We start from the raw sequence: 115,343 nt of genomic DNA, 5'->3' as shown, positions 1-115,343 counted from the left end.
GATACACAACCGGATGAGCGCTGGCAAAATCAGTTAATTATCACAACCACCAGTTTAGAGACACTTGCTAATGCACCACAACAAAAACGCCAACTATGGCATCAATTATGTCAATATGAAGACTATTTCCACCCTAACTGAAGCTGATTTAGACGAGGCGTTTGCTTTAGAAAAGCGTTGTCATGCTATTGCATGGTCACAACAGACGTTTTTTTCGAATCAAGGAGAGCGCTATTTAAATTTTAAAATCACTATCGATAATAAAATTGTTGGTTTTTGTATTTGCCAACAGGTGGCCGATGAAGCGAATTTATTTAATATTGCTGTTGATCCTGATTACAGAAATCAAGGATTTGCTAAAGCACTACTTAGCCACTTAATTGATCAGTTAATGGCAATAACGACCCCAATGCCAATTTCAACCCTTTGGTTGGAAGTCAGGCAATCAAATACCGTTGCCATTAATTTATATCATTCACTGGGCTTTAACCAAATAACTATCCGCAAAAATTATTATCCAACCACTGATGGTAAGCAAGAAGATGCCATAATCATGGCATATACATTAGCTCTATAAGGCGTTCAAGGAGGGTGTGATGAAAAAACAGCAGGCATTACTTTTTGTTAATGGTGAGCCGCCAGAGCATTACCCTATAGATCTTCAAAACTATCAATATATTGCTTGCACTGACGGCGCTTACCATAATTATCTGTCGCAAACAGCAATCATCCCCGATTTTATTATTGGTGATTTAGATAGTTTTGATGCTAAGAGCTCCGTGCCTTGCACAACCCAAATTATTCATACTCCCGATCAAAATAAGACTGATTTTGAAAAAGCGATCTTATTTCTTGCCGATAAAGGCATAACAACCTTTACGGTATACGGCGCTGCCGGGCGCAGCAGTGACCATTTTTTAGGTAATTTATCGGTGGCGCTGCAATATCATCAGCAATTTAATATCACTTTTTATGATAATAGTTGTCACTTCTTTTTTGCCAAATCCGGACAAACAATTCATAAAGTAAAAGATCGGATTATTTCCTTACTGCCATTTTGCCAAGCGACCGGCGTGAGTGTGACCGGTGTTGCCTATCCATTAATTAATCAAAATTTAACTTTTGGTGGGTTGGTGAGTGTACGCAATAAAGCCATTTCAGACGTAGTTGAAGTTGTTATTGAAACAGGTACGTTACTAATTTTTATTGAAAATTTTTACTTAAGCAATTGACAATAACATTTACACTACTTTACAATATACTTACAATATATATAATTTATTATCAATTAAGGGTTTTAAACCATGTGTCTGAAAAAATATTCTTTACTTATATGTGCAACGCTCGCTTCATATGCGGTGAGTGCTCAAGCAGATGAGCAACACGGTCACACAGATAAGATCATTGATACATTTCTTGCATGTGACAACCAGTTTTTTGAACAATTAGCGGATAATAAATCACTTTTCAATGAATATATTGATTTAACTACTGAAGAAAATGTCACCTTTATTCCGGTTAAATCTGTTGTTGAACCAGATAAATATACAGCAACGTTTAAGAAAGCTTTAAGCTATCGTGGTTTAACCATTACCGGCTATCAAAATATTTATATCCCAACAGCGTTATCAGGCCAATTTTATTATTGGGGCTTTATCTTTGATAATAGCGAAGATGAGATAAAAAAAGCATTAAGTGAAATAAAATGGAATGGCTATAATACCGATGTGTATATCGCCAATTCAAAAATTTACAATTCTAATACTAAAGTATGGCAGGACAACCCATATTCTATTGACGGCGTCATTCCTAAACAAGGAACTGTTGAAAAATCGCTTTATTTGGAACCATTTACCGATAATCAAAATCGAATAATGTGCTCTATTCAAGGTGATGTGAAAAAAAGTATCCTTTATGCAAGCCGCCCGGATATGAGACCAATTGATATAAAACTGGAAGGCGAACGTCGTGAAAAATCTGAAGCATTAAGAATTCAAAAGGAACGCCAAAAAGCCCCGGAAACACAAACTAATTCGACTCCCAAAAATAATATCCCTAAAGACGGAGACAACATTTAATGAAAACATTAAGTCTATTATTCATGCTGATTTCTTTTTCAGCAATAGCTCATGTTATGTCAGATGATGAAAACACCAATGAAAATCTCCAAGATAAAATCGAAGTAGAGAATCACGGCAAAGCGTTAACAGAAGAAATGGATAAAGGCAATTTGACAACAATAATCCATCGTTTCATTCCATTAACAAAATTGAATCAAGGTGAATCAGTCGGGCAATCGTATCTTGATCGAATGTCGATCAAATTACACAGTTATAATCCAAAAATACGGATGATTGACGAGTATATCAACTACTCGCCGGCGTTAGTGCAAGAAAACCATGAAACAGGCAAAAAATATTATAGTTCCATTAAAATCGAATATTTTCTTAACTGCGATAAAATGGAGTTAGCGAAAGGCAAAGCTGAGATGTACCAAGCTGAATATGGTCAAGGCGAATTGATTGAAAGTGTTAATCTCCTTAATCGTTGGATTTCGCCAAAACATGACAGCCATGAACATAAGATACTGCTTATTTCATGTTCATTACCAATCTAGCATTAATACCTTCACTTATTTTACGCTGACCGCCAGGGCGGTGGCAGAGCGTAGGCATTTATGTTAATATCGATACATTGATTATCTTGATAAAACAGTATTTGTATGAATATCCAGCAATTCCACGCTATTACTGAACAATTGTTTAATGAAATTGAACTCTTTTTAGATGATTATGCTGATAAATATGATGTCGATATTGATTATGAAACTAACGGCAATGTGATGACGATCAGTTTTCCAAATGGCAGTAAAATGATCATTAACACGCAAGAGCCGCTATTTCAAGTTTGGCTGGCAACAGCTCGTCAAGGCTATCATTTTGATTATGTCAATGAACAGTTTATCTGTAACCGTTCCGATCAAAGCTTTACAACTATTTTTAGCCAAGCGGTCACAGAGCAAGCAGAACAATAGAACTCAAAGCCAAAAAGGGAACAAATATGATCGATTTGTTCCCCTTTTTTTAATCGGTTTTACTTTCGTGTATTAGCTTATAATAAGGTTAGATTAGCCAGTTTAACTACCAACCATTTAATCCCTTCATTCACAAAAGCGATCTGTACCCGTCTGTGGTCACCTTCACCGTCAAGATTGACAATTGTGCCTTCACCAAAGCGGTTATGTTTGACTTTGCGCCCTAAAGTATAACCGTCGCTTTCACGGCTTTTTTCCCAATAAGATTTTTTACGCTCTTGATAAAATTGTTCATCTTTCGTTAACTCATGGCCAGCGCCAGAGCGATGGGTTAAGTTGCCTCGATAACTAATTTCATTGAGATTATCAACCGGCAATTCAGCAAGAAATCTTGACGGTAAATTACGCTCTTCGCGTCCATATAAACGTCTTAGTTCCGATAAAGTCAAGGTTAAGCACTTGCGCGCTCTGGTGATCCCAACATAAGCCAAACGCCGCTCTTCTTCCATTCTATCGGTTTCTTGCGAAGATTTCTGAGCCGGAAATAGCCCCTCTTCTAATCCGACAATAAAGACATTATCAAATTCCAAGCCTTTAGCGGCATGCAGTGTCATCAATTGCACACAATCTTGATCTTTTATTACATCCCGACTTTCAAGCGAAGTATAGGCTAAAAATGACTCTAACACGGTAAGGGTTTCACCAGTTTGGCTATCTTCAATCACAGCATTTTCATTAGTGCGATAAAACTGTTCAGCAGCTGAAACCAGCTCTTCGAGATTTTCTAATCTTGATTGCCCTTTAATGCCTGGCTCTTGTTCGTACATTTGCAGTACGCCGGATAATTTAAGTATCACATCAAGTTGCTGGTAAAACGGCAGGTTATCAACTTCATGATAAATGGAGTCAATCAGTTCCAAAAAGCGACTTATGCCTGAGCGTTGCCTTTCCGTTAATGCATTCATCTGTATCAACTTCAAACAGGCATTCCATAGCGAGATTTGATGTTGGTTAGCCGTCAGCCTGATCTTATCTAATGTAACTTGTCCTATCCCACGACTAGGCGTGTTGACGGTGGCTTCAAATGCCATGTCATTATTGTGATCGTGCAATAAACGTAGGTAAGCTAGCGCTAATTTCACCTCTTGCCTTTCATAAAAGCGGATAGATCCATAGATCTGATACGGCAAGCCATTTTGCAATAACGTGTCTTCAAAGATACGAGATTGAACATTATTGCGATATAAGATCGCACAGCTAGCGTATTTTTCCCCTTCTTCATGCCGCTTTTTGATTTGACCAATAACAAATCGTGCTTCGTCAATATCATTAAACCCAACATAAAGTGAAATTTTTTCACCGTCACCGCTATCAGTCCATAAATTTTTACCTAGCCGGTTTTGATTTTTAGCGATTAACTCATTTGCCGCCTGTAAGATAATGCCGGTTGATCGGTAATTTTGTTCAAGGCGAATAATCTCCGTATCCGGATAATCCCGGATAAACAGTTGTAAATTATCAGCATTGGCGCCTCGCCAACTGTAAATGGATTGATCATCATCGCCAACAATCATCACATTAGCGGTATCGCCCGCTAGTTTTTGCACAAACTGGTATTGAATTTGGTTAGTATCTTGAAACTCATCGATTAAAATATTCGAAAAACGCTGATGACAATAATTCAACACGTCTTTATCACGGCATAATAGCTCATATGCTCTTAAGATTAATTCAGAAAAATCGACATAACCGACACGATCACAAATCGCTTGATAATCACGATAAATCGTTTGCCACATCACTTGTTTTGGGTCTTCCGGGGCAATGTCATTGGCTCTAAGCCCTTTCTCTTTTTGCGAGGAGATAAAACCAGCACACTCTTTAGGTGACCACTGCTTTTCATCAATTTTTAATTCACGAAAGATGCGTTTAATTAACCGAATCTGATCTTCGGAATCAATCAGTTGAAAGTTAGAAGGTAGATGCGCTTGTTTAGCAAACATGCGTAATAAACGGTGTGTTAAACCATGAAAGGTACCCACCCACATACCGTTGAAATAACCTTCACCCACTATAGCTTGTATCCGCTCTTGCATTTCAGCAGCAGCTTTATTGGTAAAAGTTACAGCAAAAATGGAGTTAGGCGAATAGTGTTTTTCAATACAAAGCCAGGCAATGCGGTGGACTAAAACACGTGTTTTACCACTGCCCGCACCGGCAAGCACAATGGTGTATTGGTTGTCGGTTGTGACGGCATTTTGTTGTTCAGTATTGAGGTCATCTAATAATGATGTTTTTATTTCCACTATATCTTAACCTATTGCCCTATTAGCAAGCGCTAATTAGCCTTAATTTAATAAAAACGATGAATATATATATTTTTAATTCTGAATGTTTTGTTGAATCTAATCAAAAGGGATCTTAAGATAGGTTTCTGGTTAACAATAACGTCATAATACTGTTAACTTCACTGTCTATTTATACAGATACCGATTAGATTATAACAGATTATCTAATTCTGGCAATTGTGTTATTTCAATATGCGGCAAACATCTGGCATCGGCGAGGTGATAAATATCTTTAGCAAAAATATTTATCCAACAGGCTAAAAATCCACTATTGATTGCGCCATTGACATCGGTTGATAAATTATCGCCAACATGTAAAATTTGTTCAGCTGGCAGTGCTAGTTTTTGCGCTGCTAACTCAAATATTTCCGGAAAGGGTTTTGATCGCCCGTCGGCACCGCCTCGTAATGAGAACTGAAAATAATCATTTAAACCAATTTTGTCAATTTCAACATTACCATTGGTGATGACAGCTAAAGGATATTTTGTTGCCAATTGAGTTAATAATTGATGCGTTGCGTTGGGGACATGCATTTTGTGACGCCAAAAAGTAAAACACGCCATTGCTTCATCCGTTATTGCCGGGATTTGCACCGGGCTTACTTTAGCTTTAGTTAAAACAGAGCTAATGGTTTTAATTCGCCAAACAATGACATCATGGTAAATTTCCGGATCAAGCGCTAACATCGCTTTTTTTTCGGCATGAAAATCCGCTAAGGTTAAATGTTGTAAGGCATCATATTTTTGTAAAACCTTAATCATCTGCGCTTCGGCATTTTCAACAATCAAACTATTGTCATATAAGGTATCGTCAAGATCAAAAGTGATGGCTTTGATGCAATGGATTGAACGATAAAAATGCATTATTTTTTTCCTCTTTTGGCTCTTGGGTGTGCGGCATCATAAACTTCAGACAGATGTGAAAAATCCAAATGCGTATAGACTTGCGTTGTTGATAAGTCCGAATGCCCAAGTAGCTCTTGCACTGCTCGCAAATCACCGCTTGATTCTAACATATGAGTAGCAAATGAGTGGCGTAATTTATGTGGGTGAACATGTGCGCTTAAACCTTGTTTCACGCCCCATTGAGCAAATCGTTTTTCCACGTTGCGGGCTGAAATTCTTTTACCTAATTTGGAAATAAACAGCGCATCATCTTGTGGCGCTAAAAAATCCCGCATTGATAGCCAATGTTTAATCCATTTAATCGATTCTCGCCCTAACGGTAATTTGCGCTCTTTATTACCTTTCCCCATTACCCGTACTTCACCGTCTTGCAAATTCAGCTCCCGACAATTAAGGTTGACTAATTCAGACAGTCGCAAGCCGGAACCGTACATCACTTCAAGCATGGCTCTATCACGCACTGAGAGCGGGTCGTTATATTCAATATTAAGCAGTTGATTGATTTCATCGATATCGATATTTTTAGGCAGATGTTGCCCTAATTTAGGATTTAAAACACTTCGAGCAGGGTTGGCGCTAACCAGATCACACTTAATCATCCAATCATAAAAGCTACGCAAGGCGGATAAGCGTAATGACAGACTTCTTGCCTGCAATCCAGCCCGTTTACTCTGACTGATTAATAATCTGACGGCTGATGAATCGAGATCTTGCCAGCAGGGTATCTCGCTATCTTTTAATAAGCCGATAAGTGCATAAAGTTGGCGTCGATAATTAATTTGGGTATTTAAACTAAGCTGTTTTTCAGATTTTAAATAATCTAGAAATTGTTCAACCGGCTGAGTTAATAATGGTAAATCATTTTGTGCAGATTGATCCATTACGATTCCTTACTTTTTACGCATTACCCATCTTTCAATTAAAATGGGTAATATTTCGCAGATTTTTTCTAAAAGTAATGTGCCTTGTCCTGCTTGATAATGCTGTGAATCCGGGCTGGTAAAGATTAAAAGACCTAAATCACCAAATTTACCAAATAATGATAACGCCACCGATCCAATATAACCATGTGTTGGAAATAGAAAATCGACTTCTGTTGAATTTAACCTGCCTAAATAATATTGGCTATATTGTAGATGCCTAACACGGATAAAATCAAACTGTGAAGCGTTTAAAGCGAGGTTGTGATAGTTTGACGGCGCATTTAGTAACCATTTGTCATCAAACAGATATAAATAAGCGCCGCTAAGTCCTAGCGCTTTTGCCCAGCTATTGAGTGAGAGGATAAGTTCATCTAAGCTATTGGCTTTGATTAATTGAAGCTGTAAGTACAGCATATCACTAAATAGTCGTTCATTAGCGATAGCGTGCTCCATTAATAATGTGATTTCAGATTCCAACTGGCTGATTTTATTACGCTGCCTTGCCATATGCCATTCAGGTAAGGAAATAATCCCCCGCACCGGATGCGGTACCCGCATCTGTTCAATACGTGCCGCATTACGGATAAAAAAATCCGGATTATCGATAATATATTGACTGACAATTTCATCATTTAATTCAATCGCTGAATTTTGATGCTCAGCGCATTTTGCGCTCTCTATCTGGGTATCTTTAGCAACCATAATCAACTTCTATTGTTTTATCATTAGTAAGATTTATTTTCGTTATGCGATAAACGCCAGTTTTCGTACCAAAATATGGCTAAATTTGATTATCACAAAATCGACTATACTGCTATAAATCCGTCATAAACGTGTGTCGCCGGACCTGTCATAAATAGCGGGTGATCATCGCCTTTCCATTCAATCAGTAATTTACCGCCCGGCAAATTCACATTGACACTTTGATTTAATAAGCCTTGATTAATCCCGACAGCAACGGCTGCACAAGCGCCTGTCCCACAAGCTTGAGTTTCGCCAACGCCACGTTCAAAGACCCGCAAATTGATATTATTGCGATCGATAATGTGCATAAAGCCAATATTAGCCCGCTCCGGAAAGCGTTCATGCTGTTCTAATAATGGCCCTATGGTTGCCACAGCGGCAGTGACAATGTTATCCACTTGTACAACGCAGTGTGGATTACCCATTGAGGCAACACCACATAAAATAGTCTGCTCTTGCGCCCGAATGATATAAGTCTTCTCTTCTTTATTGGCTTTAAAAGGAATTTTATTCGGTTCAAATATTGGTGTGCCCATATTGACCCGCACGGTTTCATCATCGTTGACGGTTAATACGATGTTGCCTTTCATTGTGCTAACTTTTAAGACTCGTTTTTTGGTTAAGCCTTTTAATCGAACAAAACGGGCAAAACAGCGTGCACCATTTCCACACTGTTCCACTTCGCTACCATCCGAATTAAAGATTCGATAATGAAAATCACTTTCTGGCGAGTAAGGTGGCTCAACAATGAGTAATTGATCAAATCCAACGCCGGTATATCTATCGGCCATACGTTTAATCATTTCAGCAGAAAGATGAACATTTTGCGTCACCGCATCAATAACCATAAAATCATTACCGAGTCCATGCATCTTTGAAAAGTTCATCTTTGTCTACCTTCTGTATTAACACACTGTTTTTTTTTAGTTTATTATAATTAATGGCTATCACCTATTTTGTTTAGCCACAAACTGTCAATTGTTTGCTAAGTCAATCTACCATTGAAACAATAATTAAACCTGTTCACCACGCCATAAATCAGCAAACGTTTCACGTTCACGAATGATTTTATGTTGATCATCAATCAACATCACTTCGGCGGGGCGTGGATGACTGTTATAGTTTGATGCCATACTAAATCCATAAGCGCCGGCACTGCATATCACTAACAGATCATCTTGTTTAACGCTAAGCTCACGTTGATAAGCTAAAACATCACTCGATTCACAAATGGGTCCAACGACATTATAAAGATAGCTTTGATCGCAAGATTGTGGCGCTTTTGCCGGTAATACTTTCATCCAAGCTTGATAAAGCGCTGGTCTGATTAAATCATTCATACCCGCATCAACAATAGCAAAATGCTGATCATCTTGATGTTTAGTATATTCAACTTTAGTAATCAATATGCCACTATTAGCAACAATAGATCGCCCCGGTTCAAAGAGAATTTCCAGTTCAGGATAAGGGGCTAATTTTTGTTTTAATGCGGTAATAAGGGCTGATATTGAAGGGGGCTTTTCGTTATCATAACACACGCCCAGGCCGCCACCTAAATCGATATGTTCAAGGGTGATGTTATGCGCTTTGAGCTTATCAACTAACGCTAAAATCCGATCAGCAGCATCAACAAAGGGTGATAGTTCTGTCAATTGCGAGCCGATATGGCAATCAACACCGACTATTTTAATGTGAGGTAATAATTGCGCTTTTTGATAAGTTTCTAAGGCTAATTGATAGCTGATTCCAAATTTATTTTCCCGTAATCCGGTTGAAATGTAAGGGTGGGTTTTTGCATCAACATCGGGGTTAACTCGTAACGAAATGGCGGCAATTTTACCTAACTGTTCGGCTATTTCGTTAATGCGGTATAGTTCCGCTTCGGATTCAACATTAAAGCATTTAATACCAACTTCTAAAGCCCGTTTGATTTCAGCAACAGATTTTGCTACACCGGAAAAGACAATTTTTTTCGGATCGGCTCCGGCCTTTAAAACACGTTCCAGCTCGCCTTGTGAAACAATGTCAAATCCAGCACCTAATTTAGCTAATAAGCTTAATACCGATAGATTGCTATTTGCTTTTATCGCATAACAAATTAAGTGCTTACATTCTGATAGTGGCGCTTGATAAGCCTTAAACTGCTCAACTATATCATCTGCCGAATAAACATATAATGGCGTCCCATAGTGCTCAGCCAGATCTGTTATAGCAATGTTTTGAGCCAATAATTGGCCATTGCGATAATGTAGAAAATCCATATTTGCTTCCTGTTAAACTATTTTAATAACATAAAAGAAATGCTCGATTGATAAGAGTTATTGGTAGGATGATAAAGAGGCCCTTTTAACCCACAGCCAACTAAAGTCAATACGACTAAACATAGAGAAAATAATTTTATTGTAGATTGCATAGATTATTCACAATTTATTCAATTTGATAATTGTTATCTATATTACACGATAGCCCTATTCGTGCAAAGAATAAATCTCGATAACTTAACTTATTATCAAGGTTTTTGGCAGAAATTGGTAAATTGGTAGGCATTGGTTATAGGCTAATATAGGTTAATATTTGAGCGATAAATTGTGCGGGGATTAACGGTGGAGTGGTTTTTATATGGAAACGTGGGTGTTTTCTGAAAGTTCTGGTCAAAGATTTGTGTTTTTTGCTTAAACACCTATATTTTCTGAAAGTTTTTGACAAGGTTTTTATTCCGTTAAAAGTTGCGGGTTTTTGGTTTGTAGGTTTCGGACGCTGTGAATTTGTCGATTTTTTCATTTCGGTGTCTGCGTCCGAATAGGGGGATTTTTTGCGAAATTCCCCTATACCCCCTCGCAGCACCGCCCAAAGCGGTCTTCGACTGCCCTCCGCCTTCGTTCGGTCTTAACGCACCGGCGCTGATTTGTTCCTGACAAAGCAGCGCCTCGCCAAACATCCTTGTTTGGCGTGCTAACCTCGCTCAGTTGTCGGCACTTTGTGAAGGTGCGGTCTGGTGCACTTGTTTACTTTTGGGAAAAGTAGAGGTATGGGTTTTGGGATATTTTAGAAATATCTAAAACTTTTTATACTAAAACGTAGGTGTTTTCTGAAAGTTCTTGTCATTTTTTGTGTTTTTGCTTAAACACCTATATTTTCTGAAACTTTTTGACAAGGTTTTTTATTTTCTTTGACAGTTGCAGGTTTTTGGTTTGTAGAGGTTTCGGACGCTGTTAATTGGTTGATATTTTCAGTTCAGTGCCTGCGTCCGAATAGGGGGATTTTTTGCGAAATCCCCCTATACCCCCTCGCAGCACCACCCAAAGCGGTCTTCGACTGCCCTCCGCCTTCGTTCGGTCTTAACGCACCGGCGCTGATTTGTTCCGGACAAAGCAGCGCCTCGCCAAACATCATTGTTTGGCGTGCTAACCTCGCTCAGTTGTCGGCGCTTTGTGAAGGTGCGGTCTGGTGCACTTGTTTGCTTTTGTGAAAGGCAACGGTATGAGTTTTTGGGATATTTTTAAAAATATCTTAAGATTTTGTTTTTATACTAAAACATGGGTGTTTTCTGAAAGTTCTTGTTAATGGGTTGTGTTTTTTGCTTAAACACCTATATTTTCTGAAAGTTTTTGACAAGGTTTTTATTTCGTTAAAAGTTGCGGGTTTTTGGTTTGTAGGTTTCGGACGCTGTTAATTGGTTGATATTTTCAGTTCTGTGCCTGCGTCCGAATAGGGGGATTTTATGCGAAATCCCCCTATACCCCCTCGCAGCACCGCCCAAAACGGTCTTCGACTGCCCTCCGCCTTCGTTCGGTCTTAACGCACCGGCGCTGATTTGTTCCGGACAAAGCAGCGCCTCGCCAAACATCCTTGTTTGGCGTGCTAACCTCGCTCAGTTGTCGGCGCTTTGTGAAGGTGCGGTCAGGTGCACTTGTTTGCTTTTGTGAAAGGCAACGGTATGAGTTTTTGGAATATTTTTAAAAATATCTTAAAATTTTGTTTTTATACTAAAACATGGGTGTTTTCTGAAAGTTCTTGTTAATGGGTTGTGTTTTTTGCTTAAACACCTATATTTTCTGAAAGTTTTTGACAAGGATTGTTGGCGTTTTTGTATGTATTAATATTGGTTTTTAAAAATTTTTAAAATATCCTTTTTATACTAAAACATAGGTATTTTCTGAAAGTTCTTGGCATAGGTTTATCGTTTTATACTGAAACGCATATAGTTTCTGAAACTTTTTGACAGGTTTTGGCGGTTTTTAGGCATTGATGTATTTTTGCCGTTCGGGGAGCCAGCAGTCGATGAGTGCTTTGGCTTGTTGTGGGTGGTGTTGTTGGATGTTTTGGGCATAGTTTTGTATTTGGCTTATTAGATGCTGATCACGCATTAAATCGACGACTTTAAAATTTGCCACGCCCATTTGTCTTGTTCCTAATATTTCGCCACTGCCTCGAATTTCTAGATCTTTTTGAGCGATGACAAAACCATCGTTACTTTGTCGCATGACTTCCATGCGTTCTCGTGCCACTTTACTCAGTGGTGCTTGGTACATTAGTATGCAATGTGATACGGCGCTTCCCCGCCCTACCCGGCCTCGTAACTGGTGTAATTGTGCTAAGCCTAAGCGTTCGGCGTTTTCAATAATCATCAAGCTTGCATTAGGGACATCAACGCCAACTTCAATGACGGTTGTTGCTACCAGCAGTTGAATTTGTCCTTCTTTGAATTTTTGCATTACGGATTGTTTTTCATCCGATTTCATTTTGCCATGTACTAGTGCTATGGATAGATGCGGTAATTTTTGTTGTAACTCTTCAAGGAGTTGTTCCGCCGCTTGAGCATCGAGCGTTTCGGACTCTTCAACTAATGTGCACACCCAATAAACTTGACGATTTTCAAGGCATGCTTGGCTCACTTTTTCGATAATTTCATCACGGCGAGAATTTGGTATCACCACTGTTGTTACCGGCGTTCTACCGGGTGGTAATTGGTCAATGATTGATACATCTAAGTCAGCATATATGGTCATTGCCAGTGTGCGTGGTATCGGGGTTGCGGTCATGATTAGTTGATGCGGGTGGATGGCTTGTTTGATCCCTTTTTGCCAAAGCGTTAAACGCTGATTAACACCAAATCGGTGCTGTTCATCAATGATGACTAATCCCAATTTAGCAAACTCGACTTTATCGATAAATACGGCGTGGGTGCCGATTAATAAAGTGATCTCACCACTTTTGATACCTTCATAACGTTGCTTTTTATTTTTGGCGGTTAATCGTCCGGATAACCAATCAACGTTGATGCCCAGTGGCGTAAACCATTGTTTGAAATTATGATAATGTTGTTCGGCAAGGATTTCTGTTGGCGCCATTAACACCACTTGTTGGCCATTTTCAATCGCATTTAACGCCGCTAAGGCAGCAACTAAGGTTTTACCCGATCCCACATCGCCTTGAATTAACCGCATCATGGGTACCGGTTTGGCCATATCTTGATAAATATCATGCACTACTCGTTGTTGGGCTTGAGTTGGGCTAAACGGTAGTGAGGCTAAAAATGGGTTAATTAACTGCCGAGTAATATGCATCGGATAAGCTTGCTGTTTTTGATTATCGGTCTTTAACAGCAACATGCTTAAATGGTAGCTGAGCAGCTCTTCAAATATAAATCGCTTGATAGCGGGATGTTCGCCGTTGGTAAGTTGGTTGATATCGGTATCAATAGGCGGATTATGAATGATATTTAACGACTCAAGTGCCGGTAAAAATTGGCTTGCTAACGGTTGCGGTAATACCTCTTGAGGTGGATTACGCTTTAATAGCAATAGTGCGGCTTGAATCAGTTTGCGAATAACATTTTGGGTTAAGCCGTGCGTTGTTGGGTAGATCGGCGTGTACCTTTCTTGAGTTGCGTCAGCGTGTACCGATTGACTATCACGGTTTGAGTGCACTTTATATTGCGGATGAATAATTTCCCGATAGGTTTTACCACTTTTAATCTCACCGTAAGCACTCACCCAGCTTCCCACCGCTAAGGAGGCTTTTATGCCGGCATTAAAGTGCATAAATCTTAAAACCGCCATGCCCGTTTCATCTTGAATATAGCACAGCAACATCTGTTTGCGTCGAAAGACAACTTCAGTTTTGATGATGCGACCTTCAATAGTGGTATGCTCACCAATAGCCGCTTGATTAATGGCACAAGTGGAGGAGCGATCTTCATAGCGCATCGGAAAATGCAGTAATAGATCTTGAACGGTATCAATCCCTAATGCATGAAATCTTTTTTCTAAGTTATTGCCTATCCCGCTTAATTGAATTAACGGGACACGGCTAAAAAAACGATCGTTCATCATCACTAGTTGATATTACGTGTAACACTCACCACGTCTTGTTGTAGTGAGAGTTTTCGCATCAGTTCATTAAGTTGTTGAGCATTTTTGACTTCAATTTGCAAAATGATTGTGTAAATTTGCCGATCTTTCTCTTCAGTATTAAGCCATTGCAGATGCGCTTTTTCGTCATTAATAATGGACAGTATATGACCTAATGAACCTTGATTATTTAAGATATCTACCCAAATTTCAGCAACAAAAAATTGCTCGATATTTGGCGCCCATTTTAAGCTAATGTACTTTTCCGGGTTATTTTGATAGCCAGTGATATTACGACAAGATTCGTGGTGCACCGTTAATCCTTTTTCGGGACTAACATGACCGATTATCGGATCGTTCGGAATAGGATGACAACATTTAGAGAATGTCACTAACACCCCTTCACTGCCGGTGATAACTAAGGTTTTATTTGAATCTGAGTCATTGTGCAAAAGCTCTTTATGCTCTAAACCTTTGGCAATGAAATGGCTCATAATATTACCTAAGCCAATTTCCGCCAACACATCATCAAACGTTTGTAATTGCGCTAATTCAACAATACGAGATTTTTGCTTCTCTGAAAGCGATTCAATACCACCCGATTTGATTAACGAAAGATTGAGCAAACGTCGACCTAATTCGATCGCATCTTCACGTTTTAAGGTTTTTAAGGCTTGGCGAATACGTGAACGTGCTTTAGCGCTCACTACAAAGTTAAGCCAATTGGCATTTGGTCGCCCTTCCGGCGAGGTAATAATCTCAACTGTTTGCCCGTTGCTTAATGGTTGAGAAAGTGGATAAGGTTTGCGATCAACAACTGCGCCGATACATTGATAACCGATATCGGAGTGAACGGCATAGGCAAGATCTACCGGCGTCGCTCCTTCCGGTAATTGAACGATTCGTCCTTTAGGCGTAAAGACATAGATCTCTTTTGGGAACAGATCGGATTTGACATTTTCAATAAATTCAAATGAATTACCGACACTTTGTTGCAACTCTAACAGACTTTGCATCCAGCGTTGCGCTTTAATTTGGGCGGTGGTGTGGGTTAACTCATCGTTCTCATTATAAACCCAATGGGCAGCAACCCCCATTTCGGCCATTTGATCCATATCTTCGGTACGAATTTGTACTTCGACCGGTGTACCATGCGGACCGATTAATGAAGAGTGCAAAGATTGGTAGCCATTGGCTTTAGGTATGGCGATATAATCTTTAAAGCGATTGAGTCGAGGCTTATATAAATTGTGTACTAAGCCCAGCGCACGATAGCAAGCATCGACATCCTTCACCACAATCCGAAATATGTAGATATCCATAATGGAGTGAAAGTGTTGTTCACGAAGTTGCATTTTTTGGTAAATGGCATAGATATTTTTTTCCAGCCCTTCAACTTGTGCTTCAATGTTGGCTTCGGCTAATCGACCTGTGATTTCAGACAAGATCTGTTGGATTAACTCTTTTCGGGTGCCACGTGCCGCTTTAACAACCTTTTCCAGCACTTTGGCTCGATTAGGGTGCATGGCGGTAAAACCTAAGATCTCAAGCTCAGTTTTGATATGATGAATCCCTAAGCGATGCGCTAACGGCGCATAAATTTCCAACGTCTCTTTGGCAATACGACGGCGTTTATCCGGTCTTAATGCACCTAAAGTGCGCATGTTATGGGTTCGGTCGGCAAGCTTGATTAAAATGACACGAACATCTTCGGTCATGGCGAGTACCATTTTACGAAAATTTTCGGCTTGGGCTTCTTGTCGGTTACGAAATTTTAATTTATCAAGTTTTGAAACACCTTCAACCAATATGGCAACATGTTTTCCAAACTCTTTAGTAATATCTTGAAAGGTGACAGGCGTGTCTTCGATTGTATCGTGTAATAATGCGGCGATAATGGTTTCATAATCAAGCCGCATATCCGCTAAAATGGTTGCGACCGCAACCGGGTGCGTTATATAAGGTTCGCCACTACATCGGAATTGCCCTTCATGTGCTTTTTGAGCAAAGAGGTAGGCATTTTGAATAAGTTCAACTTGTTTAGCCGGAAGATAAGATGCCACAACCTCTTTTAAGCTATCAAAATATTGCATAGGCAATTCTCAGCAAAGCTTATTCGTACGAGGGAGTATTTTCTAAAAGAACTGACTCGTGAAGTGTTGAACGTACTTCAGCCTCTTCATCCTGACGCGCTTGGAAATCAGCAGTATCTAAAATCTGTTTATTAACAAGTCCATCTTCGATTTCACGTAAAGCAACCACGGTTTCTTTATCGTTTTCTTCGGGGATAAGGGGTGATTTATTTTCGACTTGCAATTGACGAGCACGGCGTGCCGCAACTAAAACGAGATCAAAGCGATTACCAATTTTTTCTACTGCATCTTGGACAGTTACACGTGCCATTTTTACCTCTAATATTTTTTACTTAATTGCTTCAATTGAAAGATCCAGTATTCTACTTAATTTTGTATGGAATTGTCCATACTAATCTTGTTTCGAATAACCAAAATCAGTGAGTAATAAAATCAGACAAAGCAGAATTAGCTAGTTGATTATGTCTAACCAAGCATTTTTTCCAACAATTTCGGGCATCTTTAATAGAAATCGACGCAAGCTATCTAAAGCGATTGCAGAAAATATCCGTTGCTCAACTGATCGATTGTATACTCGACCAGTATACTTTAAATTAAATGTGCATACCTGTTTTGCGGTTGCAATCATTAACATAAATTGACTGTTTTTTTCTCTAAAATTAACAATGCCTAATGCGATATCGGCCTGTTGTTGTTTTAAAGCTTGTAACAAATAACTTTCGGGATCTACTGTTAATATGGGGACAACTTCTGATTTAACAACTGGCGCATCCGATTGAAATAATTGGTAGCCAATCATGCCGGCCGACTGCTGTTCAATCACAATCAAGGTTTGATTGGTTTCATGCAACAGTTTTGCAACCACTTCAGCAAGACCGACCTCGCCATGCTCAGCCAATACGCCTTCATAAAGTAAATTGTCGGCAACAATCTGTTTGATTTGTGCCCATATTTGATCCATTTGGTTTTGCAGATGCTCAAAGCCGGTTAGCTTGATTTCAATAATCGGCATAGCGGCACGATAACCAACCACAATATTGGACGGAATATCGAGCTTTTGCTCGATTTCGCTGGCAAGGTCACTCTCTGTTCGTCCCATAGTAGTTAACCGATAGCACAGTGGCTTTTCTAAGATTGGAAATGTCGATTTTATCTGTGGCAAGATTGAAAGGCGCATCATCTCCTGAAATTCTCTCGGTACGCCGGGGGTAAAAAATACCTGACAACCATTAATTTGCATCTTAAACCCACAAGCGGTGCCAATCGGATTATCAATGACGCTCGCACTTTGCGGCAACATCGCCTGCTTTACGTTGCTAGCTGGCATGGTTTTGCCACGGCTTAAATAGTAATGTTCAATGTGCATTAACCACTGTTGATTGAGTTGCAACATCTCATTATTAGCGTTTGCAGCGGCTTGCGCTGTTAAATCATCGCTGGTTGGTCCCAGTCCGCCATTAACAATCAAGATATCATTACACAAAGTACGTTCTTGTAGTGTCTGGCTCAATTGATGCAAGTTATCGCCAACGGTATGACGAGCGGTGATCAAAATACCTTCGTGAAATAAAAAATCAGAAAGCCAAGCGGCATTGCTATCGAGGATTTGGCCGTATAAAACCTCATCACCGGTACTAAGCATTTCAATCCTAATACTATTTGTTCGCTGTTTCATAACATTCCTTAATCATGCATTGACAATCGGCAAAGTAATTTACTTAATCATCATCGATTTCATCTTCGGTCTTGTTTTCCATATGCTCTTTACTTTGGACTAATCGAACGGCGAAATAGAGATCATAAGCAAAATCCAGATAATGACTATCCGGTTTAATATTCATCTGTTTGAACCAGTTTTTCAACGTCTTTCGTCGGCCGGATAAGATTAATGTCACGTTTCGCACTTTCAATGATTTCACCAGCTCATCAATGCCGGATAATACGCTAACATCTTTATAGGTAAAACAAGGGATAGCATCGACTATAACATAATTAATCGGCTCTTCAGACTCGTCAATATAGCTAATAATTCTGCGTTTAAAATAAGCGATATTAAAATAGGTCAACGGCGAATTAAAACGATAAATAAGGGTGTTTTTTAACGGCTGTACATCTTGCCCGATTGAGTGAATTCGGCCGCTTTCATCCATACCTAATAGCTGATCTTTTGGTCTAAATACTCGGCGCAAAAATAAAAACAGCCCTAACAATACCGCTAACGCCATGCCAGGAATAATGCCAATAACTAACACCGAAATAAATGTTGTTAAACTCAGGTAAAACGCATCACGATCAAATTTAAAAAAGCGCTTTATAGTTTGAAAGTTAATTAGCGAAATCGAAGAGTAGATCAAAATCACACCTAAAACGCAAGTTGGGATATATTTTAAGGGGGATAAAAACAGTAACACCACAAGACCAATAATAATAGCGGCGATAATTGAAACCAGTTGCGTTTTACCGCCATTGGCATCGTTAACGGCTGTTCGGGAAGATGTGCCACTGACCACAAAACCTTGCGATAAACCGGCAGCAATATTGGCCATTCCTAATGCTTTAAATTCGACATCGGCATTGGTTTCATAATTATTTTTCGAGGCAAAACTACGCACGGTTATCATCATACTCACAAAACAGATAATAGCGATATTGAGTGACGGCACCACCAGATCCCGCATCAATCCTTTATCAAAATCAATCCAAGATTCCATTGGAATAAAATCACTGGTCACATCGCCGATTATGCGAACATTGTAACTGTCAAAGTTAAATAACCATGAAAGGAAAGTCATAATCACAACGGCAAAAAGTGGCGCCGGATAACGGGGTCTTATCCGTTTTAAGCCAACTAAAATCACTAAAGTTAAAAACGAGACGAACGTTGTTAACAGGTGAATTTGCGATATCTTAAATGGAAAATAGACAACTCGCTCAATCAAATAGGAATAATCGTAGCGAAAACCTAACGCCTTAGCCAACTGATCCACCATTATGGTAATTGAGATACCATTTAACAGACCAATTAAGATAGGTTGACTAAGTAAATCCGCCAATGCGCCAAGATGAAGTTTGCCGGCAATGATGCACCAAATACCGATCATAATGGTCAGTATTACCACAAGTTGCCAACGCAATATTGGGTCATTGGCGGCTAAAGGAAACACAACGGCAGCGACCACAGCACACGTTGCAGTATCGGGACCAACAATTAATTGTCGGGACGATCCAAAAAGCGCATATACAATTAGCGGTAAAATGGTTGAGTATAATCCGGCAATCGCCCCGACTCCCGTCAGCTCAGCATAAGCGATAGAAACCGGTAACGAGACAGCTGCCACTGATAAACCGGCTTTAACATCATTTCCAAAATAATGACGTTTATAGTGCAACATCGTAGCAAGTCCGGGCATCCATATTAATATTTTTTGCCATATTGATTTGTTGGTCGCTTTTTCCATGATGATCCCTACTTTCCGGCTATGCTCATATTATCTATCAAAATAGAACCACATTTAATGCTACTTCGGGTTTCAATATCATTGCCGATTGCAACGATATGTTGATACATATCACGCAGATTGCCAGCAACGGTAATTTCGTTGACCGGATATTGGATTTGGCCGTTTTCGACCCAAAAACCGCTGGCACCTCGTGAGTAATCGCCTGTCACATTATTTACCCCTTGCCCCATTAACGAAGTTATGAGCAAGCCTCTATCTAATTTTCTCAACATCGCCTGAAAATCGGCATCAGTTTGGCTCGGCGAGACAAACCAGTTATGAATACCCCCAGCGTGCCCGGTAGTGGCTAAACCCAGCTTACGAGCTGAATAGTTACCTAATAGGTAAGTTTGTAATACACCGTCTTGAATAATATTACGCTCAACGGTTTTCGTCCCTTCACTATCAAACGGTGATGAACCAACACCTTTTAACACATGGGGATCTTCAAAAATAGTGAGCCATGAAGGAAAAATCTGCTTGCCAACGCTATCTAGCAAAAAAGAGGATTTACGATAGATAGCACCACCACTTATTGCACCGCACAGATGCCGGATAAGCCCAACAGCGACTTCAGCAGCAAAAAGCACCGGCACTTGCATGGTCGCAATCTGTTTGGCACCTAAATGCGATACGGTGCGCTCTGCCGCTTGCTCACCCACCCATTTCGCCGACTCGAGTAGATCGAGGTCACGTGATGAGGTATAAGCGTAATTTCGCTCCATTTGCCCATTTTGCTCGGCAATGACCGAACAAGATAATGAGTGAGAGCTAGTGCAATAGCCCTCAAGCATCCCCAAACTATTACCATAAACATACACCCCATATCGGCTGCTAAAATAACCGCCGTCACTACTGACTAAATTAGAGTGATTCAGCGCCATTTGTTCCGCTAAGGTTGCTTGTTCTATCGCTTTATCAACATTTAAATCACTTGGGTAAAAAAGATCTAAATCCGGCGCATTAAACGCCAATGACTCAACATCACCCAAACCTGAACAAGGATCGGGTGAGGTGTATTGCATAATATTAATTGCCATATCAATGGTTTGTGATATCGCTTGCGCCGTAAGATCGTTGGTTGAGGCGCTGCCTTTTCGTTGGTTTTGATAAACGGTAATGCCTAAAGCGCCGTCGCTATTAAATTCGACATTTTCAGCTTCGCCTGACCGAGTACTCACATTAATGCCGGTAGCTTGATTAATTGACACTTCAACCGAATCAACTCTGGATTTAGCTTGTTTAATTGCATCAGCTACCACATTAGATAAATGCTCTTTTTGCTTGATAGCTTGTTTTTTTATTTGATCAATACTCATTTCATTATTTTCTACAATTCTGCTAGTGATACGTTATAATAAGCCAGAATTGAATTTTAGTTAACAAAAGAAATCATATGAACAACAATCAAGAGACAAATTTTGATCCAGACTGTGCTGATGAGGAAATTATTTACGTGAGTAAAAGCGAAATAAAAAGAGACGCTGAGGCACTTAAAAAATTGGGTATTGAACTGATCAATCTGAGCAAAAATGAAATTGCCAAAATTCCACTCGATGAAGATCTCCTTTGCGCTATTGAGTTAGCCCAAAAAATCAAAAAAGAGGGATACCGAAGACAAGTTCAATACATTGGTAAACTTTTGCGAAGCCGTGATATCGAACCCATTACACAGGCACTCGATAAACTGAAGAATCGTCACAATCAACAAGTTGCCATGCTGCATAAACTTGAAAAGTTGCGTGATGATCTGATTCAAACCGGTGATGCCGAAACGATTATAGGTCTATTCCCCTCAGCTGATAGACAACAGTTACGCACATTTGCCCGTTTAGCAAAAAAAGAGTTAGAAGCGAACAAACCACCTAAAACAGCGAGACAGATTTTTCAATACCTAAAAGAATTGAGCGACGCAGAATAAATTTTATACTGTGTGCTTATTACTAATCATTAATCAATATTTATTAACAAATCAAAGATAGAGGATACAATAATGGGACTTTTAAATGTACCAGCAGGTAAAGAATTACCAGATGATATTTATGTTGTGATCGAAATTCCGGCCAACGCTGACCCGATCAAATACGAAGTTGATAAAGACACCGGTGCTGTTTTTGTTGACCGTTTTATGGCAACAGCTATGTTTTACCCATGTAACTACGGTTATATCAATCACACATTATCACTAGACGGCGATCCTGTTGACGTATTAGTTCCGACTCCTTACCCATTACAACCAGGTTCAGTGATTCGTTGTCGACCTGTAGGCGTATTAAAAATGACTGACGAAGCAGGTAGTGACGCTAAATTAGTTGCTGTTCCACACACCAAACTTTCAAAAGAATATGATCACATCAAAGATGTTGATGATTTACCGGAATTATTAAAATCGCAAATCAAACACTTCTTTGAGCAATACAAAGCGCTTGAAAAAGGTAAATGGGTTAAAGTCGACGGTTGGGATAATGCCGATGCAGCTCGTAAAGAGATTATTGAGTCTTACGAAAGAGCCAAAAATAAATAACCCTTATTTTTGACAAAAAAGTAAACGTTTTGATAAAGCCATAAAAAATTTTTTATGGCTTTTTTATTTTTGAACTTATTTTGACTTTCGAAATAACTTAAAAATCTCAACGATACAACAATTTGCCTTAAATCAAAATACCATGGTTTATACAAAAATTTTATAAAAAACTTCACCCTAACATGAAAAATTTGTCATTAATTTCTTGCTTTCGATTATAAATTATGCGGTAATAGTAATGGGCGAACAACACAAAGCATTATTATGAAAACGATTAACTACTGTAATTTACATTTTGTACATTATTTTAGGTAAGAATTTGACTATTAATCTTGTGTTACAGCCTACACGAGCCGAAAAGGCAAATTATTAATTATTGTTAGGATGTCTAGTAAATGAATAAGAAAACAGGCCAAGTAAAATGGTTTAACGAAAGTAAAGGTTTCGGTTTTATTACCCCAGCCGATGGTAGCAAAGACGTATTTGTTCACTTCTCAGCTATCTCTGGCGATGGATTTAAAACCTTAGCCGAAGGACAACAAGTCGAATTTGCGATCCAAGATAGCCCTCGAGGACCAGCAGCGGCTGAAGTTGTTGTTATCTAATTAGTATTAATATACTAAGCAAAAAACGTCCATTTTACTCAAATGGACGTTTTTTTATGCCGATAAATTACTTATTTATCAGAAATAAAAAAAGCGACCATAAAGGTCACTTTTTTTAATAATCTAAATTACTGTTAATTATTTAGCAACAACAGCAATTAAATCTAATACTTTGTTTGAGTAGCCAACTTCGTTGTCATACCATGCAACAAGTTTAACGAAAGTATCGCTGATTTGGATACCAGCAGTTGCATCAAATACAGAAGTACAAACTTCACCTAAGAAGTCAGTTGATACAACGGCATCTTCAGTGTAACCAAGAACGCCTTTCATTGGGCCTTCAGAAGCGGCTTTAATCACTTTACAGATATCTTCGTATTTAGCAGGTTTTGCTAAACGAGCTGTTAAGTCAACAACAGAAACGTCTGGAGTTGGTACACGGAAAGCCATACCCGTTAATTTACCGTTTAATTCAGGGATAACTTTACCTACAGCTTTAGCCGCACCAGTTGATGAAGGGATGATGTTTTGAGCAGCACCACGACCACCACGCCAATCTTTGTGAGAAGGACCGTCAACAGTTTTTTGAGTAGCTGTTGTTGCGTGAACAGTTGTCATTAAACCTTCAACAATACCGAAGTTATCGTTGATAACTTTAGCTAAAGGCGCTAAACAGTTAGTTGTACATGAAGCGTTAGATACGATATCTTGACCAGCGTAATCTTTATCATTAACACCCATTACAAACATTGGGGTACTATCTTTTGAAGGACCAGTTAAAACAACTTTTTTAGCACCCGCTTGAATGTGTTTACGTGCAGTTGCGTCATCAAGGAATAAACCTGTAGCTTCAGCAACAACATCAACACCAACTTCGTTCCATTTTAAATTTGCAGGATCTCTTTCAGCAGTAACACGGATTGTTTTACCGTTAACGACTAATTTGCCATCTTTAACTTCAACTGTACCGTCAAAACGACCGTGAGTTGAATCATATTTAAGCATATAAGCCATGTACTCAACGTCTAATAAATCATTGATAGCAACGATTTCGATGTCAGAACGTTGTTGTGCAGCACGGAATACAATACGACCAATACGGCCAAAACCATTAATACCTACTTTGATTGTCATAACAATTACCTTCTTTATTTGTGTTAAATGATAAAATAATTAGCAGTTAAACTACCAAATTTTTAAGGTTTATTCAAGCTGATTCAGAATAATTGGTAAGAATAAATTAAACAGAAAATTATCTTAATAATCATACGATATAGGTTACTGATATTTTAGATAAGATTGCGATTGGATTGGACAATAACTATGATAATTCTTAACGAAATTGCGCGATTTTAATTCATCATAATCAGACAACTTAACATCCCCTACCCGACTATGAGATAGTCAGGCTAATTTGTAATATTCATCTACATAAACTTGCCTTTTTAGGTTTAAATAAATTTTGCCAATTCAAATTGTTATTAATCGCTGACACTCAATTCAACGATATAAAAAGATTAAACCGTCATGCTTTAAGCTATATATAAGATATATTCGCCACGCATAATCAACCAGATAAAAGCGAAAGTTAAGATAATGGCAGTTATTATCACCATAACACCATTAGATTTGATAAGTTAAGAGCGTTTGAAAGAGCCTTTAATGATCTTTTGCTTACCCTTAGGCGATTACAATCAACAATCCCACAAGCTTCAATTTATGGGATTGTATTTAAAATAATTGTTGTGAAGTGATTATATCGAAGAAAGTCTGTCAACAAATCGACTTAAAAACTGTCTAACATCCGCACCTTGTTCACTCTCTGCTTCGTATTTTAATGTTGATTTAGATTTCGATTCACCCTCAGAGGAGTTACGATATTTGCTTGGCACATTTCCCGAATAGATATAATCGGTTTTTGTAGAAATTGCCTCACTACTAAATCGACTGGAATAATTAATATCACCACTTATATCAACTCGAGTGGTTATAGAATATTTCTTAGCATAGGTTATGGTCTTTAAATTGAAATGTTGCTCTTTATAAACCGGCACTTTAACCTTATTACCTTTATCATCGGTTTTTTCGGTCATTCGCTCTACGTACCTTTCTGTTTTAGCTTCATTGGTTTCATACGGTTTCATATGAATATAGTCAGATGTGGCATTAATATCTATGATGACATTAGCTTGAGAACTACGATCAACAAAGTATATATAATCCTCTTTAAAAACTTGTTTTACCCAATAAAGATAGTCGGAATCTTTAACATACACATTAACACGTCCCTGTAATTTACAACGACTCGCTCTAGCACTGGCATCACGATATTGGCCAAAATGTTGATACGCTAAATTGGCAGCCTCATAATTTTTAGCCGCTTCACGATAAGTCTCTCGTTTATAGGCTGTTTTTTCCAGTAGCGACGCTCTTTCATAGTACTCTTTTGCTAACGCAGTAACATGTTTTCTTTTATTATCCTCATAGAGTTTATAACTATCTTTATATTCGCCTAATGGCTTATAAACCTCCCAAGCTTTAAGATATTCTAAGGATGCTTCATTATAATTTCCTTGTTGCGAAAACGTTTTACCTAAATCATAGTGATGTTTTGCTTCAATATCCAATTGTTGCTTTTTAGCATTTTTATATAAAGTAAAAATATCTTTGTATTTATACCGTTCTGACCCTTTTAAATATAGGTTAGCTTTTAATTTGTAACTGTCACTATCGGTACCTTTTATCGAATTACCATAATCGTAATACTCTTTAGCGATAAGTTGATCTAATTTACTCGCTGCATATTTATCGTTAAAGAAAGCGACGGTTTGACTATAAAATCGATTAACTAACAATAAATTAATTTTTCTTAAAGATTCATAACTATCAATACGTGCTTGATAATCGGTACTCACACTACTATTAATGATTGTTTCGTAATGTGCCATTACATTACTAACCAAAACGCGTAACTTTTCGGCACTTTCATCATTAAATTTTGCTTCACCTTTTTCATTAATGTTCGATGTTAATAAACTAATACTTTCTACATATTGCCCTTGTTGGTAAGCTTTATCAGCCGTACGAACATGACAAGCGTTTAAACAAAATACTAACAAAATCGCTAAAACTATCCGCATATTAATTCCTTTCAAATTTAATTAATTATCAATCAAACATTTAGACTAGAAATCGTTTGATTGAGCGATTGTATGAAATCACACCCCGTTGTTTTTTTCATTTAATGCTAAATTTTTAAAGTGGAATTATGGATTAGGGGGATATGTGGTTTCGTATATAAATGAATTAAGAATAAATAAAGGATTTTCTGCGCAATAACATGATGTTTTGCGATATTGGCATAAGTTATATTAACTATACATCATTTGATGTAAAAAGAAATATCTTAATAATTTTAACCAGATATTTTTGACATTAAAAAATTTCTATTTATTTAGTTATGCTTAATCAATTGTATGAACAGCGCAATGCAAGATAGTTAATGCCAAATAGGAATAAAATTTTACCATTCTCTCCACATTTAATTTCCACTATAACTCGCTACTCCAAAATCCTGTAAATGCCATCTACCACAAATTAGCCTCTATTGAATAACAATAATCTGTTATAATAATCTGATTACTATATAATTTATTGAATGATAGCGCTTAGTGGCTTTTGGTTATTGTTATTACTAGAAGTAAGCGTAATTACACTATTGTTAATCAGATAATTATCTTTATTTAATTCATTGAAAATAAAAGTTGAAATATCACCATGATCGATCAAGAAAATTTAACCGACCACACGCCAATGATGCGGCAATACCTTAGACTCAAAGCGGAAAATCCTGATATTTTGCTGTTTTATCGAATGGGTGATTTTTATGAGATGTTTTATGATGATGCTAAGCGTGCTTCGCAGTTGTTAGATATCTCGTTGACTAAACGTGGTTCGTCCAATGGTCAGCCTATTCCTATGGCGGGTGTTCCTTATCATGCGGTTGAAAGTTATCTTGCTAAACTTATTTCACTCGGCGAGTCGGTTGCCATTTGTGAGCAAATTGGTGATCCGGCGACGTCGAAAGGTCCGGTTGAACGCAAAATTGTGCGTATTGTTACGCCAGGCACCGTAAGTGATGAATTGCTTCTTGAAGATCGTAAAGATAATCTGCTGGCTGCCATTTGGCAAAAACAAGCGCATTACGGCTATGCCACGCTGGATATTAGTTCGGGGCGATTTTTTATTTTTGAATGTGATAATCTTGAAGCGATGCAAGCGGAGTTACAGCGCACAAGTCCGGTTGAGTTACTTTATCCAGAAGATTTCGCCACCATGTCTTTAATCGAAAATCGAACGGGGTTAAGGCGTCGTCCGATTTGGGACTTTGATCTTGAGACCGCTAAACAGCAACTCAATTTGCAGTTTGGTACAAATGATTTGATCGGTTTTGGCGTTAATGATTGCTGTTATGCCCTTTGTGCGGCGGGTTGTTTACTTCAATATGTTAAAGATACCCAACGCACTGCCCTGCCGCATATTCGTTCTATTATTAAAGAGTCTGCCCTTGATTTTGTGGTGCTTGATGCTGCAACGCGTCGTAATCTTGAAATCACCGAAAATCTTTCCGGTGGTACCCAACATACTGTTGCCGACATTCTGGATAAAACCCAAACGCCAATGGGTAGCCGGATGCTTAAGCGTTGGCTTCATTCGCCTATTCGTAATGTCACGATTTTAGAAAATCGCCAAACTGCAATTAGTCAATTGCAAGATGATTTTGATCAGATTCAACCGGTATTGAAGCAAATTGGCGATCTTGAACGTATTTTAGCTAGACTGGCTTTGCGCACTGCTCGCCCTCGTGACTTTGCCCGCTTGCGAGATGCTTACAATCTTTTGCCAGAATTACAAGCATTGCTGTCTCATCATAGCTCACCTTATGTTGTTGCTTTGCGCGCCAAAATTAATCAGTTTGATCAAATTGCCGATTTATTAAATCGAGCAGTTGTCGATGCGCCGCCGGTTATTATTCGGGACGGTGGTGTGATTGCCAGTGGTTACAGTGCAGAGCTCGACGAGTTACGAGCGCTTGCTGACGGGGCAACTAACTATCTTGAACAATTAGAGATTCGAGAACGTGAAACGCTAGGCATTGATACCCTAAAAGTAGGATTTAATGCGGTGCATGGTTACTATATCCAAATTAGTCGAGGACAAAGCCACTTAGCGCCGATCCATTATACTCGCCGGCAAACACTGAAAAATGTTGAGCGTTATATTATTCCCGAACTCAAAGAGTATGAAGATAAAGTATTAACCTCAAAAGGGCGTGCCCTAGCGCTGGAAAAACAGCTTTATGAACAGCTTTTTGATCAGTTAATGCCCGATCTTGCCAAGATGCAAATGAGCGCCGATGCGTTGGCCGAACTCGATGTGCTAACCAATTTAGCCGAAAGAGCGTTAACACTCAATTATCATCGTCCAACGATTTCGGATAAAACCGGAATTGAGATCAATCAGGGTCGCCATGTGGTTATTGAGCAGGTGATACAAAATCCTTTTATAGCTAACTCACTAACGCTGTCACCCGATAGAAGACTGTTAATTATTACCGGTCCGAATATGGGCGGTAAAAGTACCTATATGCGACAAGCAGCATTAATTGTTCTGCTCACTTATATTGGTAGTTTTGTGCCAGCATCAAAAGCAGTAATCGGGCCAGTGGATCGAATTTTTACCCGTATTGGAGCGTCAGATGATTTAGCCTCCGGACGTTCAACGTTTATGGTTGAAATGACCGAAACCGCCAATATTATGCACAACGCAACTAAGCAGAGTTTAGTGTTAATGGATGAGATTGGACGAGGCACATCGACCTATGACGGTCTGTCATTAGCTTGGGCATGTGCTGAAAATCTGGCTAACGAAATCAAAGCCATGACACTATTTGCCACCCACTACTTTGAGTTAACCCAACTGCCGGAACATATGCAAGGCGTATACAATATCCATTTTGATGCCATTGAACATGACAATACCGTCGCTTTTATTCACGAAGTGTCCGAAGGCGCTGCCAGTAAAAGTTTTGGTCTTGCGGTTGCCGGATTAGCCGGCGTGCCTAAAGTGATATTAAAACGAGCGAAGCAGAAGTTGAAAGAGTTAGAAATGATTTCCAAACAAACGGCGCATAGTCATGTTGATCAATCTCAACTCTCTTTTGTCACCGAACCGGAATCGTCAGAAGTTGAACTAGCGCTGGCAAAAATCGATCCGGATGCGTTGTCCCCTAAACAAGCCTTAGAGATTTTATATCAACTTAAAAAGTTACTTTAAACACTTTACCTTGATTAAACCTTTATCAAGGTAGAATGATTAAAATTAGCAGATAGCAAATAATTACCGCCTAATTAAGTTTAATTAGGCGGTTAATTTTATTGCCAGTTTTTCTTTTTAGAGGTTTTACCTATACCCGGATTAAAGCTATTGGTAGGATCGAGCTGATGATAGAATTTTTTCAGATCATCATTTGCATGGTAAAGATGACCAACGTTATGTTCAGCCGGATACTGCGCCCCTCGCTGATCGAGTATGGCTAACATCTCTTGTTCAACCTGATTGCAATCTGTGCCTTTTTTCGCTAGATAGTCTTGATGAAATACCGAACAGAAGAAATGACCATAATACAATTTATGGATAAAGTGTTGGCTGATACTCTCCGGCAGGGTTTCGAACCACTGTTTATCATTACGGCGCAAAGCGATATCTAAGGCAACTAAATCTTCGACCGTTTTAGTATGCACATTTCGATAAATGGTTGCTGCACCGGCTGTGGCAAAACGGTGAAGCATGGCAGCTTCGGCCTCTTTTTTATTACAGGTAAAATAACTACCATTTCTGTTTTGGAAATATTGTTGTAAAAAAGCGGCGGCTTCAGCAATGCCGTTATCTGACATTTTTAATATCAAATGATGTTCATATTTATCACGATAAGCACGAATCGATTTCGGTAAATGATTAGGCAGAATTTTACAAACCGTCACAGCAAAGCGATCGGTAAAATTATTCGGGAAGAAAGGAATTTTACTGGTGATACGATCCACCCAATTTTTAAAAGCGTATAAGCGAGGAATAGTATCGGTACCTAATTTTTGTATCGCCAGAAAAATATGTTTACCGTAGACAGCAGCAATATCAAAGGCATCACGATGAATATACTCGCCTGAAACCGGTAAATTTTCAAAATTGCCTAAGATATGGCGTCGAATATCATCAAGCTCATTGGTATCGTTGGTACCAATATAAAAGACGGCGGTATCATCTTCTAGTGGGAAGGTATCTAATCGCACAGCGAAAACCATTAATCGGCCTGCGCTACCAGAGGCTTCGTAATGACGAGCCGGATCAGCATTAAAACGAGCTGGAGTATCGGCATCAATTTGGCGCACATGTTCTCGATAATCGTGATCATGCCCTGCGCCGGCATTATGTTCAATATCATCAGCGCTGTAGTTATGATTTTGCAGATTTTGTAAAATCGTTTCCGGATCATCGCCCAATTTAATACCTAAATGGTTGACCAAATGCAATTGGCCATTTTCATCCAATTGAGCAAAGACAGCCATTTGCGTATAGGCCGGACCGTGCTGAATTAAAGCGCCACCGGAGTTATTACACACGCCGCCCATTACCGAAGCACCAATACAAGATGAGCCAATAACAGAATGCGGGCCCCGATGATATTTTTTTAACTCTTTTTCTAACCGGAACAAAGTACTACCAGGCAAGCACACCACTTGTTCACCGTTTTCAATTACTTGAATACCGTCCAAACGACGTGTACTGACAATCACTATCGGTCTATCATAATCGTTTCCATCCGGGGTTGATCCACCGGTTAAACCGGTATTAGCTGATTGAGTGATAACAATGACATCGGCTTGAACACAAGCTTTTAAAACTTGCCATTGTTCAACTAGCGTTCCGGGCAACACCACGGCAATGGCATCGCCTTCACCAAAACGAATACCTTTGCGATAGGGTAAGGTGCGAGCGGGTTCGGTTAAGGTATGTTTTTCACCAACAATACGTTTTAACTGATCGATAAGGGCTGATGTATTTTGACTCATTTTTTTATCCTTTTAAGTTGCAATATCACATCAAATATAGTTGTCTATATTATAACCATTAATAATGAAAGCAAAGCTATTTTGTGCGTTAACAAGCATAATTTACACTTCATCAAATTTTAAAATTAATCATATAGTTAATCCTTAAAATTAGTGTGGGATTATCTGTCAAAATTCAAAGAACAATAAGCTTTTGTTTGCTTAAATCAAGGTGTAACAAAGCACAAAAAATGGGTGAGCAAATATCCCTAGTTAATTTTAAAAGATGACATAATCAGCGTTTTACGCTAAGTACACTTGTCAGTTATTTTATACTTAAACGTATATATTTTCTGAAACTTCTTGACAGAAATGGGCAACTGGTTAAACGCTAAAAATTGGAATGAAGTATCCTTATTTCATCTTAAAATAACTGATTCTGCGTTTCTCGCTTAATACACTAATCAGTTATTTTTATACTTAAACATATATATTTTCTGAAACTTCTTGACAGAAATAAGCTACAGACTAAACGCTAAAAATTGAAGTGAAGTATCCTTATTTCATCTTAAAAATAACAGAATCTGCGTTCTCGTTTAATACATTAGTCAGCTATTTTTATACTAAAACATATATACTTTCTGAAACTTCTTGACAGAAATGGGCAACAGATTAAACGCTAAAAATTGAAGTGAAGTATCCTTATTTCATCTTTAAAATAACAGAATCTGCGTTTCTCGCTTAATACACTAGTCAGTTTTTTATACTAAAACGTATATATTTTCTGAAACTTCTTGACAGAAATGGGCAACAGATTAAACGCTAAAAATTGAAGTGAAGTATCCTTATTTCATCTTAAAAATAACAGAATCGGCGTTTCTCGCTTAATATACTTGTCAGTTATTTTTATACTAAAACGTATATATTTTCTGAAACTTCTTGACAGAAATAGGCAACTGGTTAAACGCTAAAAATTGAATGAAGGATCCTTATTTTATCTTAAAAATAGCAGAATCTGCGTTCTCGTTTAATACATTAGTCAGCTATTTTTATACTAAAACATATATATTTTCTGAAACTTCTTGACAGAAATGGGCAACAGATTAAACGCTAAAAATTGAAGTGAAGTATCCTTATTTCATCTTGAAAATAACAGAATCGGTGTTTTTCGCTTAATACACTAGTCAGTTACTTTTATACTAAAACATAGGTTATTTCTGAAACTTCTTAACAAGCTGTTGTCGTTCTGTTGGGGTGTAAAAAGTCCATGCGACAAAGCGACTCACTTTTTGTCCTTGTGCCATAGGGACAATTTTGCTATCAATTGCGCCGACTTGCTTTAAATGTTTTTTGATTATCGGCAATGACTCTTTTTTGGATACCAAAGAAGTAAACCATAAACACTGTTTTTTATAGTGCACACTTTCTTGAATCATTTTAGTGATAAAAGCCGCTTCGCCACCTTGGCAGTAAAGTTCAGCATGTTGACCACCAAAATTAAGTATCGTTTTTTGCTTCGGATCGGTAAGTTTACATAAATTTTTAAGCTTGCGTTGCGTTGCAGCTAATGCTGCTTGTGCCGAGGCATGGAATGGCGGGTTACAGAGCGTTAATAGATAAAATTCGTTCGGTTTAATGATTTGCTTAAACATCGCCGATCGGTCTTTTTGCAATCGGCACGCTACTGAACCATTAAGAATAGGATTAGCTTTGACAATAAGTGATGCCACTTTAATCGCAGTAGGATTAATATCACTTGCCACAAATGACCAACCATACTCCGCACAGCCAATAATAGGATAAATGACATTAGCACCCGTACCAATATCGAGCACATGCACCTGATGACCAGTTGGAATATGGTTAGCATTATCGCTAGCTAATAGATCCGCCAAATAGTGAATATAATCGGCTCGACCGGGGATCGGCGGGCAAAGGAATTGATCCGGAATATCCCAATAACTTAAATGATAATATTGCATTAATAACGCTTTATTTAGCATTTTAACGGCTATCGGATCGGCAAAATCAATCGATAAATTGCCATATTGATTAACTTTTACAAAAGGGGCAAATTCCGGCAATTTTTGGATCAGCGTTTTAAAATCATAACCATGATTATGCTTATTTCGATGATGTAAAGGTGATGATTTAGGTGATGTAGATGATTTTTGCATGTCAAATCCAATGATAAAAAACACGCTATTATATCGGCTTTCAACCGAATAAGTAAAAAAAGTAATGCAATAATTATTTGCCGGTAACAAAAAAGCATAACGCCCAGCAAATCAATCTCTATTTGTCGGCGAGATTGGCTGCTCAGAGCAAAAGCCGGAAAATGGGCTTAGCCTGTCAGCAGCCAATAAAGGTCACTTTTCCGCTAAGATAACTCACTATTAACGGAAAAGGTTAATGCGCCCTAATCTAATTTAGGATGCTGATCAACTAGATCCTGACGTTGCTCTTGTAGGTTTTCAATCTGTTCATCAATATCTTCAACTTTTTGTTCAATGGAATCAAAGTGGTCAGATAAGATCGCTTTTGCCTCACTGCGATCTGATGCCGCCGGTGTGGCGCCTCGTAGGGGTTGATTGGCCGTTTCATTCATTTTTAATCCGGTTATCAATCCAATAATAGCCACCACCATTAAATAGTAAGCAGGCATATATAAGTTGCCACTTTCTTCAACCAACCAAGCGGCAACAGTTGGCGTCGCCCCGGCGATAAGTACGGAAATATTAAATGCGATTGCCAGTGCACTGTAACGAATACTGGTAGGGAAAATGGCCGGCAAAATTGAAGCCATTACCCCGGTAAAACAGTTTAATAGCACAGCTAAAATCAATAATCCCAAAAAGATAAGACCGATGATATCACTGTTTATCATGGCAAAAGCCGGATAGGCCAATATAAGTAAGCCTACACTTCCACCGACAATAAAAGGTTTACGTCCAATTTTATCGCTGATTAAACCAATCATCGGTTGGACAAATAGCATGCCTATCATGATAGCAATAATAATCAATACCCCATGATCGGTGTGATAATTTAAATTGTGCGATAAATAACTCGGCATATAGGTTAAAAGCATATAATAAGTCACATTTGTCACCATGACTAATCCTACACAGACTAAAAGACTCTTCCAGTACTGTTTAATGATTGTTTTTAATGTCATTTTTGGAGGATTGGCAATGTGATTTTGATCGTTGTTATCCATTTTATCGGTATGCTGTTGAAACGCCGGTGTTTCTTCGAGGGCGTGGCGCAGATAGAGACCAATTAAGCCAAGCGGCAGCGCAAATAAAAATGGAATGCGCCAGCCCCACGCTTGAAATTTAGCATCACCCATAATTGAGGAGAGCAGTACAACTAAACCTGCACCAACTAAGAAACCGGCAATCGATCCAAAATCAAGCCAGCTCCCCATAAAACCCCGTTTGCGATCCGGCGAGTATTCCGCAACAAAGATAGCTGCCCCCGAATATTCACCGCCAATCGAAAATCCTTGCGCTAATTTCGCCAAGAGTAGTAACAGTGGCGCAAAAATACCGATCGAAGCATAAGAAGGAATCAGTCCAATACAAAAAGTACTTAATGACATAATGATGATTGTGACCGATAAAACTTTTTGCCGACCAAATTTATCACCAAGAATACCAAAGACTAATCCGCCTAATGGGCGCACTAAAAACGGTACCGAAAACGTTGCTAAAGCAGCCACAACTTGTACGCTAGGTGAAGCATCGGGAAAAAACACCTGACCTAAAACATAAGCCAAAAAGCCATAAACACCAAAATCAAACCACTCCATAGCATTACCCAGCGCAGCAGCGGTTATTGCTTTTTTTAATTTACTGTCGTCAATAATGGTAATATCGTTAATATTTAAGGGTTTATTTTTTGAACTTCGTATGCTTTTCATAAATACCGCCTGTTTTGATGCAAATAAAAGAAAATTTATGCAATAAGGTGAATCGGTTACTTAATGATACAAACCAGTACAATATAAATTCACATTGTTCATGTGTTTTCTGACATTAAATTGGGAAAATTCCCAAAAATAAAAAGAGGAAAATAACTAGCAAAACGACGGTTTTATCATCACTATTCGATAATTTATCGAATGATAAAACGTGACGTTTAAGGGAAATTAGCCGTTGATTATAGCGACTTAATCCCATTTTGTAAAATTCATGCACAGTAAAAAAGTGGGCGATTTTGTTTTTGTGGCGGCAAGCTTTTACAGAAGTGAAATATCACTTATTCCCCTATTTCGCCAGTCATGATCGTGCAAACCCGGCAAGTCAGTGATAGATTTAGTTGTCACTATCGGTCATTTTTAGCCATTCACTGCACCCTTTTCTAAGTTAGCGTCGTTTAATAATATTATCTTAATGTAGAATCCTTGTTAGTTATCCTTTACAATGATTTCACTTAAACTGATGAGGTAATCCCTATGCGTTGGAGAGACCAAAGAGAGAGTGATAATATTGAAGATCGCCGCTCACAGTCAGGAAGTGGAACGGGAATTAATATCCCAATTGGAGGTAAAGGTAAAATCGTACTATTTTTGGTTGTTATCGTTGCCGGTTATTATGGCATCGATTTATCCGGTTTACTCAATTCCGGTATCATTGATATTAACGACAACCAACAATCCTCAGCTGCATATATGCAACCCGATCCCGATGCCGCAAAATTTACATCGGTTATTCTAGCCAGTACAGAAGATTATTGGCGACAAGAGTTTCAACATTTAGGCAAAACGTATATCCCACCGAAACTTGTTCTTTATACCGGCTCGACCCAAACTTCATGTGGCGCCGGCCAAACCTTAATGGGGCCTTTTTATTGTAGTTTAGATAAAACCGTCTATTTAGATCTCTCTTTTTATCAAGAGATGAAACAGCGTCTTGGCGGTGGTGGCGACTTTGCTCAAGGTTATGTCATCGCTCACGAAATTGGGCATCATGTGCAAAATCTGCTTGGTACCTTTAATAAAGTTGAACAATTAAAGCAGTCACAATCTGAAATTACCAAAAATCAATTATCAGTTAAACTTGAACTACAAGCCGATTGTTATGCCGGTTTATGGGGTAATTCGATTAAACAACAAAATCTGTTAGAAGTAGGCGATATTGAGCAAGCATTACAGACAGCGCAAGCGATTGGCGATGATCGGCTTGAGCAACAAAGTACCGGCTATGTAGTACCTGATAGCTTTACTCACGGCACATCGCAACAACGTTATACATGGTTTAAACGAGGATTTGATAGTGGTTTGATTAATCAGTGTAATACCTTCACACAGCAAGGAAATTAAAAGGAAAGAAGATGTTTAATAAATTAGTAAATCGTATTTTATTAGTCAACGATGACGGTATCGATGCCAAAGGCATTAATATTTTAAAAGAAGCTGCCGAAAAAATTGCCCATGAAGTTTGGGTAGTTGCGCCGGCGCTTGATCAAAGCGGTGTTTCATGTGCCGTTAGCTTAAAATCACCCTTTCGGGTTGCTCAGCGGGGTGATAGAGAGTATGCCGTTTATGGTACGCCCGCGGATTGTGCTTTGTATGCGCTTAAATATTTAATGGTAGACAATCTGCCCGATTTAGTTTTGTCGGGAATCAATAATGGCACTAATGTCGGGTTTGAAACCATTTTATCCGGCACAGTCGGTGCCGCTATGATGTCAATGACACTCGGTGTGCCGGCAATGGCATTAAGCCAATCAACCACCGAAGATAATCAGCCAACCGATTGGGATTGTGCAATACATCATACCGAATCAGTTATTCGGCAACTATTGGCGTTATCGGCACCTAAAAATATCTGCTTTAATATCAATTTTCCGGCTTGTAAAGCTAACAATATAAATGGCGTGAAGATAACCAAACAAGGGGCAGCAGATGTAAGCAAATTTATTATTGCGCCAACAACCGATCCTGAAGGAAACGATTATTTTTGGTTTAGAGCAAAACGTAATCAACAAATTATTGACGAAAGTAAAGAGCTCGATGCCACCAATGGCGGCTTTATTGCAATTACGCCTTTAAGTTATGAGCGAACAGATAATGCATTTTATGAAGTCTTAAAGCAAAATTTTGTGGCGAAATAGCGCATTGTTACGTCTTCCTTTTAGGAAGACGTATTATCCAGTATTAATCGACTTTTGTTCTCACCTCTTTGACCAGCGCACAAAATATCAATGATATAGCGACCATAATTAAGGCGATCGAATAGATAATTTCATGCCCGTAAGATTCAGATACAAACCCTTGAAGCATACCGGCTATAATAATGCTACAGATGATACCATTATTAAACAAGGTTGATGCAACGCCCATTCGGGTTGGTAGCAGATCTTGAAAGTAGATAATCCCAATATTTGCCACAATGCCAATAAAAAGTGCATTAAATAGCTGTAACACAAATAAGATCCACTCATCGGTAAATAAAATCATACCGATATAAAAGATCAATCCGCAGATTATGGCGATAAAAAATAGATTTCTTTTGCCTAACATCGGCACTAAGTAGCCCGCAATGATCATAACCGGTATTTCAATCCCGGCAGCCAATCCCATTAGATATCCCGGTAAAGAATCAGAAAGATGTAATACCGATTGTACGTACAGAGGCATATCAATGATATACATCATATTTGCTGTCCACATAAAGACCGTTGATAGTAATAAAAACACTACATTTTTATTTTTAAATAAAGGTTGATTTGCCGCTTGTAAATCAACGTTATTAGGTAGCTCAGAAGTCGGATTTTTTTCAACGGAAGGTAAAAAAATGGCAACAAAGATCATCGCGACAATAAACATCGACATGGCACTCAGATACATGGTGGTAAAACCATACTCAATCGCTAATCCGAACGATAAAGGTGGTCCAATGACCCAAGCAAGTGACAGTTGTGCCCGTATCAACGAGTTGAAGGCGACAACATTTCGTCCGCTTTTCACGGCATATTCACGAGCTAAAGCAAAAATTTGCGGCATCGCAGCGGAGGAGAGCGCAGCAAATAGTACGCCGAGCGTAATTAATAAGTAATAGTTACGGGAAAAGGCAAAAATAAGGCTATTGGCAACCCCCATTAAACAACAAAATATGACAATATTGCGCCTGTCGCCCCTTTTATCAGAATATTTTGCCAATAAAAAGCTACCAATAATGCTGGCAAAAGCATTCACCGAGAAAAAGAGACCGACTAAGCGAGGATCAACATTAACGTCAACCGATAAAAATCGACTTAAGGTTGGTGACTGTAATGCACCGGCTACCCCAATGACAAAGGTTGCAAATAAAAAAGCCGAAAAAATAACGCCTTGCCGTTGGCGAAACGAAGGAATACTAGACATATCTTATCTCAATCATGAAAGTGTCATTAATTATATACTTAAAACATACGCTTAGGTATTGAAAAAATAATAGCTTAAAAAATGATTTATTTTTCTACAATTAAGCGTACAATCAAAATCATCAACAAGACGAGGTAACGTTATGTTATATAATAACAAATCTACGCAGCAACATCATGATAGTCATCATCATTGCCAAGGTGAATGTCATAATATTGCGCATAATCATCATCAACAATCAGCACAGAGTGCCGATACTCATCAAACGCAAAACAGCGTGGCGAGTGCTGGGCGACAAGAACAAGATAGTAGCGCCAAAAATGACATTAGTGATCCACCCGAAGATCCCGAAAGGCAAAGCCAAGACATTAAGCTTATCTGGAAAATTCAAGGTATGGATTGCGCCCATTGCGCTAAAAAAATTGAAAATGGCATTAAAACTCTTCCGAATATTACTCACTCAAAAATCACATTTTCAACTGAAAAGTTGGTTGTGTTAGTTCCGCAAAAAGATCAAAAAATAATTAAACAAATTGAAGATAAAGTTGTCGAACTAGGTTATACCCCTATTTTCCAATCATCGGACAATCATAATCATCAACATGAACATAATCATATAATCGATAAAAAAGCGTTATTACCTTTAGCCATATTGGGCGCGTTAATTGTTATCAGTTATCTTATTACGCTGTTTAATCATCAAGCCGGTCAATATGCCTTTATTGCCACCGCTATTATCGGGCTGATACCGATATTAAAAGAGGCGATTTTATTGACTCGCAGTGGCACACCCTTTGCGATTGAATCGTTAATGAGTATATCGGCAATTGGCGCACTATTTATTGGCGCAGCTGAAGAAGCCACCATGGTGATTTTTCTATTTATGATAGGTGAAATGCTTGAAGGGATCGCAACAAATAAAGCCAAGAAAGGCATTTCATCCCTTGCTAAGCTCATGCCTGAAGAGACTGTTATTATTATCGACGGTAAGCGTAAAACCGTTGCCAGCCACAGTTTGAAACCAGACGATATTATCGAAATTTCATCCGGCGGGCGATTACCGGCTGATGTTATCTTAGTGAGTGAACAAGCCAATATTGACGAAAGCGCCTTAACCGGCGAATCGATCCCGGTCAACTACCTATATGGCGATAAGATTTTAGCCGGATCACTGGTGGTTGATAATACCATTCAACTCAAAGTGATTTCGCAAGCAGGGCAAAACGCTGTTGATCGCATCTTGCAATTGATCGAAGATGCCGAAGAGCGCAAAGCGCCAATTGAGCGTTTTATTGATAAATTTAGCCGTTATTATACACCGGCTATTGCGCTGTTTGCTTTGTTGGTTATCCTTATACCACCACTGCTTTTGGGTGAAGATTGGTATACATGGATCTATCGAGGATTAACACTATTATTAATTGGCTGCCCTTGTGCGTTGGTGATCTCAACCCCTGCCGTCATCACTTCAGCATTATCGAGTGCCGCCAAGTTAGGAGTATTGATTAAAGGTGGCGCCGCGCTGGAACACATTGGATCGCTAAAAATGATTGCCTTTGATAAAACCGGCACACTAACGGAAGGAAAACCGCAAGTGACCGATATTATCAATCGAGGCTTAGCGGTCAATGACTTGCTTGCTATAGTTGCATCAATTGAAAGCGGCTCACATCATCCTTTAGCTAAAGCTATTGTGGATTACACCAAACAACAAGATATCACGTTTAGTGAAGCGACAAATCGTAAAGCCATTGCCGGTATTGGTATTCAAGGCGAGCTAAACCAAAACATCTATTATGTTGTTTCACCCAATAAAATTGACACTGTCTCAGTCCCTTTGATAAACGATGATGCCAAGCTCATCGAACAACTGGAAAATGCCGGCAAAACCGTCGTGGTCGCCGTCACAGATCAAGCATTACTGGGGATTATCGCGCTACAGGATGTCTTGCGAACAGATGCAAAACCAGCCATTAAGGCACTCCACCAACTCGGTCTTAAAACCTTGATGCTCACAGGTGACAATCAACGAGCCGCTAAAGCGATTGCCGGACAATTAGGGATGGATTACCGTGCTCAGTTATTACCTGCTGACAAACTGGTCGAGATTGAAAAAATCGGCAAAACTACCACCATTGCCATGGTTGGGGACGGAATCAATGATTCACCGGCAATGAAAGCCGCAACAATCGGCATTGCAATGGGAAGCGGTACCGATGTTGCCCTTGAAACAGCCGAAGTCGCCCTCAGCAAAAATAGTCTATCGAGTTTACCAACGTTAATTCGCTTAGCACGTTTTGCCAATCGAAATATTAAACAAAATATCACCATAGCATTAGGGATAAAGTTGATATTTTTAATTACCAGTCTATTTGGCTTAACCGGGCTTTGGCTTGCAGTATTAGCTGATTCGGGTACCACAGCGATTGTTACAGCCAATGCGTTAAGGTTGCTTAAGGTAAAAAAATAAGGGTGAACAGCGAATTTTAACTTTTTTAAAGGATAAGTTTTCGACTTTTTATAATGGCATAATCTATCTTTTATTGTTACACCTATTAAAGAAGGGATATTGTACGCAATCCCTTCTGGTAACTTATTCTTTAAATGGAACTATTTTAAGTTAGCCTCTGCCGTTCATATATAAACAGGTTAGCAATGTATCGGCAGGTTTTCACGATTATAAAAACAGTAAAAAAGCTGATTTACCCGCCTTTTTATTTATCTTATTATTTGTAATTCGTCGGAGTTTTTGGGCTTGTGATAAAACAATGGGTAAGTATGAATAACAGATTTTCCATTTTCTATCATTTCACCTTTTAAACATGATTTACCATTACTATCTTCAAATCTAACCAATTTGTCATAGAACCTCATTTCACAATTCGTAAATGGTAATATCTTTTCTTTCGAGAAAGCGGTTATATGTTCATCTTGCTTTTCATATAATAACTGTACTTTCGCCTAAAAGGATAAATTAATTTGAGTATAATATTAATTAAGTTTATCTGGTTATAATGTTGGTTTTATGCTTGTGAATACTGGGAACTCTTTCTTCTGCTTTTTCGTTTTACTATCTCGATTTCCTTCTATCCTCATCCTTTTTTTTATATGTAAAACGTTTATCGCTACTTATAGAGAATACTCGTCTAATTTTTTACTTGCTCCATCGACGCTTTGCACATCAATTTTCAGTTTTAGCGATGTCATTTCTGCAGCCATAATTTCTCCAGACATAAAAAAGCCCGCAATTGCGAGCTTTAGGTTTGATTTGATTTTGTCTATCTACATTAGATTTTCCATGCTCAGTTAACAACAATCTGCATGTTTTTGTGAGGAAAACTGCATTTGCAAACCTAATGCTTGAACAATTTTAAAGATTGTATTAAAAGTAGGATTCCCCTCACCTGATAATGCTTTATAAATACCCTCACGGCTTATACCTGTATCACGTGAAAGCTGACTGATGTTTTTAGCTCTAGCTATATCACCAAGTGCAATAAATAAAAATTTAGGGTCTCCTTCTTCTATTGCGGCATTTAAATATTCTTGCATCTCTTCATCAGTATTTAAAAAATCAACTACGTCAAAAGTTTTTAGTTTTGTAGTCATAATAAACACCATTTATTTGCTAATTCTTTAGCAATTTTAATGTCTGTTTGTTGTGTATCCTTGTCACCACCACACAATAAAATAACAATTTCATTATTGCGGTTAGCAAAATAAACCCTGTACCCTTTTCCACAGTGAATGCGCATTTCTGATACACCGCTACCTACAGATTTAACGTCACCAAAATTACCTTCTTGCATACGACGAATTCGAACTTTAATTTTAGCTGCTGCAGTTTTATCCTTAAGCGACTTAACCATTTTTCCATTTACGGTGTATAACTTACAGTAATCATGCTTTATTCCTGTTTTAATTTAAAACTATTTTATCTTACACAACCAACATGTCAACTGTAGTTGTCAATTTTAATTATTTATATTGTTACCAAAACTTATCTAATGCTTATATTGATGTTAATCATAAAAATAATAATGAATAAAACAATCGATGTTGAAACAGGTATACCAAACGATGTCGTGAAATAGCCACAAAAGATAAGGAAAAATTAGCACAAACGTTAACTGAATTTTTAATTGGGTATTTAACTGATGAATAGATTAAATGATTGCGAAATATAATTTCATTTGATATAGTTTCAAATGAAACTATATTGAAAAGGTAATATTATGGCAATCCCTATTGCAACGGTTGAACAACTGATTGAAAAATTTAAATCTCGTGGAATGTCTTCAAATTATGATGAGATCTTCTTAAGTCGTTTATTGCAGTTTAGCACTGAAGCACTTTTAGAAAACCTAAATCAAGCCTACCGACAATACCAACTGGATGATAAATTATTTGCTGTTTTATTAGTCATAAACACCTTTCACCCTGAAGGAGTCAAACCGTCGCAACTCAGTGAATTAACCCATTTTTCTCGGGTGCAAGTGACTCGATGTGTAGAAACATTGGTAAAAAATGAATTAGTTATACGACAAGCTGATCCGCATGATCGCCGCTCACACTGTTTAATTTTAAGCAATAAAGGGATCAATTTTTTTAAAAATGAAATCCCCCCTATCGAAAAAAGGGTTGTTCAAGCCTGGCAAATTATCAGCCAAGAAGAACGTCAACAATTGCGCTCAATCTTACTAAAACTTTTAAAACACCTTGAGCAGTAAACTAAACGAGAATATCGATGACAAAAAAACGACTTATCCCGCTATTATTGTTAATAATAATTCTAATCAGCGGTGCAATTTGGTTTATTAACAAAAGCCCTTCTTCATTAGTTTTATATGGTAATGTTGATATCCGCACAGTAAACAGTAGCTTTCGTGTGTCAGGGCGTTTGATGCAATTGAATTATGAAGAAGGTGATCCTATTAAACAAGGCGATCTATTAGCCAAACTCGATGCTAAACCTTATCAAAACGCCGTTAATCAAGCTAAAGCCAATTTAATGGTTAAGCAAGCGCAACTTGATTTAATGATAAACGGATATCGCAAAGAAGAAGTGGCTCAAGCCGCTGCACAAGTTTTACAGTATCAGGCAAGTTATGATTATGCTGAAAATAACTATCAGCGTATGGCGAAATTAATCAAATCATCTTCAATATCTAAAGATCAATTCGATAACAGTTTAACTTTACGTGATCAAGCCAAAGCTAATTTACAAACCGCTAAACAAAAGCTTGAAAAGCTTACTAATGGTTATCGTAAAGAAGAGATTGAAGCAGCACAAGCCACCGTGCAAGCTGCGCAAGCAGAGCTAGCCCAAGCTGAGCTTAATTTATCAGATACCGAACTTTATGCACCTTCCCAAGGTACAATTTTAACCCGAGCAGTTGAATCCGGCACCATGTTGACTGCCGGCTCTCCGATCTATGCCATTTCATTAGATCGGCCGGTTTGGGTACGAGCCTATATCGACGAAATTAATTTACATCAAGCCATACCCGGAAGAAAGGTTTATGTCTTTACCGATTCTCAGCCGGATAAACCTTATGTTGGACAAATTGGCTTTGTATCTCCCACGGCCGAATTTACACCGAAAACAGTTGAAACCCCAGTACTTCGCACTGATTTAGTTTACCGTTTACGTATTCAAATCAATGAAACCGGCCAAGGTCAAGCTGATGATATGTTGCGCCAAGGCATGCCGGTAACAATAAAATTTGCCCAATAACGAGCGAATCTATGCAAAACCGTCAGCAAATAGTACTCGATAAGGTGACAAAACAGTTTGAACATAAAGATCATCAAGTCACTACTGCACTAAAACCTTTATCAACCACAATTTCTGCCCATGGTGTAACAGGTTTAGTTGGACCAGACGGTGCCGGTAAAACAACGTTATTACGAATGCTAGCAGGCTTGCTAACACCAAGCTCCGGTCAAATTAAAGTTGCGCAATACAATCCGATTGATGATCGTGATCAATTGCGAGCAATGCTAGGTTATATGCCACAAAAATTTGGGCTGTACGAAGATTTGACCGTTATTGAAAATCTTAATTTATTTGCTGATCTGCGCCATATCAAAAAAGATGAGCGCCAACAAATGTTTGACAAATTACTAACATTCACTGATTTGGCAAGGTTTACCGAGCGACTGGCGGGTAAGTTATCGGGTGGAATGAAGCAAAAACTAGGATTAGCATGTACTTTGCTCGGTGATCCACAAATATTATTACTTGATGAGCCCGGAGTTGGGGTAGATCCTATTTCACGACAGGAACTTTGGCATATGGTTCATCAATTAGCGAACGAAGGAATGTTAATTATCTGGAGCACCTCTTATCTTGATGAAGCCGAACAGTGTGAAACAATTTTACTTATGAATCAGGGAGAATTGCTTTTTCAAGGTGCACCACAATGTTTGACTCAACGTGTTAAAGATCGGGTTTATCTACTTTCTTCGCCAATTTCACATCGTCAATTATTGCGAGCGGCATTAAAACTACCACAAATTAGTGACGGTGTGATTGAAGGTGATCGTATTCGTTTAATACTCAAACTTAATGAGTCTATTGATCAAGTTATAGCAAACCTTAAAATAGCTAATATTAGCTATCAACCCACCGCAGGGCGTTTTGAAGATGCTTTTATTGATCGTTTGGGCGGCATATCTAATAAAGAATCAATATTAACTAAAATTATGCCGAATGTTACCGGTTTGCCTGATGATATTGTCATTGAAGCAAAGGATTTGACCCGCACTTTTGGAGATTTCATTGCAACTGATCATGTCAATTTTACTATTAAGCGTGGTGAAATTTTTGGCTTATTAGGTCCCAATGGTGCCGGCAAATCCACTACTTTTAAAATGATGTGCGGTTTATTACCGATTAGTAGTGGGCAGGCATTAGTATTGGGATTTGACCTCAAAAAAAGTGCTACTCAAGTGCGAGAGCGCATTGGCTATATGGCTCAACGGTTTTCTTTATACGACAAATTAACCGTACAGCAAAATTTAAACTTCTTTTCGGGCATCTATGGCTTAATGGGTAGCGAACAAACACAGCGCATTAATGAGATGATAACGGCATTTAGCTTTGAGCCAATTTTAGACCAAACTCCGCAATCACTTCCTTTAGGATTTAAACAGCGATTAGCGTTAGCCTGCGCTTTAATGCATAAACCCGATATTGTGTTTCTCGATGAGCCAACATCAGGCGTCGACCCTATCACTCGCCGTGAATTTTGGATCCATATTAACAGTTTAGTCGAAAAAGGTGTTACGGTTATGGTCACCACACACTTTATGGATGAAGCGGAATATTGTGATCGTATTGCATTAATTAATGGCGGTAAGTTAATTGCTTTAGGCTCGCCTAACCAACTTAAGCAATCGGTCGCAAGCAATGCCACTATGGAGCAAGCTTTTATTAAATTGGTGAACGATGCTAACTTGAGGGCGTCAAAATGAGTTTTTCACTCTGCCGAACAGTAACACTTTGTCAAAAAGAGATGAAACAGATTATCCGTGACCCCAGCAGTTGGATTATGGCTATCATCATTCCATTGATATTACTGTTTTTATTTGGTTATGGCATTAGTTTAGACGCCAATAAAGTACGTATTGGCGTGCTGGTTGAGCAAACTAGCCAACCTGCTCATGATTTTGTTCAGGTCTTAAATGGCTCCCCATATATTGAACCCATATTTTCGGATAATCGTTCGCAATTGTCAGCAAAATTAAATGCCGGGCAAATTCGAGGCATGCTGATTATTCCGGTTAATTTTGCTCAACAAGTACAAAATCGACAAGCAACAATTCAATTAATTACCGACGGCAGTGAACCGAATACCGCTAATTTTGTACAAGGTTATCTAACCGGCATTTGGCAAATTTGGTTACAGCAACAAAGTCAACATCAATTAATTAACAGTAAGCCAATTGTCGATATCACTTCCCATGTCTGGTTTAACTCAGCTGCGATTAGCAAGAATTTTATTTTACCCGGTGCGATAACCATAATTATGACTATTATTGGATCAATCTTGACTTCGTTAGTCGTTGCACGTGAATGGGAACGTGGCACGATGGAAGCATTGCTATCAACACCGATGACCAAGTTGGAGTTTTTATTATCCAAACTGATCCCTTATTATTTCATTGGGTTACTTGCTTTAATTCTCTGTTTTCTGGTAACAGTTGGTATTATGCATGTGCCTTTCCGAGGATCATTTTGGCTATTATTAATACTAAGCAGCCTATATTTATGGGTTATTTTGCAACTGGGATTATTAATATCTACCGTTACTCGAAATCAATTTAATGCAGCGATGATAGCGTTAAATGTTGCATTTTTACCCGCGGTCATGCTTTCAGGTTTTGTATTTGAGATTAATAGTATGCCAGCTATCATCCAAATTATTACTTATATCATTCCTGCACGTTACTACGTCAACATCTTACAAACACTATTTTTAGCTGGCGATATTTTTTCAGTGATGTTGATTAATGTTGGATTTTTACTGATGTGTTTGTTGCTGTTATTTATGGTGATCTTCAAAAAAACTCATATGCAATTAGATTGAGGTTACAGGAATAAAGACCATGCTAAGATTTATCAACAATATGACTTTCTACCGAACTGTAACATTAATTAAAAAGGAGCTAGCCCTACTTTGGCAAGACAAGCAAACTCGCACTATCTTAATCATACCAGTCCTTTTGCAAATTTTTATTTTTCCATTCGCAGCGACGTTGAATGTTAATAATGCAACGATTGCAATTTATCGACCAACGGTAGATCAACCCACCACGGAGTTAATTGATCGGCTAGCTAATGCCAGTAGTTTTTCTAAAGTGATTATATTAGATTCGAAGCAAGCAGTAACCGACATCATTAATCACCAAAAAGCCTTAGTGGTTGTGCAATTACCTGTTGATTTTTCCCGTAAGTTACTCAGCGGGCAATCACCACAAATCCAAATTATTTTAGACGGTCGTAAATCAAATAGTGCACAAATTGCTGCCAACTATATTCAGCAAATTATTATGCAATATCAACAACAAAATAATGTGCAAGATAATACCGGATTAATTGTCCGTCACCGTTATAACAGTAATTTAGACTATAAAAATTTCATCTTACCGTCGCTGGTTGCCTTAATTACGACGATAGGTGTGATGATTGTCACCTCACTATCGGTGGCACGTGAGCGAGAACAAGGTACACTTGACCAATTACGTATTTCCCCCTTAATGACTTGGCAAATTTTTATAGGTAAAGCGATCCCTGCAATTATCGTTGCCACATTACAAGGTACTATGGTGTTAACCGCCAGTGTTTTGATCTATCACATCCCTTTTCAAGGCTCACTGCCTTATTACTATTTATGTATGATAACTTACGGATTATCTTTGGTTGGATTTGGATTATTTATTTCAGCGCTTTGCTCAACGCAACAACAAGCTTTTATTGGCATTATTACCTTTATGGTGCCTGCGATTTTACTCTCGGGTTTTATTGCGCCAATTGAGAACATGCCAAAATGTTTACAGTATTTAACTGAAATAAACCCAGTTCGTCACTTTATCGAATTAACTAAACAGATTTATTTAAAAGATGTCAGTTTTACAATCATCTGGCAAAGTTTATGGAAGCTATATGCAATCACCCTCTCATTAGGGGGAATTGCATATTATCTTTTTAAAAAGTATGTGTAGAACTAATCGGTATTGAGTCGTAAGGTGTTTAAATCGATTCAATGCTGGTCTCCCTGTAGAAACAGGCAGATCCCGTTACTCATCACTGCGTAATGAGATTTCGCCACCGATGTAGGCGTTGATTGTGCCATTTTGTTCAAGCAATAAAGCACCTTGATCGTTTATGCCTTTGGCAATACCTCGAATAATATTTTCACCTATTAATAATTTAACCGGTCGATTAATAAAATTATCCAAACGGTTCCAATCAGTCATAAAAGCGGTTAATCCTTGTTGCTCAAATTTAATCAGATTCACTTTTAGCGCTTTAATCACTTTGGCAACCAGCAAATTGCGATCAACCTGCCCTAAATTAGCCCACGCTTGATTGACAATGTCGGTATCGGGATTGGTCATGTTCAGATTGACACCTATACCGATAACAGCATGAGCATAATCGCCCGTTTTTCCGGCAAGTTCGATTAAAATGCCGGCGAGCTTTTGATCATTAAGATAAAGATCATTGGGCCATTTTACTTTAATATCTTGCCCGGATAATTCCCGTAACGTATCGGCTATCACTATGCCAACCACTAAACTGAGCCCCATTGCCGCTGCAATGCCCTGCTCTAATCGCCAATACATGGAAAAATAGAGGTTACTGCCAAACGGGGCAAACCATTTGCGCCCTCTTCGCCCTCGGGCTTTAGACTGAAATTCAGCCACACAGCTATGACCCGATTGTAACGTGTCAATCCTATCGAGTAGATATTGATTAGTTGAATCAATGATCGGTAAAATTTCAACATCACTATCAGCGCCATAATAGTGGTCAATTTTAGCTTTATTAAATAGATCCAATGGTGAGGTTAAACAGTAACCTTTACCTTGAATAGAGTTTAAAGTAATACCCCACTCACGCAGGACTTTAATGTATTTATTAATTCCGGCACGAGTAATACCAAATACAGCGGCAAGCTCTTCGCCGGAATGAGACTTACCGTCTGCCAATATTTCAATTAATTTAAGCGGATTTTGTTGGCTACGCATCAGTGGCTCGCTCTCTTAGTAATAAAACGACAAAATAGAGTGAGATTATAGCAAAACTGACAAATAAATAGGTATTATTGGTCATATCCATAATAAAAGCGATAATAGCCGGTGCGATTAAACTACCAATGGTATTGGTTAATAACATCGCTTGATTCATCGTCACAATCTCTTGTTTTCGAACACACGAACACGCCCAAGCCATCGAGATTGGATAGATCGTATAAATGGTGGTGCCTAATAAAATAATTGCGAGCACAGAATAAAAATTAAATACCAACATCAAGCAAGCTACCACCGTTAGCAACGATTCAATCAGTAGTACGATTCGTCGACCATATTTATCGGCACAGTAGTTTGCTGGCATTTGCGCTATCACGCCGGATAAGATTAATAAAATCATCCAATTTGCCACTTGATTATTGCTATAGCCCAAATGAGAGTAATAAGCTGGCATTAACGAATAGAGCGAACCAATTAGCATACCGGCTATCATACAACCAATCAGACCGAGCCGAGACGGTTTATATAAAATCATCGGTATAATATTGAAACTGTTTTGCTTTCTTTTCGGTAATTTGTAATGAGTTAGTAAAATAAATAAAATCGCTAATCCCATTAACAGCGCAATGACTAAACCAAAATAGAGCACATCTTGAGGAAAATACTGTAATAGCGCTTGCCCCAATACTGTTCCTAAATAGTAAGTGGTGAGATAGATAGCTAGCATTTTGCCACGTGTGCGCACTGAACCGGTCACTAATATACAGCTTTCAATGACGACCCAAGTGACAGCGCAAGCAATACCGATAAAAAATCGCCAGATCGCCCAACTGTAAAAATCCATTGAAAAACTTAGCCCAATGGTTGCTACAGCAAAAATAAGGCAACTATAGGTGTAAGTATATCTGGCATTAAATCGGCTAATAAACCAATTTGCCATAATAGTACCCACCAAATTGCCGGTAAAATAGCTTGATCCAACTAAGCCAATTTGCCCTAGCGAAAAATCTTCACGTACCAACCAAAGTGGTACTTGAGTATTTAAAGCTGATAAGGCGATGGTGACAAATAATAAACTGGTTAATAAAATAGGAAATGAATACGAATGTCTCATAATTTTATTGATTATAAATAATTATCCACATCAATTTCACCTGTTGCACCAATAAATCGAATTTCTGGCGACAGGTGCACCGAAAATTTTTGGTAAACTGCGTTTTTGATATAGCGAGCTAAAGCAATGACATCTTGCGCCGTTGCGTTATTTTTATTAACTAATACCAATGCTTGTTGCTGATGTACAGCTGCACCGCCAATTTGATAGCCTTTTAGACCACACTGATCAATTAACCAACCTGCGGCTAATTTAACTTGATTGTTTACCTGTGGATATATAGGCATAGTTGGGTAAATTTCAAGTAGCTTATCGGCCACCATTTTATCGACTACTGGATTTTTAAAAAAACTACCGCCATTACCTAACACTTTCGGATCGGGCAATTTGCTACGGCGAATTTCACACACTTTATCGAAGATCATTTTGACGGTAACAGTTTGCGGATCAAAATTTCTTAATTCCCCATAACTCAATACCGGTTGCCAGTTTTTGGCAAGTTTAATGCCGACAGCAATTACCGCATAACCGACGTCATATTGGTGTTTAAAAATGCTTTCCCGATAGCCATACTGCCCGTCAGTGACAGTAATTATTTTACCTGTAGCCAGTTCCAGTAACTCTACATAATCCGCCACTTTTTGGAACTCTACCCCATATGCGCCAATATTTTGAATCGGTGCGGAGCCTACACAACCGGGAATTAATGCTAAATTTTCCAACCCCGGAATATTTTTTTCAACAGTTTGCGAAACAAGATCATGCCATATCTCCCCAGCGCCAACCCGTAAAAGCCAATGTGTATCGTTTTCGGTAATGGTGATTCCTTTAATACGGTTAACCACAATAGTGCCGGCAAAATCGGTTGTGAAAAGCGTATTGCTACCCTCTCCAATTATCATGATAGGTTGATTCGGTACATTATTTTCCCATATTTGCTTAAGCTGTAAAATGGTGGTTGCAGTTACAACATTGTCAGCACAAACATCAAGCGCAAAAGTATTTGGAATTTTTTGTTTCATTAATAATGACCTTATTTTTATCTATACACGCAAAACGTGTTAAATCTACCGATTTATATAACAACTTATATAACAACTAGGGTTAAACTTTATAAAATTAAGTGAGATAGGCTTTAGATTTTACAAGCTGTCTTAAGTTAATTTGTCAAAAGGCGTAAATTAATCACTAGCGATAAATTTTTATCTACAATTTAGATCGACTATTTTATCACAACGAGGCAAGATATTTTATCAATTGTTAAACCATTTTCACTTGATCGGCTTATACCAATAGGTATCATAATGTTTTTTTTGAACTACGCACTATAAGCTATTGAATTTAAATAATATTTATTTAAAGATTGATGTCGCCTATATATTCAATTAAACAAAGGCGCAAATCTTTTTTGTTTTTTTTTATCATGTATTATAACTATTCGAACGATCTTTTTTATAAATTAGGCTAAAATGAGCATCAATAGCTCTGAAAGTCTAGCCATGTTGGCAATGGTTTTAATAAAATAGACAAATGGGCGTTAGATCACGGTTTTAGGTGACATATTTCTTTAATATGTTACCAAGTGGTAGTTAAGATTTAGAGGAAATTATGAAAAGAGTATTTATTATGATCCTAGATTCTTTTGGGATCGGTGGCGCAGAAGATGCAAAAAAATATGGGGATGAAGGTTCAGATACATTAGGTCATATCGCTCAAGAGTGTGCCTTAGGTAATGCCGATGAAGGTCGTAAAGGTGCATTACATTTACCTAATTTAGGCAAATTAGGCTTAATTGAAGCTGCATATGAATCGACCGGATCTTATCCGCAAGGCATGGCTACCGAAGGCGAAATAATCGGATCATATGGTTATGCTAGTGAGATTTCTTCCGGTAAAGATACCCCTTCTGGCCACTGGGAAATAGCCGGTGTACCGGTACTTTTTGATTGGGGATATTTTACCAACACCACCAACAGTTTTCCGCAAGAACTATTAGATAATATTGTCACTCGTGCTAAATTGCCCGGTTACCTTGGCAATTGCCACTCTTCGGGTACCATTATTCTTGATGACCTTGGTGAAGAGCACATGAAAAGTGGCAAACCGATTTTTTACACCTCTGCCGATTCGGTATTTCAAATCGCTTGTCACGAAGAAACTTTCGGATTAGATAGACTCTATGAAATTTGTGAAATCGCTCGTGATGAACTCAATAAAGGTGATTACAACATTGGGCGTGTTATTGCCAGACCTTTTGTCGGTCAAAAAGCTGGCGAATTTGTTCGTACCGGTAACCGTCATGATTTAGCAGTAGAGCCACCTGCTCCAACCATGATAAAAAAACTGGTTGATGAAAAACAAGGTACCGTGGTTTCAATCGGTAAAATCGCCGATATTTATGCGCAAGTTGGCATCACTAAAAAAGTTAAAGCAACCGGTATCGAAGCTCTATTTGATGCCTCACTTAACGAAATTAAACAAGCCAAAGATAATACCATTGTGTTCACAAATTTTGTCGACTTTGACTCATCTTATGGGCATAGACGTGACGTTGCAGGTTATGCAGCAGCGTTAGAATATTTTGATAAACGCTTACCGGAAATGCTTGCACTTATCGAGCCGGGTGATCTATTGATTATCAGTGCAGACCACGGCTGCGATCCAACTTGGCCAGGAACGGATCACACTCGTGAGCATATTCCTGTTCTTGTTTATGGTGACAGTGTACCAGTTGGTTCTTTAGGTCATCGTAAAACCTTTGCTGATATCGGGCAGAGCGTTGCTGATTATTTTGATTTATCGCCAATGGAATATGGTGAATCATTTATCCGCAAATAAGTAACCAGTTTTATTTTAGTAATACATTTTTTAGATATATCATCAGGAGAATTTGATGCCAACCCCACATATTAATGCTGCTGAAAATGATTTTGCACAAACTGTTTTAATGCCGGGCGATCCGCTTCGAGCTAAATTTATTGCGCAAACATTTTTACAAGATGCAAAGGAAGTCACCAACGTCAGATCTATGTTAGGTTTTACCGGTTACTATAAAGGAAAAAAAGTGTCTGTTATGGGGCATGGAATGGGCATTCCGTCTTGTTCTATTTATGCTACCGAGCTGGTAAAGTTTTACGGCGTAAAAAATATCATTCGCATCGGATCTTGCGGAGCAATTAGCCCGGATGTTAAGTTGGGCGATGTTATTATCGGTATGGGCGCTTGTACTGACTCAAAAGTAAACCGATTACGTTTTAAAGATCACGATTTTGCAGCGATTGCCGATTTCGATCTCATCTGTCATGCAGTCAATGCAGCTAAGAGCTTAGATGTAAATGTTAAAATTGGTAATCTTTTTTCAGCCGATCTTTTTTATAGCGTTGAGCCGGAACTTTTTGATGTCATGGAAAAATATAATATTTTAGGTGTCGAAATGGAAGCCGCTGGTATTTATGGTGTAGCAGCAGAGTATGGCGCAAAAGCTTTGGCAATTTGCACCGTATCGGATCATATTCGTAAAGGTGAAGCCATGTCAGCTGAACAACGTCAGCTTGGCTTTAAAGAGATGATAACTGTTGCGCTCGAATCAGTATTGTTAAACCAAAATTAACAAAAATGGCAGATTTCTGCCATTTTTTTTTGATTAATTACAAGGTGTTAAAATTATCACTTTGGGTACTATTGGTTAATCAACTTTTATCGAGTTAAGTGCTTATAAAATTTTAGTCACTCAGGCTTATTGTGTTATCACCAGTAAATCGGGATTGATTCTGTGGTAACAAGTTTTAAATTTATTCATTAATAGTTAATAGATAGGTTATAAAAGATCTCATTTAATAAGGAATCGAAATGAATACCAAGTTACAACTTAAAGTTATATTTTTCTTTCAATTTTTCATCTGGGGGAGCTGGTTAATTACTTTAGGCTCTTATATGATGCGTAAATTGGAATTTACCGGCATTGAAGTTGGCTCTGTATATGGGACTATGGGAATTGCCTCATTATTTATGCCAAGTTTACTCGGCATAGTAGCCGACCGCTGGATCCCGGCTAACCGCCTTTATGTTTTATGCCACTTAATCGGCGCGATAACACTATTTTTAGCTGCTTCAATCACTTCACCATTTTTAATGATGATTGTGATGCTTATTCACTGCTTAGCATTTATGCCAACTATCGCTATTTCAAATTCGATTTCTTACTCTTGTTTAGAATCTCAAGGACTGGATGTTATTACACAATTTCCGGGTATAAGAATTTATGGAACAATTGGCTTTATTGTCGCCATGTGGTTAGTTAGCTTCTTACAATTAGAATTGAGCAACATGCAACTTTATATTGCTGCCGGCAGCTCTATTTTACTTAGCCTTTACTCATTAACATTGCCTTTAATCCAAACCACCAAAAATGAGACCAAAGAAAAATCATTATTAAGTTCTTTGGGGCTAGATGCTTTTGTATTATTTAAACAACCTAAAATGGCGATCTTTTTTCTGTTCGCCGTACTCCTTGGTGGCATTTTACAAATAACCAATACTTTCGGTAATCCATTTTTACACGATTTTGAGAAGATCCCTGAATATGCTGATAGTTTAGTGGTCAAGTATCCTTCAGTACTGCTCTCTATTTCGCAAATTTCTGAAGTGGTATTTATCTTATTTGTCCCGTTTTTTATGAAACGTTTAGGCATTAAATATGTGATGCTAATTAGTATGTTAGCTTGGGTTGCACGATTTGGCTTATTTGCCTATGGTGATCCGTCGCCATTTGGCTTTATTTTATTGCTTTTATCGATGATAGTTTATGGTTGTGCTTTCGATTTTTATAATATTTCTGGCTCAATGTATGTTGAAAAAACCGTTTCAACCAGTATCCGTAATAGTGCGCAAGGCTTATTTATGACCATGACCAATGGTTTAGGCGCTTATTTAGGTTCGATGATTAGTGGTATTGTTGTTGACCGTTTTACGTCAAGTGAAAATATCATCGATTGGCATAATGTGTGGTTAGTATTTGCTGGCTATTCTTTAGTTTTAGCCATTATATTTATGTTAATATTTAAAAATGACAGTGCAGAGCAAAAAACCGCTTAAGCTGCCAATTAATATAGTGAGGTAAGCCTAAAAACTTACTTCTGCTTATACAGCGTTAGCCATTTCATTGTTAAACCAATGTAACAAAAAAAATGGCTAGCTAATGTATAAAATATTGAGATACAACTAAACTTAGTACCAATATGCTGGCAGCAATCATGATTGTTGCCAGCTCTCAAAAAAACCAACCTGCTTCACAAAAATAGCGTTAAGTCACACAAAATGTATGGAAAAGATACCCCATATCAAGGTAAAATATCACAAGATTGCAATTAGCGATTAATCGTGACAAAAGCCACTTAGTTAGTACTTAATTTTCACTATTCTAAGTACTTAAGAAGTTTACTTAAATAGATAAATACTCGATGAATAAGCAAATAGATCCTAAAGTCATACTCCACGAACATGTCGAAGGTAGCATTACCCCTTTTATGGCTAAAAAATTAGCCGATAAAAATCATCTCCCTTTTCCCCAATCTTTATGTTATCAACCCGGCCAATACGATAAAAATGAATATAAAAATGGTCGCTATCAATATGATGAAACTGATTTTGTTCAATTTATTCAAACCTACGACACTGTTTCAAATTTCGTCAAAACGCCCGAAGATTACTACCTCATTACTTATGATTTTCTAAGCAGAAATGCTAAACAAGGTTTAATATACTGCGAACTGTTTTTGTCACCCTATCATATCTGCGCAACGCACACCGATAATCAAGTCATTTGGGATCAACAAAGATTTCATCAAACACTAAAACAAATGGATAAGGCGATTATTGATGTTCAAAAAGAACATAATATTACTGTCAGATACCATGTAATTGGCGTACGTCATCTAGGTGTTGATGTGGTGTACGATACACTGCAATTTATTGAAAATAATCCTCATCCATTTATTACCGGATTTAATATCGCTGGTAATGAGAAAGCCGGCCATTTTGATGATTTTGAAAAGGCTCATCAACTTGCGTCTAAATTGAATTTAAAAAAATCTTATCATGCTGGTGAGATTGATTGTGCTGAAAGTATTATTCAAGCGCTTAAACATGGTGCAGACCGAATCGGGCATGGTATTCGTGCCATTGAAAATCAAAAACTCATTGATGAGTTAGTCAGCAAAAAAATCACACTCGAAATCGCCCTTACCAGTAACCGAATTTTAGTCAATGAATTACATGGTGATATCCACAATCATCCGGTACGACAACTTTATGATAAAGGCGTGCCTATTACCTTAAATACTGATGATGCCGGCATTTTTGGTACTGATATTGAAAAAGAGTACCATTTGGCGCAATCGATTTTTAACTTTACTCGACTGGAATTACTCGATATTACGCTATGCGGTATCGATGCCGCTTTTGTTGAAGATGCGGAAAAAATGCGATTAACCGATTTAGCGCTGTCATTTTTTACCGAAAATGATAAGCATTGTTTACAATTGGCAATCAACAATCATCAATATCACCCTGCCATAATTGAGCGATTTATCAAATATCAAAATAGATTATTAGTACTTGTTAATGAATAACAATATTGCGAAAAGGAGATGTACATGACCAAAAACAAATTAACTTTAACCTTACTAACACTATTCGTTTCTGGCGCTCTCCATGCCGCAACGGTTGATTTAAGAATTATTGAAACAACCGATCTGCACGGCAACATGATGAATTATGATTATTTTAAAGACCAATCTATTGATACCTTTGGATTAGCTAAAACCGCTAATTTGATTCATCAAGCTCGAAATGAAGTAAAAAACAGCGTATTGGTTGATAACGGTGATTTAATTCAAGGCAGTCCTATGGCTGATTATGCAGTCAAAAAAGGACTGAAAGACGGCGAGATACACCCAGTTTATAAAGCGATGAACACGCTGGATTATGTTGTTGGAAACATTGGTAATCACGAGTTTAATTTCGGCTTAGATTTTTTACAAAAAAGCCTAGCCGGCGCTAAATTCCCTTATATTAACGCCAATGTCTATGATGCCAAAACCGGTAAACCGTTTTTTAAACAATATATCATTATCCCAACGCCTGTTATTGACAGAGACGGGAATAAACATACCGTCAACATTGGATATATTGGCTTTGTTCCGCCCCAAATTATGCAATGGGATAAGTTAAATTTAGAAGGTAAAGTCGAGGTTAAAGATATTACCGAAACGGCTAAAAAATTAGTTCCTGAAATGAAAAAACAAGGTGCTGATGTCATTATCGCCATTCCACATTCCGGCGTTTCGTCTGAACCTTATAAAGCCTTAGCTGAAAACTCTGTATACTATTTAAGCCAAGTTGAAGGCATCAATGCAATTATGTTCGGTCATGCTCATGGCGTTTTCCCAAGCGAGGATTTTAGCTCACTGCCAAATACCGACATTAAAACAGGCAATATTAACAATGTGCCGGCAGTAATGCCCGGACAATGGGGCAGCCATTTAGGGGTCGTTGATTTAGTGCTTGAAGGTGATCAAGCAAAATGGCAAGTCACGGCTGGTCAATCTCAAGCTCGTCCAATTTATGATGTCAAAACTAAACAAGCGCTGGTCGATGTTGATACAACAATTATCAATGCACTTAAAGAAGATCATCAAGGTACCCGTGAATTTGTCGGCAAACCGATTGGTAAAGTATCAACTGATATCAATAGCTATCTAGCTTTAGTTGAAGATACCTCAGCGCTACAAATTATTAGTGATGCGCAGATTGCTTATGTAAAACAGTTTATTCAAGGTGATCCGGATCTGGATAATCTCCCTGTTTTATCTGCTATTGCACCGTTTAAAGCTGGTGGGCGAAAAAACGATCCAACTGCCTTTGTGGATGTTAAAAAAGGCGATCTGACGTTTAGAAATGCCGCTGATATTTATCTCTATCCTAATTTATTGTCAGCGGTAAAAATTACCGGCCAAGAGGTGAAAGAGTGGCTTGAGTGTTCAGCCGGCGTTTATAATCAAATTGATACTGAATCGACCAAACCACAATACTTAATAAATTGGGATCATTTCAGAACTTATAATTTCGATACGATCGATGGCGTTAGTTACGAAATCGACATTACTAAACCCGCTCGTTATGACGGTAATTGTCAGTTAATTAATGCCGATTCTGAGCGAATCAAAAACTTGACTTATAAGCAAAAACCGATTGATCCTAAACAAGCATTTTTGATTGCGACCAATAATTATCGAGCCTATACCGGTGCATTCCCGGGCACTGGCGGTAAAAATGTTAAATTTAATTCACCTGATGACTTAAGAGTTATTCTTTCTGCTTATATTAGCAACACCACCAAAAAAGACGGGGTGGTTAATGTGACAGTTGATAATAATTGGCGAATTTCTCCAATAAAGAGTAAAACCAAATTGGATATTCGTTTCGAGTCGTCCCCAACTGATGAAGCTAAAGCCTTTATTGAAAAAAATTCACTGTATAAAATTAATTATCTGGAAAAAGATAAATTAGGTTTTGGGGTATACCAATTAGACTTGCAATCAGCGGTTAGTCATCAACCAAAAAATAAATAGCACAATTTAAGATTCAAAGGATTATTACTATGCAAATTGAAAAACTGATTGAACTGGCTAAAACCGCACGTTCTAAAGCTTATGTGCCCTACTCTAAGTTTCAAGTAGGCGCTGTACTGATTACTGAAGATGATGAAGCTATTTTAGGTTGTAATATTGAGAATGCTTCATACGGATTAGCTAACTGTGCTGAGCGTACAGCGATTTTTAAAGCGGTTTCAGAAGGTAAGCGTAAGTTTAAAAAACTGGTGGTTATAGGTGACACGGAGGGACCAATTTCACCTTGTGGCGCATGTCGTCAAGTAATTAGTGAATTTTGCGCCAAAGATATGCCGGTTATTTTGACTAATATGCAGGGCAAAATACAAGAAACAACGGTCGGCGAATTATTACCTTGGTCTTTTTCACCGAGTGATTTAGATTAGTTTTTACCAAACAAGACACTACGATATTTAAGGTTTTAGCGATTACCTGTGTTTATTGTCGTTGCTACTATTAAGCCGATGTTTTTCGGCTTATCCAAAGTAATTAACACGTTATATAAGCCAAACAAATAGCTAATTAGTTTTATTGTTATAAAGAGAGAATATTAATGAGATTTGTAGATATTATTGAAAAAAAACGTGATGGTAACCCTCTTACTACTGAAGAGATCCAATTTTTCATCACCAATTATACCAACGGTACCATTCCCGATTATCAAGTCAGTGCCTTACTTATGGCTATCTACTATCAAGGTATGACATCAAAAGAGTGTGCAGACCTTACCAGTGCAATGATGTATTCTGGTGAAACTGTTGATCTATCTTCAATCAAAGGTATCAAAGTTGATAAACATTCAACTGGAGGCGTTGGCGATACTACCACTTTAGTACTTGCCCCATTAGTTGCTGCATTAGGTGTACCGGTAGCGAAAATGTCGGGACGAGGCCTTGGTCATACCGGCGGTACAAATGATAAATTTGAATCGATTGCAGGATTCCAAATTGAATTAGGTAAACAAGAATTTATTAATCAAGTTAATGAAAAAGGTGTAGCTGTTATTGGACAATCAGGTAACTTAACTCCAGCAGATAAAAAGCTTTATTCATTACGTGATGTGACAGCAACTGTTAACTCTATTCCACTCATTGCCAGCTCCATTATGAGTAAAAAACTAGCCGCAGGCGCTGATGCCATTGTGCTAGATGTTAAAACCGGTGACGGCGCACTTATGAAGAGCATGGAGGATTCAGAAAAATTAGCCCGTGAAATGGTCAGCATCGGTAACCAAATTGGTCGTAGAACTATGGCAATCATTTCCGATATGTCACAACCTTTAGGATTTGCTATTGGTAATGCTTTAGAAGTTAAAGAAGCAATTGATACCTTAAAAGGACAAGGCCCAGCAGATTTAACGGAGTTAGTGTTAACACTAGGTAGTCAAATGGTTGTGCTTGCCGATAAAGCGAAAACGTTAGATGAAGCCAGAGAAAAACTTCAAGCTGTGATCCAAAACGGTCAAGCGATTGAAAAATTTAAAACCTTGATTGAAGCACAAGGTGGCGACAGTTCTGTGGTTGATCACCCTGAAAAATTAGCTAGTGCACCATACCAAATTGCTTTACCGGCACTAAAATCCGGGTATGTTTCACGTATTATTGCCGATCAAATCGGTATTGCAGCTATGCAATTAGGTGCCGGACGTGCCACTAAGGATGATGTTATCGATCCTGCTGTTGGCATTGTGTTACATAAAAAAGTGGGAGATAAAGTTGAACAAGGCGAGGCGTTACTCACTATCCACGCTAACACAGATGAACTTGATGCAATTAAACAAAAATTGTATGACAACATTACAATCAGTGATAGCGCTAAAGAACCACAATTAATTTATAAAATAATAACTGAATAATCATTTTATAAAAGGATTTAGGAACACTACCATGAATGGTTTAAAATTAAATAAAAAATTATCACTACTGTTTATCTTAGGGCTTTTTTCAGTCAATGCGATTGCAGCTGTAGCAACCAAACAATCAATCGCCCCTACTTGGGAAAAAAACAAGCCTTACTCGTTTACAATTTTGCATACTAACGATCACCATGGTCGTTTTTGGCAAAATGATATTGGCGAATATGGGCTTGCTGCTCAAAAAACAGTAGTGGATGAAATTCGAAAAGAGGTAACCACCAAAGGGGGCAAGTTATTGCTGCTATCCGGTGGTGACATTAATACTGGTGTTCCTGAATCAGATGTGCTTCAAGCTAAACCTGATTTTATTGGCATGAATGAAATTGGTTATGATGCCATGGCAGTGGGTAATCATGAATTTGATCACCCTTTATCGATTATTCGTGAGCAACAAAAATGGGCACATTTCCCTTTTTTATCAGCCAATACTTACTTTAAAGGCACAAACAATCGTGTGTTTGATGCCTATAAAATGTTTGACTTAAATGGTATTAAAGTGGCAGTTTTTGGTTTAACCACTGATGATACGATTTACTTAGCGTCTCCTAAAAATACCGACGGTGTTGAATTTCGCCAAACGTTACCCGAGGCGCAAAAAATTATCGCTCAGATCAAAAAAACTGAACGGCCGGATATGATTATTGCCGTAACCCATATGGGACACTTTGAAAATGGTGAACACGGCACAATGGCTCCGGGTGATGTTGAATTAGCCAGAGGCTTAGAAACCGGCGATCTTGATATGATTGTTGGCGGACATTCTCAAAATCCTGTTTGTATGGCAAGTAGCAATAAACGTATTACCGAATATGTTCCGGGCACACCATGTTCACCGGATCAACAAAATGGTACATGGATTGTGCAAGCGCATGAGTGGGGTAGATATGTCGGCCGAGCAGATTTTGTCTTTTTAAACGGCAAAATTACATTACAAAATTATCAACTCATACCAATTAATTTAAAAAAAGAAGTCGATAATGGCAACGACACGAAAAAGCTTGAGTACTATACTAAGCAGATAGCGCAAGATGAACAGCTATTTGAAAAACTAAAACCTTATCAAGAACAAGGTAAACAACAGTTATTAGTTAAAAGTGGCGAGTTAATTGGTCGACTCGAAGGCGAGCGCAGTGTGGTTCGATATCAACAAAGCAATCTAGGACAGTTATTACTTAGCGCTTTTATTGAAAAAACACATGCTGATGTTGGCATTATGGCTGGCGGTATGATTCGTGATTCACTCATTGAAGGTGACATAACTTATCGTGATATCTTGAAAGTTGAGCCGTTTGGTAATAGTGTGGTCTATTTCGAACTAACAGGAAGTGAATTAATTGATTACTTGAAAGTGGCGTTGAGCAAAAAACAGGGATCAGGCGGTTTTACCCACTTAAAAAATATTACCTTAACGCGTTCAGGCAATAATATAGAAGAGGTAAAAATCAATAATGAGCCGATTGACTTGCAGAAAATGTATCGGGTTGCAACATTAGATTTTCTAGCAGCAGGTGGTGATGGTTATCCGATCATGAATAAACTACCAACGTTTGTTGATACCGGTTATCGTGAGGCTGATGCGGTGCGTCAATATTTTGAAGAACATTCGCCAATTAATGCAGCCGATTACGAGCCAACACAATTTATTATTGATAAATAAATTTTTAGATTTAACAATCCTTGATAGTCAAACTTGTAGATAGGTTGTTGGTTGATTTTACCCAATAACTAACATGGCTGATTGCTATCAAGGATTGAACATTAACAAGATTTTAATATACTTGCTTTGTGCACTGAGGTAATTATGCAAATGAATGAATTTCAACAAAACTGTTATGATATTGTCACCGACCCCAATTTATCACCTAAACAAAAAGCCAATTTACTGGCATTAGCGGCGGAAAATAATTTACCTTATGTCAATCTTGATAGTCAGACGCAAACAGCATTAAACGAACGAATAATCTGTGATATGTACGAAGGCCATGCGCCTTACAAACCTCGTTATGTCCTGCCGGATTATGCAAAATTTCTTAAACAAGGGTCTGAGTATTTAGAACTTGAGCCGGCCAAAAACTTTGATGATGCAATAAATATGCTGACCATTGCTTATCATCATGTACCGTCTGTCACCGGTATGCCCGTTTATCTGGGTTGTTTAGATCAAGTATTACTCCCTTATGTGGGTGATTTAACCGAAGATGAACTTTATCAGCGATTAAGACATTTCTGGATAATGTTAGATCGTAATTTGCCCGATGCCTTTATGCATGCAAATATTGGTCCTTATGATAATATCATCTGCCGTTTGATCTTAAGAATTGATCGAGAACTTAAACAAGTTGCGCCTAATTTAACTTTTATTTATGACGAAGATATCACGCCGGAAGCATTATTATCCGTTGCGATTGAAAACATTTGTGAAACGGCTAAACCACATATAGCCAATAATAAGATGATCAAAAAAGATTTTGATGAGAAAGGCTATGGCGTTGTCAGCTGTTATAACTCTCTACCAATTGCCGGAGGGGGCAGTACCCTTTCAAGAATTAACTTAAAAGAAGTTGCGCAACGCAGTAAAAATATTGAGGACTTTTTACAAAATAGTTTACCTTTGTACTGCCAATTACAGCTAAACTTAATCAAAGCCCGTTCAGCATTTTTGTTTGAAAAATCGAACTTCTTTCAAAATAGTTTCTTAATCAAAGAAGGACTGATTGATGCTAACCGATTTGCGCCAATGTTTGGCATTTACGCCATGGCAGAAGCAGTTAATATTCTTCAGGAAAAATCGGGCCTTAGCGGTCGCTATGGTCAGGATGAAGATGCCAATGAATTAGCGACCACAGTTTCAAAACAGCTTGCTGATTTTGTCGAGACTCATGATATTAAATACGCATGGAAAGGCAAAGCGATGCTCCATGCCCAATCCGGTATTAGTACTGATAGGGGCGCCACACCGGGATTACGTATTCCTTATGGCCATGAGCCAGATCCGGTTACTCATATCATGGCGCTTTTTAAACATCACCATTACTATACCTCTGGCATTAGTGATATTTTAACGATCGACGAAACGATTAAAAATAATCCTTCAGCGTTATTACAGATTTGTAAAGCAGCATTTAAGTTTGGTTTTCGTGAATTTACTGCCAATATCAGTGGTAACGATCTTGTTCGGGTAACAGGCTACATGGTGAGATTATCTGATATTAAAAAATATAAAGAAGAAGGTTCCCGTATCAATACCACGTTTTTAGGTAGCGAGGCTGCACAAGATACAGTAAATAACAGTTATTTATGCCGCACACCACGGGTTATAAGTCATGAACAAGTCATGGGCAATCGTTAATAAACTTTTACCCTTTTCATGTGTTGACGGGCCAGGAAACCGATTAGTTATATTTTTACAAGGATGCAATTTTAAATGCTTAAATTGCCACAATCCCTATACCATATCATTTTGTCGGGATTGTGGCGATTGTGTGACTGCATGTCCACACCAAGCGCTAACATTCAGTAATAATAAAGTTATCTGGCAAAGCTCCGCTTGCCAACAATGCGATACTTGTATAAATACTTGTTTATACCATTCAACGCCGATGACTTATCGTTACAGTGTTGAAGAGATTTTAATCATCATTCGCAAGTATCTGCCCTTTTTAAATGGCATAACCCTCAGTGGTGGTGAAGCAACGCTACAATTACCCTTTATTGAAAAGCTCTTCACAGCGATTAAACAAGCCAATGATTTAAAACACCTTAGCTGTTTTGTTGACAGTAATGGCTATCTTCCCCAACTGGGCTGGCAAAAAATAGCCAATGTCATGGACGGCGCCATGATTGATCTTAAAGCATGGGATAATCAAGTACATGTTGCTTTAACCGGTAGAGATAATGTAAGAGTTAAACAGTCGATTGAATATCTTGCAAAAATCAATAAATTGTACGAAGTTCGATTTCTTATCATTCCCAAACACACCGACTTACAGGACAATGCCAAACATTTAGCCAATTTTTTAAAGCAGTTCGATGCAAATATAAAAATTAGAATTAATGCATTTCATAATCATGGTGTTAGCGATGTAGCCAAAACATGGCAAAGCGCATCAAAACAGCATATCGAAAATTTTGCTATGGAGTTAAAACAATTTGGTCTAGAAAATATTGTTTTGCCAGCGGTTTATTTATCATAATAGCGTTTTTTTAATGAGTATTTGCCTAATAAACCATTAACAGACTTATTATAAAAATTCCAAAATAATGGCTTAAATTTTTTACCCCATGAGATTATTGAAATAAAAATGAGCAGGTTGAAAACCTGCTCATTTGATTAACAGCAAAATCAAAGATTAAGATAAATCATTAATATCTGTTTTGATTTTTTAAAAAATAGCTAATTGTATATCAACGTTAATATTTAACACATAAGGTATATGCTATATCTGGTTCAACAATAATATTACCTTCTACCATCCCTACACTGTAATATCGATAATTACCAAAAACATCTTTTACCGATGATGGTTCACTGGTAAAGTAGAAATCATAATTGATTAAACTTCTTAAATTTGGCGCACCAGACATCATATCTCGCCCAATATAATCAAGTGGTGAATAAAAGTAGACTTTACCCCATTCTGGCAATAATCCTTCACCGATTGCTCTTTTATATCCATTATTTTTTACATAATAGTTATCATTATTTGTTGGAACGGTAGCAAAAGGAGAATTTGATAACTCAGCTCGTATTGGTAATCTATCATTATTATTTTGACAATATGTATTTGCGCTTTGCCAATTGCCCACCAAGTTATTTGTAAAATATAACCAATGTTTTATAGAGAAAGTGTAATAAAACTGTGCTAACGTTCGATTATTGGTAACTAATATTACAAATTTATCATCTTTAGCTGGTACATTTTCGGTAAATTTAAATTCACTTTTAGAATCAGCGTTTGAAGCACGAGAAGTACTAATTAGTGAATTATTCGGATTTTTAACCAAGGTATAACTATAATCTGAAATTGGATTTACCGGCACAATTCTAAAACGTGCATCCGGGAAACCATATGTTGGGAAGTAATTGCCGTTTTGATCTTTAGCGGTGGCCTTAAAACCTTTATGCATAGTAAATTGGTCTACGTTATAAGGAACATCAAGATCTATCGTATCAGCACCATAAGGAGCATAGTTATCCCCTTCATCCCATCCATTATGCATAATCAGAGCCAATACACCAGGCCTAATATAACAGATACCATCATCAGCACTGACTTGAAATGTTTTAGAGACTTCTCTTGGTTCTGACTGGTTAGGATCACCGTACTGGGTTTTAGCAATAAATTGAACTGTTATTTTTAGCGATAATTTAGCATTAGCCGTAGATGAAGTGCACACATCACTACCCAGCGGTGCGGTGGAATCAGAAGGAATAACATTATTATTTTGGTCTCGCCATTCTGCATTGATATTTTGTATGATAAAACTATCGACAGCAGCAAGTTTATCGCCATCCACATCATCGATATCACTATCATTTAATTTTGAAGTATCGATACTAAATGAATAAAGACTCGGTGAACTACTGTAGGCAACAGAGATCTTATCATCAGCACCCGGTGAGACAATCGCCGGATCAAGGCCGTCAATTTGTAGTTGGAATTGAATTCCGTTTAAAACTTTTGTATCAGCACTAGGAAGCACATCAGGTGGATTACCGTGAATATATTGCTCAGTAGTGGCGGCAACAGATAATCCCGCAAAAGAGCTATGGCAAAAAAAAACTAAAAAAGAACAGACGGCAATATTTAATATTAATTGCATCGAATAAAATTTTTTCGAAACAGAGATATCACTATTCATGCTAATTCCTCTACTCATAAACTTCTCCGTAAGTTGGAATAAGATTATTGACTTGAAGCTTTAGTGAACAACACAATTTTCAAGGGATTAATAAAAATTGTTACCGATTACATTTATAATTTGTTAAAAATAGCTTATAAGCAATTAAACTATGACAAACTCGCTAAATTTCATCCATATAAAGGCTTGATTTTATTGAATATTTTCAACAACCGTTAGGTCGTGTTAAAACAGTGTAATATTCCAGTGTTGTAAAAAACTAATTTAAGAATATCAAAAATAAGGCGTGCTAAATAAAAAAGATTAGGTTGAGTTGGTTTAACTAAAATCACCAACTTTTTATAGTATATAATAATATGAGTAATATGGAATAGTTAAATAGAGATTTATTCAAATTTTATTGGATTAATATAAATATTGGTTAATAAAACCGCCAATAAACTAGACAAGATTATTTAACGGGCTTTATTTTTAATCATCACATTGTTAGTTAGCAATTTTGTTCAAATATTATCAAATTCACGCTGAACCATAAGGCGGTTAATACCGCCCTGTGGTTTTATAGAGTAAATTTTAGCGTCTTTATTTTCCTTTTCTAAAGGCCGCAGCAAAAGCATTACCCATTGCACTATTTGTCATCGACGTAGATTGTGCGCTTTTGGTATTGTTAGCCGATTTGTTCATTTTAGGTTTAACCCCTTCAGATTTTGACGCTGTTGGATCATCAAGTCGCATCGATAAAGCAATACGTTTGCGGGCAATATCGACTTCAATCACTTTCACTTTAACAATATCACCGGCTTTGACAACTGTTCTTGGATCATCAACAAATTTATCCGATAGCGCCGAGATATGAACTAAACCGTCTTGATGTACGCCAATATCAACAAATGCACCAAAGTTTGTGACATTGGTGACAGCGCCTTCCATAATCATACCAATTTTTAAATCTTCCATGGTTTGAATATCATCGGCAAACTGAGCTGTCTTAAATTCAGGTCGTGGATCGCGACCCGGTTTATCAAGCTCTTTAATAATATCGGTGACGGTCGGTACACCAAAATGGTCATCGACATAATCAATAGCATTTAAAGATTTAAGGTAATGAGTATCGCCCAGAATCTCTTTTAAAGATTTATGGTTTTTTTCTAAAATTCGCTCAACCACCGGGTAGGCCTCAGGGTGAACAGCTGATGCATCAAGAGGATTCTTACCGTCCATAATTCGCAAGAAACCGGCACATTGTTCAAACGCTTTAGGACCTAATCGGGAAACTTTTAATAGCTGTTTACGATCGTCAAATTGACCATTTTCATCACGCCATTGAACAATATTTTGCGAAATGACTTTATTTAATCCGGCAATACGTGCAAGTAACATAACCGATGCCGTATTCAAATTCACCCCAACAGCATTAACACAATCTTCGACCACTGCATCAAGTTTTTTCGCTAATTGAGTTTGACTAACATCATGTTGATACTGCCCTACGCCGATAGATTTTGGATCAATTTTAACCAGTTCAGCAAGTGGGTCTTGTAAACGACGAGCAATCGATACTGCACCACGAAGCGATACATCCAGATCAGGAAACTCTTGCGCAGCAAGTTCGGATGCAGAATAAACCGAAGCGCCAGCTTCACTGACTATGACTTTTTGCCCTTTGACTTCAGGGTATTTTTTTTGCACATCAAGATAAAAGCGTTCTGTTTCGCGCGATGCAGTACCATTACCTATTGCCACTAATTCTACTTGATATTTGATACAGAGCGCTGCAACAACCATTGCGGCTTTATCCGCTTGTCCGGTATGAGGATAGATAGTTTCAGTGGTAATTAATTTACCGGTTGCATCAACAACCGCAATTTTCACCCCGGTACGCAGTCCCGGATCCATACCCATGGTCACTTTCATACCCGCTGGTGCCGCCATTAACATATCATGTAAATTGGCAGCAAAGACATTGATAGCTTCTTCCTCAGCATTTTCACGTAAGGTAGTCATTAATTCTGTTTCCATGTGCATCAAAATTTTAATACGCCATGTCCAGTTTATGACAGCTTTACGCCATTTATCTGCTGGTTGATCATTGAAATGGATCCCTAAATGCTCAGTAATAATTTGTTCGCAGTAGCTCTCTTTTGGCGTTTCTTCAAATTGCGGATCGGCATTAAGTGAAAGTTGTAAAAAGCCTTCATTACGCCCTCTAAACATCGCTAAAGCACGATGAGAAGGCACTTTTGAAATCAATTCACTTTGGGCAAAATAGTCACGGAATTTTGCCCCTTCTTCTTCTTTACCAGCGACGACTTGTGAAACCAAATGTGCATTATTCCATAGATAATGCCGCACTTTAGCAAGCAGCGCTGCATCTTCGGCAAAGCGTTCCATAAGAATATAACGAGCACCGTCTAAGGCCGCTTTTGTGTCAGCGATTCCTTTATCCGTATTCAAAAAGTTTACCGCTTCACTATCAGGATCAAGTGACGGATTTTCCCATAAAGTATTTGCTAAAGGTTCAAGTCCTGCTTCAATTGCAATTTGCCCACGTGTTCGGCGTTTAGGCTTATAAGGTAAATAAAGATCTTCAAGTTCAGTTTTACTCAGTGTTTGGGTAATTTTTTGACTCAGTTCTGGGGTGAGTTTTCCTTGTTCATCAATTGACTTTAATATTGTTTGTTTACGATCTTCAAGCTCTCGCAAATAACCTAACCGACTGTCTAAAGTACGTAATTGGGTATCATCTAACCCACCGGTTACTTCTTTACGATAACGTGCAATAAAAGGAACAGTGCTTCCCTCATCTAATAATTGAATGGCTGATAAAACTTGTTCTGGTTTTACAGTCAGTTCACCCGCTATAATATGACTTATTTGATTATTTATCATGGTATCTCTATTTATTTTGTCGATTAACGGAATGTAATCTTATTATGCAAAAAGCTAATTATATAACAAGAGAGGGCTACTTGGCACTCGATCGTGAATTGAAATATTTATGGAAAGAAGAAAGACCGCGTGTTACTCAAGCTGTTTCTGATGCGGCAGCACTAGGCGATCGTAGCGAAAATGCCGAATATATTTATGGAAAACGACGATTACGTGAAATTGACAGACGAGTAAGATTTTTAACTAAGCGTTTAGAGATATTGACTATTGTCGATCCGGATCCAAGACAAGAAGGCAAAGTCTTTTTTGGTGCATGGGTAAAGTTGGAAGATGAATCGGGTAACACGCAAATTTACCGTATTGTGGGAGCCGATGAATTTGATCCTAAAAAAAATTGGATTTCAATTAATAGTCCTGTTGCCAGAGCGTTAATTGGTCATAAAGTTGATGATGAAATATCAGTAATGACACCTAATGGCAAAGCTTATTTTTTTATTTTAGAAATTAGCTATACTCAAATAATTTAATATATTAACCATTTAATCGATGAAAATTAGGGATAAGTTTTAGACGATCTTGCTAGTTAGTTATTCAATTATTCATAGACGTATTACCTACTGCCTATAAATTAAAATGAATTCGGTTTACAATTAAGATCATCTTTACTCATCACTTTATTTATTATGAGCGCTGTCAGTCAACTATTTATCTATCCTATTAAATCGTTATCTGGTATACCAATGAACCAGTCGGAGACCGTTGAGGGCGGATTTAACTTCGATCGTATATTGATGATTAGTGAACCTGACGGAACATTTATTACTGCAAGACAATTTCCTGAGCTTTTAAAACTAAAAACAGCTATTGTTAATAACAATATCGTTGTTTCAACACCGTACGATGAATCAATCACGATTAATTTCGATGAATTTTCTAAAAGCAATGAACCAACAGAAGTTTGGGGTAACCATTTCACTTCACATATAGCACCAATTAGTGTAAATCAATTTTTTAGCCAATTGCTACACAAAGATGTACAACTTCGTTGGGTTGGGCGACAATTATCACGCAGAACCAAACGCTATCAAGATGTGCCAGTAAGTTTTGCTGACGGCTACCCTTATCTATTATTAAATGAAGCATCTTTTAATTATCTTCAAAAGCAGTGTCCGGAAAAATTAGATATTCGCCAATTTCGGGCAAATATCATTATCAAAGACGCACTACCTTTTGCCGAAGACGGCTGGAAAACGATCAAAATTGGCGAAGTGATTTTTGATATTGTAAAGCCCTGCACTCGCTGTGTGTTAACTACGATCAATGTCAATTCCGCTAAACCGCTTGCCAACAATGAGCCGCTTAATACTTTGCGTTATTTTCGATCTGATGATCAAGGGCAGATCGATTTTGGTATGAATATGATTGCTCGAAATCAGGGTACTGTATCGATTGGTGATAAAATTGAGGTACTTGAACGCCAACCAGCTAAAAACTATATTAAAAACTTTCCTAAAGAATCAATAAAAGACTATCAACCTTGTACAATTACTTTCCAAGATAAAAAAATTAAAGGTAATAATCAGCAAACAATTTTAGAACAACTTGAACAACATAATATTTCAATTCCTAACTCTTGTCGGGCTGGTGTATGTGGTCGTTGCTCAGTATTATTAACAAAAGGGAATGTAAAACCTTTAACTCAATCAGCGATTAAACAAAATAAACATATTTTAGCCTGTAGTTGTGTTCCAAAAGGTGATATCACTATAGAATAGAAAAATAATGATATGAATGCTCAATCCATAGTCGGTTGGATGTTTACTCAACATTTAGACTTGTGGGAAGCTGGAAGGGATTATTTACAAAAAGCAGCAGATCAAGGTCTTATTGATGCAAAAATAGGTTTACAGCTAACGTCGGATAAAAATCCTTTTATCATGTATTAAACAATAAAAGATAAGTTTTAGAGGGTAAATGGGTAGTAAACTACCCATTTTAAACTAGGTTAATTAAGAAATAGCTTTTAATTTAAACTGCTCATCATCCAAAGCTATGGCGTTTTCTGTTTTTATGAATGACTTAGCTAAAGCTAATCTATCATTCATCACCTTAATTGCTTCTGAAAAATAGAAGGTTTTGTTCATAGCAATGAACGTAGGTTGCGCTATAATGCAAAGCGATGCGCTTTCACCAGCTTCAACAACCAATAAACATACTCGCTGACCTGATTCTTGCAAGTTTACTTCAACAATATCAGCAACTTTCGGATTATACAGCATAGGTTGCTGAGAAAAATACCAACTCTTAGGCATTTGTGGTTTTAAAAAATTTGAAGCTACGATTGCATTGATTGATAATTCAATTTTTTGAGAGTCACTTAAAGCTAAAGATTGGCAACTATCATAAAATAGATAATAAGCCGTAGCATCACCTACCGAAAACGAAAATTCAGTAAAAACGTCGGGTATCAACATTTTACTGGAATAGCAGGAACGGAATAACATATCTGACGAAACTTCAAGCATCAAGCTATCATATTCGCTATCAAAAAACCAACGCCAACTATCTGTTGGTCGAAAAGTCATTTTCATTGACATGTTTCCCTGTTAAGTTGCATTAAAATTAGGCAAAAGATAACATAAATATTAAAAAAAATAAATATAAAATTAAAATAAAAAAATTTTAATTATTTAATTTATAAAAGTTTTAATTAAATTTTAACAGGATCCAAATGATCTAAGTTGGATCTAAAATTGGATCTTGGATCCAACTTAGATCATTCTTTTTTATACTTAAACACCTATATTTTCTGAAAGTTCTTGACAAGCATTTTTAGACATAAAAAAGGCGCCATTAAGCGCCTTATACAGTGAAAAGTAAATTAATTAACTTGCAACATTAATACGTTTCATATCAGTCATATAGCTACGTAATTTGCGCCCGATGATCTCAATTGGATGGTTGCGAATCTCATCATTAACATCACGTAATAAGGCATTATCTACGCTGCCTTCCGGGATCGCTTTACCTAAATCACCAGCTTGTAAAAGTGGCATGAATTTTTCTTTCAATAACGGCACGGCTGCATTTGAAAATAGGTAGTTACCATATTCAGCAGTGTCTGAGATTACCACATTCATTTCGTATAAACGTTTACGGGCAATGGTATTTGCGATCAATGGTAACTCATGTAATGATTCATAATAAGCCGATTCTGGTAAGATACCGGATTCAAGCATAGTTTCAAAAGCAAGTTCTACACCAGCCTTAACCATTGCGACCATAACAACACCTTGATCAAAATAAGCTTGTTCATCAATTTTACCTTGATATTCAGCGGCTTTTTCAAATGCGGTTTCCCCAGTTTCTTTACGCCATTTTAATAGATTTGCATCATCATTAGCCCAGTCTTTCATCATAGTTGATGAAAATTCGCCTGAAATAATATCATCCATATGTTTACGATAAAGATCGGTCATTACAATTTTTAATTCTTTAGCCAAGACATTGGCACGTAACTTAGCAGGATTAGATAAACGATCCATCATTAGCGTGATGCCACCTTGTTTTAATGCTTCAGTTATTGTTTCCCAGCCAAATTGTAATAATTTACATGCATAAGCTGGATCAACACCTTCAGCAACAAGCTTATCAAAGCAAAGTAAAGATCCGGTTTGCAACATTCCACAAAGTATGGTTTGTTCACCCATTAGATCTGATTTAACTTCAGCAACAAAAGAAGATTGTAAAACACCAGCACGATGCCCACCGGTTGCCGCAGCCCAAGCTTTGGCGATCGCTAAACCTTCACCTTTTGGATCATTTTCCGGATGCACAGCGATCAAAGTTGGTACGCCAAAGCCACGTTTATACTCTTCACGGACTTCAGTTCCCGGGCATTTTGGTGCCACCATAACAACCGTAATATCAGAACGAATTTTTTCGCCCACTTCGACAATATTAAAACCATGCGAATAGCCTAATGCGGCACCTTGTTTCATAAGTAGTTGTACCGCTTGTACCACAGCTGAATGTTGTTTATCCGGTGTTAAATTGATAACCAGATCAGCTGTTGGGATTAACTCTTCATAACTGCCAACTTTAAAACCATTCTCGGTCGCTTTTTTCCAAGATGCTCGTTTTTCAGCAATTGCTTCTTTACGTAAAGCATAAGAGATGTCTAATCCCGAATCACGCATGTTAAGCCCTTGATTCAGACCTTGCGCACCACAACCAACAATAACAATTTTTTTGCCTTTTAAAAAATCAGCTTCTGATGCAAATTCATCACGAGCCATAAAACGGCATTGACCTAATTGATCTAATTTTTCACGTAAATTTAAGGTATTAAAATAGTTTGACATTATACTCTCCATGAGTTGAATAACAGGTAATCGATTTTTTTACACTATATAGTAAATTTATAATTGCGAAAATTGATATATTTAGAATATTATGTTGCATAAGTTGCAATATACTTGCTAAGTTAAATACTTTCTTTTACTCTAAGCCACCCAAAATGAATAGGCCAAAACTTAAATATGGATACACGTTATAAGCAAGCAAATAAAGAAGCAAAACTTTCATTGCTATTAACTATTTTCTATCTTATTGCATGGAGTGTTGGCGCTTACTGCGTTAAGGATAAAATGGGCTTATTAGGTCTGCCATTATGGTTTGAATTATCGTGTATATTGGCACCTGTTGGTTTTATTTTATTGTGCTTTATTATTGTAAAATCTCAATTTAAAAATATCTCTCTGGAACAAACTAAGTGATTAAACAATGCATTTAGATATTATTCTTCCTCTGGTTATCTATCTTATTTTTGTATTTGCACTTTCAATTTATGCTTACACAAAAAGGAAAAAAGTTAATCAATTTACCGATTATTTTATTGGTAACCGAACCATGGGCGGTTTTTTGCTAGCCATGACGCTAGCGGCCACTTATATCAGTGCCAGTTCATTTATAGGCGGCCCTGGTGCGGCTTATAAATATGGTCTTGGCTGGGTGCTTTTATCCATGATTCAAGTGCCAACGGTCTTGCTTTCGCTTGGTATATTGGGCAAAAAATTTGCTATTTTAGCGCGTAAGTATAATGCCATTACGTTAAGTGACATGCTCTATGCCCATTATAAATGCAAAATGATTGTTTGGTTTGCAAGTATTACACTCGTGGTTGCATTTGTTGGCGCAATGACTGTGCAATTTGTCGGCGGAGCTCGCTTACTTCAATCCTCAGTTGGGATCCCCTACGATATTGGATTATTAATTTTCGGCATAGGTACGGTCATTTATACGGCGTTTGGTGGATTTAGAGCCAGTATCTTAAACGATGCTTTTCAAGGTTTAGTGATGATTATTGGCGCTATTTTACTGTTGATAGCCATCATCTATGCTGGCGGGGGTATCACCGCTATTGTTGAGCGTTTATATGAAATTGATCCAGCCTTATTAACGCCGGAAGGTCCAAATCATTTTATGGACTTCCCTTTTATGACCTCGTTTTGGGTATTAGTCTGTTTTGGTGTAGTTGGCTTACCGCATACCGCTGTGCGTTGTATGGCATATAAAGATAGCAAAGCAGTGCATCAAGGTATTATTATCGGCACAATTGTGGTCACTATTATTATGTTAACCATGCATCTATCCGGTGCGCTTGGGCGGGCAATTATTAGTGATTTAACCATTCCGGATCAAATTGTACCGACATTGATCATCAACGTGTTACCGCCACTTGCGGCAGGGATCTTTTTGGCTGCACCGCTTGCAGCAATAATGTCGACTATTAATGCACAACTATTGCAAATATCTTCTGTTATTATTAAAGATCTGTTTTTAAGTTTTAAACCAAATACCAACTGTAGTGATAAGGTGCTAACTCGCATCTCAATTGCAATTACATTTATTTTTGGCGGACTACTGATTTTAGCAGCTTGGAAACCGCCAGAAATGATAATATGGCTAAATTTATTAGCGTTTGGTGGGCTTGAAGCCGTATTTTTATGGCCTTTAGTTTTAGGGCTGTATTGGAAAAAAGCCAACGCAACCGGTGCACTTTGCTCAATGTTTGCCGGTGCAATAAGTTATACGCTACTTGCGGCTTATGATATTAAAATTTACTCTTTTCATCCAATTGTGCCATCTTTAATAATTGGATTGATAACCTTTATTATTGCCAACAAATTTGGTAACACAGGAAAAAATTATGCCTTGGATTCAACTGAGAATTAATACTACAAACGACTTAGCAGAAAGCATTAGCGAACAATTGGAAGAATCAGGGGCTGTATCTGTCACGTTTCAAGATACTTATGATACCCCGGTATTTGAGCCGCTACCCGGTGAAACCAAACTTTGGGGAAATACCGATGTCGTTGGTTTATATGATGCGCAAACAGATATTGAAGAGTTAAAAGCAATGTTAAATCTAGCGCAATTCTCCTATAAAATTGAACAGCTAGAGGATAAAGATTGGGAACGTGAATGGATGGATAACTTTCATCCAATGCAATTTGGCAAGCGTTTATGGATTTGCCCTAGTTGGCGCGAAGTGCCCGATGTTAATGCAGTAAATGTCATGCTCGATCCCGGTTTAGCTTTTGGCACCGGCACACATCCAACTACGGCGTTATGTTTAGCTTGGCTAGATAGTTTAGATCTGACCGATAAAATAGTGATTGATTATGGCTGTGGATCTGGTATTTTAGCAATTGCAGCGCTCAAATTAGGCGCCAAACGGGTAATTGGTATTGACATTGATCCACAAGCAATACAAGCAAGCCGTGACAATGCAATGCGCAATAATGTCAGTGAGCAATTGGAGCTCTATTTAGCTAAAGATATACCCGACAATTTACAAGCTGATGTCGTTGTTGCTAACATCTTAGCTGGACCGCTCAAGGAATTGGAGCCAAATATTAGCAAGCTTGTGAAATCAAGCGGAAATTTAGGTTTATCTGGTATTTTAGAATCACAATCCCAAAGCGTTTATGACCACTATCAAGCCCACTTTGAACTTGATCCGATTGTTGAACAAGAAGAGTGGTGCCGAATAACTGGTAAAAAAAAGTAAAAATTTGACATTATCCCCTTTTATCTTCGAAAAAAAATGCGTAATATAGCCCGCTTTAATTTGCTAAGTATTGGTGATGTGACATTAAAGAATAATTTAATTGCCGCACCAATGGCCGGAGTCAGCGATAAACCATTTCGTAATTTGTGTTATCGATTTGGTGCTGGCATGACCGTGTCAGAAATGTTTTTGGCAAATTCTGATGTTTGGCATACAGATAAATCTTCATTACGCATGATTTCATCGGATGATGTTGGGATACGGGCTGTTCAAATTGTCGGTTCAGATCCTGACGAAATGGCAAGAGCAGCAGAATTTAATGTCAAACATGGCGCACAACTTATTGATATCAATATGGGGTGCCCGGCTAAAAAAGTAAATAAAAAATTAGCAGGTTCTGCGTTAATGCAGAATCCGGCACTAATTAAAACGATTTTGCAAAAAGTTGTTGGTGCAGTCGATGTACCAGTAACTTTAAAAACTCGGACTGGATGGGATAAAAATCATAGAAATTGCATTGAAATCGCACAAATTGCCCAGGATTGTGGCGTAAAGGCTATTACTATTCATGGCAGAACACGTGCTTGTTTGTTCAATGGAGTGGCAGAATATGAATCTATTAAAGCTGTGAAAGAAAATGTAACGATTCCTGTCATTGCTAATGGTGATATTTGTACTCCCGAACAAGCAAAAGAAGTTTTTAAATATACGCAAGCTGATGCTATAATGATCGGCCGAGCGGCACAGGGGCGACCTTGGATATTTGAAGAAATTGCATTCTATTTAACACATGGACAGTTACAAAAAGATAAAACGATTGAAGAAGTAGAACAGATTGTATTAACACATCTTGAAGATCTTTATCAGTTTTACGGAGAATACAAAGGATTACGGATTGCCAGAAAGCATGTAAATTGGTATACCAAGAATTATGCTGATAGCGATCAATTCAGGCGCTTATTTAGTGTACTTAGCAATACAAGTGAGCAAGTAGCTACACTAAAAGCATTTTTTAGTCAAATTAGAAACAAACAAAAGAGTTAAAAATACTATGTCAGAACAACGCGTTACAGCTGCAGCACTTAAATTTACAACTGTAAACTCTCAAGACCAAATAACACAAAAACCTTTGCGAGATTCAGTAAAACAAGCTTTGAAAAACTATTTATCTCAATTAAATGGTGAAGATCCTACTGATCTATATGAATTAGTGCTAGCGGAAGTTGAACACCCATTCCTTGATATGGTTATGCAATACACACGTGGCAATCAAACCCGAGCTGCCAATATGCTTGGTATCAACCGTGGTACTTTACGTAAAAAATTAAAACAATATGGTATGAGTTAGTCGATACTTTTAGCATATTGAAATTAAACTATGAATTAAAAGCGTCTGTCAAAAGGCGCTTTTTTTGTCACTGATTATTTATGAGCCTTAATCATTCTATGACTCAATATTGGAAAATAAACATCAAACCGATGAACGTAAGATTAAAGTTGGCGTCAATGTCAGTTTATGCGGAAGTTCGGTAGGGTTATGTAGCCGGTTTAATAAGGTTTCAACCGCTAATTGTCCAAGCTCTTCTTTAGGTTGATGAATGGTTGTTAATGGCGGTGTCATGTATTGGGCAATTTCAATATCATCATAGCCAATAATGGCAATATCTTTACCCGCCACCAGACCATTACGATAAAGTGTTTGATAAGCCCCGATTGCCATTGCATCATTACAACAAAATACCGCCTGTGGGCGAGTAGCAAGATCCAACAAGCTTTGCATCGCAACAATGCCCGAAGCAAACTGAAAATCCCCTTGAGCTTCATACCCCGCCAAAACAGCTAAGTTAGCGTCGTGCATCGCTTTTCGGTAACCTTGCAACCGTGACTGAGCTTGGGTATTATTCAAAGGGCCAGTGATACAAGCAATACGTTGATATTGCTTTGATATTAAAAACTCGGTAGCAAGAGTTGCACCATAAAAAGAGTTGTCTTGAATGGTATCGCAAATACCACTAAAAGGCGTCCAGTCCATCATAACCATAGCGAGTTTCGGATAACGTGCAAATATCTGCTGTGGAATTGAGTGGGTTTCCGTACACATCGCCAATAGACCATCAACCCGCTTTTGCAGTAAATGTTCTATGTTATCGAGCATACGTTGATGATCGCCCTCTGTGTGGCATAATATCAAGTTGTAACCCAGTTCATAGCAACTTCGTTCAACACCTTGTACTACTTCGGAATAAAATGGGTTATTACTACTCGTCACTAACATACCAATAGTATACGTTTTATTGCTTTTCAAACTGCGAGCTATCGCACATGGCGTATAATTTAACTGTGCGATAGCCTGTTCAACTTTTTCCCGAACAGCCGGGCTTACATAGCGATCGTTATTGATAACATGAGAGACAGTTGATGTTGATACTTTCGCAAGTTTTGCGATATCTTTCATTGTTGCCAATTTTTTATTCTCATCAGTTATTTACCTTGTAATTGAAGAAACTCATCTACCTGTTTACGGGTTGGAACGGATGTTTGTGCTCCAGGTTTAGTGACAGATAATGCCGCAGCAGCATGGGCTGATATAACTGCTTCATTTAAACGCTTGCCGTCTAAAAGTGCGGTCACAAGCATGCCATTAAATGTGTCGCCGGCACCAATGGTATCGACTGCATCAACCTTAAAGCCTGCGACTAATTCACCAACACCAGATGAACTGACCCAAGCCCCTTTGCTACCTAACGTAATAATAACGGTAGTAACGCCCTTATCATGCAATGCATTGGCCGCATGATGAGCATCTTGCTCAGTCACAATTTTAATACCGGTTAAATGTTCTGCTTCAGTTTCATTTGGCGTAATAATATCGATGTGCTTAAGCAGATCATCAGATAATTTTTGCGCCGGAGCCGGATTTAAAATCACTTGCGTATTATGCGCCTTAGCTAGTTTAGCGGCTTGTTTAATGGTAGCTAAAGGTGTTTCAAGTTGCATTAAAATCGCATCAGCATGAATGATATCATCTTTAAATTCAAGTAAATATTCTGGCGTTACCGCAGAATTAGCACCAGCATAAATCGCTATTTGGTTTTCACCTTGTTGATTAACTAATATCAAAGCAACACCAGTATTTTCACCATTAATAATTGAAACCGAACAAGTCTCAATATTATCCTCTTGTAACTGCTGTTTAATCTGCTTACCTAATTGGTCATTACCGACCGCGGCAATAAACTGAATGTTTGCTCCCAAGCGCCCTGCTGCTACCGCTTGATTCGCCCCTTTACCACCAAATGATATTTGGTAGTTTGAACCGGATAAAGTTTCACCCGGTTGTGGAAATGCAGGTACATTTAAGATATGGTCAACGTTAACACTACCTAAAACAATTAATTTTTTACCCTTCATTCGTATTTTCCTAATGCTATAACCAAAGGACACATTAATTTGCCTTTTAATCATTTATATGAGTAATAAGTCTGAGTTCAACCGGAACTTGAGTTGCTACTTTTTCGCCTTTTATCACTTTATCAGCAATTTCAATGCCCATAGCCCCTATCTCGTTCGGCTGTTGAGCCACCGTCGCACCTAGTTTACCACGTGAAACTGACTTAATACCGTCTTCGGTGCCGTCAAAGCCAACAACTAAAATATCGTTTCTTCCGGCGGTTTGAATAGCACGCATCGCTCCTAAAGCCATTTCATCATTTTCAGCAAACACCGCTTGAACATTCGGATAAGCTGTTAATAGATTTTGCATGACATTCATCCCTTTAGCACGATCAAAATCTGCCGGTTGCGCTGTTAACAAAGTCAGGTTGTTTTCTTGGATTGATTGAGTGAATCCTTCCCCTCTTTCACGTGATGCTGAAGTGCCTACAATGCCTTGTAGTTGAATCACTTTTGCACTAGCGCCTAACTTTTCAAAGATAAAATTACCCGCCATTTTACCACCAGCGACATTATCAGACGCAATGTGACTAACAACTTCGCCTTTACTTGCCGTACGATCAAGCGTGATAACGGGTATTCCTGCTTTATTTGCAGCAAGAACAGCATTACCAACCGCCTCAGAATCGGTAGGATTGATTAAGATTAATTTGGTGCCTTTAACTAGGGTATCTTCTACATTTGCCAGCTCTTTTGCCGGATTATTTTGCGAATCTAACACGACTAAATCATAACCTAATTCATTCGCTTTTTGAACGGCACCCTCTTTTAAGGTAACAAAAAACGGATTATTAAGTGTTGAAACAATCAATGCTATATTTTCTTTAGCCCATACTTGAGAAACTAAACTAAAGCTCATAGCCACGCCGACAACGGTCGCCAAAATCTTTCTTAAACTCATCACATTCTCCTAAAATTTACTTCTTTTTAACACAACTACTTATTGGTTTTTTTATCCACCAAAACCGCTAATAAAATAACCACGCCTTTTACAATCATTTGATAGTAAGCATCGACGCCTAACATATTTAGTCCATTATTTAAGAAACCTAATATGAGTGCCCCAATTAATGTACCGAAAATTTTACCTCGTCCACCTGACATACTTGTCCCACCAAGTACGACAGCAGCAATAGCATCCATTTCATAACCAGTACCAGCAGTAGGCTGAGCCGAAGAGAGTCTGGATACTTCAATAGTACTGGCTAGAGCACACAATAATCCACTAAGCGCATAGACAATAATTTTCACACGATCAACATTAATGCCAGATAACCGTGTTGCCGCCTCATTGCCGCCCAATGCATATATGTAACGACCTAAACGGGTATATTTGAGTAAATACCATGCCGCAATAAATACTAATGCCATTATCAATATTGGCACAGGAATACCAAAAATGCGACCAAAAGCAATAGATTCAAATATTTCTGAATTATCATTAGTGCCGGTAGAGATTGGGCTTCCTTTGGTATAAACCTGTGTTACGCCACGTAAAATAAGCATCATGACTAATGTAGCAATAAAGGCTTGTAATTTCCCTTTAGCAATAATCACACCAGAAAAAGCACCTAATAGCGCACTAATAATTAATGATGCTGAGATAGCTATAAAGGGTGAAATATCCGAACTAATCATCGAAGCGGTTAAAGCGCCGGCTAAAGCAAAAATTGACCCGACCGCCAAATCAATACCTGAGGTTAAGATAACTAATGTCATTCCAACTGCAATAATGGCGTTGATTGATGTCTGTTGTAAAATATTAAAAAAATTGTTTAAAGTAAAAAAGTTATCACTTAAACACGACACAATCGCAATTAGCACTAGTAAAGTAATTAATGACTTTTGCTCAACTAAAAAATTCTTGAGCGTTTTATTTTGCAGCATCAGTTCTCTCCTATATTTTTTCCAACGGCAGCTGCCATAAGTTTTTCTTGTGTTGCATCACTTATTGAAAAGTCACCTGTTACTTTTCCTTCGTGGATTACTAATATACGATCGCTCATACCGAGCACTTCGGGCATATCAGATGAAACCAAAATGACACTTAATCCTTGTTGTTTAAATTGGTTAATCAGTTGGTATATCTCTTTTTTGGCGCCAACATCTACCCCACGAGTTGGTTCATCGAGAATTAATATACTTGGACGGGTCATTAGCCCTTTAGCAATGGCAACTTTCTGCTGATTACCGCCGGATAAAAAACCGATGATTTGATTAGTTGACGGGGTTTTGATGTTAAATAAGCCAACAAAATCATCTACCGCTTGTTGTTCATCTATCAATCGCAGTTTTTTAAAGGGGTTAACAAAATAGCTTAAAGCATTAAGTGACATATTGTCCTTCACCGACATACCTAAGATTAATCCATCTTTTTTACGATCTTCTGAAATATAGACAATCCCATGATGTAATCCGTCTTTAGGTGTTTGAGTCTTAATTGTTTTACCATTTAAAACAATCGTTCCCGATTTTGCCGGATTAGCGCCATAAATCATTTTCATTAACTCTGTTCGCCCGGCGCCCATAAGTCCGGAAATACCGAGTATTTCACCTTCATGCAGCGAAAAACTGACATCATTTACACCATTACCGATTAAGTTTTTAACGGATAGTGTCTCTTTTCCACGTTGAATATCGATTCGAGGATACTGATCTTGAAGTTTTCGCCCAACCATCATCTCAATTAAGGTATCTTCAGTTAATTCACTCACCTTTTTTTCGCCAATAAATTGGCCGTCACGTAACACCGTTACTGCATCACAAATTTCAAAAATCTCTTGTAGCCGATGCGAAATATAGACTACACCGCAATTTTGCTGTTTTAATTTTCTGATGACTTCAAATAGCGATGCCGTTTCAGTATCCGTTAAGGCATCAGTCGGTTCATCCATGATAATAACTTTAGAATTGAAGCTTAGCACTTTGGCTATTTCAACCATTTGTTGCTCACCGATAGATAAATCACTTATCAAACGTCGACTATCATATTTTAGATGTAGCTCCGCTAATAATTTATCGGCTTGGGCGTAGGTTTTGTTCCAGTCAATACAACCAAATTTATTGGTAAATTCTCGCCCTAGAAATATATTCTCAGCAATGGTGAGTTCCGGTATTAAGTTGAGTTCTTGATGAATAATACCGATTCCGGCTTCTTGTGACGATTTTGGTCCATTAAAATTAGTTGCTTTTCCTAAATAGATAATGTCGCCAGCATCTTTTTTATATATTCCTGTTAACACTTTCATTAGTGTTGACTTACCCGCACCATTTTCACCAATCAAAGCCATAACCTGACCGGCTTTAACAGTTAAGCTCGCCCCGGATAATGCTTTAACGCCAGGAAAAGATTTATGAATATTGGTAAGCTCTAATAGGTTGTCGTTCATAACGCACTCATCAATGTTTGACTATTTAAAATTAAAAAATTACACCTGATTGTAAAACTATATTAGCGTAGGGGGTGCATTCACCTGTTCTAATAGCCGCTTTACAATGATGAGTTTGTTGTTTTAGCTCTTCATGTGAGACATAAACGATCTCAACACTGCTTTGTTGACTCTGTTTGATCTTTTTTAGTTGCTTTAATATTTTGTTATGAATAGTTGGATTTTGGGCAATAACTTCCTGCGCCAAAATGACTTTTTCAATTTGCATCTCTTTTGATAATGATTCGAAAACTTGCATAAACGTTGGTATACCATAGGTCAATGCTAAATCAATTCGTTGAACTGCGTTAGGAATGGGTAAACCCGCATCACCAATGGCTATTTGATCGGTATGCCCCATTTTGGAAAGAGCCTGAACAATTTCTGAGTTAAATAATTGCCCTTTATGCATATATAATCCTTTAAATAATCCGTTTAGTTGCTATCGAAACGTTTCGATAACACATCATCCTTGTAAAAATTGTTTATGGCAATAGTAAAAAATTCAAACTTGTGATCTGGATCAATCTGAATGGATTCAGTTATAGAAAAAATCATGAATAAACACGATAAAATAGGTTTAGTTATGAGGGTAAACTAATAATTAGCGTCGGCTATTTAATTGTTATCCCACTAAAATATCGCGTTTTTAATTAAATTTTGATTAAAAATAGCTCTATGTTTGACTGTTAAAAAGGAATGAACATAATGATAATGAATTTTAGACAAAAGTTTGTTAAAATGTAGCGATTTTTAAATATTTTAATCTGGAGAATTTTATGGCAGGTCATAGTAAATGGGCCAATACCAAACACCGCAAAGCGGCACAAGATGCTAAGCGCGGTAAAATCTTTACAAAAATTATTCGTGAACTTGTAACCGCAGCCAAAATCGGTGGTGGCGATCCAGCGTCTAACCCTCGCTTACGTGCCGCAATGGACAAAGCACTTTCAAATAATATGACACGTGACACGATGAATCGAGCTGTTGCTCGTGGTGTAGGTGGTGAAGATGACACCAACATGGAAACCATTATTTATGAAGGTTATGGTCCAGCGGGTACAGCTGTTATGGTTGAATGTTTAAGTGACAACCGTAATCGCACTGTATCAGAAGTGCGTCATGCATTTACTAAAACAGGCGGCAATCTTGGAACTGACGGTTCAGTATCTTATCTATTTACTAAAAAAGGGGTAATTTCTTATCCTAGTGGTACTGATGAAGATCAAGTTATGGACGCAGCGCTTGAAGCTGGTGCTGATGATGTTGTAACTTATGATGATGGTGCAATTGATGTATTTACAACACCTGAATCTTTTGGTGAAGTAAAAGATGCGTTAGATGCAGCAGGATTAGTAGCTGAATCGGCAGAAGTATCAATGATTCCAGCGACTAAAGTAGATCTTGATGTCGACTCTGCGCCTAAATTACTTCGCTTAATTGATATGCTTGAAGATTGTGATGATGTTCAAGAAGTGTATCATAATGGTGAAGTGTCTGACGAGGTTGCAGCTACGCTCTAATGGCCATTATTCTTGGCATCGATCCCGGCTCTCGTTTGACCGGTTACGGTGTAATCCGTCAAACGGGACGACAATTAACTTATCTTGGCAGTGGCTGTATTCGTACTGCTGTCGATGACTTACCTACTCGCTTAAAACGCGTTTATGCGGGTGTAAGCGAAATTATCCTTCAATTCCAACCGGATATGTTTGCAATCGAGCAAGTTTTTATGGCTCGCAATGCAGACTCGGCTTTAAAGTTAGGACAAGCAAGAGGCTCAGCGATTGTCGCTGCGGTAAATCATGATTTACCGGTTTTTGAATATGCGGCTCGTTTAGTCAAACAAAGTGTGGTTGGTACCGGCGCTGCCGATAAAAAGCAAGTACAACATATGGTCAAATTATTACTAAAACTACCCGCTAGCCCGCAAGCAGATGCGGCCGATGCTTTAGCAATAGCCATCACTCATGCGCATATGGGACAACACTTAATAAAATCACTCAAGTAATGCCCTATTATTTAACATTTAACACTGGTGATTTCCAATTTATCTCATCACAACAATGCTAGATCTTTTTCTTGTTATTCAAATCAACGCTTATTTTAAATACTCTACCATTTACGCATACAATTTGTTGAGCTTAGACTTCATGGCTATAACTTATTTTCAATTTATTTGATTACTACAAAAATGAAATAAAAAAAGCACCAATATTATTGGTGCTTTGCAATTAGATTAATAAAAATAAAATCACAATTAACTTGTTAAATGCACTCCCTACTTTAAGCTGGGAATGCATTTATTGATTAATTACTTTTATCTGCTGATTTTGATAGGTTACTTGGTAATACCACCTTATTTTTATGTTTAGTAAATAGTTTGGTAATAAACAAGAAGAATAACGGAACATAGAATATTGCTAAGAATGTTGCCGTTAACATACCACCAATTACCCCGGTACCAACCGCATTTTGGCTTGCCGAACCAGCTCCGGTGTTCAATGCTAATGGTAATACACCTAAAATAAAGGCGAAAGAAGTCATTAAAATTGGTCGCAAGCGTAACCGACATGCTTCAAGGGTTGCATCGATAAGCGATTTCCCTTCTTTTTCTAATGCATCTTTAGCAAATTCTACGATCAATATTGCATTTTTAGCCGATAACCCCATGGTTGTTAATAGACCAACGATGAAGTAAATATCATTATCAAGTCCTCTAAACATCGTTGCAAATACTGTACCTAAAATACCTAATGGTATAACAAATAATATTGAGATTGGTACTGTCCAACTTTCATATAATGCGGCTAATGACAAGAACACCACAATAATAGAAATAATGTAAAGAGTCGTGGTTTGTGAACCGGTTTGACGCTCTTGATAAGAGATATCAGTCCAGTCGAAAGAGAAGCCTTTTGGTAATTGTTGAGATAACTCTTCCATAATTGCCATTGCTTGACCAGAACTTAAGCCCGGCGCTGCTGATCCACTGATGCCCATTGCTGCCACACCGTCATAGCGAACTAATGAAGGTGAACCATAGCTTTTCGAGGTTGTTGCAAATGCATCATAAGGAACCATTTCACCTTTTTGATTTTTAACATGCCAATAACTAAAGTCATCTGGCAGCATACGATAAGGTGCATCTGATTGTAAATAGACTTTTTTAACTCGGTTGTTATAAACAAAGTCATCGATATAAGCTGAACCTAAAGCCGTTGATAATACGGTATTAACACTACCTACTGAAACACCAAGCGCCTGCGCTGTTTCAAAATCAACGTTAATTTTGTATTGTGGCACATCTAACATACTGCCCGGACGGACTTGCTGTAGTTGAGGATTATGAGACGCTTGCCCTAATATTTGGTAAAAAGCTCCCATTAAAGCATCATGACCTAGTCCAGCTGAATCTTTTAGCATATAAGAAAAACCATTTGCCATACCTAAAGACGGTACCGCAGGTAGATTTGCTACAATTACACGCCCTTCAGTAATGGTAGAGGCAAATTGCCAACCACTTCCAACTAAAGCATCAACTTTTTGATCCGGACGTTTACGCTCATCCCAGTCTTTTAATCGAACAAATCCGAGTCCCATATTTTGGCCACGACCAACCATACTAAAGCCCGCAACGGTAAAGATTTCTTTCACTGAATCGGCTTTTTGTTCCATATAGAATTTAGATGTTTTATTCAAAACGCCCATTGTCTGTTCTAATGTTGACCCCGGTGGTAATTCAACCATGACAATCAATACACCTTGGTCTTCGTTAGGTAAAAATCCTGTAGGTAATCGATTAAATCCGAAGAATAAACCTACAATAATTAAAATATAACAAACAAACGATACCAACGGGAAACGAATGAATTTAATTACGCCTTTTTCATAATAGTGCAGGCTGAAACTATAAACTCGGTTGAAACGCTCAAAAAACCATTTAGTGGCAAGTGCACACCAACTAAATGGCGGGATATTTGATAATTTTTCACCGAATGTCGCTTTTTTATTCTTACTTTTATTTGGCGCTTTTAAGATTTGAGCACAAAGCGCTGGCGTTAACACAATGGCCATTAAAACAGATAACGACATTGACGTTACAATGGTAATTGAGAACTGACGGTAAATTCCCCCAGCAGCACCACCATAAAATGCCATTGGCACAAATACCGCAGATAATACGACCGCTATCCCAACTAAAGCAGACGTAATCTGTTCCATTGATTTAACCGTTGCTGCATAAGGAGAAAGTCCCTCATCATGCATAATACGTTCAACGTTTTCGATAACGACGATAGCATCATCGACCAATAGACCGATTGCCAACACCATGGCGAACATGGATAAAGTATTTATGGTAAATCCACAAATATACAAGATGGCAAAAGTACCTAACAACACAACCGGTACAGTAATTGTCGGTATCAGCGTTGAGCGAAGGTTTTGCAAAAATACATACATTACAATAACAACGAGAACTATTGCTTCGATTAATGTATGGATTACGTTACTGATAGATAACTTAACAAAAGGTGTTGTATCGTACGGATAAGCAAATTTAATATCTTCAGGGAAAATTTTCGATAATTCTTCAATTTTCTTATCAACTTGTTCAGAAGTATCTAATTGGTTCGCACCTGTTGCTAAATAGATACCTAAACCAGCAGACGGTTTACCGTCATAACGAGAAATAAAATTATAATCAGCAGCACCGATTTCAACTTTTGCCACATCTTTTAACAACACATTCGAGCCATCAGTATTAACACGAACAAGAATATTTTGGAACTGTTCAGGTGTTTTTAACCGTGATTGAGCTGTGATAGTAGCATTAAGTTCTTGACCGTCAGTTGCCGGTAAAGCACCTAGCTGACCTGCTGTTACTTGCGCATTTTGCGCTTGAATGGCCGCAGTGATCTCTTCAATTGATAAATTAAAATAGGTCAATTTATTCGGATCAAGCCAAATACGCATCGCATATTCAGAGCCAAATAACTGGGTATCACCTACACCTTGTACCCGTCGTATAGGATCTTGTACGGTTGAATAAACAAAGTCTGCGATATCTGCTTGTGTTTTTTGTGGGTTGGTTGAATAAAAACCGATAACTTTTAGAAAGTTAGTATTATTTTTAGCAACTGACACACCATTTTTCTGCACACTTTCAGGTAGCCGTGATTTAATACTTTCAACTTTATTTAACACTTGCACCTGCGCAAAGTCAGGGCTAGTACCAGGCGCAAAAGTAAGGGTAGTTTGCACAACCCCTTGAGCACTACTGGTTGATTTCATATAAATTAAATTATCTAATCCCGTTAAATTCTGTTCAATTAACTGAGTAACGGTATTTTCAATTGTTTGAGCATCAGCGCCCGGATATACAGCAGAGACAGTAACAGCTGGTGGTGCGATATCGGGATATTGTTCAACAGCTAACAGCTTTATACATAAAGCGCCGCCGAGCATCATCATGATAGCAATTACCCATGCAAAAACAGGTCTATCAATAAAAAACTTAGCCATAATTAAATCTACCCCTGTTTTATTTCACGCTGTTTTCGATGATATTATCTAACTGTTCTTGAGTGAGTGTAGCCGGCGTACCAACAACTAAACCTTGCATTGGTTTACCAGATTCAACTGCGGTTAAATTTAATAACCCGGTTGTAATGACTTGTTCACCAATACTAATTCCTTCGGTCACTATCCAGTATCCGCCGATACCGGTGTAAACTTTAATACCTTGACGGTATTCAATTGTATAATCTGGTTTTAAGATTTTAGCTGTGTACTGACCTTTAGCGTTACTGGTAATACCTTGTTGCGGTACCAGTACTGCATTTCGTATATACCCTAGCGTCATTTGTGGTTTAACAAACATGCCCGGTAAGATTTTGCCTTCACGGTTAGGGAATTGAGAACGTAACGTTACGGTACCAGTAGTTTCATTAACCGTCATGTCTGAAAATTTAATGCTTCCCGGCTCTGCATATTTAGAACCATCATTAAAAAATAGTTCAACATTATTGCCTTTAGCCGGTTCATAGATCACGTTTTGGTCTTGAAGATATTTGTTATAACGAGTCGCCGCTTCTGTCATATCAACATAAATTGGGTCAAGTTGCTGAACTAAAGCTAACGGCGCTGATTGTCCCGCAGAAACTAAAGCCCCTTCAGTGACACTTGAGCGACCGATATAACCATCAATTGGCGAGTAAACTTTAGTATAATCTAAGTTCACTTTAGCAGCATGCTCAGCAGCTTGTGCGACCAATACACTTGCTTCTGCTTGTTGAGCATCAGCATTTGCTTTATCGTATTCTTGCTGACTGATTGACTTACTGGTCAATAGACCTGCATAACGCTTTAAAGTAAGTTGAGCAATTTTGGCATTAGCTTTTGCGCTGGCAACGTTTGCAACTGCGCTATCATAATTGGCTTGATAAATGGCAGGATCGATTTGATAAAGCGACTGTCCGGCTTTCACATTAGAACTTTCATCAAACTCACGTTTTAATACAATCCCACTGACTTGAGGTCGAATTTCAGCGATTTGAGATGCAACAACGCGTCCTGGTAAATTTATTTTTAAGGTGTAGTTTAGCGGTTCCACTTTAAAAACGGTTACCTTTGGAATTTGATTATTACCGCCCTGCGATTTACCATTATCACAACTGGTTAGTAGAAACAGACTAGTTATTGCAACTGGTACGGTTAATAATAGTTTGTTAAATCTCATATAAAAATGACCTCAGTAAACTTAATAATTATTTTTTTAATAACAATAAATCTTATTTAAAAGTAACCGAGGATTTTACAAAAAATATGCATAGATTGTAAGTATCTTTACAAGTTAATAGCACAGAGTTCTAAAAATTAGCATCAGAAAAACAAGGAATAAAAAAATTATTTTATCTATTATCATTATTTCTAGAAATAAAGTAATATATTTATTGATTTTTCGTGCTATTAAAGTATTTTAAATAAAATGTTATACTAATAACTATAGCTGCTATAGTTTGTACGAATATAGCTTACTAATAAAAAGTAAAAAATTTAACATTGTTAAACTCTGAAATCAGTTTTATTCAATAACATTATTGAATAATTTGAGTCTATATTTAATTTAAATCTGAGATGGGTATTATGGATAATTTACGTATTGTTCTAATTGTTGTTGCGTCCTTGGTCATTATTGCTCTATTGATTCATGGATTTTGGATCAATAAAAAAGAACGTTCTTCCCTATTTAAATCGGACCAAAAGGATAAAGTCCCGCAAAATACTCAAGCACTCGAAGATATTTACAATAATGAAGAAGATGATGTGATTTTACTTAATCCGAAAAATAAAACGGTTGAAGAAACGGCTCAAGAAGAGACGCCAAAAGAAGAAAGAATCGAAAATATACCTCAGCAAGTCGATTTATTTATTGATGATATTCAAGAAGATAAAGAACAAGATGACGAGCAAGCTCAATCTACAGTAAACTTTAAAGAAGAGATATTTGAAGACTCACCCGTAACTGAACCAAAAATCAGTAAGCAAGCTGTGCAGCGTGTTAGCAGTGAAGTAAACACGGCTAAGGCAAATGAACAAAGCTATAAACAAGAAAAACTCAATGTGGATTATACCGAAGAAAATCCAATGGAGATTATTGTATTAAACGTGACAGGTCTAAAAGGACAATTATTACAAGGCGATGTCCTGCTTGCCAGTATAATGCAATCAGGATTTCAATTTGGCGATATGAAAATATTCCACCGTCACCTTGACCCGGCAGGTAATGGCCCTATCTTGTTTAGTTTAGCTAATATGGTTAGCCCGGGTTATTTAGATCCGGAAACCATGCACGAATTTACTACACCCGGTGTGTCAATTTTTATGGTTGCACCAACACACGGCAATAATCAACAAAATTTCAAGCTAATGCTACAAACAGCCCAACGTATCGCTGATGATGTCAATGGCGTGGTATTAGATGATGAACATCATATGATGACACCACAGAAAATTGATAGTTATAAAGAACGTATTAAAAAAGCCTGTAACGAAAGTTAATCGTTTAAAAAATAGCAATTCTAAAATACTACCATGCCACCAACTGATGTTGGTGCATGGAGTGAAACTTATTAATTAATCTTTTATAGAACCTTTAAAAATAAATCGTTATTGTATCTAATATTATTGATATTAATACAAATTAAATGATAATCCTTAAAACCTGCGTTTCAATTTAAGAGCCTACAATCATGTCACAATCAAATAGAACTGAACATTCATCAAATCAATCTGGATCAACACAGGATGTCGTTGCACAGTTAACATCTTTACGTAATCTGATCAGACATCATGAATACTGTTACTATGTGCTCGATGACCCTCAAATTCCTGACGTAGAATATGATAAATTATTTAAACAATTACAATCTTTAGAACAGCAGCACCCGGATTTAATTACAGCTGACTCACCAACTCAACGAGTAGGCGGCACACCGTTATCGCAGTTTGCCTCTATTAAACATGAATTACCGATGCTGTCATTGGATAATGTGTTTGACGAAGCAAGCTTTATCGCATTTAACAAAAGAGTTAAAGATCGCTTACATCTTGATGATAATCATGAAGTCGAGTATTGCTGTGAACTTAAACTTGACGGCTTGGCGGTCAGTTTGCTCTATGAAAATGGTCAATTTGTACAAGCTGCAACTCGTGGTGATGGCACTACAGGCGAAGATATTACGGCTAATGTCAAAACCATTAAAACCATTCCGCTAGTATTACTTGGTGAGAATATTCCTGCACGTTTGGAAGTGCGAGGCGAAGTATTTATGACACATAAAGGCTTTGCTAAACTCAATAGCGATGCAGAAAAACGTAATGAAAAAGTCTTTGCAAACCCTCGTAATGCTGCCGCAGGTTCACTCAGACAATTAGATCCCAAAATTACAGCCAAAAGACCATTAACCTTTTTTTGTTATGGTGTTGGGATTGTTGAAGGCGCTCAGTTACCCGATACCCATTACCAACGTTTAATGCAATTAAAGGCGTGGGGACTGCCTGTTAGCGATAAAGTTGAAAAACGCCTAGGCGCACAAGCGGCGTTAGACTATTTTAACCAAATCGGCGAACAACGCATGTCGTTAGGTTTTGATATTGACGGCGTTGTTATAAAAGTTAACAGTATTGCATTACAAGAAGAACTTGGCTTTGTTGCCCGAGCACCACGCTGGGCAACCGCATTTAAGTTTCCGGCTCAAGAAGAAGTAACCAGACTGAATAAAGTTGATTTTCAGGTTGGGCGAACTGGCGCAATCACCCCGGTTGCAAGGCTAGAACCGGTATCAGTTGCTGGCGTTATTGTCAGTAATGCTACACTACATAATAGTGATGAAATTGAGCGATTAGGCGTCCGTGAAGGTGACTATGTTACCGTTCGCCGTGCAGGTGATGTCATACCTAAAATAGTCGCTGTGGTTAAAGACCGTAGACCGAATGATACCAAAGCGATTGTGTTTCCAACCCACTGCCCTATCTGTGGATCATTAATCGTACGGGATGAAGGACAAGCCGTTTCACGATGTGCTGGTGGATTAATTTGCCCGGCACAACGCAAAGAAGCCTTAAAACATTTCGTTTCCCGTCGAGCTATGAATGTAGATGGTATGGGCGATAGACTAATCGAACAATTAGTTGATAAAGATTATGTTAAAACACCGGTAGATCTTTATAAACTCAATGTCCCAACCTTATGCAGCTTAGATAAAGTTGGGGAAAAATCTGCCAAAAATTTATTAAATGCCTTAGATGTATCAAAAGCCACAACCTTAAGCCGATTTATTTTTGCGCTTGGTATTCCAAATGTTGGGGAAGTGACGGCTGAAAATTTAGTCAATCAACTGGGTAACTTAAAAGCGATTGAAGATGCTTCGCTGGAACAACTACAAACAGTAAACGATGTTGGGGCGATTATCGCGGAAAGTATTATCGACTTTTTTCAAGAACCTCATAACCGCAACGTCATAGATCAATTAACCAGTGATGAGATTGGTATTCATTGGCAAGATGTTAACCCACAAGCTCAAACCGTAACCACCGATTCACCATTTTCCGGCAAAACGGTTGTGTTAACCGGTACCTTATCGGTATTAACACGTGATGAAGCGAAAGATAAATTGAAACAACTTGGGGCAAAAGTCACCGGTAGCGTATCAAAAAATACCGATTTGGTTATCGCCGGTGAGGCAGCAGGTTCTAAATTAGAAAAAGCACAAGCGCTAGGCGTTAAAGTTATTGACGAACAAGAAATGTTAAATTTATTGAATGAATCAAGATAAAATAAGCTGGAATATCTTTAGCTATTGAATCAAAATAGCTAAACAAAGTAACTTAAGGAGAAAAATATGCCTTTATTAGATAGTTTTAAAGTCGATCATACTAAAATGAAAGCACCTTTTGTACGTGTTGCTAAAGTTATGGTAACGCCTAAAGGTGACAACATTACCGTATTTGATCTTCGCTTTACTGTTCCAAACAAAGCGCTATTACCTGAAAAAGGCATCCATACTCTCGAACATCTATTTGCTGGTTTTATGCGAGATCATCTAAATAGTGACAAAGTTGAAATTATCGATATTTCACCAATGGGATGCCGTACAGGATTTTACATAAGCTTGATTGGCCAACCTGATGAATCGTTAGTAGTCGATGCATGGTTAAAATCGATGCATGATGTGTTAAACGTTGCATCGCAAGCGCAGATCCCCGAGCTTAATGAATTTCAGTGTGGTACTTATAAAATGCATTCACTAGATGAAGCCAAAGCGATAGCAGAACAGATTATTCAATCTGGTATTGGCATTTGTCACAATCAAGAAATCGCATTATCTGATGCACAACTTGCATCGATTAATCAGTAGGAGAAAACAATGCCAAATGTCGTGATAGACTTTTTAGAAGGTCGTACAATTGAACAAAAAAGAGAAATGGTAAAACGAGTAACCGCAGCTATTGCTGAAACGTTAAATTGTAAACCCGAAGCGGTACAAATCATTATTCATGAGTTGTCAAAAGATCAATGGGCTAATGGTGGTCAGTTACGTTGCGACAATGATTAACTCAGTCAATTCCTTCGTTGATTTCCTGGTTAATTAAGTTTGCTAGTTTGCAAAGTCGTTTGGGTTTCCCTAATCACGTTGGATAATAATAACCTCAAAAATGTTTTAAAACACTTTTGAGGTATATCATTTTGAAAACATTTTGACCTTAACTTTACATTGAATTGTGATTAATCACACTGGTCAGAATTTAATGATTACAATGATGTAGATGAAGCAAATGCCCCATTTTATTGGCTTTGGTTTCTAAATAGTGTTCATTATTTGGATTTTCACCCACTTCTAACGGAACTCTCTCGGTGATTTTAATGCCAGATTGTTCAAGAACTTTAATTTTTTGCGGATTATTTGTTAATAGCCGAATCTGGGATACCCCCAGTAAAGTTAACATATCGGCACAAAGCGTAAAATCACGTTCATCAGCCGCAAAACCTAACTGCTCATTCGCTTCAACAGTATCAAGCCCTTGATCTTGTAATGCATAAGCTCTTATTTTGTTGAGTAAACCGATATTACGTCCTTCCTGACGATGATAAATTAAAATACCCTGCCCTTGTTTTGCTATTTGCTTTAAAGCAGCCTCTAACTGAAAACCACAATCACATCGTAAACTAAATAAGGCATCGCCCGTTAAACACTCGGAGTGAATTCGGGTTAAGATTGGCGTTTGGTCGGTAATATCACCAAATACTAAAGCTGCATGTTCCTTTCCGGTTGCAATTTCCTCAAATCCGATAAGCGTAAAACATCCCCATGGTGTTGGCAGTTTAGCTTGGGCAACCTTTTTTAATTGCATTATTGTCTCCGTATAAAATAAAACACAGATAAGATTTTTTAAAAAACTTACCTTCCATGCTAAAATAGATAGCAATTTATGCTTAGTTGAGTTCTTAAATGGGGTTAGTAATTAAAAAAACAATAGCAGCACTGACTATTTTCTTAATAGTTCCTTTTGCTATTATAGCCACAAATTGGCATTGGCAACCAGAGTCATTAGATAATACCTCCAAATATTTTTTTTGGATTACTGAAACTGCAAGTTACCCGTGGGCGATCATCACTTCGATTATGCTCTTTGTTATGTTTTGCTTGTTAATTCCAAGAAAAACGAAAAAAAATGTTATACTATTGTGGTTACTATTAGTCATGGCTATGTTAGGCGGTCAGATAGTTAAAACAATCATAAAATCGCAAACAGCACAAAGCAGACCTTATGTCTTATGGCTGGGTAAAGAATATAATCTGAATGATAAACAATTTTACTCATTACCAAAATCAGAAAGAAAAGCAGTTATCCAAAATTTATTAGCCAATTCACAATCCATACCAAACTGGTTAGCAAAACATTGGCAAAGTGAAACAGGTTACTCTTTTCCTTCCGGACATACGTTATTTTCAGCAACATGGGCATTTTTAGCCATTAGTCTGCTTAGCTTTAGACGCCATTACATTATTGTTTCTTTGCTGGGTATTTGGGCTTTTCTCATTGAATTAAGTCGAATATTGTTAGGGATGCATTGCCCAATTGATTTGATCTGTGGATTACTACTTGCTTGGTTAATTTCATTAATCTGCTGTTTTTATGCTAGAAAATGGCATATATTAGATAGATAATTTAGAAATTATTAATTTTGTAAAGAAGTTTCAGATTCTATAGACGTTTAAGTAAAAATAAATATAAACAAAGGTCAACATTATGAAATTTATCATATCAATTATCTTGATAATTGTTATTTTCGCTTTATCTATTGCTATTGGTTCTGCCAATGATCAAGTTGTGTCATTTAACTACCTTATTGCAAAATCAGAAATGCGACTTTCTGTTTTACTCGCCATTGTATTCGGTTCTGGATTTATTGTTGGTTGGATATTAACCGGCTATTTTCTTATAAAATATAAGATAAAACATATGGCAACGAATCGAAAACTGATAAATTTACAGAAGAAATATGACGAACAGATGTCAAATTTGCAACAAACGAACTTAACTAAAATCAATTAGAATAAACGATTATGTTTGAACTGTTATTTCTGTTACTACCGATTGCCGCCGCTTATGGTTGGTATATGGGGGATAGAAATGCAAAGCAAAAATTTTTAAACCAATCTAACCGATTATCGCGCGAATATGTCGATGGTCTTAACTTCCTTTTGTCGAATCAAAAAGATAAAGCCGTTGATCTCTTCCTCGATATGTTAAAAGAAGATGACGGCACGCTTGAAGCGCATCTTACTTTAGGTAATTTATTTCGTTCCAGAGGCGAAGTTGATCGAGCTATACGAATACACCAAGCATTAATGGAAAGTTCATCGCTATCATTTGATCAACGTTTATTAGCCATTCAGCAATTAGGGCGTGATTATATGGTTGCCGGACTTTATGATCGAGCAGAAGAGATGTTTTTGCAGCTAGTTGAAGAAGAAGATTTTCAGCAAAATGCCTTACAGCAACTGATAATCATCTATCAAGCTACCAGTGAATGGATTAATGCTATCAACGCCGCAACTAAACTAGTTAAATTAGGTTATACCCAATATAAAACCTATATTGCGCAGTTTTATTGTGAATTAGCTTCATTAGCGATAGCCAATGATGATCTCGATCGAGCCTATAATTTATTACAAAAATCGGCTTTAGCCGATGCCAACTGTGCACGAACGTCATTAATGCTAGGTCGGGTTTTAATGGTTCAAGATAAAACTGAGCAAGCGATCGAATCATTTAAACGTATTTTATATCAAGATAAAGCCTTTATTGGTGAAGCTTTACCTTTACTTAAAGAGTGTTATATAAATATTAATAATTTATATGAATTCCAACAGTTTTTAGAAGTTTGTGTGGAACAAGATTCCGGCAATATTGCAGAGTTAATGCTTGCAGATCTTATCGAACAGAAAAATGGCTTAGATGCTGCTCAATATTATCTGTATCGAATTTTATTAAAACACCCCAATTTAAAAGGTTTTTACCGACTGATGAATTATCATGTCGCTGATGCTGAGCAAGGTAAAGCGAAAGAAAGTTTATTACTTTTACGTAACATGGTTGGCGAACAAATTAAAGCTGTGCCTAATTATCGTTGCCAAAAATGTGGATTTACTGTCAATTCAATCTATTGGTTATGCCCTGCATGCCGCTCTTGGTCAACGATTAAACCTGTCCGTGATTTTGAACAATATTCTGATAATTAAAAGAGTTTTCTTATGTTTTTAATAGATTCGCACTGTCATTTGGACAGCTTGGACTTGAGCAACAAGTCCATTGAAGATGTTTTACAACACGCTACTGACAACGATGTTAAACACTGCTTAAGTGTAGCGACCACACTTTCTGGCTATGAATCGATGAAAAATTTATTGATGCCGTATCGGTCTCAATGCTCTTTTTCCTGTGGTATTCATCCTCTAAATTTAGATGATGAGCCCTATGATGCCAACCGATTTTTAACCTTAGCCCAACAAGACAATGTGGTGGCATTAGGTGAGACAGGATTGGATTACTACTACCAACAAGATAACATCGAATTACAGCAAGCCAACTTCAAAGCACATATCGAACTTGGAAGAAAACTCAGTAAACCAATTATTGTCCATACCCGTAATGCTCGAGAAGATACACTGAGAATATTGAAAGATGAGCATGTCCATTCTGGTGTTCTACATTGTTTCACTGAAGATATACCAACAGCAAAACAACTATTGGACTTAGGCTTTTACATTTCGTTCTCCGGCATTATTACGTTTAAAAATGCAGAGTCACTTCGTCAAGTCGCCAAATTTGTTCCACTCGATCGCCTATTAATTGAAACCGATTCACCATATTTGGCACCTGTTCCCTATCGAGGTAAAGAAAACCAACCTGCTTATGTTCGGGAAGTTGCACAATATTTAGCAATACTTAGAGGGGTCTCTCTACAAGAAATTGCAAAGCAAACAACGCATAACTTTTGTCAATTATTTAATTTACAAGGGGCATTAAATGAGTAACAAGTTAAACATTGATTGGAATGATTTTTTAACCAACTATTGGCAAAAAAAGCCGGTTATCTTACGAGATGCTTTTAGCCACTTTGTTGATCCAATCACACCGGATGAGTTGGCCGGTTTGGCAATGGAAGAAGAAATTGACAGCCGAATTGTGACCAATAAAGACGGTAAATGGGACGCCAAATTTGGACCTTTTATTGATTTTAGCAATTTAGGCGAAGATCACTGGAGTTTATTGGTGCAAGCAGTCGATCATTGGCATGAACAAGCAGCAACCTTAGTGGAACCTTTTAAATGTATACCGCAATGGCAGTTTGAAGATTTAATGATATCTTATGCAACACAAGGCGCTGGTGTGGGTCCCCATATCGATAACTACGATGTATTTATTATTCAAGGTATGGGATGTCGCCGTTGGCAAGTTGGTGATCGTAATCCAAACTATAAACAATTTAGCGCCCATAAAGCCCTATTGCATGTAGAAAGCTATCAACCTATTATCGATGAAGAAATTACTGCTGGCGATATCTTATATATCCCGATAGGTTTTCCACATAATGGCGTATCAATCGGAGAGTCGTTAAGCTATTCAGTTGGATTTAGAACGCAAACATCGCAAGAATTACTCAGTGGTTTTGCCGATTATGTTATTGATAATTTACCCAATGGAATTTTTTATCAAGACCCTGATTTGAAACTACCAAAAGATCCTTATCGAGTTCAGCCTTATGAGCTGGAAAAATTACAAAATCAGATGATTGATTTAATCAAAAATCCACAGCTATTTAACGATTGGTTTGGAAAACATATTACCATACCAATGCACGAGCTTAACATTCTACCGGTTGAACCAACTTATGATTTAGATGAGTTTAAAGCGTTACTTAAATCAGGCGCAAAACTACACCGAGTACCAAGTATACGGATAGTTAAAATTGAAAATGCCGGTTATATTCATGGCAAGAAAATCCCACTACCGATAGAAGTAATTGATCTGCTTTGTCAATCAGAAACACTGAGCTATGATCAACTGCACCATGAAGAAACGCTTAAAGTAATGCTTCATTTTGTTAATTGTGGATTCTGGTATTTTCAAGATCAGGAATAAAACCATAATTCCGCCGAATGGACTATCGGCGGAAAATATTGTTTTCCGTTATCTTAAAAAACTGACGTAAAAAAACAAAAAGAGTCTTTCTAAATTGGATTTTAATAATAATTGTACTTTTTAGTCTTTATTGTCGAATAAATATCACTATTTTCGCTTTTTAATTTGGATTTTTAAATGTTTTGAGTATATACTTGCCTCGCTTAACAACACCCTCCGTCTAAAGACGAATAGAACATCACCAAAATGCTGATATTTAGCATCTATCTTTTAATAATTAGAGGTACTCATGAAAACTCAAGCAGACATAGTCACGCAAGCTGAAAATGAAAGCATTGAAACAACGCCTTATCAAAAAAGAACACTTTTTGCATCAACTGTAGGTTACGCATTAGATGGCATGGATATGATGATATTAGGCGTCTGTTTTAGCCTAATTGGTGCTACCTTTAATTTGACAAATACCGATTTAGGTACATTGACGTCCGTTACCTTATTAGGGGCTGTGCTTGGTGGGATCTTATTTGGCGTCCTTGCAGATAAATATGGACGGGTAAAAGTATTTTCCTGGACTATTTTAATCTTCTCCTTTTTTACCGGTCTTTGCGCAATTTCACCTAATTATGAATGCTTTTTAGTTTTCCGATTTTTAAGTGGGCTAGGCCTTGGTGGCGAATTTGGTATCGGCATGACACTTGTTTCAGAAAGCTGGCCTAAAAAGAAACGTTCACGAGCAACAGCAATTGTTGCCTTAGGCTTTCAACTAGGTATTATTTTAGCCGCATTGTCAGTTAATTTTGTCGGCGAAATCTATGGCTGGCGCTGGGTTTTTGCCATTGGTGTTTTGCCCGCATTATTTGTTGCTTGGACACGTAAAGGGTTAAAAGAGCCACAAATTTGGCAAAATTTAAAAGATCAAAATAAAAATAAAATTGCCATTCATAAGCTTTTTAAAAGCCCAAAAACAACCGCAACCACAATTGGATTAACTATAGCGTGTGCCGTACAAAATTTTGGCTTTTATGGATTAATGGTTTGGATGCCAAATATGATAGCCACCGAACTTCAATTACCATTTAAAAACACGATGTTTTGGACTATTTCCACCACCATTGGTATGTCGTTAGGTATTATTATCTTTGGTTGGCTTTGCGATAAAGTCGGACGGCGTCCTTCCTATATTATATTTCTTCTCGTTTCCGCGATATCTATCTGGTTCTATTTTCAACAAACGGATATGCTGGTACTTATCATTTTCGGTGCTATTATTGGCTTTTTTGTTAATGGTATGATGGGCGGATATGGTGCTTTACTCGCTGAACATTACCCAACAGATGCCCGTTCAAGCGCTGAAAATATTATCTTTAATGTAGGACGTGGAATTGCCGGCGTCTCGCAAGTGCTTATTGCTTATTTTGCCACGGTATATTCTATTAGTTATGCTCTGGCATTACTTTCTGCCGCTTACTTATTGTCAGCTGCCGCATTTGTGTTTTTAATACCCGAAACCAAAGGTAAACAATTAGATTAATTATTTAATACAAATACAATACTGTTGCCCTGTGTTAACAGGGCTAACCTTTTATAAACAAATAATTTGCTACCAGAAAAATAAACTAACAAATTTTTGGGTCATCACTTATCGCATTCACTGGGTTTAATCGATACAGATGATACTTCTTTATTATTAAGAAAATAGCTGAACCTTAGACCGTTTGGAAAATTTTCTTTAAAAGCATTCAATTCCGAATCAACTTTACAATACTCTACAAGTGTTTCTACACGGGTATCATCTTGAAACGCTTTTGATTTCAACGTTTCTTCATCTAATCCTTCAAAATCATACCTATAAACTAATATATCATCAATTGCGTCTACATCTGTCAGTGTTGTATGTTCGTCATATTTTATCGGCAGTTCTTTTCTTATCATTTTAATGGCTAATTGTTGTTGAGCGTTCTTTTTTTGAAAATTATCACAACTAAATAAGACCAAACTGCTAGCCATTATTATGGCTAATTTTAAATATTTCATTTCATTACCTTACAATTGAAATTAACGATTAACTTATTGTTGATTAAAACCAATGGTGCTCAATGCAATTTTAATCTTATAACATGATTTTACAATGATTAATTTGAGCACAATTAATATTGTTTGCAAAAAGTACGCTTAGTATCATCTGTAGGTAAGTATAGATTGAATATCGCTATCTGTAATCACTTATACAAGGTATCAACCAATAATATTAAAATAGCGATTAACTCATCTTAAAAATGATCAATATCTTAAAGTGTTTATTCAAATTAACTTAATGAGTTTATATAAACCAGCCATGCAATAAAATGTTGGCTTTGAATAATAGCTGATGTTTCGCTAATAAAAAAAAGGGCTACTATCAGCCCTTTTTCTTCGATCAAATATTGGAAACTATCTATTATCACAATCACTTGGTTTAACATTGAGTGATAATACTTTTTCATCATTGATATAATAATTATGATTAGCGCCATTAGGGAATGCTAATTTTATCGCATTTACCGTAACATCTTTACTGCAATAGACATCAAGTAATTTATTAAATACCATTTTTTGATTACTATCTGAGTCAAATGCTTCTTTAGCTATCCCATTAACGGCATATTTATAATTAATTGTTTTATCATCTTTTGATACATCCACTAATGCCGTATTTTGATCGATCGTCAGTGGTAATTCTTGCTTAATACCTTTGATTGCTAAATCTTGCGCTAAATTATAATTACCTTCTTTTACTTTATCTAAAATATCTTGCGTTTGTGATTTGGTTTGTTGATAGAGATCTTTGGCTTTATCACTAATTTCAGCACCAGCTTGTTCCGCTTTTTGTTGAAGGTCATTAACAGTTGATTTTGAATTATCACAGTTAACTAAGAAAAGACCCAATACAGCTAAGGAGATTACTTTAAAAAGTTTCATTTTATTGCCCTTGTTTTTATTTTTGACTGTGGCGATGATGATATGACTCACTATCGCCCCTCGATTGAAATAAGTTAACTTCCTAGCACAACATAACAGCAAAATGACCATAAGTTATTTTGCTGTTAAAATGATGATTAGTTAGTATGCATACCACCAGTAACACCGTAAGTTTCAGCCGTAGTATAGCTAGATTCTTCAGAAGCTAAATGAACATAAACACCAGCAAGTTCAACCGGTTGTCCTGCACGTTTTAACGGCGTTTGCATACCAAATTCAGGGATAACATCACTTGGCTGACCACCACAGACTTGTAATGGAGTCCAAACCGGACCAGGTGCCACGCAATTGACACGAATACCTTTACTACCTAACTGTTTAGCTAATCCTCGAGTAAAAGCAATGATTGCTGATTTAGTTGATGCATAATCTAATAAATTAGCACTAGGTTGGAAGGCTTGAACAGATGACGTTGTAATAATAGTCGATCCTGGTTTTAAATAGCCTAACGCCGCTTTAGTGACCCAAAATAATGAAAAGACATTGATCTCAAAAGTTTTCTTAACTTGTTCTGTAGTCAATTTCATAATATCTTCAACCGCAGTTTGTTTACCTGCAACTAAAGTTAAATTATCTAAACCACCCAGTTTAGTATGTGCTTGCTTAACCAGCTTTTTACAAAAATCTTCATCACTTAAGTCACCGGGAATTAAAACTGCTTTACGTCCAACAGACTCAATAACTTTAGCAACCTCTTTCGCATCTTTTTCTTCATATGGCAGATAGTTAATTGCCACATCTGCACCCTCTTTGGCATAAGCAATTGCGGCTGCGCGTCCAATACCGGAATCTCCCCCAGTGACAAGCATTTTACGTCCAGCTAAGCGACCGTGACCATGATAGCTCTTTTCACCACAATCGGGGATTGGTTTCATTTCACATTGTAATCCCGGCGGTGTCTGTTTTTGTTTTGGGAATTTAGTGTGATGATATTTTTTGGTTGGGTCATAGGTTTGTTCAGTCATAATTTTCTCCTAAGTTAGGCTTGTATTTGTTGACAAATTCAATATAACTTAAATGAAATCAATTAATAATCACAAAATCCTATTGCTAAGCATATTTTATATCTTTAAAATATTTAATTAATTCAAGTAATTATATTTATTAATAATTAAAGATCATCTATTTTTAAAGTTTAATAAAACGCTGTAAATCATAGGTAGAGATAAAGTAGAAATTCAATCCACAATAAAGACGGCTTTTCACAATTAATCCCGTAATGCTTAGGATAATTATGGTCGATCCATTGGTGTTGCTACGCGATGTAGTCAATTTAGTTTATCAAATAAAGTTTAACTAAACTAGCGATTATAAATGATAAATATATGTGCGTTAATTTAGCTGACAATCTGCCGGTGTTAGCTCGATAATCACAACTTCTTTATCATCAATAAAATAATGATAATTTGCACCTTGCGGAAAGGCTGTTTTCAAATCTTGCATATCCTTGTTATTTTCACAATATGCCTTAAGTAATTTCATACGAATTGTACTAAGTGTGGTGGTGAGTAATAAAGCTTGTTCGGGTGTATTGATGACTCGATATTGATAATTAATGGTATCTTTATCCTTATATACACCAAACAGTGTTGTAAGGCTATCAATCTCGATAGGTAATGCACTTTTTATCGGATCGATCACCGAGTCTTGTAATGCGGCATTTGGATTATTACTGGCTTTATTATCAGAAGATTGCTTAGCATTATCACAACTAAATAAAACTAAATTGATCATCAAAAAGAAAATTATTTTAATACTTTTCATACTGATATCTCTTATTCGTTATTTATTATTCATGTTATTACCAGCATTAAGAAGCAATAATTTAAAATAGCTTATTGCTCAGCTTCTTATTTTGATTAATATTTATACACCAATATTAGACAAATTACCAAAAAAACAGTAAAAATAGTTATTTTTATACTTAAACGTAGGTATTTTCTGAAACTTCTTGACAAACATTTGTGGGTACATGACAAAAGCGTTAAAAAACAGTTGCACTTTTTTTTAAATCGAGTATTTTGTTTAAAAATAATTTTAGAAAATGACAAAAAATTAATATTTAACATCATGAAATTTTCACTCAAAATCGTCCTCATCAACATTATTGTCAGCGTGGTCATTATTCCAGCGCGGGGGCGTTTTTTGAATTAAAATATGTTCATACATTAAATCAAAAACCCCCGCCCCTAAAAGCGGGGGTTTTTTTATGAACAATGGATGAGCAAAATATGACAAGTGAGGAAGAAATGTTAGGAACACAGTGGATAGTAAAAACCTTAAAAGAAAAAGGCGTGACCACCGTTTTTGGTTATCCCGGTGGGCAAATTATGCCTCTATATGATGCGCTTTATGACGGCGGTATTGAACATGTGTTATGCCGTCACGAACAAGGTGCCGCAATGGCCGCAATTGGTTATGCACGTTCTACCGGTAAAATTGGCGTATGTATTGCCACATCGGGCCCCGGAGCGACCAATATTATTACCGGACTTGCCGATGCACTTATTGATTCTGTCCCAGTGATTGCAATAACCGGTCAAGTTCCTACAAATTTAATTGGCACCGACGCCTTTCAGGAAGTTGATGTTTTGGGTTTATCGCTTGCCTGCACTAAACATAGTTATTTAATCGATAATCCGCAAAATTTACCCAATATTTTGCAGGAGGCTTTCACTTTAGCCAACTCAGGCAGGCCGGGACCAATATTAATCGATGTTCCGAAAGATATCCAGCTTGCCGACCTTGACTATCAACACTATTTAACGCCTGCCAATAAAAATTCTTCTGTTAATAATGCTCAATTATTCCCAATTTCTCAAGATGAGATAAAACTTGCTAAACAAATGATCACCGACGCCAAAAAACCTATGTTATATATAGGTGGCGGCGTGGGGCTTTCTGGCGCAATAACCGAGTTAAGAGACTTTATGTCACTGACACAAATACCGAGTGTCTCAACCTTAAAAGGGCTTGGCGTTGCTGATCTCACTAATCCTTACTATTTAGGGTTGGTCGGCATGCATGGAGCAAAAGCCGCTAATTTAGCGGTACAAGAGTGCGATTTATTAATTGCGTTGGGAGTACGCTTTGATGACAGAGTGACAGGCAAATTAAATGAATTTGCTCGCCATGCTAAAGTGATCCATGTTGATATTGACCAGTCTGAAATAAACAAATTACGCCAAACACATTTAGGATTACAAGGCGATATCAAACAGGTTTTACCCCAACTCGATGTTACCGTATCAATAGCCAATTGGCATAAAAGAGTTGAAGAATTAAAAACATTACACCCTACTCGCTATGATCATCCCGGTGAGGCAATTTATGCGCCTGCATTATTAAAAAGGATTTCAGAACGTAAACCGCAAAACACCATTATCACCACCGATGTTGGACAACATCAAATGTGGACTGCACAGCACATGCGTTTTACTCACCCGCAAAACTTTATTACGTCAAGTGGGCTTGGGACAATGGGATTTGGTTTGCCGGCAGCTGTCGGCGCACAAATGGCTAGACCTGATGACTTAGTTATCTGTATATCGGGCGACGGCTCTTTTATGATGAATGTTCAAGAGTTGACCACGATTAAACGCAAAAAGTTACCCGTTAAAATTGTACTAATTGATAATCAACGCTTAGGTATGGTTCGTCAATGGCAAGAGCTATTTTTTAATGAAAGATACAGTGAAACGAATCTTTCAGACAATCCGGACTTTTTAATGCTGGCTAAAGCGTTTGATATTCCCGGTCAAACGATCAGTAAAAAATCTGAAATTGAGCCTGCGCTCGATACCATGTTTAATGCGCCGGGCGCTTACCTTTTACATGTTTGCATTGATGAATTGGAAAACGTTTGGCCGTTAGTTCCACCGGGCGCAGCTAATGAAAATATGCTTGAAAAAAGTGCTAAGGAGTAAGTGATGAACACAAAAACACAGTATCAAGTCACCATAAAAGCTTATGATAAATTGGGCTCACTTGAACGTATTTTACGCGTTGTTCGTCATCGAGGTGGACATATTGAAAAAATGCAGATGCAGACAGTTGAAAATGAGCAGTTAATTCTATCTTTACTATTAACAACCGAACGTTCACTTTCAACTTTACAAAATCAAGTTGCAAAATTAGCCGATGTCATTGCGGTTGAATAACAATTTTTAGTGATTTGTTTCGTTGAAACAAGTAGTTAAATTAACATTATTAACAATTTTATATAGTTAAACGTAATTGAAAGTATTGTATAATGCTTAACCGTTGAAAGATAAAACATTAAGCAGTACATAGACTTAATATAGTAAAATTTAAGAGGAAAACAAAATGGGTTCTACAGCAAAATCTGAGTTTATTTGGTTAAATGGTGAAATGGTTCCATGGGCGGAAGCGAAAATACATGTCATGTCCCACGCTTTACATTATGGTACATCGGTATTTGAAGGTGTTCGTTGTTATAACACGCATAAAGGACCAGCTATTTTCCGTCACAAAGAGCATGCACAAAGACTATTAAATTCAGCCAAAATCTACCGTTTTCCTGTCCCTTACACGCTTGAAGAGATCATGGAAGCGACTCGTCAAACTATCAAGAAAAACAAACTGGAAAGTGCTTATATCCGCCCATTGGTGTTTATCGGCGATGTTGGTATGGGCGTCAACCCGCCAGCCGGTTATAAAACCGATGTGATGATTGCTGCCTTCCCGTGGGGAGCTTATCTTGGCGAAGATGCTTTAGATCAAGGTATCGATGCAATGGTCTCATCATGGAATCGCGTTGCCTCAAATACAATCCCGGCAGCGGCAAAAGCAGGCGGTAACTATTTATCATCATTATTAATTGGTTCTGAAGCACGTGCTAATGGTTTTCAAGAAGGCATTGCTTTAGATGTACATGGTCACCTATCTGAAGGTGCCGGTGAAAATCTCTTTATTATTAAAGACGGCGTTTTATTTACCCCAGTTTTATCATCATCGGCACTTCCGGGTATTACTCGGGATGCGGTATTAACGCTTGCTCGTGATTTAGGTATTGAAGTACGTGAACAAACCTTATCCCGTGAAGCTCTCTATGTTGCTGACGAAGTATTTATGACCGGTACTGCTGCTGAAATTACCCCTGTGCGCAGTGTTGACCGTATTCAAGTAGGTATTGGTCGTTGTGGTCCTATAACTAAACAGATCCAACAAGCATTCTTTGGTTTATTCAATGGTAAGACTGAAGATAAATACGGTTGGTTAGATCCAATTAATTAAGATGTGTTTGTTTAAAATCCGCTGACAAAGTCAGCGGATGACATAAAGAGTTAGATTGAATATACAAAATTAAGTACCGTTAAAAATCGGTCGCTTGCGTAATAAAAACTTGGGAGCAAGAAATGCCTAAATATCGTTCAGCAACCTCCGTCGAAGGGCGGAATATGGCAGGAGCCCGCGCTTTATGGCGTGCAACGGGCGTAAAAAATGAAGACTTTGGTAAACCCATTATTGCAGTGGTTAACTCGTTTACTCAATTTGTACCGGGACATGTTCATTTAAAAGATATTGGACAGTTAGTTGCAAAACAGATTCAAGAGTCCGGTGGGATTGCCAAAGAATTTAATACTATCGCTGTTGATGATGGCATTGCCATGGGGCATGGTGGTATGCTCTACTCACTACCGTCACGTGAACTGATCGCTGATTCGGTCGAATATATGGTCAATGCACATTGTGCTGACGCTATGATCTGTATCTCCAATTGTGACAAAATCACCCCCGGTATGCTAATGGCATCACTTCGATTAAATATCCCAACCGTATTTGTTTCTGGCGGCCCAATGGAAGCGGGTAAAACCAAACTTTCTGATCAAATTATCAAATTAGATCTTGTCGATGCCATGATTCAAAGCGCTAACCCGAATGTAAGTGATGCAGACAGTGAGGCGATTGAAGAGTCTGCTTGCCCAACCTGTGGTTCGTGCTCCGGAATGTTTACCGCAAACTCGATGAATTGTTTGACTGAAGCATTAGGGCTTTCACTTCCGGGTAATGGCTCATTAGTTGCCACCCATAAACAACGTGAACAGCTATTTTTAAATGCCGCTAAACGAATAGTTGAGATCACTAAACGCTACTATGAACATGACGATGAATCTTATCTCCCTCGTTCAATTGCCACAAAAGCGGCTTATGAAAATGCCATGTCACTAGATATTGCAATGGGTGGTTCAACCAATACCGTATTGCATCTACTAGCAACGGCACAAGAAGGCGAAATTGATTTTACTATGTCCGATATTGACAGATTATCTCGCAAAGTTCCTCATTTATGTAAAGTGGCGCCAAGTACTGCTAAATATCATATGGAAGATGTACATAGAGCTGGTGGGGTTGTGTCAATCATGTCTGAACTGGACAAAGCAGGACTACTAAATCGCAATGTACACAATGTGCTGGGTCTTAACTTGCAAGAAACTTTTGCAAAATATGATATTACCCAAACGACAGATGAATCAGTTAAAAAAATGTACCGCAGTGGCCCGGCAGGGATTCGCACAACCAAAGCATTTTCACAAGACTGTTATTGGGATACGCTAGATGATGACCGTGAAAATGGCTGTATTCGTGACAAAGCTCATGCCTATAGTCAAGACGGCGGACTTGCTACTTTATATGGCAATGTCGCACAAGATGGCGCCATTGTTAAAACCGCTAGCGTTGCAGCTGAAAATCTTGTATTTAGAGGCCCCGCCAAAGTGTTTGAAAGTCAAGAAGACGCAGTTGATGCAATCTTAGGTGGACAAGTGGTTGCCGGCGATGTGGTTGTCATTATTTATGAAGGGCCTAAGGGTGGACCCGGTATGCAAGAGATGCTCTACCCTACAAGTTATCTAAAATCAATGGGATTGGGTAAAGCTTGTGCTCTCATCACCGACGGTCGCTTTTCCGGTGGCTCTTCGGGCTTATCGATTGGACATATTTCCCCCGAAGCGGCTAATGGTGGGGTTATCGGATTGGTACGCAATGGCGATATTATTGATATTGATATTCCAAACCGTAAATTAGTGTTAGATGTCCCGGCAGATGAACTTGAGCGTCGCCGTGTTGCCGAACTTGCAAGGGGTGATAAAGCATTTACACCACATCAACGAGACCGATACGTATCTTATGCACTTAAAGCTTATGCCAGTTTAGCAACCAGTGCAGATAAAGGGGCAGTTCGAGATAAAAGTAAATTAGGTGGTTAATGTGAAACAACATAATACTCAACTTTCTGGCGCTGATTACTTAAAAGCAACACTTTGTAGCGCTGTCTATGATGTGGCTCAAGTCACACCATTAGAAAAAATGGATAAAATATCATCGAGATTAAACAATCAAATTTACGTTAAACGTGAAGACAGACAGCTCGTGCATAGCTTTAAAATACGTGGAGCACAAGCTATGATTGCCAGCCTTAGCTCGGAAGAACGTCAATGCGGAGTTATTGCGGCATCCGCCGGTAACCATGCTCAAGGCGTTGCCTATTGTGCCAACAAATTAGGGATAAAATCACTGATTGTAATGCCACTAACGACTGCTGATATCAAAGTTGACGCGGTAAAAGGATTTGGTGGCGATGTACTGCTTTACGGTGCTAACTTTGATGAAGCAAAAGCAAAAGCACTCGAATTAGCAAAAGAGCAAAAACGCATTTTTATTCCCCCGTTTGATCATCCACTGGTTATTGCCGGACAAGGCAGTATTGCTATGGAACTGTTACAACAAAATGCCAAACTCGATCGCATTTTTGTGCCAGTCGGTGGCGGTGGTCTGGCAGCTGGGGTGGCTGTATTAATCAAACAAATTATGCCGTCAATTAAAGTGATCGCAGTTGAACCAGCCGATGCAGCTTGCTTAAAAGCCGCATTAGATGCTGGCAAACCCGTTGATTTAAATCGAGTGGGTCTGTTTGCTGAAGGGGTTGCGGTAAAACGTATTGGTGATGAAACATTCAGACTTTGCCAACAATATATCGATGATATTGTCACTGTTGATAGTGATGAGATTTGTGCTGCGGTAAAAGATTTGTTTGATGACGTGCGGGCGATAGCTGAACCGTCCGGCGCTGTTGCGCTTGCCGGAATGAAAAAATACATCGAGCAACACAATATTAGCGGTGAAAATCTTGCTCATATTTTATCCGGAGCAAATTTGAATTTTCACAGCTTACGCTATGTATCTGAACGCTGTGAACTTGGCGAGAAACGTGAAGTTCTGCTAGCTGTGACGATTCCGGAACAAAAAGGCAGTTTCTTGAAATTTTGCCAGCTTTTAGGCGGACGCTCAGTCACCGAATTCAACTATCGCTACCATGATGATAATTTAGCCTGCGTTTTCGTTGGTGTGAAAATTTCAAAAACCAATGAAAAAGACGAAATTATGCAAGAGTTAACCGCTGCTGGTTATCAAGTGGTTGATCTTACCGAAGATGAAATGGCTAAATTGCATGTTCGTTATATGATTGGTGGCAAACCATGCAAGCCGATTGCAGAGCAAGTTTATAGCTTTGAATTTCCCGAATCGCAAGGTGCATTACTAAAATTCTTACAAACACTGGGTACCAACTGGAATATTTCAATGTTCCATTATCGCAGCCATGGCACTGATTATGGTCGAGTTCTTGCCGCATTTGAAATTGACCAAACCAATAGTCAAGATTTCGATAAACATCTTACCGACTTAGGCTACGGTTACCATAATGAAACGGCAAACCCGTCGTTAAAACTGTTTTTAACCAATTAGCGTTAAATCAGGATGACTATTCACTTTAACTGATAATAATTAAAGTGAATAGTCACTAAAAAGTCGGATATTTTAAACGATTAAAAAGAATAGATAGATTAACTATGATTAGATTAGCAACGATTGGCACCAATTGGATCACTGAAAAATTTATCGATGCGGCATTACAAACTCAACAATACCAATTAACCGCTATCTATTCCCGCGATATCCATAAAGCCGATGCACTGGCAAAAAAATATCAAGTAAAGACGGTTTTTGATCAACTAACTCAACTTGCCCAATATTCAAATGTCGATGTCGTTTATATTGCAAGCCCTAATTCGCTTCATTTTGAACAAGCTAAACTGATGTTAGAAAACAATAAAGATGTAATTTGTGAAAAACCATTAACCTCTAACTTGTCCCAAACTGAGCTCTTAATTGAAATAGCGCGACAAAACCAACAACTGATTTTTGAAGCCCTCAAAACCATTTATTTACCCAATTATCAATTAATTGCGCATTACCTGCCAAAATTGGGTAGAATTCGCAAAGCACTATTGAATTATTGCCAATACTCCAGTCGTTATGACAGTTATTTAAATGGCAACAATCCAAATACGTTTAACCCCAACTTCTCAAATGGCTCCATAATGGATATTGGTGTTTACCCACTCAATTTTGGGCTTGGATTATGGGGAAGCCCAAATAGAATATGTGCCAGTGCGGTAAAACTCGAATCAGGCGTCGATGCGCATGGTAGTGTTTTACTTAATTATGACGATTTTGATGTCATCATTTGGCATTCAAAAGTGAGCAACTCTTACCTTCCGAGTGAGATTCAAGGTGAAAAGGGATCGCTCATTATTAAAAACCTTTCCTGTTGTGAAAATATTATTTATCAACCAAGAATAGGTGAAAAAAAGGAAATCACACTAAAACAACACAGTAATGATATGTATTATGAAGCGGAAGAATTCGCTAAACTCTACCGACAACGAAAATTAGATCATAACGGTTTAGTCTACTCGTTACTATCATCAAAAATTTTGACCGAAATAAGAAAACAAACTGGAGTGGTGTTCCCTGCTGATCAAGATTCAGCCATTTAATAAAATTAAAAAATAAAAAATACCGTTTCTAGTCACAATTTTGCTTATATTGATCTGTTACAATTCAAATTACTTTTAAGTTCAAAAACAAACTGATCGACAGAAACTCAACAACGAAAGTACTACATTATGTGATGAACTTTACCTGAGCCTGCCCACATTGACGATACCTTTTACGACTGAAACGTTACCACAAGTTTACTTTAAAGAACGCTAAATGTTATTAGCGTTCTTAGCAAGTAACCCGTTTACTTAGTATAAAATAGACAATGCATCAATCACGACTATTTAATATGTGCAATATAACCTTTAATAATCTCGATACTATTTTTAAATAGCTGTTTTTCATTATCTGAAAAATCTAATTCGATAATTTTTTTGATACCATGCTGATCTAAAATAGCCGGCACACCAATTGCCACATCTTTGTAACCATACTCACCATTCAATATACAACTTAGCGCTAACGCTCTATGACTATTGGTAAAAATATGTTGGCAAATTTCAGTAATCGTGCTGGCTATACCATATTCAGTACAATGTTTGAATTTGGCAATTTCAAAACCTTTATTTTTTGCTTTACTGCCAATATCATTAAAATCGATTCGGTTTTTTTCTACATGATTAAGGTTAATGCCATAAACAGATGAATGTGACCAAACGGGAAATTGTGAATCACCATGCTCGCCCACAATAAAAGCATCAATACTTTGTGGACCAATATCCATTTGTTCGCCTAACAAACGGCGTAACCTCACTGTATCAAGCCAAACACCCGTACCAATAACCCGATGACGTGGCAACCCCGATAATTGCCAAACTTGGTAAGTGATCGCATCACAAGGATTAGTCGCCACTAAAAAAATACCTTTAAAACCATTTTTCATCATATCCGGTACTATTGTTGCAACAATTTTAGATGTACCAGCTAACTCTTCAGCTCGGCTTTTTTGCGCTAAACCTGATGTTACAGTAATTATAGCGATATCAATATCCGCACAATCAGTTGACTCACGTAAACTAACTTTAATCATATTTTGTCGATAAGCTGCTGCATCCAACAAATCTTGCGCATGGCCATAAGTTCTCTCTTTATTTATATCAACCAGTACAATTTCTTCACAAATACCACGGTTAACTAATGTATATGCGGTGGTTGAACCTACATTACCAACGCCAATAATCATGACTTTACGTAGTTTCATGCTAACCTCCAAGGAGTTAAGAAAAAAATTGAAATGCAAATGACTAAATTATCGACTAATACTGATTTAAAATGGATATTTTTGATATGACAAACGATAGAAAATAACTAATTTATAATGATCTATTATAAATAAATAAATAATTAATTCATCATACATCATATTTTTGTAAATTATTTGATCATTTGTTAATATTTATCCGATTTACAAAAAGGATGAAACAATGAAATATAAATTATTAGCAGGATTAGCTATAACCCTACCAGTCACTTCTACGGCTTTAACTTTGCAAGGAACTCAAACCTTTTCTGAAAATGTAAATATTCCCATTACGCATAATTACGATGTAAACAATTATGGTACTCATATAGGTATTGATTTAATCAAAAATAGTAACACTATTTTTGAAAAAGATGTCACCATCAAAAAAACGGAGCAAGATGATCTACCGGATCAATCTACTTTTATAGGCATACGCTCACATTATTCCGAAGAAATCAGTTCAACATTAATTAAAGGTAATCTTTTAATTGATATGCAAGGGTATGAAAATTTTCCAATAGATTTGGAAGGAGGTGACTTAACCGTTAATGGAAATTTAACAATTAACTCATCTAATCAAGAATTTGCAACAATTCATTTGGATAATCAAGCCTCGCTAACTGTTAATGGCAAAACAAATATAAGTTTTAGCAATAACCATGAAGACCATACTGCAATGTTTGTTAGAAACTCTTTTATAACATTAAATGACGATTCAGTTATTGATGGTAGCATTTATGTAATTAGTTCTGGTTTAGCAAAAATAAATAATAAATCAATAATAAATGGCACTATTCTTGCGGAATATGGCGGAACTATCATCTTAGATTTAGCCAAAGGGTCAAAAATTACTGGCACCGTTTTAAGTTTTGGCGATCCAGATGATGATGAACCGGAGGAAGGTGAAGATAGAACCGGAATCATAAAAATGAATCTAGCCAAAGGCGCCTTTTGGGAGATTAATGACAAAATTTCCGAAATAACAGAATTATCCGGTCGCGGTGATGTAAAATTTATCAATAATGATAGTGCAGATGATCGCTATGGTGAGCTAAAAATTGAAAGCTTAAAAGGGGAAACAACTTTTCATTTACGTACCGATATTGTGGCACAAAAAGGCGACAAAATTATCATTACAAAAATCCCAGAAGCCATATCTCGCAATACATCAGCCGAAGGTGTGCACACCTTAATTTTAACGAATAATGGTGCAAGTGAAACAACCGGAAAGGAAAAATTAACCTTAGTTGAAATAGATAATCATGCCGCAACCAATACTGCGACTTTTAAAACCAATCACGCAATTGAATTGGGTGGTTACGTT

99 protein-coding genes and 1 pseudogene (2 of these 100 cut by a window edge) are annotated in these 115,343 nt (G+C 37.7%); 55 read left to right on the top strand and 45 right to left on the bottom strand.

Annotated elements, in window-relative coordinates; all coding sequences use genetic code 11:
• The 6 genes from J3U74_RS02525 to cyaY form a co-directional block, all read left to right on the top strand.
• Nucleotides 1-141, top strand: the 3' end of a protein-coding gene (locus J3U74_RS02525; RefSeq protein ID WP_267329149.1) for a DNA polymerase III subunit psi. The gene continues 261 nt to the left of window position 1, outside the view; the window shows 141 of its 402 coding nt (coding positions 262-402); the start codon falls outside the window, past its left edge; its stop codon occupies nucleotides 139-141.
• Entirely contained in the window at nucleotides 116-577 is a 462-nt protein-coding gene (gene rimI / locus J3U74_RS02520; protein WP_267329150.1) for a ribosomal protein S18-alanine N-acetyltransferase, read from the top strand. The genes J3U74_RS02525 and rimI overlap by 26 nt, the downstream gene beginning before the upstream one ends.
• A gap of 19 nt (nucleotides 578-596) precedes the next feature.
• Nucleotides 597-1,232 carry a thiamine diphosphokinase gene (locus J3U74_RS02515; protein ID WP_267329151.1) on the top strand — a complete coding sequence of 212 codons (636 nt, stop codon included), beginning with the start codon at nucleotides 597-599 and terminating at the stop codon, nucleotides 1,230-1,232.
• A gap of 72 nt (nucleotides 1,233-1,304) precedes the next feature.
• A complete protein-coding gene (locus J3U74_RS02510) occupies nucleotides 1,305-2,078 on the top strand; it encodes a hypothetical protein (RefSeq protein ID WP_267329152.1) in 774 nt (257 codons plus the stop codon).
• Nucleotides 2,078-2,617: a surface-adhesin E family protein gene (locus tag J3U74_RS02505; RefSeq protein ID WP_267329153.1), complete on the top strand. Its 540-nt coding sequence runs from the start codon at nucleotides 2,078-2,080 to the stop codon at nucleotides 2,615-2,617. Before J3U74_RS02510 ends, J3U74_RS02505 begins: the two co-directional genes overlap by 1 nt.
• A gap of 105 nt (nucleotides 2,618-2,722) precedes the next feature.
• The gene (gene cyaY, locus J3U74_RS02500) at nucleotides 2,723-3,034 is read left to right on the top strand and encodes an iron donor protein CyaY (RefSeq protein WP_267329154.1); all 312 of its coding nucleotides are present in this window, start codon (nucleotides 2,723-2,725) and stop codon (nucleotides 3,032-3,034) included.
• Between the two features lie 77 nt (nucleotides 3,035-3,111).
• Here cyaY and uvrD read toward each other — a convergent pair whose 3' ends face one another.
• From uvrD to pmbA, 16 genes are all read right to left on the bottom strand, one after another.
• Nucleotides 3,112-5,334 (bottom strand): DNA helicase II, encoded by a 2,223-nt coding sequence (gene uvrD, locus J3U74_RS02495; protein WP_370634062.1) that lies wholly within the window; start codon nucleotides 5,332-5,334, stop codon nucleotides 3,112-3,114.
• Between the two features lie 198 nt (nucleotides 5,335-5,532).
• Nucleotides 5,533-6,246, bottom strand: a complete 714-nt coding sequence (gene yigB, locus J3U74_RS02490; RefSeq protein WP_267329155.1) for a 5-amino-6-(5-phospho-D-ribitylamino)uracil phosphatase YigB — start codon at nucleotides 6,244-6,246, stop codon at nucleotides 5,533-5,535.
• Nucleotides 6,246-7,169, bottom strand: coding sequence for a tyrosine recombinase XerC (xerC, locus tag J3U74_RS02485; RefSeq protein WP_267329156.1), 924 nt, complete (start codon nucleotides 7,167-7,169; stop codon nucleotides 6,246-6,248). Before xerC ends, yigB begins: the two co-directional genes overlap by 1 nt.
• A 9-nt stretch (nucleotides 7,170-7,178) precedes the next feature.
• Nucleotides 7,179-7,913 carry a DUF484 family protein gene (locus J3U74_RS02480; RefSeq protein WP_220217702.1) on the bottom strand — a complete coding sequence of 245 codons (735 nt, stop codon included), beginning with the start codon at nucleotides 7,911-7,913 and terminating at the stop codon, nucleotides 7,179-7,181.
• 104 nt (nucleotides 7,914-8,017) lie between these two features.
• Nucleotides 8,018-8,842: a diaminopimelate epimerase gene (gene dapF, locus J3U74_RS02475; protein WP_220217703.1), complete on the bottom strand. Its 825-nt coding sequence runs from the start codon at nucleotides 8,840-8,842 to the stop codon at nucleotides 8,018-8,020.
• Between the two features lie 126 nt (nucleotides 8,843-8,968).
• Nucleotides 8,969-10,216 carry a diaminopimelate decarboxylase gene (lysA, locus tag J3U74_RS02470; protein WP_267329157.1) on the bottom strand — a complete coding sequence of 416 codons (1,248 nt, stop codon included), beginning with the start codon at nucleotides 10,214-10,216 and terminating at the stop codon, nucleotides 8,969-8,971.
• A gap of 17 nt (nucleotides 10,217-10,233) precedes the next feature.
• Nucleotides 10,234-10,368: an LPS translocon maturation chaperone LptM gene (gene lptM, locus J3U74_RS12495; RefSeq protein ID WP_220217705.1), complete on the bottom strand. Its 135-nt coding sequence runs from the start codon at nucleotides 10,366-10,368 to the stop codon at nucleotides 10,234-10,236.
• 306 nt (nucleotides 10,369-10,674) lie between these two features.
• A complete protein-coding gene (locus J3U74_RS02465) occupies nucleotides 10,675-10,893 on the bottom strand; it encodes a hypothetical protein (protein ID WP_267346897.1) in 219 nt (72 codons plus the stop codon).
• 296 nt (nucleotides 10,894-11,189) lie between these two features.
• Nucleotides 11,190-11,345 carry a hypothetical protein gene (locus J3U74_RS02460; RefSeq protein ID WP_267373152.1) on the bottom strand — a complete coding sequence of 52 codons (156 nt, stop codon included), beginning with the start codon at nucleotides 11,343-11,345 and terminating at the stop codon, nucleotides 11,190-11,192.
• Between the two features lie 238 nt (nucleotides 11,346-11,583).
• Nucleotides 11,584-11,802: a hypothetical protein gene (locus J3U74_RS02455; protein ID WP_267346894.1), complete on the bottom strand. Its 219-nt coding sequence runs from the start codon at nucleotides 11,800-11,802 to the stop codon at nucleotides 11,584-11,586.
• A 391-nt stretch (nucleotides 11,803-12,193) separates the two neighbouring features.
• A complete protein-coding gene (gene recG / locus J3U74_RS02450; protein WP_267337931.1) occupies nucleotides 12,194-14,287 on the bottom strand; it encodes an ATP-dependent DNA helicase RecG in 2,094 nt (697 codons plus the stop codon).
• Nucleotides 14,288-14,292: 5 nt separating this feature from the next.
• Entirely contained in the window at nucleotides 14,293-16,401 is a 2,109-nt protein-coding gene (gene spoT, locus J3U74_RS02445) for a bifunctional GTP diphosphokinase/guanosine-3',5'-bis pyrophosphate 3'-pyrophosphohydrolase (protein ID WP_267328989.1), read from the bottom strand.
• 19 nt (nucleotides 16,402-16,420) lie between these two features.
• Entirely contained in the window at nucleotides 16,421-16,711 is a 291-nt protein-coding gene (gene rpoZ / locus J3U74_RS02440; RefSeq protein ID WP_220217708.1) for a DNA-directed RNA polymerase subunit omega, read from the bottom strand.
• A gap of 141 nt (nucleotides 16,712-16,852) precedes the next feature.
• Nucleotides 16,853-18,076: a CinA family nicotinamide mononucleotide deamidase-related protein gene (locus tag J3U74_RS02435; RefSeq protein ID WP_267328990.1), complete on the bottom strand. Its 1,224-nt coding sequence runs from the start codon at nucleotides 18,074-18,076 to the stop codon at nucleotides 16,853-16,855.
• 43 nt (nucleotides 18,077-18,119) lie between these two features.
• The gene (locus tag J3U74_RS02430; protein ID WP_220217710.1) at nucleotides 18,120-19,859 is read right to left on the bottom strand and encodes a SulP family inorganic anion transporter; all 1,740 of its coding nucleotides are present in this window, start codon (nucleotides 19,857-19,859) and stop codon (nucleotides 18,120-18,122) included.
• A gap of 8 nt (nucleotides 19,860-19,867) precedes the next feature.
• Complete coding sequence (gene pmbA / locus J3U74_RS02425) at nucleotides 19,868-21,220, bottom strand: metalloprotease PmbA (RefSeq protein ID WP_267328991.1); 1,353 nt, start codon at nucleotides 21,218-21,220, stop codon at nucleotides 19,868-19,870.
• A 77-nt stretch (nucleotides 21,221-21,297) separates the two neighbouring features.
• On the opposite strand from pmbA, the gene yjgA reads away from it, so the two are divergent.
• The 3 genes from yjgA to J3U74_RS02410 all read left to right on the top strand — a co-directional run bounded on the left by yjgA (nucleotide 21,298) and on the right by J3U74_RS02410 (nucleotide 23,030).
• Nucleotides 21,298-21,822: a ribosome biogenesis factor YjgA gene (gene yjgA, locus J3U74_RS02420; RefSeq protein WP_267328992.1), complete on the top strand. Its 525-nt coding sequence runs from the start codon at nucleotides 21,298-21,300 to the stop codon at nucleotides 21,820-21,822.
• Nucleotides 21,823-21,894: 72 nt separating this feature from the next.
• Nucleotides 21,895-22,425 (top strand): inorganic diphosphatase, encoded by a 531-nt coding sequence (ppa, locus tag J3U74_RS02415; protein ID WP_220217713.1) that lies wholly within the window; start codon nucleotides 21,895-21,897, stop codon nucleotides 22,423-22,425.
• 395 nt (nucleotides 22,426-22,820) lie between these two features.
• The gene (locus J3U74_RS02410) at nucleotides 22,821-23,030 is read left to right on the top strand and encodes a cold shock domain-containing protein (protein ID WP_025315032.1); all 210 of its coding nucleotides are present in this window, start codon (nucleotides 22,821-22,823) and stop codon (nucleotides 23,028-23,030) included.
• Between the two features lie 138 nt (nucleotides 23,031-23,168).
• Here the strand turns inward: J3U74_RS02410 and gapA are convergent, their stop codons facing one another.
• Together gapA and J3U74_RS02400 are read right to left on the bottom strand one after the other, a co-directional pair.
• Nucleotides 23,169-24,164 (bottom strand): glyceraldehyde-3-phosphate dehydrogenase, encoded by a 996-nt coding sequence (gapA, locus tag J3U74_RS02405; RefSeq protein ID WP_220217714.1) that lies wholly within the window; start codon nucleotides 24,162-24,164, stop codon nucleotides 23,169-23,171.
• A gap of 620 nt (nucleotides 24,165-24,784) precedes the next feature.
• Nucleotides 24,785-26,170, bottom strand: a complete 1,386-nt coding sequence (locus J3U74_RS02400) for a hypothetical protein (RefSeq protein WP_267328993.1) — start codon at nucleotides 26,168-26,170, stop codon at nucleotides 24,785-24,787.
• Nucleotides 26,171-26,807: 637 nt separating this feature from the next.
• On the opposite strand from J3U74_RS02400, the gene mutS reads away from it, so the two are divergent.
• A complete protein-coding gene (gene mutS, locus J3U74_RS02395; protein WP_267328994.1) occupies nucleotides 26,808-29,366 on the top strand; it encodes a DNA mismatch repair protein MutS in 2,559 nt (852 codons plus the stop codon).
• A gap of 98 nt (nucleotides 29,367-29,464) precedes the next feature.
• Here mutS and dld read toward each other — a convergent pair whose 3' ends face one another.
• From dld to proP, 3 genes are all read right to left on the bottom strand, one after another.
• Nucleotides 29,465-31,159: a D-lactate dehydrogenase gene (dld, locus tag J3U74_RS02390; protein WP_267328995.1), complete on the bottom strand. Its 1,695-nt coding sequence runs from the start codon at nucleotides 31,157-31,159 to the stop codon at nucleotides 29,465-29,467.
• A gap of 1,190 nt (nucleotides 31,160-32,349) precedes the next feature.
• Nucleotides 32,350-33,315 (bottom strand): 23S rRNA (adenine(1618)-N(6))-methyltransferase RlmF, encoded by a 966-nt coding sequence (rlmF, locus tag J3U74_RS02385; protein ID WP_267329846.1) that lies wholly within the window; start codon nucleotides 33,313-33,315, stop codon nucleotides 32,350-32,352.
• 242 nt (nucleotides 33,316-33,557) lie between these two features.
• Nucleotides 33,558-35,063, bottom strand: coding sequence for a glycine betaine/L-proline transporter ProP (proP, locus tag J3U74_RS02380; protein WP_220217721.1), 1,506 nt, complete (start codon nucleotides 35,061-35,063; stop codon nucleotides 33,558-33,560).
• Between the two features lie 534 nt (nucleotides 35,064-35,597).
• On the opposite strand from proP, the gene J3U74_RS02375 reads away from it, so the two are divergent.
• Entirely contained in the window at nucleotides 35,598-36,464 is an 867-nt protein-coding gene (locus tag J3U74_RS02375) for a neutral zinc metallopeptidase (RefSeq protein ID WP_267329845.1), read from the top strand.
• 11 nt (nucleotides 36,465-36,475) lie between these two features.
• A complete protein-coding gene (gene surE, locus J3U74_RS02370) occupies nucleotides 36,476-37,258 on the top strand; it encodes a 5'/3'-nucleotidase SurE (protein ID WP_267329844.1) in 783 nt (260 codons plus the stop codon).
• Between the two features lie 43 nt (nucleotides 37,259-37,301).
• Here surE and J3U74_RS02365 read toward each other — a convergent pair whose 3' ends face one another.
• Nucleotides 37,302-38,510, bottom strand: a complete 1,209-nt coding sequence (locus J3U74_RS02365) for an MFS transporter (protein ID WP_220217724.1) — start codon at nucleotides 38,508-38,510, stop codon at nucleotides 37,302-37,304.
• 142 nt (nucleotides 38,511-38,652) lie between these two features.
• On the opposite strand from J3U74_RS02365, the gene J3U74_RS02360 reads away from it, so the two are divergent.
• On the top strand, nucleotides 38,653-40,980 hold the full coding sequence (locus J3U74_RS02360; RefSeq protein WP_267329843.1) for a zinc/cadmium/mercury/lead-transporting ATPase: 2,328 nt from the start codon (nucleotides 38,653-38,655) through the stop codon (nucleotides 40,978-40,980).
• Between the two features lie 836 nt (nucleotides 40,981-41,816).
• Here J3U74_RS02360 and J3U74_RS02355 read toward each other — a convergent pair.
• Both J3U74_RS02355 and J3U74_RS02350 read right to left on the bottom strand, forming a co-directional pair.
• Nucleotides 41,817-42,119, bottom strand: a complete 303-nt coding sequence (locus J3U74_RS02355; protein WP_065561131.1) for an addiction module antidote protein — start codon at nucleotides 42,117-42,119, stop codon at nucleotides 41,817-41,819.
• Nucleotides 42,116-42,379, bottom strand: a complete 264-nt coding sequence (locus J3U74_RS02350) for a type II toxin-antitoxin system RelE/ParE family toxin (protein WP_267329842.1) — start codon at nucleotides 42,377-42,379, stop codon at nucleotides 42,116-42,118. The genes J3U74_RS02355 and J3U74_RS02350 overlap by 4 nt, the downstream gene beginning before the upstream one ends.
• Before the next feature lie 366 nt (nucleotides 42,380-42,745).
• Here J3U74_RS02350 and J3U74_RS02345 point away from each other — a divergent pair, with 366 nt between their 5' ends.
• The 5 genes from J3U74_RS02345 to J3U74_RS02325 are packed head-to-tail and all read left to right on the top strand — an operon-like array spanning nucleotide 42,746 to nucleotide 48,239.
• The gene (locus tag J3U74_RS02345; protein ID WP_220217726.1) at nucleotides 42,746-43,240 is read left to right on the top strand and encodes a MarR family transcriptional regulator; all 495 of its coding nucleotides are present in this window, start codon (nucleotides 42,746-42,748) and stop codon (nucleotides 43,238-43,240) included.
• 17 nt (nucleotides 43,241-43,257) lie between these two features.
• Nucleotides 43,258-44,247, top strand: a complete 990-nt coding sequence (gene hlyD, locus J3U74_RS02340; protein ID WP_267329841.1) for a secretion protein HlyD — start codon at nucleotides 43,258-43,260, stop codon at nucleotides 44,245-44,247.
• A gap of 11 nt (nucleotides 44,248-44,258) precedes the next feature.
• A complete protein-coding gene (locus J3U74_RS02335) occupies nucleotides 44,259-45,989 on the top strand; it encodes an ATP-binding cassette domain-containing protein (RefSeq protein ID WP_267329840.1) in 1,731 nt (576 codons plus the stop codon).
• Complete coding sequence (locus tag J3U74_RS02330; protein WP_267329839.1) at nucleotides 45,986-47,104, top strand: ABC transporter permease; 1,119 nt, start codon at nucleotides 45,986-45,988, stop codon at nucleotides 47,102-47,104. The genes J3U74_RS02335 and J3U74_RS02330 overlap by 4 nt, the downstream gene beginning before the upstream one ends.
• A 19-nt stretch (nucleotides 47,105-47,123) precedes the next feature.
• A complete protein-coding gene (locus J3U74_RS02325) occupies nucleotides 47,124-48,239 on the top strand; it encodes an ABC transporter permease (RefSeq protein WP_267329838.1) in 1,116 nt (371 codons plus the stop codon).
• A 75-nt stretch (nucleotides 48,240-48,314) separates the two neighbouring features.
• Here the strand turns inward: J3U74_RS02325 and birA are convergent, their stop codons facing one another.
• The 3 genes from birA to murB are packed head-to-tail and all read right to left on the bottom strand — an operon-like array spanning nucleotide 48,315 to nucleotide 51,407.
• Nucleotides 48,315-49,268 carry a bifunctional biotin--[acetyl-CoA-carboxylase] ligase/biotin operon repressor BirA gene (gene birA / locus J3U74_RS02320; RefSeq protein WP_267329837.1) on the bottom strand — a complete coding sequence of 318 codons (954 nt, stop codon included), beginning with the start codon at nucleotides 49,266-49,268 and terminating at the stop codon, nucleotides 48,315-48,317.
• The gene (locus J3U74_RS02315) at nucleotides 49,261-50,385 is read right to left on the bottom strand and encodes an MFS transporter (protein ID WP_267329836.1); all 1,125 of its coding nucleotides are present in this window, start codon (nucleotides 50,383-50,385) and stop codon (nucleotides 49,261-49,263) included. The genes birA and J3U74_RS02315 overlap by 8 nt, the downstream gene beginning before the upstream one ends.
• An 11-nt stretch (nucleotides 50,386-50,396) precedes the next feature.
• Nucleotides 50,397-51,407 carry a UDP-N-acetylmuramate dehydrogenase gene (gene murB, locus J3U74_RS02310; protein ID WP_267329835.1) on the bottom strand — a complete coding sequence of 337 codons (1,011 nt, stop codon included), beginning with the start codon at nucleotides 51,405-51,407 and terminating at the stop codon, nucleotides 50,397-50,399.
• 586 nt (nucleotides 51,408-51,993) lie between these two features.
• Between murB and J3U74_RS02305 the strand changes: the two genes are divergently transcribed.
• The 10 genes from J3U74_RS02305 to J3U74_RS02260 all read left to right on the top strand — a co-directional run bounded on the left by J3U74_RS02305 (nucleotide 51,994) and on the right by J3U74_RS02260 (nucleotide 65,162).
• Nucleotides 51,994-53,223 carry a phosphopentomutase gene (locus J3U74_RS02305; protein ID WP_267329834.1) on the top strand — a complete coding sequence of 410 codons (1,230 nt, stop codon included), beginning with the start codon at nucleotides 51,994-51,996 and terminating at the stop codon, nucleotides 53,221-53,223.
• Nucleotides 53,224-53,278: 55 nt separating this feature from the next.
• Nucleotides 53,279-53,995, top strand: coding sequence for a purine-nucleoside phosphorylase (gene deoD / locus J3U74_RS02300; protein ID WP_220217735.1), 717 nt, complete (start codon nucleotides 53,279-53,281; stop codon nucleotides 53,993-53,995).
• Between the two features lie 239 nt (nucleotides 53,996-54,234).
• Nucleotides 54,235-55,479 carry a nucleoside permease gene (locus J3U74_RS02295; protein ID WP_220217736.1) on the top strand — a complete coding sequence of 415 codons (1,245 nt, stop codon included), beginning with the start codon at nucleotides 54,235-54,237 and terminating at the stop codon, nucleotides 55,477-55,479.
• Nucleotides 55,480-55,844: 365 nt separating this feature from the next.
• A complete protein-coding gene (gene add / locus J3U74_RS02290) occupies nucleotides 55,845-57,014 on the top strand; it encodes an adenosine deaminase (protein WP_267329833.1) in 1,170 nt (389 codons plus the stop codon).
• 24 nt (nucleotides 57,015-57,038) lie between these two features.
• The gene (locus J3U74_RS02285) at nucleotides 57,039-59,015 is read left to right on the top strand and encodes a bifunctional 2',3'-cyclic-nucleotide 2'-phosphodiesterase/3'-nucleotidase (RefSeq protein ID WP_267329832.1); all 1,977 of its coding nucleotides are present in this window, start codon (nucleotides 57,039-57,041) and stop codon (nucleotides 59,013-59,015) included.
• 29 nt (nucleotides 59,016-59,044) lie between these two features.
• On the top strand, nucleotides 59,045-59,440 hold the full coding sequence (locus J3U74_RS02280) for a cytidine deaminase (RefSeq protein WP_267329831.1): 396 nt from the start codon (nucleotides 59,045-59,047) through the stop codon (nucleotides 59,438-59,440).
• A gap of 167 nt (nucleotides 59,441-59,607) precedes the next feature.
• Nucleotides 59,608-60,909, top strand: a complete 1,302-nt coding sequence (locus tag J3U74_RS02275; RefSeq protein WP_267329830.1) for a pyrimidine-nucleoside phosphorylase — start codon at nucleotides 59,608-59,610, stop codon at nucleotides 60,907-60,909.
• 31 nt (nucleotides 60,910-60,940) lie between these two features.
• Nucleotides 60,941-62,626, top strand: a complete 1,686-nt coding sequence (ushA, locus tag J3U74_RS02270; RefSeq protein WP_267329829.1) for a bifunctional UDP-sugar hydrolase/5'-nucleotidase UshA — start codon at nucleotides 60,941-60,943, stop codon at nucleotides 62,624-62,626.
• A gap of 144 nt (nucleotides 62,627-62,770) precedes the next feature.
• On the top strand, nucleotides 62,771-64,318 hold the full coding sequence (locus J3U74_RS02265; RefSeq protein ID WP_416379793.1) for a YjjI family glycine radical enzyme: 1,548 nt from the start codon (nucleotides 62,771-62,773) through the stop codon (nucleotides 64,316-64,318).
• On the top strand, nucleotides 64,293-65,162 hold the full coding sequence (locus tag J3U74_RS02260; RefSeq protein WP_267329827.1) for a YjjW family glycine radical enzyme activase: 870 nt from the start codon (nucleotides 64,293-64,295) through the stop codon (nucleotides 65,160-65,162). The genes J3U74_RS02265 and J3U74_RS02260 overlap by 26 nt, the downstream gene beginning before the upstream one ends.
• Nucleotides 65,163-65,379: 217 nt before the next feature.
• Here the strand turns inward: J3U74_RS02260 and J3U74_RS02255 are convergent, their stop codons facing one another.
• Complete coding sequence (locus tag J3U74_RS02255) at nucleotides 65,380-66,849, bottom strand: hypothetical protein (RefSeq protein WP_267329826.1); 1,470 nt, start codon at nucleotides 66,847-66,849, stop codon at nucleotides 65,380-65,382.
• A 702-nt stretch (nucleotides 66,850-67,551) separates the two neighbouring features.
• Nucleotides 67,552-69,720 (bottom strand): annotated as a pseudogene (locus J3U74_RS02250) (Tex family protein); the annotation flags it as partial.
• Nucleotides 69,721-69,764: 44 nt separating this feature from the next.
• Between J3U74_RS02250 and greB the strand changes: the two are divergent.
• From greB to J3U74_RS02235, 3 genes are all read left to right on the top strand, one after another.
• Complete coding sequence (greB, locus tag J3U74_RS02245) at nucleotides 69,765-70,247, top strand: transcription elongation factor GreB (protein ID WP_220217746.1); 483 nt, start codon at nucleotides 69,765-69,767, stop codon at nucleotides 70,245-70,247.
• A 156-nt stretch (nucleotides 70,248-70,403) separates the two neighbouring features.
• Complete coding sequence (locus tag J3U74_RS02240; RefSeq protein ID WP_267329824.1) at nucleotides 70,404-71,495, top strand: YcbX family protein; 1,092 nt, start codon at nucleotides 70,404-70,406, stop codon at nucleotides 71,493-71,495.
• Between the two features lie 12 nt (nucleotides 71,496-71,507).
• Complete coding sequence (locus J3U74_RS02235) at nucleotides 71,508-71,666, top strand: hypothetical protein (protein WP_267329823.1); 159 nt, start codon at nucleotides 71,508-71,510, stop codon at nucleotides 71,664-71,666.
• Nucleotides 71,667-71,729: 63 nt separating this feature from the next.
• Here J3U74_RS02235 and J3U74_RS02230 read toward each other — a convergent pair whose 3' ends face one another.
• Together J3U74_RS02230 and ilvC are read right to left on the bottom strand one after the other, a co-directional pair.
• Nucleotides 71,730-72,311 carry a cell division protein ZapC gene (locus J3U74_RS02230; RefSeq protein ID WP_220217749.1) on the bottom strand — a complete coding sequence of 194 codons (582 nt, stop codon included), beginning with the start codon at nucleotides 72,309-72,311 and terminating at the stop codon, nucleotides 71,730-71,732.
• Between the two features lie 294 nt (nucleotides 72,312-72,605).
• Nucleotides 72,606-74,084, bottom strand: a complete 1,479-nt coding sequence (ilvC, locus tag J3U74_RS02225) for a ketol-acid reductoisomerase (RefSeq protein WP_267329822.1) — start codon at nucleotides 74,082-74,084, stop codon at nucleotides 72,606-72,608.
• Between the two features lie 177 nt (nucleotides 74,085-74,261).
• On the opposite strand from ilvC, the gene J3U74_RS02220 reads away from it, so the two are divergent.
• Genes J3U74_RS02220 through fis form a run of 5 tightly spaced genes read left to right on the top strand, consistent with a single transcriptional unit; the run spans nucleotide 74,262 to nucleotide 78,146 of the window.
• The gene (locus tag J3U74_RS02220) at nucleotides 74,262-74,498 is read left to right on the top strand and encodes a YhdT family protein (RefSeq protein WP_220217751.1); all 237 of its coding nucleotides are present in this window, start codon (nucleotides 74,262-74,264) and stop codon (nucleotides 74,496-74,498) included.
• A 7-nt stretch (nucleotides 74,499-74,505) separates the two neighbouring features.
• Nucleotides 74,506-75,957 carry a sodium/pantothenate symporter gene (gene panF, locus J3U74_RS02215; protein WP_267329821.1) on the top strand — a complete coding sequence of 484 codons (1,452 nt, stop codon included), beginning with the start codon at nucleotides 74,506-74,508 and terminating at the stop codon, nucleotides 75,955-75,957.
• Entirely contained in the window at nucleotides 75,932-76,798 is an 867-nt protein-coding gene (gene prmA, locus J3U74_RS02210) for a 50S ribosomal protein L11 methyltransferase (protein WP_267329820.1), read from the top strand. Before panF ends, prmA begins: the two co-directional genes overlap by 26 nt.
• Nucleotides 76,799-76,834: 36 nt before the next feature.
• Entirely contained in the window at nucleotides 76,835-77,842 is a 1,008-nt protein-coding gene (gene dusB, locus J3U74_RS02205) for a tRNA dihydrouridine synthase DusB (RefSeq protein ID WP_267329819.1), read from the top strand.
• Nucleotides 77,843-77,849: 7 nt separating this feature from the next.
• Nucleotides 77,850-78,146, top strand: a complete 297-nt coding sequence (gene fis / locus J3U74_RS02200; protein WP_034883623.1) for a DNA-binding transcriptional regulator Fis — start codon at nucleotides 77,850-77,852, stop codon at nucleotides 78,144-78,146.
• 123 nt (nucleotides 78,147-78,269) lie between these two features.
• Here the strand turns inward: fis and rbsR are convergent, their stop codons facing one another.
• The 6 genes from rbsR to rbsD are packed head-to-tail and all read right to left on the bottom strand — an operon-like array spanning nucleotide 78,270 to nucleotide 84,091.
• Nucleotides 78,270-79,253: a ribose operon transcriptional repressor RbsR gene (rbsR, locus tag J3U74_RS02195; protein WP_220217755.1), complete on the bottom strand. Its 984-nt coding sequence runs from the start codon at nucleotides 79,251-79,253 to the stop codon at nucleotides 78,270-78,272.
• Between the two features lie 26 nt (nucleotides 79,254-79,279).
• The gene (gene rbsK / locus J3U74_RS02190) at nucleotides 79,280-80,209 is read right to left on the bottom strand and encodes a ribokinase (protein ID WP_267329818.1); all 930 of its coding nucleotides are present in this window, start codon (nucleotides 80,207-80,209) and stop codon (nucleotides 79,280-79,282) included.
• Nucleotides 80,210-80,255: 46 nt separating this feature from the next.
• A complete protein-coding gene (gene rbsB / locus J3U74_RS02185; RefSeq protein ID WP_267329817.1) occupies nucleotides 80,256-81,152 on the bottom strand; it encodes a ribose ABC transporter substrate-binding protein RbsB in 897 nt (298 codons plus the stop codon).
• Between the two features lie 35 nt (nucleotides 81,153-81,187).
• Nucleotides 81,188-82,138, bottom strand: coding sequence for a ribose ABC transporter permease (gene rbsC / locus J3U74_RS02180; protein ID WP_220217758.1), 951 nt, complete (start codon nucleotides 82,136-82,138; stop codon nucleotides 81,188-81,190).
• Nucleotides 82,138-83,640, bottom strand: coding sequence for a ribose ABC transporter ATP-binding protein RbsA (gene rbsA, locus J3U74_RS02175; protein ID WP_267329816.1), 1,503 nt, complete (start codon nucleotides 83,638-83,640; stop codon nucleotides 82,138-82,140). Before rbsA ends, rbsC begins: the two co-directional genes overlap by 1 nt.
• A gap of 31 nt (nucleotides 83,641-83,671) precedes the next feature.
• Nucleotides 83,672-84,091, bottom strand: a complete 420-nt coding sequence (rbsD, locus tag J3U74_RS02170; protein ID WP_267329815.1) for a D-ribose pyranase — start codon at nucleotides 84,089-84,091, stop codon at nucleotides 83,672-83,674.
• A 367-nt stretch (nucleotides 84,092-84,458) separates the two neighbouring features.
• On the opposite strand from rbsD, the gene J3U74_RS02165 reads away from it, so the two are divergent.
• Complete coding sequence (locus J3U74_RS02165) at nucleotides 84,459-85,202, top strand: YebC/PmpR family DNA-binding transcriptional regulator (protein WP_220217761.1); 744 nt, start codon at nucleotides 84,459-84,461, stop codon at nucleotides 85,200-85,202.
• Nucleotides 85,202-85,690 carry a crossover junction endodeoxyribonuclease RuvC gene (ruvC, locus tag J3U74_RS02160; RefSeq protein WP_220217762.1) on the top strand — a complete coding sequence of 163 codons (489 nt, stop codon included), beginning with the start codon at nucleotides 85,202-85,204 and terminating at the stop codon, nucleotides 85,688-85,690. Before J3U74_RS02165 ends, ruvC begins: the two co-directional genes overlap by 1 nt.
• Before the next feature lie 299 nt (nucleotides 85,691-85,989).
• Here ruvC and J3U74_RS02155 read toward each other — a convergent pair whose 3' ends face one another.
• Both J3U74_RS02155 and J3U74_RS02150 read right to left on the bottom strand, forming a co-directional pair.
• Complete coding sequence (locus tag J3U74_RS02155) at nucleotides 85,990-89,205, bottom strand: efflux RND transporter permease subunit (RefSeq protein WP_220217763.1); 3,216 nt, start codon at nucleotides 89,203-89,205, stop codon at nucleotides 85,990-85,992.
• A gap of 19 nt (nucleotides 89,206-89,224) precedes the next feature.
• Nucleotides 89,225-90,421, bottom strand: a complete 1,197-nt coding sequence (locus J3U74_RS02150) for an efflux RND transporter periplasmic adaptor subunit (protein WP_267329814.1) — start codon at nucleotides 90,419-90,421, stop codon at nucleotides 89,225-89,227.
• Between the two features lie 404 nt (nucleotides 90,422-90,825).
• Between J3U74_RS02150 and zipA the strand changes: the two genes are divergently transcribed.
• The 4 genes from zipA to J3U74_RS02130 all read left to right on the top strand — a co-directional run bounded on the left by zipA (nucleotide 90,826) and on the right by J3U74_RS02130 (nucleotide 94,799).
• Nucleotides 90,826-91,743, top strand: coding sequence for a cell division protein ZipA (gene zipA / locus J3U74_RS02145; protein ID WP_416379794.1), 918 nt, complete (start codon nucleotides 90,826-90,828; stop codon nucleotides 91,741-91,743).
• Nucleotides 91,744-91,934: 191 nt separating this feature from the next.
• Nucleotides 91,935-94,019 carry an NAD-dependent DNA ligase LigA gene (ligA, locus tag J3U74_RS02140; protein ID WP_267329812.1) on the top strand — a complete coding sequence of 695 codons (2,085 nt, stop codon included), beginning with the start codon at nucleotides 91,935-91,937 and terminating at the stop codon, nucleotides 94,017-94,019.
• 66 nt (nucleotides 94,020-94,085) lie between these two features.
• Complete coding sequence (gene luxS, locus J3U74_RS02135; RefSeq protein WP_267329811.1) at nucleotides 94,086-94,601, top strand: S-ribosylhomocysteine lyase; 516 nt, start codon at nucleotides 94,086-94,088, stop codon at nucleotides 94,599-94,601.
• 9 nt (nucleotides 94,602-94,610) lie between these two features.
• On the top strand, nucleotides 94,611-94,799 hold the full coding sequence (locus tag J3U74_RS02130) for a 4-oxalocrotonate tautomerase (protein WP_220217768.1): 189 nt from the start codon (nucleotides 94,611-94,613) through the stop codon (nucleotides 94,797-94,799).
• Between the two features lie 190 nt (nucleotides 94,800-94,989).
• On the opposite strand, the gene ribA is transcribed toward J3U74_RS02130, so the two are convergent.
• A complete protein-coding gene (gene ribA / locus J3U74_RS02125; RefSeq protein ID WP_220217769.1) occupies nucleotides 94,990-95,595 on the bottom strand; it encodes a GTP cyclohydrolase II in 606 nt (201 codons plus the stop codon).
• Between the two features lie 98 nt (nucleotides 95,596-95,693).
• On the opposite strand from ribA, the gene pgpB reads away from it, so the two are divergent.
• The 6 genes from pgpB (at nucleotide 95,694) to J3U74_RS02095 (ending at nucleotide 101,425) form a co-directional block, all read left to right on the top strand.
• Nucleotides 95,694-96,413 (top strand): phosphatidylglycerophosphatase B, encoded by a 720-nt coding sequence (pgpB, locus tag J3U74_RS02120; RefSeq protein ID WP_267329810.1) that lies wholly within the window; start codon nucleotides 95,694-95,696, stop codon nucleotides 96,411-96,413.
• Between the two features lie 82 nt (nucleotides 96,414-96,495).
• Complete coding sequence (locus J3U74_RS02115; RefSeq protein ID WP_220217771.1) at nucleotides 96,496-96,801, top strand: LapA family protein; 306 nt, start codon at nucleotides 96,496-96,498, stop codon at nucleotides 96,799-96,801.
• 11 nt (nucleotides 96,802-96,812) lie between these two features.
• The gene (gene lapB, locus J3U74_RS02110; protein ID WP_220217772.1) at nucleotides 96,813-97,991 is read left to right on the top strand and encodes a lipopolysaccharide assembly protein LapB; all 1,179 of its coding nucleotides are present in this window, start codon (nucleotides 96,813-96,815) and stop codon (nucleotides 97,989-97,991) included.
• A 12-nt stretch (nucleotides 97,992-98,003) separates the two neighbouring features.
• Nucleotides 98,004-98,786, top strand: a complete 783-nt coding sequence (locus tag J3U74_RS02105) for a YchF/TatD family DNA exonuclease (protein ID WP_267329809.1) — start codon at nucleotides 98,004-98,006, stop codon at nucleotides 98,784-98,786.
• The gene (locus tag J3U74_RS02100; RefSeq protein ID WP_220217774.1) at nucleotides 98,779-99,894 is read left to right on the top strand and encodes a cupin domain-containing protein; all 1,116 of its coding nucleotides are present in this window, start codon (nucleotides 98,779-98,781) and stop codon (nucleotides 99,892-99,894) included. Before J3U74_RS02105 ends, J3U74_RS02100 begins: the two co-directional genes overlap by 8 nt.
• Nucleotides 99,895-100,183: 289 nt before the next feature.
• Nucleotides 100,184-101,425, top strand: coding sequence for an MFS transporter (locus J3U74_RS02095; RefSeq protein ID WP_267329808.1), 1,242 nt, complete (start codon nucleotides 100,184-100,186; stop codon nucleotides 101,423-101,425).
• Between the two features lie 104 nt (nucleotides 101,426-101,529).
• Here J3U74_RS02095 and J3U74_RS02090 read toward each other — a convergent pair whose 3' ends face one another.
• From J3U74_RS02090 to J3U74_RS02075, 4 genes are all read right to left on the bottom strand, one after another.
• Nucleotides 101,530-101,928 (bottom strand): hypothetical protein, encoded by a 399-nt coding sequence (locus J3U74_RS02090; RefSeq protein WP_267329807.1) that lies wholly within the window; start codon nucleotides 101,926-101,928, stop codon nucleotides 101,530-101,532.
• A gap of 396 nt (nucleotides 101,929-102,324) precedes the next feature.
• Nucleotides 102,325-102,852: a hypothetical protein gene (locus J3U74_RS02085; RefSeq protein ID WP_267329806.1), complete on the bottom strand. Its 528-nt coding sequence runs from the start codon at nucleotides 102,850-102,852 to the stop codon at nucleotides 102,325-102,327.
• Between the two features lie 137 nt (nucleotides 102,853-102,989).
• Complete coding sequence (locus tag J3U74_RS02080) at nucleotides 102,990-103,877, bottom strand: SDR family oxidoreductase (protein WP_220217778.1); 888 nt, start codon at nucleotides 103,875-103,877, stop codon at nucleotides 102,990-102,992.
• 367 nt (nucleotides 103,878-104,244) lie between these two features.
• Entirely contained in the window at nucleotides 104,245-104,676 is a 432-nt protein-coding gene (locus tag J3U74_RS02075) for a hypothetical protein (protein WP_267329805.1), read from the bottom strand.
• Nucleotides 104,677-105,161: 485 nt separating this feature from the next.
• On the opposite strand from J3U74_RS02075, the gene ilvG reads away from it, so the two are divergent.
• The 6 genes from ilvG to J3U74_RS02045 all read left to right on the top strand — a co-directional run bounded on the left by ilvG (nucleotide 105,162) and on the right by J3U74_RS02045 (nucleotide 112,772).
• Nucleotides 105,162-106,838, top strand: coding sequence for an acetolactate synthase 2 catalytic subunit (gene ilvG / locus J3U74_RS02070; RefSeq protein ID WP_267329850.1), 1,677 nt, complete (start codon nucleotides 105,162-105,164; stop codon nucleotides 106,836-106,838).
• Nucleotides 106,839-106,841: 3 nt separating this feature from the next.
• On the top strand, nucleotides 106,842-107,072 hold the full coding sequence (gene ilvM / locus J3U74_RS02065; protein ID WP_220217780.1) for an acetolactate synthase 2 small subunit: 231 nt from the start codon (nucleotides 106,842-106,844) through the stop codon (nucleotides 107,070-107,072).
• 166 nt (nucleotides 107,073-107,238) lie between these two features.
• Entirely contained in the window at nucleotides 107,239-108,168 is a 930-nt protein-coding gene (locus J3U74_RS02060; RefSeq protein WP_267329804.1) for a branched-chain amino acid transaminase, read from the top strand.
• 122 nt (nucleotides 108,169-108,290) lie between these two features.
• Nucleotides 108,291-110,141, top strand: coding sequence for a dihydroxy-acid dehydratase (gene ilvD / locus J3U74_RS02055; protein WP_220217782.1), 1,851 nt, complete (start codon nucleotides 108,291-108,293; stop codon nucleotides 110,139-110,141).
• 1 nt (nucleotide 110,142) lies between these two features.
• Nucleotides 110,143-111,678, top strand: coding sequence for a threonine ammonia-lyase, biosynthetic (gene ilvA, locus J3U74_RS02050; protein WP_267329803.1), 1,536 nt, complete (start codon nucleotides 110,143-110,145; stop codon nucleotides 111,676-111,678).
• A 104-nt stretch (nucleotides 111,679-111,782) separates the two neighbouring features.
• Nucleotides 111,783-112,772, top strand: a complete 990-nt coding sequence (locus J3U74_RS02045) for a Gfo/Idh/MocA family protein (RefSeq protein ID WP_267329802.1) — start codon at nucleotides 111,783-111,785, stop codon at nucleotides 112,770-112,772.
• A 284-nt stretch (nucleotides 112,773-113,056) separates the two neighbouring features.
• Here the strand turns inward: J3U74_RS02045 and J3U74_RS02040 are convergent, their stop codons facing one another.
• The gene (locus J3U74_RS02040) at nucleotides 113,057-113,977 is read right to left on the bottom strand and encodes an L-lactate dehydrogenase (RefSeq protein WP_267329801.1); all 921 of its coding nucleotides are present in this window, start codon (nucleotides 113,975-113,977) and stop codon (nucleotides 113,057-113,059) included.
• A 223-nt stretch (nucleotides 113,978-114,200) separates the two neighbouring features.
• On the opposite strand from J3U74_RS02040, the gene J3U74_RS02035 reads away from it, so the two are divergent.
• A protein-coding gene (locus tag J3U74_RS02035) for an autotransporter outer membrane beta-barrel domain-containing protein (protein ID WP_267329800.1) crosses the window boundary here: on the top strand, nucleotides 114,201-115,343 show its 5' portion. Its footprint extends 984 nt past the window's final position; 1,143 of the gene's 2,127 nt are visible here — the first part of the coding sequence; its start codon is at nucleotides 114,201-114,203; its stop codon lies beyond the right edge, outside the window.

Origin of the sequence: Gilliamella sp. B3892, from assembly GCF_026536305.1 — a bacterium.
Lineage (GTDB): Bacteria > Pseudomonadota > Gammaproteobacteria > Enterobacterales > Orbaceae > Gilliamella.
The sequence above is the reverse complement of the archived record's forward strand: the minus strand, read 5'-3'. Positions and strand labels throughout refer to the sequence as shown.

What these genes read in the sequence shown, in the direction of transcription:
- rimI (WP_267329150.1), top strand. Translation starts at nt 116, where the DNA reads ATGAAGACTATTTCCACCCTAACTGAAGCTGATTTAGACGAGGCGTTT.
- J3U74_RS02515 (WP_267329151.1), top strand. Translation starts at nt 597, where the DNA reads ATGAAAAAACAGCAGGCATTACTTTTTGTTAATGGTGAGCCGCCAGAG.
- J3U74_RS02510 (WP_267329152.1), top strand. Translation starts at nt 1,305, where the DNA reads ATGTGTCTGAAAAAATATTCTTTACTTATATGTGCAACGCTCGCTTCA.
- J3U74_RS02505 (WP_267329153.1), top strand. Translation starts at nt 2,078, where the DNA reads ATGAAAACATTAAGTCTATTATTCATGCTGATTTCTTTTTCAGCAATA.
- cyaY (WP_267329154.1), top strand. Translation starts at nt 2,723, where the DNA reads ATGAATATCCAGCAATTCCACGCTATTACTGAACAATTGTTTAATGAA.
- yigB (WP_267329155.1), bottom strand. Translation starts at nt 6,246, where the DNA reads ATGCATTTTTATCGTTCAATCCATTGCATCAAAGCCATCACTTTTGAT.
- xerC (WP_267329156.1), bottom strand. Translation starts at nt 7,169, where the DNA reads ATGGATCAATCTGCACAAAATGATTTACCATTATTAACTCAGCCGGTT.
- J3U74_RS02480 (WP_220217702.1), bottom strand. Translation starts at nt 7,913, where the DNA reads ATGGTTGCTAAAGATACCCAGATAGAGAGCGCAAAATGCGCTGAGCAT.
- dapF (WP_220217703.1), bottom strand. Translation starts at nt 8,842, where the DNA reads ATGAACTTTTCAAAGATGCATGGACTCGGTAATGATTTTATGGTTATT.
- lysA (WP_267329157.1), bottom strand. Translation starts at nt 10,216, where the DNA reads ATGGATTTTCTACATTATCGCAATGGCCAATTATTGGCTCAAAACATT.
- lptM (WP_220217705.1), bottom strand. Translation starts at nt 10,368, where the DNA reads ATGCAATCTACAATAAAATTATTTTCTCTATGTTTAGTCGTATTGACT.
- J3U74_RS02465 (WP_267346897.1), bottom strand. Translation starts at nt 10,893, where the DNA reads ATGTTTGGCGAGGCGCTGCTTTGTCAGGAACAAATCAGCGCCGGTGCG.
- J3U74_RS02460 (WP_267373152.1), bottom strand. Translation starts at nt 11,345, where the DNA reads ATGTTTGGCGAGGCGCTGCTTTGTCCGGAACAAATCAGCGCCGGTGCG.
- J3U74_RS02455 (WP_267346894.1), bottom strand. Translation starts at nt 11,802, where the DNA reads ATGTTTGGCGAGGCGCTGCTTTGTCCGGAACAAATCAGCGCCGGTGCG.
- recG (WP_267337931.1), bottom strand. Translation starts at nt 14,287, where the DNA reads ATGAACGATCGTTTTTTTAGCCGTGTCCCGTTAATTCAATTAAGCGGG.
- spoT (WP_267328989.1), bottom strand. Translation starts at nt 16,401, where the DNA reads ATGCAATATTTTGATAGCTTAAAAGAGGTTGTGGCATCTTATCTTCCG.
- rpoZ (WP_220217708.1), bottom strand. Translation starts at nt 16,711, where the DNA reads ATGGCACGTGTAACTGTCCAAGATGCAGTAGAAAAAATTGGTAATCGC.
- J3U74_RS02435 (WP_267328990.1), bottom strand. Translation starts at nt 18,076, where the DNA reads ATGAAACAGCGAACAAATAGTATTAGGATTGAAATGCTTAGTACCGGT.
- J3U74_RS02430 (WP_220217710.1), bottom strand. Translation starts at nt 19,859, where the DNA reads ATGGAAAAAGCGACCAACAAATCAATATGGCAAAAAATATTAATATGG.
- pmbA (WP_267328991.1), bottom strand. Translation starts at nt 21,220, where the DNA reads ATGAGTATTGATCAAATAAAAAAACAAGCTATCAAGCAAAAAGAGCAT.
- yjgA (WP_267328992.1), top strand. Translation starts at nt 21,298, where the DNA reads ATGAACAACAATCAAGAGACAAATTTTGATCCAGACTGTGCTGATGAG.
- ppa (WP_220217713.1), top strand. Translation starts at nt 21,895, where the DNA reads ATGGGACTTTTAAATGTACCAGCAGGTAAAGAATTACCAGATGATATT.
- J3U74_RS02410 (WP_025315032.1), top strand. Translation starts at nt 22,821, where the DNA reads ATGAATAAGAAAACAGGCCAAGTAAAATGGTTTAACGAAAGTAAAGGT.
- gapA (WP_220217714.1), bottom strand. Translation starts at nt 24,164, where the DNA reads ATGACAATCAAAGTAGGTATTAATGGTTTTGGCCGTATTGGTCGTATT.
- J3U74_RS02400 (WP_267328993.1), bottom strand. Translation starts at nt 26,170, where the DNA reads ATGCGGATAGTTTTAGCGATTTTGTTAGTATTTTGTTTAAACGCTTGT.
- mutS (WP_267328994.1), top strand. Translation starts at nt 26,808, where the DNA reads ATGATCGATCAAGAAAATTTAACCGACCACACGCCAATGATGCGGCAA.
- dld (WP_267328995.1), bottom strand. Translation starts at nt 31,159, where the DNA reads ATGAGTCAAAATACATCAGCCCTTATCGATCAGTTAAAACGTATTGTT.
- rlmF (WP_267329846.1), bottom strand. Translation starts at nt 33,315, where the DNA reads ATGCAAAAATCATCTACATCACCTAAATCATCACCTTTACATCATCGA.
- proP (WP_220217721.1), bottom strand. Translation starts at nt 35,063, where the DNA reads ATGAAAAGCATACGAAGTTCAAAAAATAAACCCTTAAATATTAACGAT.
- J3U74_RS02375 (WP_267329845.1), top strand. Translation starts at nt 35,598, where the DNA reads ATGCGTTGGAGAGACCAAAGAGAGAGTGATAATATTGAAGATCGCCGC.
- surE (WP_267329844.1), top strand. Translation starts at nt 36,476, where the DNA reads ATGTTTAATAAATTAGTAAATCGTATTTTATTAGTCAACGATGACGGT.
- J3U74_RS02365 (WP_220217724.1), bottom strand. Translation starts at nt 38,510, where the DNA reads ATGTCTAGTATTCCTTCGTTTCGCCAACGGCAAGGCGTTATTTTTTCG.
- J3U74_RS02360 (WP_267329843.1), top strand. Translation starts at nt 38,653, where the DNA reads ATGTTATATAATAACAAATCTACGCAGCAACATCATGATAGTCATCAT.
- J3U74_RS02355 (WP_065561131.1), bottom strand. Translation starts at nt 42,119, where the DNA reads ATGACTACAAAACTAAAAACTTTTGACGTAGTTGATTTTTTAAATACT.
- J3U74_RS02350 (WP_267329842.1), bottom strand. Translation starts at nt 42,379, where the DNA reads ATGGTTAAGTCGCTTAAGGATAAAACTGCAGCAGCTAAAATTAAAGTT.
- J3U74_RS02345 (WP_220217726.1), top strand. Translation starts at nt 42,746, where the DNA reads ATGGCAATCCCTATTGCAACGGTTGAACAACTGATTGAAAAATTTAAA.
- hlyD (WP_267329841.1), top strand. Translation starts at nt 43,258, where the DNA reads ATGACAAAAAAACGACTTATCCCGCTATTATTGTTAATAATAATTCTA.
- J3U74_RS02335 (WP_267329840.1), top strand. Translation starts at nt 44,259, where the DNA reads ATGCAAAACCGTCAGCAAATAGTACTCGATAAGGTGACAAAACAGTTT.
- J3U74_RS02330 (WP_267329839.1), top strand. Translation starts at nt 45,986, where the DNA reads ATGAGTTTTTCACTCTGCCGAACAGTAACACTTTGTCAAAAAGAGATG.
- J3U74_RS02325 (WP_267329838.1), top strand. Translation starts at nt 47,124, where the DNA reads ATGCTAAGATTTATCAACAATATGACTTTCTACCGAACTGTAACATTA.
- birA (WP_267329837.1), bottom strand. Translation starts at nt 49,268, where the DNA reads ATGCGTAGCCAACAAAATCCGCTTAAATTAATTGAAATATTGGCAGAC.
- J3U74_RS02315 (WP_267329836.1), bottom strand. Translation starts at nt 50,385, where the DNA reads ATGAGACATTCGTATTCATTTCCTATTTTATTAACCAGTTTATTATTT.
- murB (WP_267329835.1), bottom strand. Translation starts at nt 51,407, where the DNA reads ATGAAACAAAAAATTCCAAATACTTTTGCGCTTGATGTTTGTGCTGAC.
- J3U74_RS02305 (WP_267329834.1), top strand. Translation starts at nt 51,994, where the DNA reads ATGAAAAGAGTATTTATTATGATCCTAGATTCTTTTGGGATCGGTGGC.
- deoD (WP_220217735.1), top strand. Translation starts at nt 53,279, where the DNA reads ATGCCAACCCCACATATTAATGCTGCTGAAAATGATTTTGCACAAACT.
- J3U74_RS02295 (WP_220217736.1), top strand. Translation starts at nt 54,235, where the DNA reads ATGAATACCAAGTTACAACTTAAAGTTATATTTTTCTTTCAATTTTTC.
- add (WP_267329833.1), top strand. Translation starts at nt 55,845, where the DNA reads ATGAATAAGCAAATAGATCCTAAAGTCATACTCCACGAACATGTCGAA.
- J3U74_RS02285 (WP_267329832.1), top strand. Translation starts at nt 57,039, where the DNA reads ATGACCAAAAACAAATTAACTTTAACCTTACTAACACTATTCGTTTCT.
- J3U74_RS02280 (WP_267329831.1), top strand. Translation starts at nt 59,045, where the DNA reads ATGCAAATTGAAAAACTGATTGAACTGGCTAAAACCGCACGTTCTAAA.
- J3U74_RS02275 (WP_267329830.1), top strand. Translation starts at nt 59,608, where the DNA reads ATGAGATTTGTAGATATTATTGAAAAAAAACGTGATGGTAACCCTCTT.
- ushA (WP_267329829.1), top strand. Translation starts at nt 60,941, where the DNA reads ATGAATGGTTTAAAATTAAATAAAAAATTATCACTACTGTTTATCTTA.
- J3U74_RS02265 (WP_416379793.1), top strand. Translation starts at nt 62,771, where the DNA reads ATGCAAATGAATGAATTTCAACAAAACTGTTATGATATTGTCACCGAC.
- J3U74_RS02260 (WP_267329827.1), top strand. Translation starts at nt 64,293, where the DNA reads ATGAACAAGTCATGGGCAATCGTTAATAAACTTTTACCCTTTTCATGT.
- J3U74_RS02255 (WP_267329826.1), bottom strand. Translation starts at nt 66,849, where the DNA reads ATGAGTAGAGGAATTAGCATGAATAGTGATATCTCTGTTTCGAAAAAA.
- greB (WP_220217746.1), top strand. Translation starts at nt 69,765, where the DNA reads ATGCAAAAAGCTAATTATATAACAAGAGAGGGCTACTTGGCACTCGAT.
- J3U74_RS02240 (WP_267329824.1), top strand. Translation starts at nt 70,404, where the DNA reads ATGAGCGCTGTCAGTCAACTATTTATCTATCCTATTAAATCGTTATCT.
- J3U74_RS02235 (WP_267329823.1), top strand. Translation starts at nt 71,508, where the DNA reads ATGAATGCTCAATCCATAGTCGGTTGGATGTTTACTCAACATTTAGAC.
- J3U74_RS02230 (WP_220217749.1), bottom strand. Translation starts at nt 72,311, where the DNA reads ATGAAAATGACTTTTCGACCAACAGATAGTTGGCGTTGGTTTTTTGAT.
- ilvC (WP_267329822.1), bottom strand. Translation starts at nt 74,084, where the DNA reads ATGTCAAACTATTTTAATACCTTAAATTTACGTGAAAAATTAGATCAA.
- J3U74_RS02220 (WP_220217751.1), top strand. Translation starts at nt 74,262, where the DNA reads ATGGATACACGTTATAAGCAAGCAAATAAAGAAGCAAAACTTTCATTG.
- panF (WP_267329821.1), top strand. Translation starts at nt 74,506, where the DNA reads ATGCATTTAGATATTATTCTTCCTCTGGTTATCTATCTTATTTTTGTA.
- prmA (WP_267329820.1), top strand. Translation starts at nt 75,932, where the DNA reads ATGCCTTGGATTCAACTGAGAATTAATACTACAAACGACTTAGCAGAA.
- dusB (WP_267329819.1), top strand. Translation starts at nt 76,835, where the DNA reads ATGCGTAATATAGCCCGCTTTAATTTGCTAAGTATTGGTGATGTGACA.
- fis (WP_034883623.1), top strand. Translation starts at nt 77,850, where the DNA reads ATGTCAGAACAACGCGTTACAGCTGCAGCACTTAAATTTACAACTGTA.
- rbsR (WP_220217755.1), bottom strand. Translation starts at nt 79,253, where the DNA reads ATGAAAGATATCGCAAAACTTGCGAAAGTATCAACATCAACTGTCTCT.
- rbsK (WP_267329818.1), bottom strand. Translation starts at nt 80,209, where the DNA reads ATGAAGGGTAAAAAATTAATTGTTTTAGGTAGTGTTAACGTTGACCAT.
- rbsB (WP_267329817.1), bottom strand. Translation starts at nt 81,152, where the DNA reads ATGAGTTTAAGAAAGATTTTGGCGACCGTTGTCGGCGTGGCTATGAGC.
- rbsC (WP_220217758.1), bottom strand. Translation starts at nt 82,138, where the DNA reads ATGCTGCAAAATAAAACGCTCAAGAATTTTTTAGTTGAGCAAAAGTCA.
- rbsA (WP_267329816.1), bottom strand. Translation starts at nt 83,640, where the DNA reads ATGAACGACAACCTATTAGAGCTTACCAATATTCATAAATCTTTTCCT.
- rbsD (WP_267329815.1), bottom strand. Translation starts at nt 84,091, where the DNA reads ATGCATAAAGGGCAATTATTTAACTCAGAAATTGTTCAGGCTCTTTCC.
- J3U74_RS02165 (WP_220217761.1), top strand. Translation starts at nt 84,459, where the DNA reads ATGGCAGGTCATAGTAAATGGGCCAATACCAAACACCGCAAAGCGGCA.
- ruvC (WP_220217762.1), top strand. Translation starts at nt 85,202, where the DNA reads ATGGCCATTATTCTTGGCATCGATCCCGGCTCTCGTTTGACCGGTTAC.
- J3U74_RS02155 (WP_220217763.1), bottom strand. Translation starts at nt 89,205, where the DNA reads ATGGCTAAGTTTTTTATTGATAGACCTGTTTTTGCATGGGTAATTGCT.
- J3U74_RS02150 (WP_267329814.1), bottom strand. Translation starts at nt 90,421, where the DNA reads ATGAGATTTAACAAACTATTATTAACCGTACCAGTTGCAATAACTAGT.
- ligA (WP_267329812.1), top strand. Translation starts at nt 91,935, where the DNA reads ATGTCACAATCAAATAGAACTGAACATTCATCAAATCAATCTGGATCA.
- luxS (WP_267329811.1), top strand. Translation starts at nt 94,086, where the DNA reads ATGCCTTTATTAGATAGTTTTAAAGTCGATCATACTAAAATGAAAGCA.
- J3U74_RS02130 (WP_220217768.1), top strand. Translation starts at nt 94,611, where the DNA reads ATGCCAAATGTCGTGATAGACTTTTTAGAAGGTCGTACAATTGAACAA.
- ribA (WP_220217769.1), bottom strand. Translation starts at nt 95,595, where the DNA reads ATGCAATTAAAAAAGGTTGCCCAAGCTAAACTGCCAACACCATGGGGA.
- pgpB (WP_267329810.1), top strand. Translation starts at nt 95,694, where the DNA reads ATGGGGTTAGTAATTAAAAAAACAATAGCAGCACTGACTATTTTCTTA.
- J3U74_RS02115 (WP_220217771.1), top strand. Translation starts at nt 96,496, where the DNA reads ATGAAATTTATCATATCAATTATCTTGATAATTGTTATTTTCGCTTTA.
- lapB (WP_220217772.1), top strand. Translation starts at nt 96,813, where the DNA reads ATGTTTGAACTGTTATTTCTGTTACTACCGATTGCCGCCGCTTATGGT.
- J3U74_RS02105 (WP_267329809.1), top strand. Translation starts at nt 98,004, where the DNA reads ATGTTTTTAATAGATTCGCACTGTCATTTGGACAGCTTGGACTTGAGC.
- J3U74_RS02100 (WP_220217774.1), top strand. Translation starts at nt 98,779, where the DNA reads ATGAGTAACAAGTTAAACATTGATTGGAATGATTTTTTAACCAACTAT.
- J3U74_RS02095 (WP_267329808.1), top strand. Translation starts at nt 100,184, where the DNA reads ATGAAAACTCAAGCAGACATAGTCACGCAAGCTGAAAATGAAAGCATT.
- J3U74_RS02090 (WP_267329807.1), bottom strand. Translation starts at nt 101,928, where the DNA reads ATGAAATATTTAAAATTAGCCATAATAATGGCTAGCAGTTTGGTCTTA.
- J3U74_RS02085 (WP_267329806.1), bottom strand. Translation starts at nt 102,852, where the DNA reads ATGAAACTTTTTAAAGTAATCTCCTTAGCTGTATTGGGTCTTTTCTTA.
- J3U74_RS02080 (WP_220217778.1), bottom strand. Translation starts at nt 103,877, where the DNA reads ATGACTGAACAAACCTATGACCCAACCAAAAAATATCATCACACTAAA.
- J3U74_RS02075 (WP_267329805.1), bottom strand. Translation starts at nt 104,676, where the DNA reads ATGAAAAGTATTAAAATAATTTTCTTTTTGATGATCAATTTAGTTTTA.
- ilvG (WP_267329850.1), top strand. Translation starts at nt 105,162, where the DNA reads ATGTTAGGAACACAGTGGATAGTAAAAACCTTAAAAGAAAAAGGCGTG.
- ilvM (WP_220217780.1), top strand. Translation starts at nt 106,842, where the DNA reads ATGAACACAAAAACACAGTATCAAGTCACCATAAAAGCTTATGATAAA.
- J3U74_RS02060 (WP_267329804.1), top strand. Translation starts at nt 107,239, where the DNA reads ATGGGTTCTACAGCAAAATCTGAGTTTATTTGGTTAAATGGTGAAATG.
- ilvD (WP_220217782.1), top strand. Translation starts at nt 108,291, where the DNA reads ATGCCTAAATATCGTTCAGCAACCTCCGTCGAAGGGCGGAATATGGCA.
- J3U74_RS02045 (WP_267329802.1), top strand. Translation starts at nt 111,783, where the DNA reads ATGATTAGATTAGCAACGATTGGCACCAATTGGATCACTGAAAAATTT.
- J3U74_RS02040 (WP_267329801.1), bottom strand. Translation starts at nt 113,977, where the DNA reads ATGAAACTACGTAAAGTCATGATTATTGGCGTTGGTAATGTAGGTTCA.